The organism is Bacillus sp. FSL K6-2971 (genome assembly GCF_038006405.1).
GTDB lineage: Bacteria > Bacillota > Bacilli > Bacillales > Bacillaceae > Bacillus > Bacillus pumilus.
This window is the reverse complement of sequence record NZ_JBBOVD010000001.1, coordinates 4,018,905-4,109,787: the sequence shown is the minus strand read 5'-3', so window position 1 is coordinate 4,109,787 and position 90,883 is coordinate 4,018,905. Positions and strand designations below refer to the sequence as shown.

General features: G+C 41.0%; 82 protein-coding genes, 4 tRNA genes, 1 pseudogene and 1 other annotated feature. Of the genes and pseudogenes, 63 read left to right on the top strand and 24 right to left on the bottom strand.

Features of this window, described 5'->3' with window-relative positions:
- Nucleotides 1–620: 620 nt before the first annotated feature.
- From rpmH to MHI33_RS21685, 11 genes are all read left to right on the top strand, one after another.
- Nucleotides 621–755 carry a 50S ribosomal protein L34 gene (rpmH, locus tag MHI33_RS21735; RefSeq protein ID WP_081277122.1) on the top strand — a complete coding sequence of 45 codons (135 nt, stop codon included), beginning with the start codon at nt 621–623 and terminating at the stop codon, nt 753–755.
- A gap of 78 nt (nt 756–833) precedes the next feature.
- Nucleotides 834–1,193 (top strand): ribonuclease P protein component, encoded by a 360-nt coding sequence (gene rnpA, locus MHI33_RS21730; protein ID WP_106067531.1) that lies wholly within the window; start codon nt 834–836, stop codon nt 1,191–1,193.
- A gap of 158 nt (nt 1,194–1,351) precedes the next feature.
- Nucleotides 1,352–2,134, top strand: a complete 783-nt coding sequence (gene spoIIIJ / locus MHI33_RS21725) for a YidC family membrane integrase SpoIIIJ (RefSeq protein WP_088002962.1) — start codon at nt 1,352–1,354, stop codon at nt 2,132–2,134.
- Nucleotides 2,131–2,754 carry an RNA-binding cell elongation regulator Jag/EloR gene (gene jag / locus MHI33_RS21720; protein WP_003215074.1) on the top strand — a complete coding sequence of 208 codons (624 nt, stop codon included), beginning with the start codon at nt 2,131–2,133 and terminating at the stop codon, nt 2,752–2,754. The genes spoIIIJ and jag overlap by 4 nt, the downstream gene beginning before the upstream one ends.
- A 403-nt stretch (nt 2,755–3,157) precedes the next feature.
- Nucleotides 3,158–4,537 (top strand): tRNA uridine-5-carboxymethylaminomethyl(34) synthesis GTPase MnmE, encoded by a 1,380-nt coding sequence (gene mnmE, locus MHI33_RS21715; protein WP_044139031.1) that lies wholly within the window; start codon nt 3,158–3,160, stop codon nt 4,535–4,537.
- Between the two features lie 17 nt (nt 4,538–4,554).
- Entirely contained in the window at nt 4,555–6,441 is a 1,887-nt protein-coding gene (mnmG, locus tag MHI33_RS21710) for a tRNA uridine-5-carboxymethylaminomethyl(34) synthesis enzyme MnmG (RefSeq protein WP_065097567.1), read from the top strand.
- A gap of 13 nt (nt 6,442–6,454) precedes the next feature.
- On the top strand, nt 6,455–7,174 hold the full coding sequence (gene rsmG, locus MHI33_RS21705) for a 16S rRNA (guanine(527)-N(7))-methyltransferase RsmG (RefSeq protein WP_283924086.1): 720 nt from the start codon (nt 6,455–6,457) through the stop codon (nt 7,172–7,174).
- Nucleotides 7,175–7,279: 105 nt separating this feature from the next.
- Nucleotides 7,280–8,155: a nucleoid occlusion protein gene (gene noc, locus MHI33_RS21700; RefSeq protein ID WP_003214896.1), complete on the top strand. Its 876-nt coding sequence runs from the start codon at nt 7,280–7,282 to the stop codon at nt 8,153–8,155.
- 117 nt (nt 8,156–8,272) lie between these two features.
- Nucleotides 8,273–9,097, top strand: a complete 825-nt coding sequence (locus tag MHI33_RS21695; protein WP_065097569.1) for an orthopoxovirus pf05708 family protein — start codon at nt 8,273–8,275, stop codon at nt 9,095–9,097.
- Between the two features lie 235 nt (nt 9,098–9,332).
- On the top strand, nt 9,333–10,094 hold the full coding sequence (soj, locus tag MHI33_RS21690; protein ID WP_034620351.1) for a sporulation initiation inhibitor protein Soj: 762 nt from the start codon (nt 9,333–9,335) through the stop codon (nt 10,092–10,094).
- The gene (locus MHI33_RS21685) at nt 10,087–10,941 is read left to right on the top strand and encodes a ParB/RepB/Spo0J family partition protein (protein ID WP_003214953.1); all 855 of its coding nucleotides are present in this window, start codon (nt 10,087–10,089) and stop codon (nt 10,939–10,941) included. Before soj ends, MHI33_RS21685 begins: the two co-directional genes overlap by 8 nt.
- Before the next feature lie 25 nt (nt 10,942–10,966).
- Here MHI33_RS21685 and yyaC read toward each other — a convergent pair whose 3' ends face one another.
- On the bottom strand, nt 10,967–11,593 hold the full coding sequence (gene yyaC, locus MHI33_RS21680) for a spore protease YyaC (RefSeq protein ID WP_003215235.1): 627 nt from the start codon (nt 11,591–11,593) through the stop codon (nt 10,967–10,969).
- A gap of 72 nt (nt 11,594–11,665) precedes the next feature.
- Between yyaC and MHI33_RS21675 the strand changes: the two genes are divergently transcribed.
- Nucleotides 11,666–12,721 carry a YkvI family membrane protein gene (locus MHI33_RS21675; RefSeq protein WP_113767984.1) on the top strand — a complete coding sequence of 352 codons (1,056 nt, stop codon included), beginning with the start codon at nt 11,666–11,668 and terminating at the stop codon, nt 12,719–12,721.
- A 25-nt stretch (nt 12,722–12,746) separates the two neighbouring features.
- Here the strand turns inward: MHI33_RS21675 and MHI33_RS21670 are convergent, their stop codons facing one another.
- Both MHI33_RS21670 and MHI33_RS21665 read right to left on the bottom strand, forming a co-directional pair.
- Complete coding sequence (locus tag MHI33_RS21670) at nt 12,747–13,157, bottom strand: hypothetical protein (RefSeq protein WP_003215287.1); 411 nt, start codon at nt 13,155–13,157, stop codon at nt 12,747–12,749.
- Between the two features lie 15 nt (nt 13,158–13,172).
- Nucleotides 13,173–14,492 (bottom strand): hydrolase, encoded by a 1,320-nt coding sequence (locus MHI33_RS21665; RefSeq protein ID WP_265208623.1) that lies wholly within the window; start codon nt 14,490–14,492, stop codon nt 13,173–13,175.
- A 285-nt stretch (nt 14,493–14,777) separates the two neighbouring features.
- Between MHI33_RS21665 and MHI33_RS21660 the strand changes: the two genes are divergently transcribed.
- The 11 genes from MHI33_RS21660 (at nt 14,778) to MHI33_RS21610 (ending at nt 24,193) form a co-directional block, all read left to right on the top strand.
- Nucleotides 14,778–14,984, top strand: a complete 207-nt coding sequence (locus MHI33_RS21660) for a DUF951 domain-containing protein (RefSeq protein ID WP_012011910.1) — start codon at nt 14,778–14,780, stop codon at nt 14,982–14,984.
- A gap of 216 nt (nt 14,985–15,200) precedes the next feature.
- Nucleotides 15,201–16,301, top strand: a complete 1,101-nt coding sequence (gene ychF, locus MHI33_RS21655) for a redox-regulated ATPase YchF (RefSeq protein ID WP_044139039.1) — start codon at nt 15,201–15,203, stop codon at nt 16,299–16,301.
- Between the two features lie 108 nt (nt 16,302–16,409).
- Nucleotides 16,410–16,697: a 30S ribosomal protein S6 gene (gene rpsF / locus MHI33_RS21650; RefSeq protein WP_044139040.1), complete on the top strand. Its 288-nt coding sequence runs from the start codon at nt 16,410–16,412 to the stop codon at nt 16,695–16,697.
- A gap of 36 nt (nt 16,698–16,733) precedes the next feature.
- On the top strand, nt 16,734–17,279 hold the full coding sequence (gene ssbA / locus MHI33_RS21645) for a single-stranded DNA-binding protein SsbA (protein ID WP_065097572.1): 546 nt from the start codon (nt 16,734–16,736) through the stop codon (nt 17,277–17,279).
- Between the two features lie 40 nt (nt 17,280–17,319).
- Nucleotides 17,320–17,559 carry a 30S ribosomal protein S18 gene (rpsR, locus tag MHI33_RS21640; RefSeq protein WP_008347556.1) on the top strand — a complete coding sequence of 80 codons (240 nt, stop codon included), beginning with the start codon at nt 17,320–17,322 and terminating at the stop codon, nt 17,557–17,559.
- Between the two features lie 209 nt (nt 17,560–17,768).
- Nucleotides 17,769–18,734 carry an ABC transporter ATP-binding protein gene (locus tag MHI33_RS21635; RefSeq protein ID WP_044139042.1) on the top strand — a complete coding sequence of 322 codons (966 nt, stop codon included), beginning with the start codon at nt 17,769–17,771 and terminating at the stop codon, nt 18,732–18,734.
- A complete protein-coding gene (locus tag MHI33_RS21630) occupies nt 18,727–20,244 on the top strand; it encodes an ABC transporter permease/substrate-binding protein (RefSeq protein ID WP_319610050.1) in 1,518 nt (505 codons plus the stop codon). Before MHI33_RS21635 ends, MHI33_RS21630 begins: the two co-directional genes overlap by 8 nt.
- Nucleotides 20,245–20,435: 191 nt before the next feature.
- On the top strand, nt 20,436–21,407 hold the full coding sequence (locus MHI33_RS21625) for a ring-cleaving dioxygenase (protein WP_065097574.1): 972 nt from the start codon (nt 20,436–20,438) through the stop codon (nt 21,405–21,407).
- A complete protein-coding gene (locus tag MHI33_RS21620; protein WP_065097575.1) occupies nt 21,404–22,012 on the top strand; it encodes an alpha/beta hydrolase in 609 nt (202 codons plus the stop codon). The genes MHI33_RS21625 and MHI33_RS21620 overlap by 4 nt, the downstream gene beginning before the upstream one ends.
- A gap of 18 nt (nt 22,013–22,030) precedes the next feature.
- Nucleotides 22,031–22,699, top strand: coding sequence for an NAD(P)H:quinone oxidoreductase (gene wrbA, locus MHI33_RS21615; protein WP_065097576.1), 669 nt, complete (start codon nt 22,031–22,033; stop codon nt 22,697–22,699).
- A 141-nt stretch (nt 22,700–22,840) separates the two neighbouring features.
- A complete protein-coding gene (locus MHI33_RS21610) occupies nt 22,841–24,193 on the top strand; it encodes an IS1182 family transposase (protein WP_340909443.1) in 1,353 nt (450 codons plus the stop codon).
- A gap of 125 nt (nt 24,194–24,318) precedes the next feature.
- On the opposite strand, the gene katX is transcribed toward MHI33_RS21610, so the two are convergent.
- Complete coding sequence (gene katX / locus MHI33_RS21605; protein WP_414428700.1) at nt 24,319–25,929, bottom strand: catalase KatX; 1,611 nt, start codon at nt 25,927–25,929, stop codon at nt 24,319–24,321.
- Nucleotides 25,930–26,013: 84 nt separating this feature from the next.
- On the opposite strand from katX, the gene MHI33_RS21600 reads away from it, so the two are divergent.
- The 3 genes from MHI33_RS21600 to MHI33_RS21590 all read left to right on the top strand — a co-directional run bounded on the left by MHI33_RS21600 (nt 26,014) and on the right by MHI33_RS21590 (nt 28,170).
- Nucleotides 26,014–26,670 (top strand): hypothetical protein, encoded by a 657-nt coding sequence (locus MHI33_RS21600; RefSeq protein WP_065097578.1) that lies wholly within the window; start codon nt 26,014–26,016, stop codon nt 26,668–26,670.
- Nucleotides 26,671–26,817: 147 nt separating this feature from the next.
- Nucleotides 26,818–27,312: an RNA polymerase sigma factor gene (locus tag MHI33_RS21595; RefSeq protein ID WP_003215191.1), complete on the top strand. Its 495-nt coding sequence runs from the start codon at nt 26,818–26,820 to the stop codon at nt 27,310–27,312.
- Nucleotides 27,313–28,170, top strand: coding sequence for a DUF3298 and DUF4163 domain-containing protein (locus MHI33_RS21590; RefSeq protein WP_003214892.1), 858 nt, complete (start codon nt 27,313–27,315; stop codon nt 28,168–28,170).
- Nucleotides 28,171–28,214: 44 nt separating this feature from the next.
- On the opposite strand, the gene MHI33_RS21585 is transcribed toward MHI33_RS21590, so the two are convergent.
- Nucleotides 28,215–29,144, bottom strand: a complete 930-nt coding sequence (locus MHI33_RS21585; protein WP_003214584.1) for a manganese-dependent inorganic pyrophosphatase — start codon at nt 29,142–29,144, stop codon at nt 28,215–28,217.
- Nucleotides 29,145–29,446: 302 nt separating this feature from the next.
- Here MHI33_RS21585 and MHI33_RS21580 point away from each other — a divergent pair, with 302 nt between their 5' ends.
- Genes MHI33_RS21580 through rplI form a run of 3 tightly spaced genes read left to right on the top strand, consistent with a single transcriptional unit; the run spans nt 29,447 to nt 32,841 of the window.
- Nucleotides 29,447–30,385, top strand: a complete 939-nt coding sequence (locus MHI33_RS21580; RefSeq protein ID WP_340913731.1) for a YybS family protein — start codon at nt 29,447–29,449, stop codon at nt 30,383–30,385.
- A gap of 30 nt (nt 30,386–30,415) precedes the next feature.
- A complete protein-coding gene (locus MHI33_RS21575; RefSeq protein WP_065097581.1) occupies nt 30,416–32,395 on the top strand; it encodes a DHH family phosphoesterase in 1,980 nt (659 codons plus the stop codon).
- Nucleotides 32,392–32,841, top strand: a complete 450-nt coding sequence (gene rplI / locus MHI33_RS21570) for a 50S ribosomal protein L9 (protein WP_044139055.1) — start codon at nt 32,392–32,394, stop codon at nt 32,839–32,841. The genes MHI33_RS21575 and rplI overlap by 4 nt, the downstream gene beginning before the upstream one ends.
- A 41-nt stretch (nt 32,842–32,882) precedes the next feature.
- Here rplI and MHI33_RS21565 read toward each other — a convergent pair whose 3' ends face one another.
- From MHI33_RS21565 to MHI33_RS21505, 13 genes are all read right to left on the bottom strand, one after another.
- Nucleotides 32,883–34,097: a CynX/NimT family MFS transporter gene (locus MHI33_RS21565; RefSeq protein ID WP_340913730.1), complete on the bottom strand. Its 1,215-nt coding sequence runs from the start codon at nt 34,095–34,097 to the stop codon at nt 32,883–32,885.
- A gap of 22 nt (nt 34,098–34,119) precedes the next feature.
- A complete protein-coding gene (locus MHI33_RS21560) occupies nt 34,120–34,266 on the bottom strand; it encodes a YycC family protein (RefSeq protein ID WP_003214589.1) in 147 nt (48 codons plus the stop codon).
- Nucleotides 34,267–34,338: 72 nt separating this feature from the next.
- Nucleotides 34,339–35,073 (bottom strand): alpha/beta hydrolase, encoded by a 735-nt coding sequence (locus MHI33_RS21555; protein ID WP_113767974.1) that lies wholly within the window; start codon nt 35,071–35,073, stop codon nt 34,339–34,341.
- Nucleotides 35,074–35,149: 76 nt separating this feature from the next.
- On the bottom strand, nt 35,150–36,115 hold the full coding sequence (locus MHI33_RS21550; RefSeq protein WP_065097584.1) for an ABC transporter substrate-binding protein: 966 nt from the start codon (nt 36,113–36,115) through the stop codon (nt 35,150–35,152).
- Nucleotides 36,116–36,213: 98 nt separating this feature from the next.
- On the bottom strand, nt 36,214–37,839 hold the full coding sequence (locus tag MHI33_RS21545; protein ID WP_268507175.1) for an AraC family transcriptional regulator: 1,626 nt from the start codon (nt 37,837–37,839) through the stop codon (nt 36,214–36,216).
- Between the two features lie 123 nt (nt 37,840–37,962).
- A complete protein-coding gene (locus MHI33_RS21540) occupies nt 37,963–38,190 on the bottom strand; it encodes an MbtH family protein (protein WP_340913725.1) in 228 nt (75 codons plus the stop codon).
- 20 nt (nt 38,191–38,210) lie between these two features.
- Entirely contained in the window at nt 38,211–45,359 is a 7,149-nt protein-coding gene (locus tag MHI33_RS21535; RefSeq protein ID WP_106067525.1) for an amino acid adenylation domain-containing protein, read from the bottom strand.
- A gap of 15 nt (nt 45,360–45,374) precedes the next feature.
- Entirely contained in the window at nt 45,375–46,283 is a 909-nt protein-coding gene (locus tag MHI33_RS21530; RefSeq protein ID WP_065097588.1) for an isochorismatase family protein, read from the bottom strand.
- A gap of 19 nt (nt 46,284–46,302) precedes the next feature.
- Entirely contained in the window at nt 46,303–47,922 is a 1,620-nt protein-coding gene (locus MHI33_RS21525; RefSeq protein WP_065097589.1) for a (2,3-dihydroxybenzoyl)adenylate synthase, read from the bottom strand.
- Nucleotides 47,923–47,946: 24 nt separating this feature from the next.
- The gene (dhbC, locus tag MHI33_RS21520; RefSeq protein WP_065097590.1) at nt 47,947–49,128 is read right to left on the bottom strand and encodes an isochorismate synthase DhbC; all 1,182 of its coding nucleotides are present in this window, start codon (nt 49,126–49,128) and stop codon (nt 47,947–47,949) included.
- Nucleotides 49,129–49,154: 26 nt separating this feature from the next.
- Nucleotides 49,155–49,940, bottom strand: coding sequence for a 2,3-dihydro-2,3-dihydroxybenzoate dehydrogenase (locus MHI33_RS21515; RefSeq protein ID WP_340913715.1), 786 nt, complete (start codon nt 49,938–49,940; stop codon nt 49,155–49,157).
- 7 nt (nt 49,941–49,947) lie between these two features.
- Nucleotides 49,948–50,829 carry an alpha/beta hydrolase gene (locus MHI33_RS21510; RefSeq protein ID WP_319610054.1) on the bottom strand — a complete coding sequence of 294 codons (882 nt, stop codon included), beginning with the start codon at nt 50,827–50,829 and terminating at the stop codon, nt 49,948–49,950.
- A gap of 569 nt (nt 50,830–51,398) precedes the next feature.
- Nucleotides 51,399–52,256, bottom strand: a complete 858-nt coding sequence (locus MHI33_RS21505; RefSeq protein WP_113767966.1) for a hypothetical protein — start codon at nt 52,254–52,256, stop codon at nt 51,399–51,401.
- A 109-nt stretch (nt 52,257–52,365) separates the two neighbouring features.
- On the opposite strand from MHI33_RS21505, the gene MHI33_RS21500 reads away from it, so the two are divergent.
- The 3 genes from MHI33_RS21500 (at nt 52,366) to MHI33_RS21490 (ending at nt 55,450) form a co-directional block, all read left to right on the top strand.
- A complete protein-coding gene (locus tag MHI33_RS21500) occupies nt 52,366–53,322 on the top strand; it encodes a DUF4885 family protein (RefSeq protein WP_113767965.1) in 957 nt (318 codons plus the stop codon).
- 220 nt (nt 53,323–53,542) lie between these two features.
- On the top strand, nt 53,543–54,907 hold the full coding sequence (gene dnaB, locus MHI33_RS21495; protein WP_003214779.1) for a replicative DNA helicase: 1,365 nt from the start codon (nt 53,543–53,545) through the stop codon (nt 54,905–54,907).
- A gap of 129 nt (nt 54,908–55,036) precedes the next feature.
- Nucleotides 55,037–55,450, top strand: coding sequence for a VOC family protein (locus MHI33_RS21490; protein ID WP_044139061.1), 414 nt, complete (start codon nt 55,037–55,039; stop codon nt 55,448–55,450).
- A gap of 32 nt (nt 55,451–55,482) precedes the next feature.
- On the opposite strand, the gene MHI33_RS21485 is transcribed toward MHI33_RS21490, so the two are convergent.
- Nucleotides 55,483–56,688, bottom strand: coding sequence for a cytochrome P450 (locus MHI33_RS21485; protein ID WP_340913709.1), 1,206 nt, complete (start codon nt 56,686–56,688; stop codon nt 55,483–55,485).
- A 136-nt stretch (nt 56,689–56,824) separates the two neighbouring features.
- Between MHI33_RS21485 and MHI33_RS21480 the strand changes: the two genes are divergently transcribed.
- The 4 genes from MHI33_RS21480 (at nt 56,825) to MHI33_RS21465 (ending at nt 60,407) form a co-directional block, all read left to right on the top strand.
- On the top strand, nt 56,825–57,406 hold the full coding sequence (locus MHI33_RS21480) for a TetR/AcrR family transcriptional regulator (protein WP_113767963.1): 582 nt from the start codon (nt 56,825–56,827) through the stop codon (nt 57,404–57,406).
- 216 nt (nt 57,407–57,622) lie between these two features.
- The gene (locus MHI33_RS21475) at nt 57,623–58,912 is read left to right on the top strand and encodes an adenylosuccinate synthase (protein ID WP_113767962.1); all 1,290 of its coding nucleotides are present in this window, start codon (nt 57,623–57,625) and stop codon (nt 58,910–58,912) included.
- Nucleotides 58,913–59,048: 136 nt separating this feature from the next.
- On the top strand, nt 59,049–60,182 hold the full coding sequence (locus MHI33_RS21470; RefSeq protein ID WP_065097596.1) for a DUF418 domain-containing protein: 1,134 nt from the start codon (nt 59,049–59,051) through the stop codon (nt 60,180–60,182).
- Nucleotides 60,183–60,197: 15 nt separating this feature from the next.
- Nucleotides 60,198–60,407 carry a hypothetical protein gene (locus MHI33_RS21465; RefSeq protein ID WP_065097597.1) on the top strand — a complete coding sequence of 70 codons (210 nt, stop codon included), beginning with the start codon at nt 60,198–60,200 and terminating at the stop codon, nt 60,405–60,407.
- A 46-nt stretch (nt 60,408–60,453) separates the two neighbouring features.
- Here MHI33_RS21465 and MHI33_RS21460 read toward each other — a convergent pair whose 3' ends face one another.
- Nucleotides 60,454–60,978 (bottom strand): peroxiredoxin family protein, encoded by a 525-nt coding sequence (locus MHI33_RS21460; protein WP_012011881.1) that lies wholly within the window; start codon nt 60,976–60,978, stop codon nt 60,454–60,456.
- Between the two features lie 342 nt (nt 60,979–61,320).
- Between MHI33_RS21460 and MHI33_RS21455 the strand changes: the two genes are divergently transcribed.
- The 11 genes from MHI33_RS21455 (at nt 61,321) to MHI33_RS21405 (ending at nt 69,459) form a co-directional block, all read left to right on the top strand.
- Nucleotides 61,321–61,396: transfer RNA gene (locus MHI33_RS21455), tRNA-Lys, on the top strand.
- Nucleotides 61,397–61,402: 6 nt separating this feature from the next.
- Nucleotides 61,403–61,474, top strand: a tRNA-Glu gene (locus MHI33_RS21450).
- Between the two features lie 81 nt (nt 61,475–61,555).
- A tRNA-Asp gene (locus tag MHI33_RS21445) sits at nt 61,556–61,632 on the top strand.
- A 27-nt stretch (nt 61,633–61,659) separates the two neighbouring features.
- Nucleotides 61,660–61,732, top strand: a tRNA-Phe gene (locus tag MHI33_RS21440).
- Nucleotides 61,733–62,083: 351 nt separating this feature from the next.
- On the top strand, nt 62,084–62,791 hold the full coding sequence (yycF, locus tag MHI33_RS21435; protein ID WP_003215017.1) for a response regulator YycF: 708 nt from the start codon (nt 62,084–62,086) through the stop codon (nt 62,789–62,791).
- A 7-nt stretch (nt 62,792–62,798) separates the two neighbouring features.
- Nucleotides 62,799–64,637: a cell wall metabolism sensor histidine kinase WalK gene (gene walK / locus MHI33_RS21430; RefSeq protein ID WP_340913701.1), complete on the top strand. Its 1,839-nt coding sequence runs from the start codon at nt 62,799–62,801 to the stop codon at nt 64,635–64,637.
- The gene (yycH, locus tag MHI33_RS21425; RefSeq protein WP_268484109.1) at nt 64,627–66,006 is read left to right on the top strand and encodes a two-component system activity regulator YycH; all 1,380 of its coding nucleotides are present in this window, start codon (nt 64,627–64,629) and stop codon (nt 66,004–66,006) included. Before walK ends, yycH begins: the two co-directional genes overlap by 11 nt.
- Nucleotides 65,993–66,856: a two-component system regulatory protein YycI gene (locus MHI33_RS21420; RefSeq protein ID WP_003215210.1), complete on the top strand. Its 864-nt coding sequence runs from the start codon at nt 65,993–65,995 to the stop codon at nt 66,854–66,856. Before yycH ends, MHI33_RS21420 begins: the two co-directional genes overlap by 14 nt.
- Before the next feature lie 6 nt (nt 66,857–66,862).
- On the top strand, nt 66,863–67,657 hold the full coding sequence (locus MHI33_RS21415; protein ID WP_044139071.1) for an MBL fold metallo-hydrolase: 795 nt from the start codon (nt 66,863–66,865) through the stop codon (nt 67,655–67,657).
- Between the two features lie 81 nt (nt 67,658–67,738).
- Complete coding sequence (locus tag MHI33_RS21410) at nt 67,739–68,926, top strand: S1C family serine protease (RefSeq protein ID WP_340913696.1); 1,188 nt, start codon at nt 67,739–67,741, stop codon at nt 68,924–68,926.
- A 68-nt stretch (nt 68,927–68,994) separates the two neighbouring features.
- The gene (locus MHI33_RS21405; protein WP_106033075.1) at nt 68,995–69,459 is read left to right on the top strand and encodes a GNAT family N-acetyltransferase; all 465 of its coding nucleotides are present in this window, start codon (nt 68,995–68,997) and stop codon (nt 69,457–69,459) included.
- Between the two features lie 38 nt (nt 69,460–69,497).
- Here the strand turns inward: MHI33_RS21405 and MHI33_RS21400 are convergent, their stop codons facing one another.
- Together MHI33_RS21400 and MHI33_RS21395 are read right to left on the bottom strand one after the other, a co-directional pair.
- Nucleotides 69,498–70,379, bottom strand: coding sequence for an ABC transporter ATP-binding protein (locus tag MHI33_RS21400; RefSeq protein ID WP_065097606.1), 882 nt, complete (start codon nt 70,377–70,379; stop codon nt 69,498–69,500).
- Entirely contained in the window at nt 70,380–71,066 is a 687-nt protein-coding gene (locus MHI33_RS21395) for an ABC transporter permease subunit (protein ID WP_065097607.1), read from the bottom strand.
- A gap of 192 nt (nt 71,067–71,258) precedes the next feature.
- Nucleotides 71,259–71,529: a binding site (T-box leader), on the top strand.
- A gap of 110 nt (nt 71,530–71,639) precedes the next feature.
- On the opposite strand from MHI33_RS21395, the gene MHI33_RS21390 reads away from it, so the two are divergent.
- From MHI33_RS21390 to MHI33_RS21315, 16 genes and pseudogenes are all read left to right on the top strand, one after another.
- Nucleotides 71,640–72,500, top strand: a complete 861-nt coding sequence (locus MHI33_RS21390) for an SAM hydrolase/SAM-dependent halogenase family protein (RefSeq protein WP_340913690.1) — start codon at nt 71,640–71,642, stop codon at nt 72,498–72,500.
- Nucleotides 72,501–72,514: 14 nt separating this feature from the next.
- Nucleotides 72,515–73,072 (top strand): ECF-type riboflavin transporter substrate-binding protein, encoded by a 558-nt coding sequence (locus MHI33_RS21385; RefSeq protein WP_106065894.1) that lies wholly within the window; start codon nt 72,515–72,517, stop codon nt 73,070–73,072.
- A 19-nt stretch (nt 73,073–73,091) separates the two neighbouring features.
- Nucleotides 73,092–74,807 carry an ABC transporter ATP-binding protein gene (locus tag MHI33_RS21380; protein WP_340913687.1) on the top strand — a complete coding sequence of 572 codons (1,716 nt, stop codon included), beginning with the start codon at nt 73,092–73,094 and terminating at the stop codon, nt 74,805–74,807.
- Complete coding sequence (locus tag MHI33_RS21375; RefSeq protein ID WP_106033079.1) at nt 74,798–75,628, top strand: energy-coupling factor transporter transmembrane component T family protein; 831 nt, start codon at nt 74,798–74,800, stop codon at nt 75,626–75,628. Before MHI33_RS21380 ends, MHI33_RS21375 begins: the two co-directional genes overlap by 10 nt.
- A gap of 161 nt (nt 75,629–75,789) precedes the next feature.
- The gene (locus MHI33_RS21370) at nt 75,790–75,960 is read left to right on the top strand and encodes a CxxH/CxxC protein (protein WP_008360116.1); all 171 of its coding nucleotides are present in this window, start codon (nt 75,790–75,792) and stop codon (nt 75,958–75,960) included.
- Nucleotides 75,961–76,040: 80 nt separating this feature from the next.
- Entirely contained in the window at nt 76,041–76,520 is a 480-nt protein-coding gene (gene rlmH / locus MHI33_RS21365) for a 23S rRNA (pseudouridine(1915)-N(3))-methyltransferase RlmH (protein WP_046312614.1), read from the top strand.
- A 343-nt stretch (nt 76,521–76,863) separates the two neighbouring features.
- The gene (locus MHI33_RS21360; RefSeq protein WP_340913680.1) at nt 76,864–78,084 is read left to right on the top strand and encodes an MBL fold metallo-hydrolase; all 1,221 of its coding nucleotides are present in this window, start codon (nt 76,864–76,866) and stop codon (nt 78,082–78,084) included.
- An 11-nt stretch (nt 78,085–78,095) separates the two neighbouring features.
- Nucleotides 78,096–81,248, top strand: coding sequence for an NACHT domain-containing protein (locus MHI33_RS21355; protein ID WP_340913677.1), 3,153 nt, complete (start codon nt 78,096–78,098; stop codon nt 81,246–81,248).
- Between the two features lie 327 nt (nt 81,249–81,575).
- Nucleotides 81,576–82,430, top strand: a complete 855-nt coding sequence (locus tag MHI33_RS21350; protein WP_340913674.1) for an HNH endonuclease — start codon at nt 81,576–81,578, stop codon at nt 82,428–82,430.
- An 840-nt stretch (nt 82,431–83,270) separates the two neighbouring features.
- Nucleotides 83,271–83,573, top strand: a complete 303-nt coding sequence (locus MHI33_RS21345; RefSeq protein ID WP_045034889.1) for an ArsR/SmtB family transcription factor — start codon at nt 83,271–83,273, stop codon at nt 83,571–83,573.
- A 137-nt stretch (nt 83,574–83,710) separates the two neighbouring features.
- On the top strand, nt 83,711–84,889 hold the full coding sequence (locus MHI33_RS21340) for an MFS transporter (protein ID WP_034660579.1): 1,179 nt from the start codon (nt 83,711–83,713) through the stop codon (nt 84,887–84,889).
- Nucleotides 84,890–84,980: 91 nt separating this feature from the next.
- Nucleotides 84,981–85,831 (top strand): annotated as a pseudogene (locus MHI33_RS21335) (MBL fold metallo-hydrolase).
- Between the two features lie 465 nt (nt 85,832–86,296).
- The gene (locus tag MHI33_RS21330) at nt 86,297–86,734 is read left to right on the top strand and encodes a helix-turn-helix transcriptional regulator (protein WP_223260724.1); all 438 of its coding nucleotides are present in this window, start codon (nt 86,297–86,299) and stop codon (nt 86,732–86,734) included.
- Nucleotides 86,731–87,465, top strand: coding sequence for an ABC transporter ATP-binding protein (locus MHI33_RS21325; protein ID WP_340913670.1), 735 nt, complete (start codon nt 86,731–86,733; stop codon nt 87,463–87,465). The genes MHI33_RS21330 and MHI33_RS21325 overlap by 4 nt, the downstream gene beginning before the upstream one ends.
- Complete coding sequence (locus MHI33_RS21320; RefSeq protein WP_187704259.1) at nt 87,462–88,199, top strand: ABC transporter permease; 738 nt, start codon at nt 87,462–87,464, stop codon at nt 88,197–88,199. The genes MHI33_RS21325 and MHI33_RS21320 overlap by 4 nt, the downstream gene beginning before the upstream one ends.
- A 102-nt stretch (nt 88,200–88,301) precedes the next feature.
- The gene (locus tag MHI33_RS21315; RefSeq protein WP_340913667.1) at nt 88,302–88,808 is read left to right on the top strand and encodes an LURP-one-related/scramblase family protein; all 507 of its coding nucleotides are present in this window, start codon (nt 88,302–88,304) and stop codon (nt 88,806–88,808) included.
- Nucleotides 88,809–88,896: 88 nt separating this feature from the next.
- On the opposite strand, the gene MHI33_RS21310 is transcribed toward MHI33_RS21315, so the two are convergent.
- Both MHI33_RS21310 and MHI33_RS21305 read right to left on the bottom strand, forming a co-directional pair.
- Nucleotides 88,897–89,202, bottom strand: a complete 306-nt coding sequence (locus tag MHI33_RS21310) for a nucleotide pyrophosphohydrolase (RefSeq protein WP_340913664.1) — start codon at nt 89,200–89,202, stop codon at nt 88,897–88,899.
- Nucleotides 89,195–90,844: a DUF2075 domain-containing protein gene (locus tag MHI33_RS21305; protein WP_340913661.1), complete on the bottom strand. Its 1,650-nt coding sequence runs from the start codon at nt 90,842–90,844 to the stop codon at nt 89,195–89,197. Before MHI33_RS21305 ends, MHI33_RS21310 begins: the two co-directional genes overlap by 8 nt.
- Nucleotides 90,845–90,883 lie beyond the last annotated feature (39 nt).

The window sequence follows — 90,883 nt, the reverse complement described above, 5'->3', positions numbered from 1 at the left end:
AAGGCTTCTCCCCCCTCCTTTTCTTTTTAAAATGACCAGTATCAAACTGTTATAGAACACGAAAAAGAGCAAATGGTCATCACCATTCGTGCACATACATTGTTGAAAACAAATAATATAGTAGAAAAACGTCTTTTCGACAAATTACACAGTCTGTGGATAAACAATTCAACAACCTGTGTAATATCTTTCCACAGCTTATCCACAGATTGTGGATAACGCAAATAGGTCAGATAAGTAATTAAGAGTTAAAACACAAATATAATATCAAAATAAACGAGATGGTGCAATGGGTGTCACAAACTTATCCACACATTTTACATCCTGTTGAAAAATAATTATCCACATCGGTTATTTGTGTGAAAAAAATGTCGATAATGGATGTGGATAGTCTAAATATGCCGGAAAAATATCCACACCCTTGTTTTGGAGTCCTTTTAGGAGGAAAAAAAGAATAAAATCTTGGAAACTGAAAAAGAAGGTTTCTTCGTTTGATAAATTATGTTATGCTTATAAGGTTGATAATAAGAGTTTTATCATTGATATTGACAATCGATGTGTTACACAAATATAATGAGTTAGACTGTCTTAAACAGCTATTCCTCAGGGAGGTGTCATAAATGAAAAGAACGTTTCAACCAAATAACCGTAAGCGTAGTAAAGTTCATGGCTTCCGCAGCCGTATGAGTTCTAAAAACGGACGTCTAGTTATAAAGCGACGCCGCAGCAAAGGTAGAAAAAAATTATCAGCTTAGGCCACTGAATAATGTCAGTGGTCTTTTTTACATAAAATCGTAATTGAACTGTCAGTTTTTATCGGAGTGGAAGAAAACATGAAGAAGCGAAACAGGCTAAAAAAAAATGAAGAGTTTCAAAAAGTGTTCAAAAAAGGTCAATCAATGGCGAACCGCCAATTCGTTATTTACCAGCTGGATCAACCAAATCAAGATGAACTGCGTTTAGGATTGTCTGTCAGTAAGAAGATTGGTAATGCAGTGATGAGAAATCGAATTAAACGACTGATCCGCCAGGTGTTTTTAGAGGAAGGTCATAAGTTAAAACAAGAAAAAGACTACATTGTCATTGCAAGAAAACCAGCAAGTGAATTGACCTTTGAAGAAACAAAAAAGTCTCTCCAACATTTATTTAGAAAATCCGCTGTTTATCAACAACAATCGAAAAAGTCTTCGTAATAGAAACTTTCGTTGAATCAATTTTTAAAAGCGCTTCCTTCATCTAGTGAACTAAAATGAAACCACCACTTTGTAATGAAAAAATGTTACCATACTGATTAGGTGAGTCACTTTCGTAATCAATTCCAACTTAAATAAAGTTTGAAGTAATGGGAGGAATCTTGTTGAAAAGGCGATTATTACTAATATTTAGCTTGATTGGCGCATTGGTTCTATTGGCAGGATGTACACAAATTAATGAACCAATCACATCAGATAGTAAGGGATTTTGGAACTCTTATATTGTTTACCCGCTATCTCAATTAATCACGTACATGGCAAATTTGACTGGTGAAAACTACGGGGTTGCGATCATTATTGTGACACTGTTAATCCGCTTGCTCATTTTACCATTAATGATTAAGCAGTTAAGAAGTACAAAAGCAATGCAAGCATTGCAGCCTGAAATTAAAAAGCTTCGTGAAAAATATAGCTCTAAAGATCAAAAAACTCAGCAGCAGCTTCAGCAGGAAACAATGGCCCTTTTCCAAAAAAATGGCGTCAACCCATTGGCTGGCTGTTTCCCGATTTTAATTCAGATGCCAATCCTAATTGGTTTTTATCATGCAATTATGAGAACAGCAGAAATTAAAAAGCATACATTCTTATGGTTTGACTTAGGCAGTCCAGATCCATTGTTCCTATTACCGATCATTGCGGGGGTAGCTACTTTCATTCAGCAAAAGCTGATGATGGCTGGAAATCCGTCGGACAACCCTCAAATGGCGATCATGCTATGGGTTATGCCGATTATGATCATTGTATTTGCTATTAGTTTCCCAGCAGCACTTTCATTGTACTGGGTTGTAGGTAACATTTTCATGATCATCCAAACATTAGTGATTAAAACTCCTCAAGTAAAATTAGATACAAAAGAAAAAGCTGGCGGGAATAAAAAATGAAGGAAATAACTGCTGTCGGTCGCACAATCGAAGAAGCAGTAGATTCCGGACTTAAACAAATGCAGCTTCTGAAAGAAGAAGTAGATATCACAATAGTTGATGAAGGAAATAAAGGGTTCTTAGGATTATTTGGTAAAAGACAAGCTGTAGTCAAGCTGATAGAAAAGAGAAATGCTCTTAAATTAGCTACACAGTATTTAGATAATATTGTTAAATCCATTGATCCTAAAGCGAAGATTGTTTCCAAACAGGAGCCGAAAAAGATTTCTTTTCACATTGATGGAGATAAAACATCATTAATGATTGGAAAAAGAGGTCAAACTTTGTACTCTTTAGAAACCTTGGTACAGTTAGTGTTTAATCGCTATTCTGATCAGTATCATCATATTACCATTGATATTGGAGATTATAGGAAGAAGCGACAAGAAGCACTTGAACAATATGCCGTCAAGACAGCAAACAAAGTTTTAAAAACGAAGAGAAAGGTTCATTTAGAACCAATGCCTTCGAACGAACGAAAAGTAATTCATGATACGATCGCTGCTTTTTCTAAAGAACTAGCAACGGCATCGGAAGATACAGGCAGCAAGCGTCATGTTGTGGTGCTGTATAAAAAATAACAGAAAGGCTAGAATTCAGCAAAGCTGGATTTTAGTCTTTTTTTATTGAAAAATTGTGTTTCTATAGAAGATTCATCCTTTATTTCTAAAAAGTTAGAGTGTAAGTTGAGTGGAAAATGCCATTTTTACAAGTAAACAAAGGCATCGGGGCGTTTAAATTTATCGGGTTTCGGTGTAAGATGTGAAGATAAGTTTAGAACGTCGTTATTCACATGTGGATAAGTTAAGTGTTAAAATAGATAGGATGCAAAGCTGTGGATAATTGTATAGAGGATACTTTCACTTCGCTTTCATTTATGGTATCTTTAAATTTTGGATTAAGCGTTTTTGATATAGAGATGGACAACGTCCATTTAATAGATAAAAGACTGTCTATTAAAGTAGAGAAAGAGGTGATTGAGCGATGGATACAATTGCAGCTATTTCGACACCGATGGGTGAAGGAGCAATTGCGATTATTCGTTTAAGTGGGCCTGAAGCGGTGCAGATCGCTGATAGGATGTATAAAGGGCCTAAGGAGAAAAAACTTGTATCAGTGGATTCTCATACCATTCATTATGGTCATATCGTGGATGCAAGGACTGATCAAGTAATAGAAGAGGTCATGGTGTCAGTACTTCGAGCGCCAAAAACATTTACGAGAGAAGACGTTATTGAGATTAACTGCCATGGCGGAATTGTAACGGTCAATAAAGTATTGCAGCTTGCTTTAAGAGAAGGAGCAAGATTAGCGGAGCCAGGTGAGTTCACAAAGCGTGCTTTCTTAAATGGAAGAATAGATCTATCGCAAGCGGAGGCTGTCATGGACTTGATTCGGGCAAAGACGGATCGAGCGATGAATGTAGCAATCACTCAAATGGAGGGACGTCTCTCCGGTTTGGTTCAGCGACTGCGCGGCGAGATCCTAGAAACACTGGCGCATATTGAAGTCAATATTGACTACCCTGAGTATGACGATGTTGAAGAAATGACACATCGCGTCTTAGTGGAAAAAGCGACATCCGTCAAAAAAGAAATTGAATCGTTGCTCTCGACTTCCCAGCAGGGGAAAATCCTTCGAGAGGGCTTATCCACTGTAATTATAGGAAGGCCGAATGTTGGTAAGTCTTCCTTGCTGAATAGTCTTGTACAGGAAACAAAGGCCATTGTCACAGATATTCCTGGAACTACGAGAGACGTTATTGAGGAATATGTGAATGTAAGAGGCGTACCTCTCCGTCTAGTCGATACTGCGGGTATACGTGAGACAGAGGACATTGTTGAGCGTATAGGGGTTGAACGATCTAGACAGGTCTTAAAAGAAGCTGACCTGATTTTACTTGTGCTCAATTATAGCGAAGAATTATCAGAAGAAGATATTAAGCTTTTTGAGGCTGTCTCAGGTATGGATATCATCGTGATTGTGAATAAGACAGATCTTGAGCCTAAGCTTGATGTAGAAAAGGTCAAGCAGTTAGCAAAGGATCGTCCGGTGGTCACTACATCATTATTACAAGAAAAGGGCATTGATGAGCTTGAAATGGCGATTCAATCACTGTTCTTCACTGGATCAATTGAAAGTGGAGATTTAACGTATGTAAGTAATACAAGGCATATTGCTCTTCTTCAGGCAGCAAAACAATCAATTGAAGATGCTCTTGAAGGAATTGAAATGGACGTACCAATCGACATTGTTCAAATAGATTTAACACGCTGCTGGGAACAGCTCGGTGAAATTATAGGAGATGCTGTTCATGAAAGCTTGATTGATCAGTTATTCTCTCAATTCTGTTTAGGAAAGTAAAGGGAGGAACATAAGAAATGGGTTATGAAGCTGGCAATTATGACGTCATCGTCGTGGGTGCCGGTCATGCTGGGGTTGAGGCTGCTCTTGCTTCTGCAAGACAGGGCGCTAAAACACTTGTATTGACTATCAACCTCGATATGGTTGCTTTTATGCCATGTAATCCGTCCGTAGGTGGTCCTGCAAAAGGGATTGTCGTTAGAGAAATTGATGCACTGGGCGGAGAAATGGCACGAAATATAGATAAGACGCATATTCAAATGCGCATGCTGAATACGGGGAAAGGACCTGCTGTTCGTGCTTTAAGAGCGCAAGCAGACAAGTTCCAATATCAGCATGAAATGAAAAAAACAATGGAAAATGAACCGAACCTGACAATGCTTCAAGGTATGGTGGATCATTTAATTGTAGAAGATGATGAATGTAAAGGTGTCGTTACACAAACAGGGGCAAACTATCGTGCGAAGTCTGTTGTATTAACGACTGGGACTTTCTTAAAAGGTCGTATTATTTTAGGGGATTTATCGTATTCAAGTGGTCCTAATAACCAGCAACCATCCATCAAATTATCGGATCACCTAGCAGAGTTAGGATTCGATTTGGTTCGCTTTAAAACAGGAACACCTCCTCGAGTGAATAGTCACTCGATTGACTATAGTAAAACAGAAATTCAACCAGGTGATGATGTTCCGCGGGCGTTCTCCTATGAAACGGTTGAATATATCACAGATCAACTGCCATGCTGGTTAACTTATACGAGTTTAGAAACACATCAAATTATTGATGAGAATCTTCACCGTTCTCCAATGTATTCAGGTATGATTAAAGGAACTGGTCCTAGATACTGCCCTTCCATTGAAGATAAAGTGGTTCGTTTCAATGACAAACCAAGACATCAAATTTTCTTAGAGCCAGAAGGTCGTAATACGCAGGAAGTGTATGTTCAAGGATTATCTACAAGTCTTCCAGAGGATGTACAGCAGCGCATGCTTTCCACCATCCCAGGGCTCGAAAATGTACAAATGATGAGAGCGGGTTATGCCATTGAGTATGATGCAATTGTGCCTACTCAGTTGTGGCCTACACTCGAGACGAAGAAAATTTCTGGATTATATACAGCTGGCCAAATTAATGGTACGTCTGGCTATGAGGAAGCAGCAGGTCAAGGAATTATGGCAGGTATTAATGCAGGAAGAAAAGCATTGGGTAAAGAAGAAGTCATTTTAAGCCGATCTGATGCATATATCGGTGTTCTCATTGATGATCTTGTCACAAAGGGAACAAATGAACCTTACCGTCTTTTAACATCCCGTGCAGAGTATCGTTTGCTTCTTCGTCATGACAATGCGGATTTAAGATTAACTGAACTTGGCTATCATATTGGATTAATTTCTCAAGAAAGATTCCAGGCATACCAGCAGAAAAAAGAAGCCATTGAAGCAGAGAAAAAACGTTTATATTCTGTCATCATTAAACCCACAGCAGAGACACAAGAATTTATTCGTTCACTTGGTGGAAGTGAGCTGAAGGACGGTATTCGTGCAAGTGATTTGATGAAGCGTCCAGAAATGAACTATGAATCTGTTGTGACGTTAGCTCCTGCTGAAACACCGCTTCCTTCTGATGTGTGTGAGCAGGTAGAGATTCAAATTAAATACGAAGGTTATATCGAAAAGTCACTCCAACAAGTTGAAAAGCTGAAAAAGATGGAGAACAAAAAGATTCCTGATCGTATTGATTATGATGCCATCAAAGGAATTGCAACTGAAGCGAAACAAAAGCTGAAAGAAGTCCGACCGCTTTCTGTTGCACAGGCTTCTCGTATTTCAGGCGTTAACCCTGCTGATATTTCTATCCTTTTAGTATATTTAGAGCAGGGACGTATTGCGAAGATAGCAGAATAGAAAGGATGTCGGCATGAACATTGAACAATTTACAGCAGCACTAGAGGAGAAAGGGATGACTCTTTCTCCTGTGCAGCTTGAACAATTTGAAACTTACTTCCGCATGCTTGTAGAATGGAACGAGAAAATGAATTTGACGTCCATTACTGAAAAGGAAGAAGTGTATTTAAAGCATTTTTATGATTCAATTTCAGCATCATTTTTCATTGATTTTCACAAATTGACGACGATTTGCGATATAGGAGCTGGTGCTGGTTTCCCAAGCATTCCTCTTAAAATTTGCTTCCCTCATCTACATGTGACCATTGTTGATTCTCTTCAGAAACGAATTACGTTTCTCAATGAGTTAGCAAAAGGGTTAAACTTACAAGATACTACTTTTTATCATGATCGTGCGGAGACGTTTGGACAACGTAAGGAAAAGCGTGAAAGCTATGATCTTGTCACTGCTAGAGCAGTTGCGCGTTTATCTGTATTGAGCGAACTATGTCTGCCCCTTGTAAAAAAGGAAGGGTTGTTTGTGGCATTAAAAGCATCTGCTGCTGATGAAGAAATGCAAGCAGGGAAGAAAGCCGTTACTGTCCTCGGAGGAGAGGTTGTTGAAAAGCATTCCTTTGTTCTCCCTTTAGAAGAAAGCGAACGGAACATCATTGTCATTGAAAAGAAAAAGCAAACACCAAAAAAATATCCTAGAAAACCAGGAACACCTAATAAATCACCAATAGAAGGTTGATCATGTAAAAGGTCGGTTTTTCTTCAATATTTAAGATTTTACAGAAGGAAAAAACATGAGAAAATAGAATTATAAAAAGGTAGTTTTTAAAGGTGGTGTAGGTTCATGAAGCATTCACTCTCACGCTTCTTCGGGCTTGGTGACAAAGAACATCCAGAGCGTGAAACCGAAATAGAGGCAGAGATTGCTGAGCATGATACATTAAAGGAAGAGATACAGGAGCTCCCGGTCGACACAATTATGCCAAACCGTTTTCAGCCACGCACCATTTTTTCAGAAGAAAAGATACATGAGCTGGCCACGACGATTCATACCCATGGCATTATCCAACCTATTGTTGTCAGACCGACAGAAGAAGAAGGAAAATATGAACTGATCGCCGGCGAAAGACGTTGGAGAGCGGTACAGACTCTTCACTGGGAGAAAATCCCCGCTATTATAAAAGATTTTACTGATACGGAAACGGCATCTGTGGCATTGATTGAAAATTTGCAAAGAGAAGAGCTGTCTGCTATTGAAGAGGCTCATGCCTATGCACGTCTTTTAGAGCTTCATGATTTAACACAGGAAGCGCTTGCTCAGCGTTTAGGTAAGGGACAATCAACTGTTGCAAACAAATTAAGACTTTTAAAGTTGCCTGAAGAGGTACAACAGGCCATCCTAGAGAAAAAAATCTCTGAAAGGCATGCACGTTCACTTGTACCCCTAAAGCTTCCAGAATTACAAATCGCGCTATTGCAGGAAATCATCGAAAAGCAACTGAATGTAAAACAGACTGAAGAGCGTGTAGTGAAAATGCTTGAACAAAAAACAGATCGCAAACCGAAGCCAAAACGTAAGGCGTTTAGTCGTGATACACGAATTGCGATGAATACCATTCGCCAGTCTCTCCATATGGTAGAAGACAGCGGGCTTAAAATAAATACCGAGGAAGAAGAATTTGAGGAATATATCCAATTAACGATTCGAATTCCTAAATAGAGAAAAGCTGATGAGAGCCACTCGTCAGCTTTTTTATTGGTTCTACTTTATATTTACTTATTATTCACAAATTGGTAAAATATTATTTTTATAGAGGAAAGGAGGTGACATGACTCGATGAAAATGAAAAAGACGAATTTTGTTATTATTTGTTATTTACTATTTTCTTTTTCTCTTTCTACAAATGAAACAACCACATTTGCTGTGAATTCGCCAACGGTTCCTGCAGAAGAAAGTCCGCTGACCAAAAAAGAACTGAACGTCCTGAAGAAACAAGGTGTTGTTTCGAAGGAGATCACTTTAGATCAATTAAATCATGAGCATGAGTCTCAGGACGACACAATTGACCTGATTTCAGCTGGCGATCATTTGAAGGATTATGGCTTACAACAAAACAAGCAGGATGAGTTTGTGACGGATGATAAGCCGCACACCATCAAACGCCTTTTAGGAAAGCCGTATCCTGGTACCGATATTTCGCCTAAAAAAGGGGATATATTGGTGACAAACACTGATGCTTTGAAGGGAATCGTTGGACATGCAGGTATCGTCATTAATGAGAAGAGCTTTGCTTCTATTCCAGGGTTTCGACAGCATCCTCAGCTTGATTCCATTCTTAACTGGTTTCGCTATAATGCCAATACAAAGGTCATTCGTATTAATCAAGAGGAAACAGCAGACCTGGCAGGGGAATGGGCGCGCGATTATGTGAAAGCTCATCCAAAGGCTCGATACTCCATCACGATGTCTATTCAATCACTGGACCCAACTTATTGTTCAAAGATTGTGTGGCAGGCCTATGCCAAAACAGGCGATGCTGTAGGACATGCGACATTTACCATTAAGACCCCCTATGGATTCTTAAAAAAGAGAAGCTATAAAACAGTGACCCCTAAGATTATTGTGAACGAAGGCCGTACAATTGGTGGATTACATTTTTGACAAGTGCCCCTCACTTTTGATGGAAGTGAGGGTTTTTTATGATATCTTTTTCTTCAAAAAGATATATTGATATATTTTTTACTACGTTTAAGTTCGTCTTTTCATGTACGAAAATAGACATTTGCTGACGAATATATAATGGAGAAACAAAAAAAGCAAACGTTTCATACTTTTTTTGATAGAATAGGAAGTATGAATGAATGAGAAACTTGTTAAGTTGAAAGTGGGTGACATCGTGGGAAAAATCATAGCGATTACCAACCAGAAGGGCGGCGTCGGGAAGACGACAACTTCTGTTAATTTGAGTGCGTGTTTAGCATACATAGGTAAACGAGTGTTGTTAGTTGATATTGATCCGCAGGGCAATGCCACGAGTGGTATTGGGATTGAGAAGGCCGACGTAGAGAAGTGCGTGTACGATATTTTAGTTGATGATGCAGATGTTCTTGATGTGATTAAGACGACAGAGGTCGAAAATCTTGATGTCATTCCTGCGACGATACAGCTTGCAGGGGCTGAAATAGAGCTTGTGCCTACGATTTCACGTGAAGTGAGATTGAAGAGAGCACTTGAATCTGTTAAGCAAAATTATGATTATATGATTATTGACTGCCCGCCATCACTCGGATTACTGACAATTAATGCGTTAACAGCATCCGATTCCGTTTTAATCCCGGTACAGTGCGAATATTATGCGCTTGAAGGATTGAGCCAATTGTTAAACACCGTTCGTCTCGTGCAAAAACATTTAAATACGGATCTCGCCATTGAAGGTGTCTTGCTGACAATGCTTGATGCACGAACAAATCTTGGGATTCAAGTCATCGAAGAAGTGAAGAAATACTTTAGAGATAAAGTCTATCAGACCGTTATTCCGCGAAATGTAAGACTGAGTGAAGCGCCTAGTCATGGGAAACCGATTATCTTGTATGATCCACGTTCAAGAGGTGCAGATGTCTATTTAGACTTAGCAAAGGAAGTGGATGCGAATGGCTAAAGGTCTTGGAAAGGGTATTAATGCACTATTTAACACTGTAGACTCAAATGAAGAAACGGTTGAAGAAATCAAAATAAAGGATTTGCGTCCAAACCCGTATCAGCCAAGGAAAACGTTTGATGAAGATGCATTGTCTGATCTCAAAGAATCCATTCAGCAGCACGGTGTTTTACAGCCGATCATTGTCCGTAAATCGATTAAAGGATATGACATTGTAGCAGGAGAACGTCGTTTCCGTGCAGCACAACAAGCTGGTCTGACAACGATTCCTGCGATCGTCAGAGAATTTTCAGAAACGCTCATGAGAGAGATTGCCCTTTTAGAAAATCTGCAACGCGAGGATTTATCTCCATTAGAAGAAGCGGAAGCCTATGCTTCCTTACTAGATCACCTAAGTGTGACGCAAGAGGAATTAGCGAAGCGATTAGGGAAGAGCAGACCGCATATTGCGAACCATCTCCGTCTTTTGACTTTACCGGATGAAGTACAAAAGCTGATTGCAGATGGAAAGTTATCGATGGGTCATGGAAGAACCTTGCTTAGCTTGAAAAACAAAAATAAGCTGGCGCCATTGGTAAAGAAAATTGTGGACGAGGGGTTAAACGTACGTCAGGTTGAGAAACTTGTTCAGCAATTAAACGAAAATGTTCCACGTGAAACAAAGAAAAAAGAAGCACCAAAGGATCGAGTGTTGAAAGAAAGAGAGTCTTTCTTGCAAAACTACTTTGGCACTTCAGTGTCGATCAAGAAACAGAAGAAAAAAGGAAAAATAGAGATTGAATTTCTCTCGAACGAAGATTTAGAAAGAATCCTCGAATTGCTTTCTACGAGAGAATCATCAGAGTGACCATCTTGATACGAGATGGTCTTTTTTATATTCTCCCAGTGATATTTTGAATAGGAGCGAAGAGAGAACGGCTTTTTTCTCTTGTCCAATCCATTTGATCAATATGAGATAGACTTTCAGAAAGTGTATTGGCCATAGACATGACAAGATGAAGGCGTGTGTTTTGGAGAACGAAGTATTCCATAAAGCCGCTCACATTGACGATCCCATTAATATGAATATCTCCTACCTCTGGCAGCTCTTTTTGTACACCCGCTCCAGGCTTTAACGGTCCATCTCCAATTTGGAAGGAGCCTACACTTTTCACTCTTCCTAAGCAGGCATCAATCGCTACAATAAACGGATGTTTATGAGCTTGTTCAATTTCAGCGAGCTTTTCTTTTAAATTGACCGCATGAACTGGGTCAGAGAGCGTGCCATATACATGAAGCTTTTTCAAATCAAGGCCTGAAAGCTTTGTACCAACAAGTGGACCTAGAGAGTCGCCAGTTGAGCGGTCTGTTCCAATACAAACGATGGCAACGGGTCTTTTTCCTGCTTTCTGAAGATGCGAGAATAAAATACTTTTAAGCTGTTGAATGGCGTTTGTATCCGTATGGGACACGTATTCTTTCACCCTATTTCTAAAAAAAAGACCGTTCTTGCTATTCATAGGTCTCACTTCCTTGTCATAGTAGTTAGTAACAGTATACGGAAACAAGCTTAATTCTATACCTATGAGGTGATGATTGTGTGGAAGGCTGGTTCAAGGTGGACGCTTTTAATTTTAGGAAGCTTAATAGGAGCGGGGTATGCTTCCGGCCAAGAAATTTGGCAGTTTTTTGGCATTGATAGTGGACTAGCCATTCTACTGTTTACATTGATGTTTATGCTGTCTACCTATGTGGTGTTAAAAATCAGTTATGAGGTACGTGCCGATCACTTTGTGCCAGTGCTAGAGCGGCTTGTCGGCCCGTGGCTGGCTAAAGTGTATGATGTTTTAATTGTCCTTTATTTATTCACGACAACGACAGTCATGATTGCCGGTGGCGGGGTGACACTCGAGATGTATCATGTGCCATTTTGGGTGGGCATCGGTGCATTTTGTCTATTTTCATTTATGATTTTTTTCTGGGATGTGAAAGGGCTCTTATCTGTGAATGCTTTCATTATACCAATTTTGGTGGCGGGGCTCATCTATGCGTTTGTTTTTTATTATATGAACCATGATCATATGTGGCGGATTGATTTTGGGCAGCAGTACAATTGGCCTGCCAGCATTGTCTTTGCTTCTTTGAATATATTATCTGTAGTCGCAGTGCTGTCTTCGGTTGGAAAAGAAATGAAGGGCCTTGGCGAGGCCAAAGTGGCGAGTATATTAAGCGGTCTGATTTTTGGGATCATCTCGTACGTGTATAACGAAATATTGGTTGATATTTCTGGGAGCCTATCAGCAGAAGGGATTCCTTTGTTTACAGTATTAGAAGGAGCACCAACATCATTGTTTGTGTTTATGACCGTTGTCCTTTGTCTAGCTATTTATACGACGACAGCGGCAGGTTTATTTGGTTTATCCAGCCGGATGCTTTCTTTTGTACCATTGCCTCGCTGGCTGGTTGTGCTCGTGATGCTTCTGTTGATGGCGCCTTTAACATCTCTTGGGTTTGCAGATTTGATTGCTTTCTTGTATCCGATATACAGCTTGCTGAATCTTTATTTGCTTGTCTGTTTAATGCTATATCCGATTTTAAGTAAAAAGATATTTTCTCGCCCTGAAAATTATATTGATAAAATAAAATAAGCACCTCTCTTTGTCAGAGCTGTGCTTATTTTATACGAATAGAATCAATGGCGTCTTTGATATCATCATAGACTGGCATTTGCTTGAGACGCTGAAGGCGTTCCTCTAATTCTGAAATGGCTTGTCCTTTTAAATGCTGGGAGATGTGTTGTTTGACAATGGTCGTCTGGTTGATCATGTCTTCGGTTTTAGACAATTGATACTCCAGGTGTACGCGAGTGTTTGCTAATTCGTCATGCAGTCGCATTTTGAGCAGCCGTTTTAGATCCTTTCGCTGTCCTTCTCTTCGTAGGGCCTGAATTGCGGCTATTTCTTCTGGGGACTGCGTTTGCGTTTGTGGTGCCGATTGATTTTCAAATACAGACATGGATCGGCGGGTACTCACATTTTGCAAGAAACGCTGGGCGTCACTAGGAGGTTTATTTTGATTGATCATGCGGTGACTCCTTTCTTAATGAATACCCATTTGCATCGCAAGGCGTCTATCTGCCTTGGCGTAATCATCACCCATTGTGTACATATGTCTTGAAAGGGAAGAAAGTTCTTGTTCGTAATCTCTCAAGGTGTACAGGGCATTCAGTTGTTTTTCATGTGAATAAAAGGAGGAATGATGTTGTTCCATCCTCACTTCTTCTACCAGTGCTTCCACATCACTTGGACTTAATAAATCATAGTGGCCAAAGCCGACGAGTCCTTTGAGCTCTTGTTTTACATGCTGGACGGCGTCTTTTACACTTTCATCGATCCCATCGATTTTATCAAATATAGTGTGTACTTCATGTTCAATCACACTTTGGAGATCGTAGGATGAATTTTTCAGTAAATGGGATTTTATGATAATTTCTAGACCGCTTTGTGCATATGCACGTCCAGAATGGATTTCTTGCAACAGCATGGCTGTAAAACTTGTATTATGATCAAGCTGTTCATCTAAAATACGGGCAGATCCATCTTTGTGGAATGAATACCCATTTCCTTTTAAACTTCCAGAAATAAGAGCTAAAAAAGCATTTGTATCAAAGGATTCGTTCCATTCTATATTCATAGACGCAAAAGCTGATTTTAAAAAGGTGTCAATTTCTCTTTGTTTATATTTAACGGATTCTTGGACGGCGCCTTGCTGCTGTGGCGGCACGGTGTACTTAACTTGACCAACTCCATGATCATGGCGATTGAGTAAACCTACATAATGACTAGGTTGAATATATTCAGTCAAGATCCGTGTATATTGACCTTGCTGCGTTTTCTGCTGAATCGAAGGCGCCAGACTGCTCCATATATTTGGGCTATCAAAGGTGACGGCTTTTTTGACAGCTGGCTGTTCTGTCGCAACATAAGCACAAACAGCACCGGCAAGGGCTTGTCCAGTGAGATAGATACCTGCATTGGGATGCTTCTGGCTGACTTGCTCTATGTATTCCTTCCCTTTAAAAAAGACATGATCTTGATTGCTATCAAGGGACTTCCTTTCAATGGGATAGGCATAATCCGTTTTGAGCAATGACTGTGCCGCAGTGTGTACATCTTGTGGCGAGGTCACCGGCATTTGCTTTGGCATCGGACAGTGAAAAGCGACGATGAACTCGTCTGATTGTTCCGGCTGCATCGTTAATCCATATAATTGATGATCGACCTTGAGAAAATCATGGACAGTGAGCGTTTGCTGACCTATTTCTATCGTATGGTGCTGCTGGTAATTGTCTATGTTTCCAGCATGATCGGATATGATTTTATATTCTTTATCAGTTAATCTATCCTTTCGATTGACCATCGTACCTGCTCCCTCACATAACATTTATGCAGATATCATAAATCAAAAAATATGGAAAAACCACAGCGTTCTACCAATAAAAACCTTTTGACCTACAGTGTTTGTGACAATATTGAAAAAAAGCGGAGTTTAAGTAACTATTGGTCACAAATAAAATGATCTAAAAGAAGGGTTTTTTCTATAAAAAAGAATAGAAGAAAGAGGGTCTTTGCTTTGTGCATTGCTCTTCATCGCCGTTTTTTTGTACAATAGATTCAATGAAGTGAGCAAGAGAGGTGAAAGCTGATGGCAGACAAAGCGTTTGGGTTACATGACGTCGTTGAAATGAAGAAACCCCATCCATGTGGTGTCAATCGGTGGAAAGTAATTCGGTTGGGCATGGATATTCGCATTAAATGTGAAGGCTGCGGGCATAGCGTCATGATCCCAAGAAGAGACTTTGAACGAAAAATGAAGAAAATTCTCGTCAAGCATGAGGAGCCAACTGCTTAAGTAGGCCTCATGCTTTTTTGATGAAATTTGTCTTTTGTATAGAAGAATTAGATGCAAATTTCCGTTTTAAAGGATTGATTTATTCTTTTTGGCAATGTTTCTTCTATTGATAATGCATAACGGTTAGCTTGTCTTTTCATGTAAACCTACTTATAATTGCTCTAGGTTCATATTACGCAGTATAACGAGCACGTTTGATATAGAGGAGATGAAAGAATGGCTTTAACAGCTGGTATTGTTGGCTTACCTAACGTCGGGAAGTCAACGCTATTTAATGCAATTACACAGGCTGGAGCGGAGTCTGCTAACTATCCGTTTTGTACCATTGATCCAAACGTCGGAATTGTAGAAGTTCCAGACGAGCGTTTGCAAAAACTAACAGAATTGGTGCAGCCGAAAAAGACAGTTCCGACTGCTTTTGAATTCACTGATATTGCCGGTATTGTCAAAGGGGCTTCAAAAGGTGAAGGTTTAGGGAATAAATTCCTTTCTCACATTCGTCAAGTAGATGCGATCTGTCACGTGGTGAGAGCTTTTGCAGATGATAACATCACACACGTATCAGGTAAGGTTGACCCTGTGTCAGATATCGAAACCATTAATTTAGAGTTGATTTTGGCTGATTTAGAAACAGTTGAAAAACGTTTGGCTCGTGTGAGTAAGCTTGCAAAACAAAAGGATAAGGAAGCGGTAGCTGAATTTGATATTTTGTCGAAGCTAATGAACGCATTTGAAGCTGGGAAATCGGCAAGATCTGTAGAATTTACAGATGAGCAGCAGAAGCTTGTGAAACAGCTTCATTTACTCACATCTAAACCAGTTCTTTATGTAGCAAATGTGAGTGAGGATGAAGTAGCAGATCATGACGGCAACGAATATGTGCAGCAAATCCGTGAGTTTGCTTCTGGTGAAAATGCTGAAGTCATCGTCGTATGTGCGAAGATCGAGTCTGAAATTGCAGAGCTTGAAGGAGAAGAGAAGCAAATGTTCCTTGAAGAGCTTGGCATCAAAGAGTCAGGTCTAGATCAGCTGATTCAAGCATCTTATTCACTTCTTGGTTTAGCTACTTATTTCACAGCAGGTGAGCAGGAAGTACGCGCTTGGACGTTTAAAAAGGGAATGAAGGCACCGGAATGTGCTGGAATCATTCATACGGACTTTGAACGTGGGTTTATTCGTGCTGAAACGGTTGCATATGAAGATTTACTTGCTGGTGGAAGCATGTCTGCTGCAAAAGAGGCTGGAAAAGTCCGTCTAGAAGGTAAAGAATATGTAGTGAAAGATGGAGACGTCATTCATTTCCGTTTTAATGTATAGGTTCTTGTCATAGGCCAAGTAATTTGTTATAATATACAATTGTGAGTAATATAATTTATTGCTCCTTGCCCGTTTAGGGCCGCTTAGACCAAAAGGAGGTGCAATCAGATGAGAAAGTACGAAGTTATGTACATCATCCGCCCAACAGTTGACGATGAGGCTAAAAAAGCAGTTATCGAGCGTTTCAATAACGTGTTAACTTCAAACGGTGCGGAGATCACTGGAACAAAGGATTGGGGTAAACGTCGTCTTTCATACGAAATCAACGATTTCCGTGAAGGCTTCTACCAAATCGTAAACGTTCAATCTGACGCTGCAGCAGTTCAAGAATTTGACCGCTTAGCTAAGATCAGTGACGATATCATTCGCCACATTGTTGTTAAAGAAGAAGTATAAATCATTGAAATATATATTTAAAGGTGGTCTTTCAATATGCTAAACCGTGTTGTATTGGTCGGAAGACTAACAAAAGACCCTGAGCTTCGCTACACGCCTAATGGTGCGGCTGTAGCCACGTTTACTCTAGCTGTGAATCGTACGTTTACGAATCAATCTGGAGAGCGTGAAGCCGATTTCATTAACTGTGTTACTTGGAGAAGACAAGCCGAGAACGTGGCTAATTTCTTGAAAAAAGGAAGTCTTGCCGGTGTAGACGGTCGTTTGCAGACAAGAAACTATGAAAATCAGCAAGGACAGCGTGTCTTCGTGACAGAAGTTCAAGCTGAAAGTGTTCAATTTCTTGAGCCTAAGAGCGGCAGTGCTGGTTCAGGTGGATACAGCGGCGGTGGCAATAGCGGAGGCCAGTATTATGGCGGTAGCCAAAACGATCAGAATCCATTTGGAAATGAACCAAATCAAAATCCATATGGCAATCAAAGCAACCAACAAAATCGTAATCAGGGAAATAGCTTCAATGATGACCCATTTGCGAATGATGGTAAACCGATTGACATCTCCGATGATGATTTGCCATTCTAATTGATTTGAAAAATTGACTAAAGGAAAGGTGTGAAAACAAATGGCAGGTGGACGCAGAGGCGGTCGTGCGAAACGTCGTAAGGTATGTTTCTTTACTTCTAACGGTATCACGCACATCGATTACAAAGATGTTGATCTTCTTAGAAAGTTTGTTTCTGAGCGTGGTAAAATTTTACCTCGTCGTGTAACAGGAACTAGCGCTAAGTATCAACGTAAATTGACATTAGCGATTAAAAAATCACGTCAAATGGCATTACTTCCATACGTTACTGGTGAGTAAGTCGTTGACTTAAAAGCGGAGAGCCTCGAGCTCTTCGCTTTTTTTTGTCTCACGAAGAATCTCATCCGATTTGGCTAGAGCTGTTTTTGGCGGGCACCTTAGGGGAAGTATGTAAAAGAGAGTAAAAGTGACAGTTTGTTCTATACAAATACGGGGTTGATCTGTCATATTGGTAGTCTAGAAAATAATTGCAGTCAGGGCGTGGGAAGATGATTGAATTTAAGAAGGTATCGATGCAATTTTCTGATGAGCGCTATGCCGTTCAATCGGTTGATTTAGAGATTCAGAAAGGTGAGTTTTTTGTTTTCATTGGACCTAGTGGAAGCGGGAAAACGACAACATTGAAAATGATCAATCGTCTCATTTCTTCAACAGAAGGTGAGATTTACATAAAGGGTCAAAAAATAAACGATTATGATATGTATGAACTGCGCTGGGATATTGGGTATGTTCTGCAGCAAATTGCTCTTTTTCCTCATATGACCATTGAAGAAAATATCGCTGTGGTGCCAGAGCTCAAACAATGGAGTCGGAACGAGATTAAAAAGCGAGTGGATGAATTGATGCAGATGGTTGGGCTTGACCCTGCTATGTATCGACATCGAAAGCCATCAGAGCTATCTGGTGGACAGCAGCAGCGTATCGGTGTTGCACGTGCACTTGCAGCTGATCCGGAGATTGTCCTCATGGATGAACCATTTAGTGCGTTAGATCCACTAACGAGGGAGAAATTGCAGGATGATCTGCTTGATTTGCAGCGCCGTATTCAAAAGACCATTGTCTTCGTGACACATGATATGCAGGAGGCGATGAGGCTTGGTGATCGAATTTGTATCATGAAGGAAGGGAAAGTGGTGCAGATTGGTCGTCCAGAGGAATTGGTTCAACACCCAGTGAATGCTTTTGTTCGGGAGTTTGTCTCAGGGGCTGCTCGCCATGCGTTACATCAATCGTTTGAGCTAGAGGACATGGCTAGACCAATGGCTCACGAGGCTCTTTTAGGCTATGAAGCGATCACAGCACATGCCACGCTGGATGAGGTCTTATCCCAATTGGCAAAGCATGAGGAATTGGCTGTGGAAAAGGATGGGGAGCGAATTGGACTAGTGAATCGTCAAGCGGTGATTCAGTTTTTAGCTGATTCTCCTAGAGAGAGGGGCGAGTCACATGAATGATTGGATCAATGTGTTATTGGATCGAAAAGAACAATTGGGACACGCCTTACTTGAGCATATTCAAATTTCGTTTATTGCTTTATTTTTAGCCATTTTGATTGCCATTCCCTTAGGTATCTATTTAACGAGAGTGCCAAAGCTTGCAGAATGGGTGATTGGGGTGACGGCGGTCTTGCAAACAATCCCGTCGCTTGCGCTGCTTGGCTTGCTGATTCCTCTTGTTGGAATTGGGCAAGTTCCTGCGATTATTGCGCTTGTCGTTTATGCCCTACTCCCTATTTTAAGAAATACATATACAGGCATTCAGGAGGTCGACCCTTCCCTGAGAGAAGCGGCGCTTGCCATGGGAATGAATCACCGTAAACGGTTATTAAAGGTGGAACTGCCTCTGGCCATGCCAGTCATCATGGCAGGTATCCGAACCGGGATGGTTCTCATTGTGGGAACTGCCACTCTTGCCGCACTGATCGGAGCTGGGGGATTAGGAAGTCTAATTTTGCTGGGAATTGACCGAAATGATATGTCACTCATTGTCATTGGCGCTATACCAGCAGCCTTACTCGCACTCTTATTTGATGTGGTGCTGCGCACGTTTGAGAAAATCTCTTTTAAAAAGACTGTGATTTCTGTGACGGTTTTTGCTGTGTTTGCAGGAGCTATTGTCGCGGGCCCATTACTGTTTCAACAAGAAAAGAAGGAAATCACCATCGGTGGAAAGCTAGGATCGGAGCCTGAAGTTCTGATCTCGATGTATAAGCTTTTAATTGAACAGGATACGGATATTCAAGTCAATCTTAAGCCTGGTCTTGGCAAGACGTCTTTTGTTTTTCAAGCTTTACGGTCTGGTGATATTGACATTTATCCTGAGTTTACGGGCACTGCGATTTCTGAGTTCCTCAAACAAACAGCGAAAAGCACAGATAAAGAAAAAGTGTATGAGCAAGCGCGGCGCGGTTTGGAATCATCTTTTAAGCTCCGCCTTCTTGAGCCGATGGCTTACAATAATACGTATGCTTTAGCCGTGCCTCAGTCGCTGGCTGATCAATATGATGTATCCAATATTTCAGATCTAGGCAAGATCAAGAATCGCATAAAAGCCGGATTCACCTTAGAATTTTCTGATCGCCAAGATGGGTATCGAGGTATTCAAAAGACCTATCAACTTGCCTTTGATGATGTGGTGACGATGGAACCGAAGCTTCGGTATCGAGCGATTCAAAAAGGAGATATCAATTTAGTCGATGCGTATTCGACAGACAGTGAATTGAGGCAATACAAATTAAAGGTGCTTGATGATGATCAGCATGTTTTCCCGCCATATCAAGGAGCACCGCTGCTAAGGCAGGAGACATTAACGGAGTACCCTGAGATTGAGACCTCTCTCAATAAGCTCGGTGGTCAAATCACAGACGATGAGATGAGAGAAATGAATTATGAAGTGAATGTAAAAGGTAAGGATGCATTTCAGGTAGCGAAAGCCTATTTAAAAAAGAAAAAATTACTGCAATAATCAAGGAAGAGCAGGTCTGTTATGCAAAAACAGACCTGCTTTTTTCAAAGGAAAAACAAAAATCGTTGACTTTTATTTAAAAACATCATATCCTTAATTCGAGATAAATATATTTTTTTGATTTAATATCTCGAATTCGAGATAATATAAAGACGTCAGTAAAGACATAATGAATAGAGGCTTGTTACTTCATGATTAGGAGGTCATTAGAAGTGAAGAAAACAGAAGGAATTCACCATATCACAGCAATTGTAGGGCATCCTCAGGAGAACGTTGATTTTTATGCAGGTGTTTTAGGACTTCGTCTCGTGAAGAAGACCGTGAATTTTGATGATCCAGGTACTTACCATTTATATTTTGGAAATGAAGGAGGATCTCCGGGAACGATTATCACGTTTTTCCCTTGGCCAGGTGCTCAAAAGGGACAAATTGGCGCAGGTCAAGTGGGCGTGACGACATATGTTGTACCACCAGGCGCTTTCTCTTTCTGGGAGGAACGTCTTGAGCAGTTTGATATTTCTTATGAAATGGTTGAACGCTTTGATGAAGCCTTTCTCTCATTTGAAGATCCACACGGCTTGTTGATTGAGCTTGTAGAGCGTGCGGAAGGGAAACAAAATGAGTGGACATTTAACGGAGTCACACCAGATGTTGCAATCAAAGGATTTGGCGGAGCTGTTTTGTTAACATCACAGCCAGAGCAAACGATGCAGCTGCTCGAACAAACAATGGGTTTTGAACGAGTTGGAGAAGAAGTGGATTATGTGAGATTCCGTTCGTTTGGTGAGATAGGCAATGTCATTGATGTGAACAAGACACCTGTTGCACGCGGACGTATGGGTGTTGGAGTGGTGCATCATATTGCATGGAGAGCGACAGATGATCAGGATCAGTTAGATTGGCAAAGACATATTGCGCAAAGCGGGTATCAAGTGACACCTGTGCAAGATCGAAATTACTTCAATGCCATTTATTTTAGAGAGCTTGGCGGCATATTATTTGAAATTGCGACTGATCCTCCAGGGTTTGCACACGATGAATCAGTGGAAACTATGGGTGAAGCATTGAAATTGCCACCGCAATATGAAGCGCAGCGCAGTCAGATTGAACAAATTGTGCTGCCAATAGAAGTGAGAGAATTGAAAGGGAAAGGAGATGCATGATGAAACATCTTTTTCGAAAAGGAAAGAATGAACAAAGACCTGTTTTGTTATTACTGCATGGTACTGGCGGGACGGAAGAAGATTTATTGCCGCTTGCCGATTTAGTAGATGCTGACGCTTCTGTTCTTAGTGTGAGAGGAAATGTGTTGGAAAACGGTATGCCGCGCTTTTTCAGACGTTTAGCAGAGGGTGTTTTCGATGAGCAGGATTTAATTGAGCGGACAGAGGAACTTTATACATTTATCGGAGAAGCAGCAGATGAATATGGGTTCGATCGTCACAATGTCGTCGCTCTCGGATATTCCAATGGGGCGAACATTGCTGGAAGTCTTTTATTCCATTACGAGGATGCGTTAAAAGGAGCTTTCCTGCATCATCCAATGGTTCCAAGACGCGGAGTTTCATTGCCTTCATTGGCGGGGAAACAAGTCTTTATCGCAGCTGGTAAAAATGACCCAATGTGCCGCCCAGAGGAATCACAAGAGCTCGAGCAATTGCTGCAAGGCGCAGGCGCTTCGGTCACACTACATTGGGAAGACCGCGGACATCAGCTAACGAGAGAAGAAGTCGATGCTGCGGCATTATGGTATCGTCGTCAATTTTAATGAAGGTAGGGAATATAGATGGGATTTTTACAGAAGCTTTTTGGGCAAACCAAACAAAAGGAGATGGAACAAATGGAAAACGTAAAATTAGCAGTTATTTATTATAGTTCAACAGGTACAAACTATCAGATGGCAAAATGGGCAGAGGCTGGAGCGAAAGAAGCTGGAGCTGAAGTGAAAGTATTAAAGGTTGCTGAATTGGCACCAGAAGCAGTTGTGGCATCAAATCCAGCATGGAAAGCACATTTAGACGAAACAAAGGATGTCCCAGAGGTTCAATTAAGTGATTTAGAGTGGGCAGATGCCATCATCTTTAGCATGCCAACACGTTTTGGTAACCTACCGGCTCAAATGAAGCAATTCTTAGACACAACTGGCGGCTTATGGTTCCAAGGGAAATTGGCAAACAAAGCAGTGAGTGCGATGACTTCTGCACAAAACCCAAATGGCGGACAGGAGCAGACCATTCTCAGTCTTTACACAACGATGTTCCACTGGGGAGCGATTATTGCCGCTCCTGGATACACAGATGACTCGTTATACGGTGCAGGGGGCAACCCTTACGGCGTGAGTGTCACTGTTGACCAAAACGGAAAGATCCAAGAGGATGCCGAAGCTGCTGCAAAACATCAAGCAAAACGTACAATCAATGTAGCAGAATGGATCAAAAAGGGTCAAAACGCTTAATCGATGAATACAAAAAGAATGCAGCCTAGGCGCTGCATTCAGGCTGTCGAGAAAATCTCGACAGCTTTATATTTTTTCTTAAAGTTTCCATTCCCCCGTTTTATAATAGAGAAAAGCATACTAAAGGAAGGTGTTTTTCTCATGTTCCACACTAGAAATTCTTCTCAGCACGAAGCCGAATTTGTATTGCTAGATCAACTGGTCGAAGAGGATCACCTGCTTCGTAAAATTGATCAGTACATTGACTTTTCATTTATCGTAGATAAAGTAAAACCGTATTATAGTGAGAATAAAGGTCGCCCTTCTCTTGATCCACTTATTTTATTCAAAATGATGTTTATCGGATACCTGTACGGTATCCGTTCTGAAAGACAACTTGAAAAAGAAATTTACTATAACATGGCGTATAGATGGTTTTTAGGTTTGAACATCAATGACCCCGTTCCTCATCACTCGACCATTAGCTGGAATCGTCGTACTCGATTCAAAGATACAACGATTTTTCAAGACATTTTCGACGAGATTGTGCTTCAAGCCATCAATCACGATATGGTTGGAGGGCGCGTCCTTTTTACTGATTCAACCCATCTTAAAGCGAATGCAAATAAACATAAATATACAAGAAAAACGATCGAACAAGATACTCAGAACTATATGAAAGAATTAGATGTAGCCGTCCAAGAAGATCGAGAGGTACACGGAAAAAAGCCCTTAAAGAAAAAAGAGGAGGTGAAAACAAAAAAAGACATTCGTCAAAGTAAAACTGATCCTGAAAGTGGCTATCTTTATCGCGAAAACAAGCCAGAAGGCTTTTTCTACCTAGACCACCGTACAACGGATATGAAGCACAACATCATCACAGATGCCCATGTCACACCCGGCAATGTCCATGATTCCGTTCCATATCTTGATCGATTGGATCACCAAATCGCCCGATTTGGTTTTCAAGTAGAAGCTGTTGCCCTTGATTCTGGTTATTTGACAACCCCAATCTGTAAAGGTTTATCCGATCGCCGTATTTTTGGTGTCATCGCACATAGACGCTTTCATCCAACAAGAGGATTATTTGAGAAGTGGAAATTTCAGTATGACTCTGAACATGATCACTACATATGCCCAAATGGTGAGAAGCTATTATATACAACAACTGATCGAAAAGGTTATCGGTTCTACAAATCAGACCCTAAAAAATGCGTATCGTGTCCTTTCCTAGAGAGCTGTACAAGGTCGAAAAATCATCAAAAAGTGATCTCAAGACATGTATGGGAAGAACATAAAGAAAAGATCAGGCAAAATCGTCTGTCTGCTTCTGGAAAAGAGCTATATAAAAAAAGAAAAGAAAAAATAGAGCGAAGCTTTGCAGATTCAAAACAACTGCATGGGCTTCGCTACTGCCGGTTGAGGGGAAAACAAAATGTGAGTGAGCAAGTGCTTCTCACAGCTGCCTGTCAGAACATGAAGAAGATTGCCACACACCTAGCGAAGCTAGGCTAGGTGTGTGGGAGGCCTTTTTCTTTAAATCTCATCCATCATCATTACGATGAAAATAAAAAAGATTGTAGAAAAACATGAGTTTCTCTACAATCTGAATGCAGCCTAGGCGCTGCATTCTTTTTTATTTAATAAGGATCTGATGGTGTGCTGTTGTTAATCGCTTCGTCTACAGCTTGTGCGGCGCCTGTAGACCCTATAGGTCCGCTTGGCTGTTCTTGTTTGAAGGCTTTTAAGCCATCAGCGACACGCTTTCCGTAATCAGGGTCTGCCTTTGTAAAGTTTTCGATCATTTGCTCTTGTATGTCCTTTTGACAGGTCGCAAGGGTGTTGACTAAGTTCTTAATCAATTCCTCACGTTCCCAATCATTGAAGCGGCGATATGTTTCTCCGGCTTGTCCGAAGTTGTTCGGGCGGTCAATGGTTTCCCGTTTGACGTCACCCTCTACAAAAGGCGTATGATCCTTTCCATCCTGCTTGGCTTCTTTTAATCCGCCGAGGATCGATGGTTCATAATTCACATGAGGATTTTGCCCTTTGCCTTGATCGACCTGGTATTCCATTTGCCCATCTCTTTGATTCGTGGCGACATGCTTTTTCGGTGCATTGATCGGCAGCTGTAAATAGTTCGGTCCCACACGATATCGCTGCGTATCAGAGTAAGAGAAGGTGCGCCCTTGAAGCAATTTATCATCTGAGAAATCCAAACCGTCTACGAGAACGCCAGTCCCAAAAGCGACCTGCTCAACTTCTGCGAAATAATTTTCTGGATTTTTGTTTAACACCATTCGTCCGATCGGTTTCCATGGATAGTCATCCTTGTACCAAAGCTTTGTTGGATCAAGCGGATCAAAATCGAGGTGAGGGTGGGCATCATCTTCCATGATCTGCGCATAGACCTCCCATTCAGGATGATCTCCTTGCTCAATAGCTTCATATAAATCCTGTGTGGCATGATTAAAGTTTTCACCTTGTATCGCTTGAGCCTGTTCTTGTGTCAGGTTGCGAATGCCTTGCTTCGGTTCAAAGTGATATTTGACCAGCACTGCTTTTCCTTCATGGTTCACCCATTTGTACGCATGGACACCTGAGCCTTGCATGTGGCGATAGGTTGCTGGGATACCCCATGGTGAAAAGAGAAATGTCACCATATGTGTCGCTTCTGGAGATTGCGAGACGAAGTCAAAAATACGCTCGCCGTCCTGTCGATTGGTGACAGGATCAGGCTTAAAGGCATGAACCAAATCTGGAAACTTCAAAGCATCTCGGATAAAGAAAATTTTCAGGTTGTTTCCAACGAGGTCCCAGTTGCCTTCTTCTGTATAAAATTTAATCGCAAACCCTCTCGGATCGCGCAATGTTTCTGGCGAATGACCGCCGTGAATGACAGCAGAAAAACGAACGAAAACAGGAGTCTTTTTTCCTTTTTCCTGAAATAACTTCGCCCTTGTATAAGTGGAAATGGGCTCGTCACCGAATGTGCCATAGGCTTCAAAATAACCGTGAGCTCCTGCACCGCGCGCATGGACGACACGTTCAGGAATACGTTCGCGATCAAAATGACTGATTTTTTCTAGGAAATCGTAATTTTCAAGCGTAGTTGGGCCTCTATTTCCAACGGTTCTCATATTTTGATTGTCTGTTACGGGGTGACCTTGCCGATTTGTTAAAGTGTCTTCTGACTCTGAAGATGGCTTAGGGTGTTGATCTTCTTTCAATTCGAATCCCTCCTTCAATATCTCCCTAACAATATGGTCATCTTTCTCCCTATTTCATACAAGGATTGATATAATGATTGAAAACTTTCACGAGGAGCGAACCTGATGATTCGATTACACTGCCTTCATGCCCATCCGTCTAATCAGTCCTATATAGAGGACGTGTTTGGTGATACAGATATTGAGTTGCATCACACGGTCGATTCATCATTTATAGAACGTGCCACAAAAGATCCCGATTTTAATCCTCACAAGCAGCAAACCTATGCCATCAACAAATTGATGAAAGAAGATGAAGCCGACATCATTCTGCTCACGTGCACACAATATATTGCCGCTTTGGGTGATCAGCAGCATCTCTTTAAGCAACCGATTGTTCCGATTGATGAACCGTTATTTGAACTGATTTGTCAGAAAAAAGGGCCTCTTCAACTTGTGTTTTCAAACCCGAATACAGTGGAAGGGACTATGGAGCGGCTTGAATCATATGCAAAAGAGCACGGCAAACAGATTGATGCAGAGGTTATGGTGATGGAGGATGTCTTTCACCTTTGCCTAAACGGTGACATGCATGCTTATGAGGAGCAAATTAAAAAGCAGCTCAGAAGATGTATGAAAAAAAGTGGAGACATTTGCGTGATGCAGCTATCGATGGTTCATGCGGCACAGCAGATGGAAGAGGAGACAGGCGTTCCGATCATTCATCCGCTTTCTCCACTTAAACAGTTTGTCCATCAAACAATATCCGCTTTGAAAGAGTGAACCTTCTGGTTCGCTCTTTTTGTATAGAAACGGAAATGGAATGACATGTTAAAAAATAATCGAGCGCAAACTATTTTCAAAAGGTGCGCGTCTATCCATTGTAAGAAATAACCGATGCGCATTTAAGATAAAGGAGCTCTTTGTAAAATGAAGAAACGAAAAATTGAGGATCAATTTGCTGATTACGTAATGGAGCATAAACACAGTTTTTATCGATTGTCCTATAGTTATGTCAAAAACCCAGAAGATGCGATGGATGTCGTTCAAGAGGCGATTCATAAAGCACTCAAATCTGTTCACCGATTAGAGGATGCGACCAAGATGCATAGCTGGTTTTATAAAATCGTGGTGAACGCAGCCCTAGACTTTTTACGAAAGAAGAAGCGGGTGCAAGTGACAGACGATGATACGCTTGAATTCTTATCACAGGGTGAATCAGATGTATATGAGGATCAAGATGTCAGAAGAGCCATAGAGGATTTGCCCGAAATCTACCGGGGCATCATTATCTTGAGATTCTTTGAAGATTTAAAACTAGAGGACATCGCCCACATTCTCGATGAAAATGAAAACACCATTAAAACAAGATTATATAAGGCGTTGCGGCTTTTAAAAGTAGAATTATCGCAGGAGGAAATATAAATGGATAAGTATTTAGAACAGTTAAAAGAGGAATATTTAGAAATCCCCATTCCACCGGAATATGATGCTATGGTTGAACGGACATTAAAACGAAAAAACAAAAAACCTCATTTTCAGCAATGGACGATCGGACTTGTTGCTGCGGCTGCTCTATTTGTCACGACTGTGAATGTCAGTCCACAGGCGGCAAGAGCTATTTCGGAGATACCTGTCATTGGCGAGCTGGTGAAAGTCGTGACATTCACAGAATTTAAAAAGAGCGATCAAGGAACGAATATTGACCTTAAAACACCACACGTTTCAGGGCTTGGGGACGGAAAATTACAAGACAGCCTGAATCAAAAATATTTAGCTGAAAACAAAAAGCTGTATCAAGATTTTGAAAAGGAAACAAAGGGATATAAAAATGGTCATTTAAGTGTTGAGAGCGGATATGAAGTGAGAACAAACAATGACCAAATTCTCTCACTAGGTCGATACAAGGTGACCACTCAGGCGTCTGCGGCAGAGGAAATGACGTATGATACGGTGGATAAGAAAAATCATGTACTCATTACATTACCAAGCCTGTTTAAAGATGACCGTTATATTGATGTGATTAGTGAAAATATTAAAGAGCAAATGAAGAAACAGATGAAAGAGGATTCAAATAAGATTTACTGGATTACCAAGCAAGATACGGTTGATCCGTTTAAGAAGATTCAGCCAGATCAAAGCTTCTATATCAATTCAAAAGGCAAACTGGTGATTTCCTTTAATGAATATGATGTGGCGCCTGGTTACATGGGTGTAGTTGAATTCACGATTCCAACAAGTGTGTTAAAGGATATTCTTGTCAGCGATATGTACATTCATTAAAAGAAGAAAAAAGACTGCTGACATGTTCAGCAGTCTTGTTGTGTTTATGAAGAAAGTGCGTCTGTCAGTGCAGGTACGACTTGTTTCTTTCTTGATACAACACCTTTTAGTAAAGCGGTGTTGTTTTCAAGTGTGACGTTAAATGCTTTTTCTACTTTTGCAGCTTCGACACCGAGTGCAAGTGCAAGAGAGTCATTTTCTAGGATGTCTGTGATCACTAGAACGAATAGATCAAGACCTTTCGCTGCGATGACTTCATTGATTTTCGCTTCAATATCAGCCTGTCTTGCTGTAACTTCTGCGATATCTACTGTATTGACTTGCGCAATTTCCACTTTGCTATTGCCTAGTGCGAATTCTTTTGCATCAATTGTAATTAGTTCTTGAACCGTTTTTTGGCTTAGGTCAGCGCCAGCTTTTAGCATGTCTAGGCCGTAAACTTCTGGATCTACTCCTGCAATTTCAGCTAGCTCATGCGCAGCATCAATGTCTTGTTGTGTGCATGTTGGTGATTTGAATAGCAAGGAATCAGAAATGATTGCAGATAAAAGCAAACCAGCGATTTCTTTTTCAATCTTCACTTGGTTCTCTTTGTACATTTTGTTTAAGATTGTTGCTGTACAGCCAACAGGCTCAGCGCGATAGTATAGAGGTTCACTTGTTTCAAAGTTGGCAATACGGTGATGGTCAATGACCTCAGTCACTTGTACTTGATCAATATCGCTTACACTTTGTTGGAATTCGTTATGATCGACAAGAATGACTTGCTTTGTTTCGTTTGCAGCCGTTTCAATGAAACGAGGTGCTTCTTGTTTAAAGAAATCTAATGCGAATTGTGTTTCTCCATTGATTTCTCCAAGTCTGACCGCTTCTGCTTCGACGCCGATTTTGTTTTTTAGATCAGCGTAAGCGATAGCAGAGCAAATCGTGTCTGTGTCAGGGTTTTTGTGTCCGAATACGAGTGTTTTTCCCATGTGAATTCTCCTTCTTACATTTATTGATGATGTTTCTATTCTAACAGCTTTTGACCTTGAATTCAGGGTTTATAGCTAAGAATAATCTAAAAAATTGTAACATGCTGTTTGAAAAGTTGCATGTACGAATCAATATCAGTGTTCCACGTGAAACGCTCCTAAGATAGCCTGCATTTTACTTGCGATTTACCGCTATGGTAAAATAAAGGTTGGGGTAAGACATGGTGTAGCTTACATCGTACGTATACATAGAAGGATACATTGAGCAAGATATAGTAAAAGGATTGGATAGAGGTGAAGGTGTGAAACAAACTAAAGCGTTAGTAGAGGGCGCTATCATGATCAGTATTTTTTCTGTCATGACGCTGTTTTATTTGTATGTGCCGCTATTATCCATTATTTTCTTTCTAGCTGCTCCGATTCCGATCATCCTCTATACAATCAGGCACGGCTTGAAAAAAGGAATTGCTGCTGGCGCTATTGGGATAGTGATCAGCTTTTTAATTGGATCTATTAATGGACTCATGACGGCGCCAATTCTGATTGCTGTCGGATTAGGCATGGGTGTTTTCTATAGCAGAAGACAGCCTGGAAATGCCATCATTGCAGGTGCGCTGATCTATCTATTCAGTTTCCTTATCTCCTTTGTTGTCAGTGTTCAGCTTTTTCAAGTCGATATTATGAGTGTCGCGAAAGAGTCGATTGAGCAAATGATTCCAATGTTAGAGAGTGCCTTAAAGCAATCCGGCGCTTCTGAGCAGGACATTGCGAAGCAGCTGAAGCAGTTCAGAGAGATGAAGGATGCCGCATTGAGTGCTTTGCCTGTCGCGCTGTTGATGTTAGTTACGCTGACGGCGTTCGTGAACCACTGGTTTGTGAAGCCTCTGATCAAACGGTTTGTCAAAGACATGCCGGTTTTGAAGAAATTTAAGGATATGCGGCTGCCAAAAAGCATGGTATGGTATTATTTACTCACACTGCTTTTGATGCTGATTCAGACAGAAAAAGGCAGCTTTTTATCGCTCGTTCAAACGAGTGCGTTTCAAATTTTATTTATACTGGTGCTTATTCAGGGATTTTCTTTTATCTTCTATTATTGCCACGAAAAAAGCATCTCAAAAGCGGTGCCCGTTTTCGCTATCGTGTTAGGGGTTCTCTATCCGCCAATCGGTGTGATTGTGCGTATTATAGGGATTGCTGACATAGGCTTTGATTTAAGAGAAAAAGTAAAAAACAAATAATTCACTCTGAATGTTGAGGAGTTGATATCAGTGCCAAGCTTCTATAGAAAACCTGTCATCAAGTATCCGATCATCGCTTTGATTGTCCTTGCGGTGGTCACAGTCCTCCTCAACCTTTATTATAATTGGATCATAGGAGCGGTTGGTCTTTTAGTCCTTGCAGGTGTGCTCTACTTCTTAAAGTGGGCAGATACGCAAGTGCAAAAAGAGATTGATTCATATATTTCAACATTATCCTATCGAGTCAAAAAGGTTGGAGAAGAAGCATTAATGGAAATGCCAATTGGTATTATGCTGTTTAATGACCAGTATTATATCGAATGGACAAATCCATTTCTCGCTTCGTGTTTTCATGAAAGCACGCTTGTCGGCAGATCCTTGTATGATACATTCGAGTCCGTTGTGCCTCTTATTAAACAAGAGGTCGAGACAGAAAATGTGACGCTGAATGACCGGAAATTCAAAGTCATTATTAAACGGTCAGAGCGCCTTTTATATTTCTTTGATGTCACAGAACAGGTACAGATTGAAAGACAGTACGAAAATGAACGAACGGTGTTATCTTATATCTTTTTAGACAATTACGATGATGTCACGCAGGGCCTTGACGATCAGGTGCGCAGCACCATTAATAGTGAAGTGACGTCTCTGTTAAATAATTGGGCACAGGAATATGGCATTTTCCTGAAGCGAATTTCGTCCGAACGATTTATGGCGGTTCTAAATGAAAGCATTTTAGCAGAGCTGGAAGCGTCGAAATTCTCTATTCTAGACGAGGTCCGTGAGAAAACAGGAGCGCATAGTGCGACGCTTACCCTGAGTATCGGGATCGGTGCATCCGTACCTTCTTTAAAAGAGCTTGGGGCGCTTGCGCAGTCGAGTCTTGATCTTGCCCTCGGACGAGGCGGGGATCAGGTAGCTATTAAGCAACCGAATGGAAAAGTGAAATTCTACGGCGGGAAAACGAATCCAATGGAGAAACGGACACGTGTACGCGCACGAGTCATTTCTCATGCTTTAAAAGAAATTGTTTCTGAAAGCGGAAATGTCATGATCATGGGGCATAAGTTCCCAGACATGGACTCAATCGGTGCATCCATTGGGATTTTAAAGGTCGCCCAGGCTAATGGGAAAGAAGGCTATATTGTCATTGATGCCAACCAGATTGGGGACAGTGTTCAACGTTTGATTAGTGAAATTAAGAATTATGAAGATCTTTGGTCACGTTTTATCACGCCAGAGGAAGCCATGGAGATTGCAAAGGATGACACGCTGCTTGTGGTCGTGGATACACATAAACCGTCTCTCGTCATGGAAGAACGACTACTCAATAAAATTGAAAATGTCGTGGTCATTGACCATCATAGACGCGGCGAGGAGTTTATCCGTGACCCATTACTTGTCTATATGGAGCCGTATGCTTCATCAACAGCAGAGCTTGTGACAGAGCTTTTAGAGTATCAGCCGAAGAAATTGCGCATTAACATGATTGAAGCTACTGCGCTTCTCGCAGGGATCATTGTTGATACGAAGAGTTTCTCGCTGAGAACGGGATCAAGAACGTTTGATGCAGCATCCTATCTTCGTGCAAAGGGGGCAGATCCTGTCCTTGTGCAAAAATTCCTAAAAGAGACCGTCGATCATTACATCAAACGGGCAAAGCTCATTCAGCATACAGATCTGTATCAAAATCAGGTGGCGATTGCTTCATTACCGTCAGACAGCTCGGAGTATTATGATCAAATCACGATTGCCCAGACGGCAGATTCCCTGTTGTCAATGAGTGAGGTAGAAGCGTCATTTGCTGTCGCTAGACGAGATGACAACACGGTGTGCATTAGTGCGAGATCATTAGGAGATATCAACGTCCAAATTATCATGGAAGCGTTAGATGGCGGCGGTCATTTAACTAACGCTGCAACCCAAATGTATGGTATAACCATTGAAGAAGCGGTAGAGCAGTTAAAAGCTGCCATTGATGAATATTTCGAAGGAGGGGTTCAAAGATGAAAGTCATCTTTCTAAAAGACGTAAAAGGCAAAGGGAAAAAAGGCGAAGTCAAGAATGTAGCTGACGGATATGCTCACAACTTTCTCATCAAACAAGGGTTAGCAGTTGAAGCAAACCCAACGAACCTAAGCGCATTGGAAGGGCAGAAGAACAAAGAGAAAAAGAATGCCATCCAAGAGCTTGAACAAGCGAAACAACTAAAAGAAACACTTGAGGCGCTAACAGTAGAACTAACAGCAAAATCAGGTGAAGGCGGCCGTCTGTTTGGATCAATTACAAGCAAACAAATCGCTGATAAATTGCAAAAAGATCATCAAATCAAAGTCGATAAGCGCAAAATCGAGCTGAATGACGCCATCCGTGCATTAGGATACACAAATGTACCGGTGAAGCTTCATCCAGAGGTACAAGCAACGTTAAAGGTTCATGTGACAGAACAAGCATAAACCGAAAAGAACCCGTCTCATGAGGAGGCGGGTTCTTTTTTTTATGATGGATCTGAAATATAGACGCTTCGTCCGGCTCGCATACCGGATATAAACATGAAAAATAGGATGATGATAAAGATGATAATGGATGGCGTCCATGTATGTGTGAGATCAAAAAGGATACCGACCATGAAAGGACCAACGGCGGCTAATAAATAACCGAGAGACTGCGCCATTCCGGAAAGGGCAGCGGCTTGCTCCATATTGGTCGTCCGTAATCCGATAAAAGTGAGCGCCAGACTGATGCTGGCACCTTGTCCAATGCCGATCAATAAAACAGAGATCACAAGAATAGGCGTCGATCCTCCGAGAAGAAGCCCGATCATGCCAAGTAAATACACAAGGACAAGGCTCAAGACAAGCGGTCTTTGTGTTTTTAATTTTTCTGCAAAAACAGGCGTTAAAAAGGTGGATGGCAGCCCAGCAAACTGCATAATGGACAGCATCCAGCCGGCTGTCGACAGGTTCATTCCATGCGATGTTAAAATATCAGGAAACCAGGCGATGCTGCTATAGAAAAGGAATGACTGCAAGCCCATAAAAAAGGTCACCTGCCATGCGACACGTGAACGCCATATCGGCTGCTCTGTGAGCGAAATGCTTTTGACGGACGCTGTGTTCTGATGAAGAAGCTGTGGCGCCCAGACCATCATCGCGAGCAGTGCAAGACCGGCCCATACGAGGAATGATGTATTCCAGCCGCCAGGCATCGTATGACTGAGCGGAACACTGACACCTGATGCAAGTGCCGCAAAGACGGACATCGAGGTCGTATACACGCTCGTCATCAATCCTGCATGTGCAGGGAATTTATGCTTCACGAGCCCTGGTAAGAGCACATTACATATGGCAATCCCGACACCGACAAGCGCGGTTCCCATCATTAAGAAGGTGATCGAGCCAAACGAGCGAATCACAATCCCAAATAGAAGGACAGCCAGCCCTAGCCAGAGGGTTCGTTCATTACCCAGACGCTTCCCGATTTTAGGTGCAATAGGAGAAAGCAAGGCGAATGAGAGCAGTGGTAATGTTGTGAGAAAACCTGCAAGTCCATTGGAAAGCTGCAAATCGGAACGAATGGCGCCGATGAGAGGGCCGACGGACGTAATGGCAGGCCGCAGGTTAAATGCAATAAGTAAAATCCCAGCAATCAGCAGGATGGTTTGTCCTTTACTGCGAGGATGTAATGTTGATTGTTCTAGTTGTTGTTCCATGAATGTAAACTCCTTTATTTCTTTAAGAAGAACGATCTTTCTTCTGTTCAAGTTCTGCTAGTTTAGCGATTAAGATATGCTGCGGCATATGCATGATTTGTTCAATGGGTACATTGAGTGATGCCGCAAGTTTTTGTGCTGTATCGGCTGAGATTTGTAAAGGTCTCATATGCAAATCCCTCCTCTTTTAATCTATAGGTTCCAATATATCATATCGGCTTTGTGCCATGCTGATAAAAAATTAGAGTTCTCTTTTATAAAACCACTTTAGGGCTGATAAAAAATTTTTTTGAAATTGTTTCAGATGATGGCCCTTCCCTTGTTCGATGTGATAGTGCAGCTGCCATTCCTGCATCCCTTTCTGTAATAAAAGGTCATGTAGTTGTTTATTGAATAAAGGCATGTGCTGTTGAGCAGATGTTTTGCCTTTACCTTCTTCACTGCCCACAGACAAATAAATAAGGTGATCCACATACTGAATGCTTTGTTGTTTAGCAAACGGTAGAAAATCTTGATACCAAAATGACCCGGAGAGAGATGCGATGTTTTTAAAAAGAGCAGGGTGCATCAATAAAGTATAAATTGCAAATAGCCCACCTAATGAAGCACCTACGTGGCTATGTTCATGACAGGTCTCCTGAACTGGATATTCTTTTTTGATATATGGGAGCAAGTCATTCTCTAAAAACGACACATATGTCTGTGCCTCGCCTTTAAAGTCAGGAAACCCAGAGCGCAGTGATGATGCCTTCCATGGTGTATACTCATCAAGTCGATTGAAAGGGTGTATGCCGACAATGATGATTGGCGAGATGGTTTTGGCTTCGATCAGTCTTTCGATCTCTAGCAGGTGTGTTCTAAACAAAGAAGAGCCATCTTGTACAAAGACAGCTGGAACATTAATAGAGGTGTCCTGTGGAACGTAAATATCAAGCTGACGACCGTTAAACTCGTCATATAGAAACGTTCCGTTCATATGTATTCACTCCTCAAAATTCTCAACTACGCTAAAAAGAAGACAAAGGGCTAAACATTAGCCCTTTGTCTTCTTTTTAGTTGTTTTTCTCTAACCATTTGACAGCCTTATCAAGGAAGGTTGTTTTGCTTAGTGCAGTTCCTCCTTGAAGCATAGGATCAACGACATTTTCATTGATGTGCCCATTTTTCACAGCTTTTAGGCTTGTCCAAATTTTATTTTCCTCTAAGTCCTTTAATGCGTTAGGATTCGATGAGTTTTCCTCTTTAGAGAACTGAACAAAAATATAGTCAGGATTGAGTTCGCCCAGGCGCTCCAATGAAATCATTGCTTGTGCTTTGGCTTTTTTAATATCACTTGGTGCTGTAAATCCTAAGTCCCCATATAAGGTAGAGTTGAAGTATACGTCTTCAGGATACACGTACAGGTCGCCTTGTCTAATGCGTAAAATGACAGCTGTTTTGTTGTTGCTTTTGTCTTTCAGGGTTTCTTTCGCTTGTTTAAGGTCTTTCTGATAATCAGAAATGATGTTTTTCGCTTCTTCACTTTTGCCAGTAAGTGTACCGAGCAATAAAAGATTGCTTTCCCAGTCAGAAGAGACGTGGGATACTGGGATCGTCGTTTGGACTTTATCCAATTTTTTTATTGTTGCAGGTGGGAATTTTGTTGATCCTAGTATTACGTCTGGTTTTAGTTTTAAGATTTTTTCTAGATTCGGTTCTGTTTTTTCACCGATGCCTTCTGTTTTCGCTGTGATGTCTTTAAATAATTCAGGGAATGTGCCGCCTACAGTAGAAGCACCAATAGGTTGAATATCAAGTAATTTTGCATCTTCCATTGATTCTAGGCTTCCAGCAATGACGATTCGTTTCACTGGTGTTTTGAGGTTGTATGATTGATCTAAGTAATTGATGTTTGTTTCTGTTGCTTCAGCTGACTTGCTTTTGGTTGTGTTTGAAGCAGGTTTATTTTCTTCAGCACCACAGGCAGCAGTGGTGATCGTCATGATACAAAGGATAAGCAATGCTAACCATTTTTTCATTTGTTTTCTCCTTTAACTGATAATTGTTCTCAATTAATGATTGTATTAGGCTTTTGTCCTTTTATCCATAGATAATTCTCTGTCGAATGATGGACTTTTTACGGAAAAAAAGATAAAAGGTCCTGAATGACTCGTTGATGACTGGCTGCTGTGTATTCACGCCAAGGGTCAGATGCTAGTGGATAGACTGCTTGTTGAGTCACAGCCTTGAGATTTTGCCAATCTTCCTGTTGCTTTAACTTTTGATAAAAAGCAATGGTTTTTGGCTCCTTATGCAAGAAGAGGAAGATGGCGTCTGGATCTAGCTGTTGTATGGAGCGAATGGTGATTTCTTTTTCTATTAGCTGTCCATCATTCTGAAAAGCTGGCAGAAGACCAATATCATGAAAAATCACTTCTGACATGGTGCGATTGACAGACAAGTAGAGTTGATCTTGAAAGATACGAAGAGGCAGGACGGTTTTTGGTGGATGATCAAAAAGGCACGACTTTTTCGCTTGAATGACGAGTTCCTCATAATGAATCAACCATTCTTCTGCTTCCTTCGCTTCGTTTAAGAACATAGCTGTTTGTCTGAATTGAGTGCGCCAATCCAATTGTTTGAATGGAACAAAGTGAACAGAACAGATGGTTTTCAACACTTGTTTTTCTTCCTCTGTCACATGATCATTGGCAATGATTAGCTCAGGTTTTGTTTCCTTTAATTGCTGTAAATTGGCTTCAGCGTGCTCGTTGATCCGATGTGCACTCAGGTGAATCGGGATTTCTTCTGCATGATACTCAAAATCATGTGCTGTCCATTTAGGGTGAAGAGGGGCAGCATACGGGATGATATGAATGGGTGTGAGCTGACCGAGTATGGAATGGCCATAGGCTGCAATTTTCCGCTGACGGCTTTTCATATAAGTAGAAGGGGTCATGCCCGTTTTTTTCTTAAAGATGCGGCTAAAGTAATAGGGATCTTGATAGCCGATTTCCAGTGCAATGTCTTTGAGCTTTGCGTTGCCTTTTGCCATTAATTGTTTGGCTCTAGCCATCCTTTTCTTGGTGATATAATCAGTGACACTCACATTAAAATGCTTTTTAAATAGCTCACTGTAATGATTGGCGCTGATGCCAGCCATTTGAGATAGACTTGTAAGGCTGAGAGGCTCTTCGGAATGTTGATCGATATATTGTTTTGTTTTGAAAAGGGCATGTGCTGTGTCACAAATATCTTCTTTATGCAGTGTGAAAAGCTGCATAATAAGCTGTTGAAAAAGAGTTTGGCTTCTAAAAAAGCTAATGGCTTCAGGTCTTTTCCATTCCTCTGTCATTTCTGGAAGTAAAGAATGAATTTGTTCAATCGAGCTAATATCGATAAATTGCCATACATTCAGTAAAGAACGGGCATGTTCAGTTGATACTTCCCGTATGTTTTGATCTTGCAGCATGTAGAGCTGAAAGCGAAACAGATAAAGCTCTTGTTTTTGATAAGGCTCTGTTTTCAACATAAATGTTTCTCCAGGAAGGATCGTATAGAGTGTCAGATGTTTCAACCGCCATTTTTGATCGTTCAATGTGAGTAAACCTCTGCCGCTTATGCTGAAGAGGAAGCAGAATGTATCTGATAGCTGCTGCTCCGTATGCGGAAGCTCTGCATTATTTATTTTTTCAGTATATGTTAATCGATAGATGAATTGTTCTGCATTTGCCATTGTACGTAATTGATTGCTGTTTCCCATAAAACCACCTGATCTCTTATTTGTTGATAAACATTCTCAATTAAATTGTAGCAGAAAGAGCTGGGAGATGGTGATGTTTATTCTGTCAAAAAAGCACCCTGAGTGTGATCAGGGCGCGGTGATTTAGTCCGTTTTTCCATGGGCTAGCGCAGGTTCTTTTGTTAAGCTTAATGGCCGTAAGTCCTGCCAGTGTGTCTGGATATAATCGATGCAGGCATTTCTAGTGTCTTCATCAAAGACCTTTTTCCACCCATCTGGCACTGGTGCAAATGATGGCCAAAGTGAATGCTGTCCTTGTTCATTGACAAGCACAAGAAATACACCGTCTTCACGATCAAAGGGATTTGTCATTTGTCATCTCTCCTTTATTCTTAGTGCTTTTGTTTGACCCGATGCAGTGCGTTGTCTAAGATGACACCAATTTCTGCTAGGGGTTTAGGCTGGCACATGTCTTTGTGCCGGCAATGAATGTCGTGCTGTTCAATTGTTCCGTTGATATAAGGTGCCCATGCTTCGGGATCAATTGGTGTAAACCAATCTGGGATAATAGTAGATCTAAAGAATAATATGTCCCCATGATAAGTTTTTGGCTGATATTCTCCGAGCAATCGAACTGAATTGACATAGGTTTCCTTTAGATTTCTAATAGCATCTTCACTTAAGCTTGCTAGTGCACTGCCATCTTTTTTCAAGATGTCGACGGCACTTTTCATTGTGAGTGGTTCACCTGTTAAGGTATCTGGATCATAACCGCCGAGCGCAAGAAGAGCGATTAATGCTTCTTCTTCATCAGGTGCTTCTTTAATCGGCAAGAAATGGTTCGGATAGGCATCCAGCATCGCAACGAGTGCGATTTCTTCACTTTGCTGCTGGAGCTGTGTAGCCATTGCTTGTACAACGTTTCCGCCTAGTGACCAGCCAAGAAGATGATAAGGACCTTTTGGCTGAATCGTTTGGATGTGCTTGATATAATCCGCAGCCATATCATCTAGTGTGTGCGGGTAGTCATCTTTTCTTGCGATTCCTCGTGCCTGTAATCCATAAATAGGGATGTCTTTCTCTAATGTATTCAAGAGACCTGCATAGCACCAGCTAAGACCACCTGCTGGGTGAACACAGAAGAGAGGATATCTTTCTCCATTTGTTCGCAGAGGCAGCAAGATTTCTAGTGCGTTTTCATCGCTTCCTGTTTCTAGTTTCTCTGCCAAACTTGCAACATTTGGTGCTTCAAACAATGTTCCGATACTTAGTTTGACACCAAGTGCATCACGAATGCGGCTGATTAAACGAACCGCAAGTAAGGAATGCCCGCCAATGTCAAAAAAGCGATCATCAATGCTGATTTTTGGCAAATCAAGCACCTCTTCAAAGAGATGACATAGGATTTCCTCTTTCGGGTTTCTTGGGCCGCGGCCATCCGCTTGCTGTATATGCAATTGAGGTGCCGGCAGTGATTTTTGATCCAGCTTCCCGTTTGCTGTAAGTGGCATGTTATCAATCTGTACATATGCTGCAGGCACCATGTAATCAGGAAGACTGGCTGCGGCAAAATGACGAAGGGTCTCTGTATCGAAATGCTCTTCTTCAGTTGTGACGATATATGCGACTAAGCGCTTGTCACCAGGCTGATGCTCTCGCATAATCACGGCAACTTGTGCAACTGCATCGTGGCGTGCCAGAATGGCTTCGATTTCTCCGAGTTCAATCCTAAACCCGCGTATTTTAATTTGATGATCAGCTCTGCCAATGTAATCAAGTGCCCCATCTTCTGTCCAGCGTGCGAGGTCGCCAGTTCGATACATCCTTGTGCCAGGTGCTCCATAAGGATCGGCAGGGAATCGATCTGACGTCAGGTCAGGCCTGCCTAGATAACCTCTTGCAAGGCCAGCTCCAGCTACATACATTTCACCTGTTGTTCCAGGGGGAACAGGCTGTAGGTATTCATCTAGTACGTAGACGTGTAAATCAGGAATTGGTTCGCCTATTAAGCTGCTGGATTTCTTTGCGATCATGTCTCGATTGAGTACACTGTACGTAACGTGTACGGTGGTTTCTGTAATGCCGTACATGTTAATTAGCTTTGGCTTACAGTCTGAGTGACGGCTGTACCAATCTTCTAATCTGCTAAGCTCTAATGCTTCACCGCCAAAGATGACATAGCGGAGTGATAATGCTTGACCAAGTGTTTGTTGTTCCTTGTCTATCTGCATGAGCTGATAGAAGGCAGAAGGCGTTTGATTAAGCACAGTTACACCCTCCTCGACTAAAAGCTGCAGCATCTCTTCAGGAGAGCGAGAGATGGTATGAGGTACAATGACAAGTCGGCCTCCATATAAAAGGGGTCCCCATATTTCCCATACTGAAAAATCAAAGGCATACGAATGGAACATTGTCCAAACATCTTCTACATCAAAATGGAACCAATGTTCAGTAGATGTCAGAAGACGGATGACATTTTGGTGTGGGATGACCACTCCTTTTGGTTTCCCTGTAGAACCGGATGTATAAATAATATAGGCCGGATGCAGAGAAGATAGCGGCTCAATTCTGTCTATATCAGCCGGATTGTGATTTGGCTTAGTCAGCAATTGACCGCTCGTTTCTTTTTCGTCTAACAAAATCAAATCGCAATCAGCAGGGAGATGCACTGCAGCTGCTTTTGTTGTGATACTGCAAACTGGTTTGGCATCTTGTATCATGTATGCCAGCCTGTCTGCTGGATAGTCAGGATCAAGCGGAACATAGGCTGCGCCTGCTTTATGAACGGCTAATAGGCTTACGAGCATATCGATTGACCTAGGCAGGGCAAGTGCAACGAACTGTTCTGGTCCAACGCCTCTTTCTATTAATAAATGAGCAAGACGATTGGCTTTGTTGTTTAACTCTTCATAGGTGAGTTGCCTCTTGCCATCCGTTACTGCCACTCGATCAGGGTATTGCTGCGCCGTTTTTTCAAATAAGGCTGGGAGACCAGGTGCTTGATCTAACTGAGCGAATGCCTTTTTGTCAGGGAGAAATGTTTGCCGTTCTTTATCTGATAAAATGTTCACTTGACCAATCGGCAGATGTGGGCGCTCAGCTACCTCTGTTAAAAAGCGCTTCATTCTGTCAGCGATTGCTCGAATGGTGCTTTGTTTAAATACATCTGTACTGAATTCAAACAAACCTGTTAATCCTGCTGCTGATCCAGTCTCAGTTCTTTGTTCTGTTAATTCGATGGTCAGATCAAATTTAGCTGACCCTACTGGTTTCACGTAAAGATCTGAGTCAAGTTGTGTCAGCTTCATTTCCGCCTTCGGTGTATTTTGGAAGGCAAGCATGACTTGGAACAATGGATTGCGTGACCTGGATCGGGTTGGATTTAGGATTTCGACTAGCCGTTCAAATGGCAGATCCTGATGCTCATAGGCTGCTAGGTCAACGTCTCGCACTCGCTTCAATAGCTCACTAAAGGTTGGATTACCAGCTGTATTGGTACGTAATACTAGTGTGTTCACAAACAAGCCAACAATGTCGTCAAGTGCATCGTCATTCCGTCCAGCAATTGGACTGCCAATTGGGATATCTGTCCCCGCCCCAAGGCGTGTCAGTAATGCTGCAAGTGATGCTTGAAGCACCATGAACAAGCTCACCTGATGCTGCTTTGCAAGTTCAAGGAGGTTCTGATGTAAAGCGGGTTTAATCGTAAAGTCTATCGTATCACCGTTGAAGCTTCCTTCCTGTGGACGCGGGAAGTCATAGGGAAGTTCCAGTTCTTCTGGAAGGTCATGTAAGGCGCCTTTCCAATAGCTGAGCTGCTTGGCAAATAGACTATCCGCCTCTTCTTCACTGCCCAACAGCTTCTGCTGCCATATAGCATAGTCAGCATATTGAACAGGTTCGGCTGGCAAGGAGATGGATTTTCCTTGTATACGGGCTTCGTAAGCAGCAGCTAAGTCTCGTGTCAATGGTGCAAGTGACCAGCCGTCACCAGCGATGTGATGCAGCAATAGAAGCAGTACGGATCGGTTTGCATCAAGCGTGAATAATTCAGCGCGCAGTGCAGGTTCTTCTTCAATTTTAAAGCTATAGCGAATGGCTTCGTTTAACTGACTCTCAATTTGTTGATCGTTTGAAGCTGTGACATGGAGTTTAGGCTGAACACTTTTCGAATGTAAAATGACCTGTCTTGGCATGCCATTCTTATCCGGAAAAATGGTTCTAAGGGTTTCATGTTTTTCAGTGATATCTGCGAGTGCACCAATTAGAGCTGTTTGATCTAGTGTACCTGTCAGCTGAATGACAAGTGGAATATTGTAAGTTGGACTTGGCCCTTCAAGGCAATGAAGGAACCAGAGCCGTTTTTGGGCAAAGGATAACGGAATCTCTTCTGGCTTGTTTTCTACCTGAAGCGGCGGCCGAATGTCCTTCGCTTTGTCCAAGTGCTGCGCAAGCTCAGCAACCCGAGGTGATTCAAAAATGGTACTCATGCTTATGTCTGCACCGAATGTATCGCGTATACGTCTAAGCAGACGAGCGGCGAGTAAGGAATGTCCGCCTAAGTCAAAGAAACTATCATCTATGCCAATTTGAGATAGGCCAAGGGTTTCTGCAAATAAACTACATAACATGTCTTCTTGTGGTGTTCTAGGTGTACGCTCAGAACTAACTAAAGACATATTTGGTGCTGGTAATGCTTTGCGATCGATTTTTCCATTTGGTGTAAGTGGAAGTTCTGGCAAAACGACAACAGCAGAAGGCACCATGTAATCAGGAAGTAATGCAGCCGCAAACTGCCTGAGCTCTGAAGGGTGCAGAGAAGAGTCGTCTGTCAGCACAACATACGCACAAAGCAGCTGTTGTCCAGGCTGATCCTCACGAACGATAACAGATGTATGCTTTATGGCTTGATGCTGCATTATCACTGTTTCAATTTCACCTAGTTCAATACGGAAGCCGCGGATTTTAATTTGATGATCGGCACGGCTGATATAATCAATTGAACCATCTTCACGCCATCTGGCTAAATCACCAGTACGATACATTCTCGTGCCGCTTGTGCCGAATGGATCAGCGACAAAACGTTCAGCCGTTAAATCATATCGTCCAAGATATCCTCTGGATACTCCTTCACCTGCAATGTAAAGTTCACCGATTGATCCTGCTGGAATTGGGTTTAGTCCTTCATCTAAAATGTAAACGCTCGTATTCCAAATGGGTTTACCAATTGCCGGCCCGCTATTCTCTTGATGTGCTGTGACATTTTCCATCGTAGACCAGATCGTCGTTTCTGTAGGTCCGTACAAATTGGTAATGTCGCATTGAAGAGATTGCAATTTGTGCAAAAGGGAGGCAGGAAGTGCTTCTCCTCCAACAAGAACACGCATACCTGTTATCACGTCAGGGTATTCATCTGCCAACGCATGCCACAACGTTGGTGTTGCCTGCATGATTGTGACAGGATGAGAACGAATCATGTCTGAAAGCTTTGCTGGCTCTTGTATGGTTTCTTTTTTTGCCAATAAAATAGCAGCTCCATGTAAAAGCGGGAGGAACATTTCTAGCCCGGAAATATCAAAGGCAATGGTCGTTACCGCTAAAAGCTGGTCTCCTTGATCTAATAAAAATGAATCTTGCATGGACAATATAAAGTTGATTACATTTCGCTTTGTGACAACAACACCCTTTGGTTTGCCTGTCGATCCTGATGTGTAGAGGATGTAAGCTGGATGATGCAGGGAGCCTTCGTTCCATGTCGGATCGAGATGCGGACTGCCTGCTATCTCCTGTTGAACAGTTGAATCATCCAGTTGAACGATGTGCGGATGCTCCAAACCGTCTGCTGTCTCTTTGAATGTGAGCAAGCAAGCTGGTTTGGCATCTTCTAGCATATAGGTGACACGATCGTTAGGGTAATCAGGGTCTAGTGGCAGATAGGCGGCTCCTGTCTTGACAACGGCTAATAGACTTACGACCATATCGATGGACCGAGGCAGAGCTATTGCGACAAATTGTTCTGGTCCAATGTCACGCTTTTTCAAATAATGAGCCAATTGATTTGCCCGCTGATTCAACTCTTCGTAGGTTAAAGTGATTCCTTCAAACTGTAATGCTTTTGCTTGTGGCGTTTTGCTCACTTGTTTTTCAAATAGTTCCCGTAAAGATTCCTTTGGTAATTCTCGTTTTGTATCATTCCAGTGCTTGAGAATGTTCTCTTTTTCTTTAGACAAAAGAAGGTTGAATTGACTGATCGTCTGATCTTGCTCTAGTCCGGTTATTTCCTCCAGCAATTGAAGAAAACGCTGCTGATGAGCGTCAACTGTTTGCTCTTTGTAAACGGCAGGGTTTGCATCAAAGTCGATTTGAAATCCGTTCCCATCTGCGCGGTCGTATATGTTGATCGATAAATCATCTACCGGGCCTGCTGAAAGATTATGTGCTTGACCAATGCTCTGATCGAATATGAGATCATAATCAAATGGCATGATATTGATTTGCGGGCCGAATAATCGCTGATTTCTTCCGATGAGTTTAAAGTCTCTCCGCATGTCCTCGTGACGATATCTTTGATGAGGGCGAATGGCTTTCAGTTCATCAGATACTTGGCGAACAAGTGCTGAGAGCGTCATTTCTGGTTTGCATGTTAAACGAAGCGGTACTAGGTTCATGACCATTCCGGGTGTTTGCAAGGCGCACGATCCAAGGCGCATCATAACAGGTAATCCTAAAACAATATCATGTGCACCAGTCATACGATGCATATAGAGAGCGGATGCCGCAATAATCATTTCATGCCACGTACCACCGAAGGCAGGAGCATTTTTTTTCATTTTGCTTACCTTTTCGGCATCGTAGTTAGCCGTTTTTCGGATAAAATGATCCGACGTTCTTGGGGCAAGCTCAGCAAGGCTGACAATTTCAGGCTGATCAGCAAAGCGATTTTTCCAAAACGCTCGATCATCTTCATATCGGTTGGACTGTTGATAAGTGATCTCCTCTTGGACTACGTCATGTAAGGCTCCAAATGTTTGAGGAGGCACAGGTGCCCCTTTCGATAGGGCTGAATAGACCTCAGCAACACGACGTGCAATGAGCGAAAAGGCGAATCCATCAATGGCAATGTGATGAATGCGCTGATACCAGATAAAACGGTCGTCAGCAAGTTGAAAAAGTACTTCACGGAATAATACATCTTTCTCTAAAGAGACTGGCGTTGAAAGATCTGCCTTCATCCATGCTTTAGCCGCATCAAGCGGCTGTTTTTCATTTTGTAAATTGATAGATTGAAATGGAATCTCTTTCTTAGATATCAACCATTGCTTTGGACCGTCAGTATCCTCAACGAAGCGCATATACAAGGAATCTGCTTCTAAGACAGTCTTTCTAATGGCTGCTTCAAAGTGTACGGGATCAATTGGACCTTTAATATCTATATACTCAGCTGTATTGAAAATAGGATTAGATGGATCAAGCTGCCGCGCATACCAAATGCCTGATTGGGCACCGGTTAGTGGGAATGAATCGACTGACTGGATCGACAAGGGTCTATACCTCCTTTACAAGTAATCGATATTTGGGATAGATGGCTGTTTTTCTGGGAAAAGAAGAGCTCGCCAATGAGTGAGCGTTGGATTAGCTGCAAGCTCAACGAAATTGACTGTCGCTCCTTGCTGTCTCCATTTTTCCGCTAGACTCATCATTCGAATAGAATCAAGTCCAAGATAGACGAGATTCTCGTCAAACGGTATTTCATTCGGCTCGATTTGGATATACTCAGCTACTTGGTGAACGATAGCATCAAAGGATAGATCATCACCGTCTGCTTCCTGTCCTGTTAAACGACTAATGATTTGGCTTGTCGTTGTGGTCACCGCACAGCGTTCAGCTGCATAGGTCATTGCCATTTTGTGATGCTTAAGTGAAAAGTCAGCGACGGCATCGGCGACAAAAAAGGTTTCAATATCGAGCATGAATGCTTCTGCGGCTGTCAGCATACAGCCAATATGTGCATATACGCCAGTAATGATCAGTTGATCACGCCCGCCTTCGTGAAGAATATCTAAAAAATTGGATTTTTTGAATGCGCTATAACGCCATTTTGTCAGCATTGTATCTGCTTCAGATGGAGCAAGCTGATCAATGATTTTTGTCAATGCTTCATCATCACCAAGTCCAGGCCCCCAAAAATCTGTTAATAAGGCACGATCCTTCGGGTCTTGGTCACCAGGTTGAGCTGTATAGACGACAGGAATGCCAAGTTCTTTGCATGTATCACGTAATTGTTCAATATGCTGCACTAACTCTGTGATCGGTGATGTATCTTGTTGAAATGCATTTAAAAAATATTGCTGCATGTCATGTATTAGCAGGACAGCACGTTTCGGATCAGGGATCCAGTTCACTTTATTTTCGGGTAAATCTTGTATGCTTGGCATTGGATACGCAGGAATAGTAGGGATTGCCATGGTTTTCACTCCTCTTTTTTTATACGTTGGCAGTATGGATTGAAGCTAATTCTCTTAATGCTTTTTTACTGACTTTGCCTACACCTGTTTGTGGGAACGCATCGATCCATTCAATGCGGTCGGGAATTTTATAGGCAGCGAGCCCGCGTTCTCTTAGAAATGACTTTAAGGCGTGTGGTGCTGGCTTGTTGTTTCCTTTCGCAATAACAAAGGCACATGAGCGTTCGCCAAGAAACGGATCTGGCATGGACACCATGGCGGCATCATGAATGTCAGGATGCGCAAGTAAATGATTTTCAACTTCTTCAGCGGCAACCTTTTCGCCGCCACGATTGATTTGATCCTTGTCTCTGCCTTCTACTACCACATTTCCTTCTTTTGTTAATCGCACGATGTCACCTGTTCTGTAAAAACCATCGGCTGTAAATGCTTTCTTGTTTTGTTCATCGGCTTTATAGTAGCCGCGAATCGTATAAGGTCCTCTTGTTAAAAGGTGTCCAGCCACTTCATTCGGGACGGGCTTGTCCTCATCATCTACCACTAGTACCTCATCATATTCAGACATCGGGCGTCCTTGTGTGTGAATAATGACATGTTCAGGATCATCCAATCTGGTATAGTTGACCAGACCTTCGGCCATGCCAAAAACTTGCTGTAACTTACACCCAAGGGCAGGCATCACTCGTTTTGCTGCCTCGGCGCTTAATTTAGCACCACCGACTTGTAAGACCTCAAGGCTCGATAAGTTATCTGATCGATGAGGAGCAGCCTCTAGCCAAATCAATGCGATAGGTGGAACGACAGCGGTAATGGTCACCCGTTCTTTTTCAATGAGTGGAAAGACGACATCAGGGCTTGATCCAGTTGCAAGAACGACTCTTCCACCAGCGTATAACGTCCCAAGGACTCCAGGTGAGCTTAATGGATAATTGTGTGCTACTGGAAGTGTAGCTAGATACACACTATCTTTTGTAAGCTCGCACACCTCATTGCTTTTCCAAAGACTATACATATAGTCATCATGTGTACGAGGTATGAGCTTAGAAAGGCCTGTGCTGCCTCCTGATAACTGAAGAAATGCAATATCGCTTGCCTCTACATGAATTTGAGGATCAAGTGCTGGGTCCTTGCGCAGATCATCCAAGTCAAGGAATTCCTCAGCCTTCCCTGCAACAATGACATGAGGTAATGAGGGAAGCTTTTCTTTCACTTGACGTGCGAGTGATCGATAATCAAAGCCATCATGGATATCTGGTATGACATATGCGTCTGCTTCGGCAAACTCAATAAAATAAGTGATTTCGCTGCTTCTATGAGATGGCAGTGAGAAGACGGGTAAAGCACCGATTCGAAATAAAGCGAAAATGACTTCAAAAAAAGCAGGAATGTTAGGAAGCTGCACGACAACTCGACTGCCCTTTTGAATTCCAAGCTGATGGAAACCGGCGGCAAGACTGCTGACACGCTCATCAAGTTCTTGGTAGCTCATGTGCGTATCAGCGTATGTAATCGCAGTTTTATTCCTTAACGATACGGCGCGTTCACGAAGCATACCGCCAAAGGTTTCTCCACGCCAACAGCCGTTTTCACGGTAGCGTTTTGCAAATTCTTCTGGCCATGTAGGTGGTTGAACAAACATGTTTTTGTCATCTCCTATGTATTTTTATAGCTGATGGATGCCCATCGCACGAAGCATCGTGTTAAATTTTGCAGATGTTTCGGCTAGCTCTTCTTCTGCCTTAGATCCTTTGACCACTCCTGCACCAGCAAAGAGGCGAAGGGATTGACCCTCAGCTTCTGCACAACGAATGGTGACAATCCAATCACCATCACCATTTGCATCTGCCCAGCCGATCATTCCTGTGAAAAATCCTCGATCGAAGGGTTCAATTGCTTGGATTGCTTCACGTGCATCTGCTGTAGGTGTTCCGCATACTGCGGGTGTTGGATGAAGGCTCAGCGCTAAATCAATTGAGGATACACTGGAATCTGCTAATTCACCTTTTACGACAGTAGATAAATGCCACATCGTTTCTGTTTGTATGACGGATGGTGATGCGGGCACATCTAACTTACGACAGTAAGGAGCAAGCGCTTTAGTGACAGCGTCGACAACCACTGCATGCTCGTGTAAATCCTTCGCTGAAGTAAGGAGTTCATCGTGACGGCGCTGGTCTTCTACTGGATCTGAACTACGCGGCCGAGAACCAGCGAGTGGATTGGAAATCACAGATGAACCCGTTTTTGAAAGAAGCAGCTCAGGACTTGCCCCAAGAAGTGTGCGCTTTTGGGGAGATTTCGGATCAGCTACATTTGCAGCAAACGTATAGCCAGTCGTATTGTGACGAGCCAGCCGTTCGAGTATTGCTTTCGTATGAATGTCTTGATTTGATTTGAGATGGAGAGATCGAGAAATGACGATTTTGCTAAGCTCTCCTTTTTCAATTTTAGCTAACCCTTCGTTCACACCATTCATGTAGACTTCAGGAGAGGGGACAGGTGTCACCTCATATGATGGCGATGTCACTTCCGATTCCTCATCACCTTGATGAAATTCGAGTGGATCACTAAACTGTACATGGATTGGCACATTTAAACGAACGGGTTGCGCCGGATCAAACGGAACAGCACCAGCAATAATCGGTGCTTGAATACCAGCTTGTTTGGCAGTGTCAAATACGTGCGCTACCCTTGTGGATAGTTCATTGAGCTGATTGGTTTCAATATGCTGGAAAATCCCTTCGGCAAGTATCGTGCGTTTAGGGGAAGCAAGGAAAAAAGCGCCTGGCTGATAGTCTTGAATCAACTGTTCTTTTTCTTCTGACGACAATAATGAATGTTTCATGAAAAGGCCTCCTTTTTGATAAAATGCTAGATTCCGAGTGTTGCGCCACCATCAATCGTGAGATTCTGCATCGTAATATGACTGGATTGTTCAGATGCAAAGAAGATGACTGCATCAGCGATGTTTTGAGGATCAGCGATTTTTTGTAAAGGAATACCGGTTTTATACGTCTCTAATGACCCTTTGATCACATGGTCTGCGCCTTGTTCATCAGACCATAAAGCCCATTGCATAGGTGTTGCGGTAGAGCCAGGAGAGACAACATTGCATCTGATTCCATAGTCTGCCAGCTCTAATCCAAGCGTTTTTGTAAAGGAAGTAGCTGCTGCCTTTGAAGCGGCATAGGCAGCCATATTCATTCTAGGAATGGCACCTGCGTTAGAGCTGACGGTCACAATGACCCCTGCTGATCTTTTCATCATGTATTTGGAGACAGCTTGTGATACATAAAAGACACCATGTGTGTTGACTGCGAAGGTTTGTTGCCAGTCATCTGCACTAAGCTGGTCAATAGAACTAATTCGAAGAATGCCTGCTACATTGACTAGTAAATAAATGGGTCCAAGCTGTTTTTCAATTTGATTGATAATGTGCTGAACAGATGCTTGATCGGTAATGTCACCTGGATAGGCAAAGGCACGTATGCCTTCATCCTTCATTTGCTGGACGGTGCTTTGCAGCTGATCTTCATTTGCGTCAACTGCTGCAATGATCGCACCTTCATCGGCTATTCTTTTTGCGACTGCTTGTCCGATACCTTGCCCTGCGCCTGTGACAAGGGCAATCTTTTGAGATAGACCACTATGTTTCATACGTTCACTACCTTTCTTTCATGTCTGTGGTTGTTAAAAGATCATCATGATAGAGCGCAAAACGAAAAGCGTAATTCATCAGCACCGGTAAAACGGACGTATGTCCTTCTTCAGGGAACTCGTGATAGGCCGTATGTAAGCCATATGAGGATAAAGGCAGCATACGATTTGCTAGTGACTTTGCATGAGCATTCATTTGACATGGATGATGTTTTTCTAACTCACCTACACCTACAAGCAGCCTGACATTCATAGGCACCTGACGTATGCGGTTGGTGAATTGGTATTCTTTTTCTAGAAATAATTTTTTGTTCCAGTGGATAGAAGGACTGCCTGCAATATATGTCTGATAAGCATCAGGGTGCTCAAATAGTGTGTGTAATACAAAAAGACCGCCAAGAGAATGCCCAAACAGTGTTTGACGACTTAGGTTGATCGGAAAGCGTTGCTCGATATAAGGCTTCACAGTCTTTTCTAAAAAAGAAAAGAAAGCAGAGGCCCCGCCATATGTATGGATGGAGAAGTCTTTTCTTTTGCCCCCGATGGAAGCGTCAGGGCTGGAAAGAGTGAGATCATAATGCCTGAGCGGATGATAGGGCGCTTCTGTCTGATAGCCAATTCCAACAATGATGGCAGGTACAACACCTGTTTTTTCAGGTCTTCTTGACTGTAAACGAATGGCTTCGACCATTGTGCCAAAAAGTGAATTCCCATCAAGCACGTACATGACTGGAAAACCAGCCGCTGGAGGAGTAGTATTCGGTTTAAATATAAAAAGTCTGTATGGGTGTGCTGTGATATCCAGTTGCTCCGTCCCATGTATAAAAAAAGGACGGCTTTCTCCGAAATGTGAATCCTCAGTACCCATTCCTTCAGGGCGTTTGGACATATGTAAAAAATCCCCTTCCTCAAATTGACCCTCATACGATGATAAAAGCAGGCTTGCGGATATAGGATGAGTGTAGAGATTGAAGAAAATGGTTCCTTCAAATGAAAATGATTCTCAATTATCACGCAAGCAAATCAAATGATAATGGTTATCAATTATGAAGTCAAATGTTCATCAAGTTGTGTACTTGATTTTTTTATTCTAATATTCAGAAAATAAAGGACTAACTCACTAACAAATGATTTGAAATAGGGAATATCGGACCTTGTCATTTAAAAATAGGAGAAATGTCAAAAGACCTTGACTGCCTCGGAATTTTTACCATTTTCTTCTGTTTGATACAGGAATAAATATGGGCTTTTCTTCTTGAAATGATTTTGAGGAAAAATAAGTCTATAGACTCATTTGTATTTTTAGGGACATTGAGGAGGATTTTGCGAAAAGTAGGTGATCTCATATCTCAAAACTGATTCAATAGTATGCACAGCTTTTTTAAGAGTGGCGAATGATAACAATTAAAAAAAGTAAGGGATGTACCCTTACTTTTTAATTCTGTAAACACCATTCAATTAGAATCCATCTGTGACATCATATTCGTAACGGATATCGGCTTTGACATTGCTCATAGTAGATCTCGCTGTAGCCTTTGCGTTGTACTTAAAGCTCCATTTTTGCGCGACTTTTAATTGATCTTCAAGAGAAATACGGTAAGAACCACTTGTTGCAGATGAAAAAATGGATTCGTTCCAAATCTTGTTTTCATCAGCCATCAGCTTGTGTGTGACATTTCCTTGGTTAGGCGATTGGGTACTAGTTGTTGAAATGGATTTAACGATTGCATTTATAGGGATAGAAGAATTGCTCGTTAAATCCATTGTAATGACAGAAGAATCAACACCTGAAAAATTCAAAGAAGTATTCCCCAAGTTGGTAGCGGCCCCCGTAAAGTTGAATGTCCCATTTCCAGATTTAATTCGATCTTGAATAGAGACAGTAAAATACATACTCCCTGTATATGTACCACGGGTCACTTTTACAAAATAAGTTTCTGAAGTAGAAGTAACGTCACCAGTATTTGCGAATATAAAGGGCGTTACTGAATCAGGATTAATCACTCTTGATCCTGGCTTAGAACTCTTCGAATTATACACCTCGATTTTCATCCCAGTATATTGCTTATTATACGAACTTCTGACATAAACTCTTTCACCCTTATTGATCGTAAACTGATAATACGCTTCATTTTCACCTTCAGGTAAGATTGTGGTGTCTGAACGACTATTTTTCCAATATCCCATTGAACTTGCTGTATTAGGGCTGTTATTCCCTGTAATCGCTGCTTCCGCTGAATTAGGTGCAAAAAAACTAGTAACAAGCACTAATAATAATGCAGGTAATAAAAAACGTTTGAAGATAGTATTTGTCATATTTTAACCCTCCTTGTAACAATTACTATATCGGATCAAAACTAACAAATTTTAACTGAATTGCCGATATATTTAATAATCACTAATTTTTTTAAAAAGGAGAATCAAAATGAATATTAATACGTCATACACGGTAGGTGCTTCAAACAATCAGAACCGAATAGACTATAAGGGTCAATCAGCTATTAAAAGTACAAATGAGGTGATGACCGAATCTGATAGACGAATGAAGATATTAGATGAAAAATATCAAAAAATAAATGAACAAAATAAACGTTTCGAAAATCCTCATGGTCATATACACGATAAGTATCGAAACCCACGCTCTCCTTATTTCAGGAGTGATCTAACTAAAGTAGAGAGAGAAGCTGCATATACGATGGAGATTGGCTGGGCTAATTCTGGAAAAGGAGGTCAATATGACTTTAATGACGCCATCTTCCGTAATGAAAAACGGTACGATCCTACGCAAGAAAGTGTAGAAAAGAAAATATTCAATCGTCAAAAAGTGAATGAACAATTACAAGATTTATTCTCTAAAAACGGTATAACCATTCCTGAAAACACAAATTTAACTTTTACCATTGACCCAAATCATTTCAAATTAGTGGTGGGTGGATCAACAGATGAAACGCTGACCAAACAAATAGAAGATCTATTAAATACAAGCAACAATACAAGAGAATTGTTTTTCCATATCATGAAAAGCAGATCTGAAGATTCTACTCAATTCACTCCTGATTCTCTTGCCAAATTCCACCTTGTTAATCAAATCAAAACGGTGACAGGCTACAATTTAAAAGATTTAAGTATTGTAAACGGTCAATTTGTAACGGATAAAGGGACGAATATTTTTGATATATACAAAGAAGATCTCCTGAAAAACCCATACACAGCAGAAAATGCACGAATTGCCGCTTCACATTACGGAGCACAGCTATTTGATCTAGCGAAAAACGGGTTTGATTCTATTCCCGATTTGGTGTTATCTATTGGTTATCAAAATGGGTCTTTACATGACATCGGACAAAAAGAAAATTATGGAGTGAAGAAAACGATAGATTAACAAAAGGTGAACGACAATAGATACAAATCCCATTAGCGACAATGAAGGACTCTATAACAATTGATGTTACAGAGTCTTTTCTATTGAGATGCGTTGGTTGGCTGTTCAACGAATCATCCTCATGGTAATTTTGACTATAGTCGATGTTTTTCACTTTTTTATTGATGAAAATGTTAAAATGATGAGTAGCGTATTTTTTTATGAAAGGACGGTGCTTGGCATGACGGAACTTCTCGATGACCGGCTGCCGCCGCAAAATATAGAAGCCGAGCAGGCCGTATTAGGTGCTGTTTTTTTAGAACCATCTGCGCTCACGCTCGCTTCTGAAGTATTAATTCCAGAGGATTTCTATAGAATGTCGCATCAAAAGATTTACAATGCGATGCTTGTACTTGGTGATAGAGGGGAACCGGTCGATCTTGTTACGGTGACTTCTGAACTGGCCAATACAGATTTACTAGAAGAGGTAGGCGGGATTTCGTATTTAACCGATATTGCGAACTCCGTCCCAACTGCCGCAAACATTGAATACTATGCAAAAATTGTAGAAGAGAAATCAATTTTAAGACGTCTGATCCGTACGGCGACAACCATTGCACAGGATGGATACACGCGTGAGGATGAAGTAGAGGATCTGTTGAGTGATGCTGAAAAGACCATTATGGAAGTGGCGCAGCGTAAAAACTCAGGAGCCTTCCAAAACATTAAGGACGTGCTTGTTCAGACATATGATAATATTGAACAGCTTCATAACCGAAAAGGCGATATCACAGGGATTCCAACAGGTTTCTCAGAGCTTGACCGGATGACAGCTGGATTCCAGCGAAATGACTTAATCATTGTCGCGGCTCGTCCATCAGTAGGAAAAACGGCTTTCGCATTGAACATCGCACAAAATGTTGCGACCAAAACGGACGAAAGTGTCGCCATCTTTAGTTTAGAGATGGGGGCTGAGCAGCTCGTCATGCGTATGCTTTGTGCAGAGGGGAATATCAATGCACAGAACCTAAGAACCGGTAACCTGACAGAAGAGGACTGGGGCAAGCTGACAATGGCGATGGGCTCGCTATCAAATAGTGGGATTTTCATTGACGATACACCTGGAATCAGAGTAAGTGAAATTCGCTCGAAATGCCGCCGTTTGAAGCAAGAAAACGGTCTTGGCATGATCCTGATTGACTATTTACAGCTCATTCAAGGGAGCGGACGATCAAGCGATAACCGTCAGCAAGAGGTTTCTGAAATCTCTAGGGCATTAAAATCACTGGCAAGGGAGCTTGAAGTTCCAGTTATTGCTTTGTCTCAGCTTTCACGTGGAGTAGAGCAGCGTCAGGACAAACGTCCGATGATGTCTGATATCCGTGAATCAGGAAGTATCGAGCAGGATGCCGATATCGTGGCATTCCTTTATCGTGATGATTACTACGACAAAGAATCAGAGAATAAGAACATTATTGAAATCATCATTGCCAAACAGCGTAACGGCCCAGTTGGTACAGTATCACTGGCGTTCGTCAAAGAATATAACAAATTCGTCAACCTGGAAAGAAGATTTGACGATGCGGGTGTTCCGCCCGGTGCTTAAAGCCCAGCTCAAGAAGCTGGGCTTTTTTTGATGGATCTACATCGAAAGAATGATTGAAAAACGATCGAAATGAGGAGGAGAGAAAGACAGAGAAATCGTATACTAAAAGGAGAAAAGGAGTGATGACTGATGAAATTCCAACAGTTCGAAGCCGCTCAATTACGCATCGCACGCCCAACCGTCAACATGGAAGAGGTTGTGTCCTTTTATGAAGAAGGCTTAGGGCTCAAACGAATAGGTTCTTTTGATCAGCATGAAGGGTATGATGGTGTCATGCTAGGACTTCCTCATCAGCATGTTCATTTAGAAATCACGAAGCATGAAGAAGAAGAAAGCCTGCCCGCTCCGCATCCAGAACAACTTCTTGTGTTCTATATTCCAGATGCTGAGGAATTTCAGCAAATGAAAGAGAGGTTGATCTCATTTGGCGGACGGCAAGTCACCTCTACAAATCCATATTGGGAACGGGGAGGAGCAACCATTGAAGATCCAGATGGGTATCGCATTGTGCTCATGAACACAGATGGAATCACCCCCGTTTAAAAAAAGACTCCCTTGCCCGGGAGTCTTTTCTGTTATGAACGAGGCGTGACACGCAGTTTCAGCTCTTTCAGTCCATACATGCTGCTGCTTGTCATCGGAACGTAAGAAAGGAGCTCTAACGCCTCATATCGTTCGATTAAAATCTTTATAGCTGTACATGCTTCAAGACGTGCCAGTGGTGCGCCAAGACAGAAATGGATGCCGTGCCCGAAACCAATATGAGGGTTAGGGTGGCGGTGTATATCGAATTCATGTGCGCTTGAAAATTGACGCTCATCTCGGTTGGCAGAAGCAAGAAACACAATCACATTGTCCCCCTTTTTCAACACTTCCCCTCCAAGCTCTGTATCTTTTGTGACATAACGGACGATCGTAGGAGCTGGTGCACGAAAACGGACGGCCTCTTCCACCGCACGTGGGATGAGTTCAGGTGATTGGGAGAGCGCTTCATACGCACCCGGCTGTTCTAACAAGCTGAAGATCATATTGGAGATCAAGTTGGTGGTTGTTTCGTTGCCGGCTAAAAGAAGAAGATTACAAAATGGAATTAGTTCATCCGCTGACAGTTTGTCTCCATTCTCCTCCGCTTGAATAATGAGGGAAATCAAATCATCACTGAGGTTGTGACGTTTCCTTTCAATGGTGTCTGCAAAAAACGCCATCATGTCAGCTTCTCCTTTGTCACGTGTTTTCTGCCATTCAGCTACATCCTCCTCATTTTCACTTTTAGGCATGCTGACGAGAATATCTGACCATTCTTTAAAGGATTGTTTATGCTCTGACGGCACACCTAAAAGCTCTGCAATGACAATGACAGGAAGCGGATAAGAGATGTCTTGCACTAGGTCAATCTCTTTTTTTCCTTCAAGTTGTGCCATGAGTTCATCCATCAATTCTTGAATACGAGGCTCCCACAATTTCATGACTCGAGGAGTAAAGGCTTTGCTGACAATGGAGCGGATACGAGTGTGATTGGGAGGGTCCATCATCACCATTGTTTTCATCAGTGAATGCTTCCGCTGGTTTTTAGGAGGCTGACTCGAAAAGGTATCTTTATCGATTGTCACACGTTTTGCTTCCTCGTAGGTGAATACACTCCACGTTCGGCTGGCTTCGTCAAAATGAACAGGTGATGTCTGGCGCATGTTGGCATACCAATCAAATGGGTGATACGGGTCCTGCTTGTTTTTTCCTCTTAATAACGTTTTTTGCACGGCACTTGGGGTCGTTGTTTCCATGATCATCACTCCTTATAGGTTGTCAGATGCTTCCTTTTTTTCATTGTGTTAGATTAAAGTTAATTCATCAGCCTTGAGGATTCAACCAACAGAAAAGCGAAATCTGTTGAAGAAAATAGGAAGGGGAGAGTGGCTTGTGGCGGACTGCTACAGAGGGGATAAGCGCGCAACGGAATCAAAACAGCAATTAAGAAAAGCATTATTTCAGTTATTAAGCGAGAAAGAATGGGGGAAGATTTCTGTACAGGATTTGACGAAAGTGGCGGGCATTCACCGCACGACCTTTTATCAGCATTATGAGGATAAATTTGATCTTGCCCAGCAGGTGATGGATGAGATGTTTGATGTGATGAAATGTGCCATTTTTGCGCCTGTACAAGAAGGTGATTTGGAAAAAGAACATGCAGCATATGTATATATTTTTCGATTTTATCAGCATTTGCAAGAACACGAAGAGGAGTATCAAATTCTCTTGAAACGAGGACGAGAGCTCAATATTCATGAAACGGTTCGTGCTTTTTTTGAAGAAAGCTTTTCTTTGGGGGTAAAGGGGGTCGCAGGCTCAAAACCTGATCCGCATCTCGTTCCTATCGACATGCAGAAGCAATTCGTCATTTCGGCTTACGTTGGAACAGCTGAATGGTGGCTGAGGACAGGGAGACCGTACTCACCTGATTTTATGGCAAGCTCGATGATTCATTTAATTGAAAATCAATAGAAAGTAAGAATAATCAAAATCGTTGTTTTTACTCAAAATCTCCCTTTTTAAGCGCTGAAGAAGTGATTAAAGCGCTTTTTCTCATATTTAAAACGAACAAAATTTGATTTCGAGATATTAATGTTCGGATTTCACGTTGACTTTTTCGTTTTGCATTGATAAAATAAATGTGTTTGAAAGAGATAACGTTTTGAAAGGTTAACGGAGGTGCACGATATGTCTTCAGTAGTCGTAGTAGGTACGCAGTGGGGTGACGAAGGGAAAGGGAAAATTACCGATTTCCTTTCAGAAAATGCAGAGGTGATTGCCCGTTATCAAGGGGGAAACAATGCAGGTCACACGATCAAATTTGATGGAGTGACTTACAAGCTACACCTCATTCCGTCCGGTATTTTTTATAAAGAAAAAACTTGTGTCATCGGTAATGGAATGGTGGTTGATCCTAAAGCGTTGGTCACTGAGCTTGCGTATCTTCACGAACGGAATGTGAGTACAGATAACCTCAGAATCAGCAATAGAGCCCATGTGATTTTGCCTTACCATTTAAAATTGGACGAGGTAGAAGAAGAGCGGAAAGGGGCTAACAAGATCGGTACGACGAAAAAAGGAATCGGACCAGCTTATATGGACAAAGCAGCTCGTATCGGTATCCGTGTCGCAGATCTATTAGATCGTGAAGTATTTGAAGAGAAGCTTGCACGTAATCTAGAAGAGAAAAATCGTCTTTTAGAGAAAATGTACGACGCAGAAGGCTTCAAGATTGAAGATATTTTAGACGAGTATTATGAATATGGCCAGCAAGTGAAAAAATATGTCGTGGACACATCTGTTGTCTTGAATGACGCACTAGATGAAGGCCGCCGCGTGCTATTTGAAGGAGCACAAGGTGTGATGCTTGATATCGATCAAGGGACATATCCATTTGTTACGTCATCTAACCCAGTGGCTGGAGGAGTGACGATTGGTTCTGGTGTAGGACCGACGAAAATTCAACATGTGGTCGGCGTGTCAAAAGCGTACACAACACGTGTTGGAGATGGCCCATTCCCGACAGAACTCCATGATGAAATTGGTGATCAAATCCGTGAGGTTGGCCGTGAATACGGTACAACAACTGGACGCCCGCGCCGTGTTGGCTGGTTTGACAGTGTTGTTGTCCGCCATGCTCGCCGTGTGAGCGGAATTACTGATCTATCTCTTAACTCAATTGATGTATTGACAGGGATTGAGAAATTGAAAATCTGTGTGGCTTATAAATTGAACGGAGAAATCACAGAAGAATTCCCAGCAAGTCTAAAGGAACTAGCGAAATGTGAGCCTGTCTACGAAGAAATGCCAGGATGGACAGAGGATATTACGGGCGTGAAGAATTTAAGCGAACTGCCTGAAAATGCCCGTCATTATTTAGAGCGCATTTCACAATTAACAGGTATTCCACTTTCCATTTTCTCAGTCGGTCCAGATCGTTCACAAACGAACGTTGTCCGCAGCGTATACCGTCCATAATCATAGACTGATCAGACACCAGTAAAATTGCACATTTTACTGGTGTCTTTTTGTTTAAATATTTCTTAATTTCAGTAGAACAGGCTTCCGACCATTACCAAAATATGATAACTGTATAGGGGGAAGGAGCGTTCTAGTGAAAGAAAGAATAAGATTATTAGATATTTTAAGAGGTTTTGCCATATTAGGTACATTGGGAACGAACGTCTGGTTTTTTGCGTATGCAGGGGATACCTTTGCGACAGATCAGATTGCAGATGAATATGAACATGGCAGTTTTCTAGAAAGCCTTGTTTCCATGTTCGTCTATGGGAAAATGCTCTCGTTGCTCACTATCATGTTCGGTGTAGGGCTAGAGCTGAAATACCAGCAGGCCAAAAGAAAAAACACGCCTTGGCCGGGTACATATTTATGGATTCTTTTATTTTTATTTATCGAAGGCTTTGTCCATTTTGCACTTGTGATGGAATATGATGTGCTCATGAGTTACGCTGTCACCGGTTTGCTTGTGGCATTTATTGTACGAGGAGGGAGCAAGCGTATCAAAAGAGGCATGATCTTCTCTGGAGTCATTCATCTGCTTGTTCTGTCCTGTCTGATGGTGTTTGCCCTCTCTGAAATGGACACCGCATCGTATGATCAAAGTAGTGAACCGGCGCTGGAAGAGAAGCTGCCAGAGACATGGATCTCGCAGGTTCAAGAACGATTACAACACTTTTTCATGTACCGTGAGGAAGCGATCTTTATCGTTCCAATGAACACATTTTTGTTTTTATTAGGGGTGCGGATGATGAGAGCCGGTGTATTTTATGCAAATGAACGCGGGCAATCTCTGCGGAAAAGATTATTCCGAATCGGTCTGTGGGTGGGTTTGCCGCTGAATGCACTTGTCTTCGTTCCGAACGAACTAGTGGAATTCGTTGTGCGCTATGCGTTTTCCCCATTCCTCTCTCTTTTCTATATCGCTGTCATTGCGAAGCTCTTGGCGCATACGGAGTCATGGTTCATGTGGAATTGGTTTGAATATGTAGGGAAAATGGCGCTCAGCTGTTACATCCTGCAAAATGTCATCTGCTCGGTTCTTTTTTATAGCTGGGGATTGGGTCTTGGCGGGCAAATCAACGCCCCTCTTATCATATTGGCATGGCTGCTCATTTCACTTCTGCAAATCGCCATATCAGCATGTTGTCTAAAGGTTTGGGGAATTGGTCCAATGGAATATATTCGTTCGCAGGCACTTCGCCGGGTGACGATGAAGAAAGCAGCATAAAGGGGAATCGTTACAATGTTTTTCAAAAAAAGTACGAAAAAAGAACAAGCGAATGCACATAAAGCAGCAGGACCGGCATTTATCTTTTATCTTCTCGCATTAGGAGGACATTCGCTGTACTCTTATTTCCAGGATGATAAACCACCCGTCACTTTTGTGATTCTCATGTCGGGTCTCCTTGTATTTTTCGCCGCAGACTGGATATATAATAAAAGGAATTCATAAAAGAAGCCCTCGTCATGAAGAAGCCCTCGTCATGAGGGCTTCTTTCTTATTTCACGCTTTTATATTGGCCTTTTAAGTTTTTGCGGATGTACTGAATGATTTTGCGCAGTTCGTTGGCATGCGGTCTGCCAAACGGACTTGTTTGTCTTTGCTGATAGAGGACTTGGCCCTTTTCGTTTAGTAAGAAATAGGCAGGTTCCCCGTGCACTCCGTGATCTTCATAAGGAGCATCTTCTCCGTGATAGTGGACTTCATATGCTTTTAATGAAGTGAGGTCCTTGTCAGACATGATTGGGAAGGATAGTCCTTCTTTATCGGCAAATTCCTTCAAGTCATCAGAATGATCCGTTGAAATCGCCATTAAGTGGATATCCTTGTCTTGAAAGTATGATTGCTGCTGTTCAAGCTCTTTCAATTCTTCTACACATACTGGGCACCATGAGCCTCTAAAGAAGACGATGAGGTGCCAGCTTTGATGCTCCTCTAAATGTTTGTGAAAATCAATATGTTCGCCCTGAATGGTTGGAAGTGAAAAATTGGGCATTTTATCTCCTAATTTAAATGAACTCATACTGCTTCCTCCTTTTTCAATCACAATGTCACTTGTTTCATGTATAACCAATTTCGGGCGGTCTAAAACGTTTCTATGTGCTTGAATAGGGAGTGATCATGAAAAGAGGCAGCAAAAATGAAGGCGGTTGCAAATAGAAGGGCTTTGGCATGAGATTTCAAATCCGACACTTTTTTTAAAAAAATGTCGAAAAACGTATTGCCATATGTAATTACTCTATGATATTATAAATCTCGTTGTTGCAAAGGTCTCTGAAACTTGTTAGGATGCGATGTTCCAGCTTTTTTAAAGCAATTGGTTTGACGCAATACAACTTCTTCAGAATTACTTTTCACAAACCGAGAGCCATTAGCTCAGTTGGTAGAGCATCTGACTTTTAATCAGAGGGTCGAAGGTTCGAGTCCTTCATGGCTCACCATGTATTGGCCCGTTGGTCAAGCGGTTAAGACACCGCCCTTTCACGGCGGTAACACGGGTTCGAATCCCGTACGGGTCATTGATTTACTTTAGCGTTAAGCTAATTTTTCCTCACTTGCTTGAAGGAGCACCACGATTGCTTTTTCGGGCAAGTTACTGAGGTCCGGTAGTTCAGTTGGTTAGAATGCCTGCCTGTCACGCAGGAGGTCGCGGGTTCGAGTCCCGTCCGGACCGCCATTTATACTTATTCATCTTTTTGATGATGGCTCGGTAGCTCAGTTGGTAGAGCAACGGACTGAAAATCCGTGTGTCGGCGGTTCGATTCCGTCCCGAGCCACTTCCAAACGCATCTGCAATCGCAGGTGCGTTTTTATTTTATGAAAAAAAGGCATAAAAAGGGAGAAGCCGGACCTAGGTAGGGCCCGGCTCCATAAGAAGAAGACGTTACATCTATATAGACGATTGGTGACTGGAAAAGTTTCGATAAAAAAGGAAAAAAGCTATCAATTTTTTTGAGAGGTGACTTCCTATCCAACGTTTACTAGAAAAGAAAGCCGTTATTATTTTTATCTTTGCCACGTAAAGCGTTATAATAGACAGTGAGCCTTTTTTGCTCAAATGAAAAAGGTCTGATGAGACATGCAAAAATGGAATGACATAGATGCTAAAAATGCAGGAGGAAATCACAATGGAAAAAAAGATTCTTGTCGTAGATGATGAAAAACCGATTGCTGATATATTGGAATTTAACTTAAGAAAAGAGGGCTATGAGGTTCATTGTGCATATGACGGCAATGAAGCCCTTGAAATGGTAGAAGAAATCAAACCGGACATTATTCTGCTCGACATTATGCTGCCGAACAAAGATGGCGTTGAGGTATGCCGTGAAGTGAGAAAGAAATATGACATGCCGATTATCATGCTGACAGCAAAAGACTCTGAAATTGATAAAGTCATCGGTCTTGAGCTTGGCGCAGATGATTATGTGACGAAGCCATTTAGCACGCGCGAGCTGCTTGCCCGTGTGAAAGCGAATTTGAGAAGACAAATTGCTACGCCGCAGACAGAGGAAGAATCTGAATCAAATGATATTGAAATTGGATCACTTGTCATTTATCCAGATGCGTATGTAGTGTCTAAGCGCGAGGAAACGATTGAATTGACGCACCGTGAGTTCGAATTGCTTCATTACTTAGCGAAACATATCGGACAGGTCATGACACGTGAGCACTTGCTGCAAACCGTTTGGGGCTACGATTACTTCGGGGATGTCCGTACAGTAGACGTCACCGTCCGCCGTCTTCGTGAGAAAATTGAAGACAACCCTAGCCACCCGAGCTGGATCGTGACAAGACGAGGCGTCGGCTACTATTTAAGAAACCCAGAGCAGGACTAAGATTCTTATGAATAAAGTAGGTTTTTTTCGCTCGATTCACTTTAAATTGACCTTAATTTACGTGCTGCTGATCATCGTCGCCATGCAGATCATTGGCGTGTACTTTGTGAAGCAGCTAGAGCAGTCCTTAATTAATTCATATGATAATTCCTTGAATCAGCGAATCTACTCGTTATCGTATTACCTAGAACAAGATTCATCGAAAAGCAAGGCAGAATTAAAAGAGGATGCTCAAAAGATATTAAACGACTTTAACAACAAAGATGAGTCTAATGAAATTTCTGAAGTCAGCTATATTGATGAAAGCAGAGAGGTGATTGCCTCTGTGAATAACGGCAGTCAGGAGATTGCCGGCAAGAAAATCACAGATCAAATCATTAGCCGTATTTTCGCAGTAGGCAAAGACTATGAAAAGAAATTCTATGACCCAGAATCAAATAAACGGGTGCGTATCTCTGCGACAGCCGTGAAAAATGAAAACCAAGAAACTGTCGGTGTGATTTATGTTGTGTCTTCGATGGAGAGCGTGTTTAACCAAATGCGAACCATTAACACCATTTTGGCAACTGGCACACTGATCGCACTTGGGACGACCGCACTACTTGGAATTTTCATCTTTAGAACAATCACTCATCCTATTTCGGATATGAGGAAGCAAGCGATCGAGCTCGCCAAAGGGAACTTTTCCAGAAAGGTTCGAAAGTATGGACATGACGAGATTGGCCAGCTTGCGACGACCTTTAACCATCTGACGAGAGAGCTGGAGGAAGCGCAGCTGATGACGGAGGGTGAGCGAAAGAAGCTTTCTTCTGTCATTGCCTATATGACAGATGGCGTCATCGCCACGAATCAAAACGGTGCCATTATTCTATTAAACAGCCCGGCATTAGAGCTGTTAAATGTTTCACGTGAAACAGCACTAGAGATGCCGATCACGTCCTTACTGGGCCTCGAGGACACGCATACCTTTGAAGATTTAGTCGAAAATCAAGATTCCATGCTGATAGAAATCGAACGCGAAGATCAGCTGTCTGTTTTGCGTGTCAATTTCTCAGTGATTCAGAAAGAGCATAGGAAGATTGATGGTTTAATTGCGGTCATTTATGACGTCACAGAGCAGGAGAAAATCGATGCAGAACGCCGTGAATTCGTCGCAAACGTATCACATGAGCTGCGCACACCGCTAACGACGATGCGAAGCTATCTTGAGGCACTGGCTGAAGGCGCAATTGGTGATAAAGAGCTTGCGCCAAGGTTCCTCAGTGTCACGCAAAATGAAACAGAGCGTATGATCCGGCTTGTTAATGACCTGCTGCAGCTGTCTAAGTTCGACAGCAAGGATTATCAATTCAACCGTGAGTGGACGAATTTTATCAGATTTATCTCATTGGTCATTGATCGTTTTGAAATGACAAAGGAGCAGCATGTCGAGTTTATTCGCAATCTTCCGCAACGTGAAATATATGTGGAAATTGATCAAGATAAAATCACACAAGTGCTCGATAATATCATTTCCAATGCTATGAAATACTCGCCAGAGGGTGGACATATCATGTTTACCGTTGATCTGGATGAGGAGAATGGCCTTGTATTATTCAGCGTCAAAGATGAAGGGATCGGTATTCCGAAGAAGGATATGGATAAAATCTTTGAACGTTTTTATCGAGTGGATAAGGCGAGAACAAGAAAACTTGGCGGAACCGGCCTAGGCCTTGCGATTGCAAAAGAAATGGTTCAGGCTCATGGCGGAGATATTTGGGCTGACAGCATTGAAGGAAAAGGAACAACAGTGACCTTTACCCTTCCGTACAATGAAGAACAAGAGGATGATTGGGATGAAGCGTGAGACCTTTAAAACCATAATATTGACAATCCTAATTGCGATCAGTCTTGTGTTTACGTGGAATATTTGGATGTTCCAGCCCGTCATGCAGGACCAGGCAGATGCCGGCACTCAGGTCGTGGAAACGAAGAAGATTTCAAGCGATGAGCCTAGAAGCCTCATTGATGTCGTGAAGCCGCGGGAGATGTTCATCCATTCAAATGGGGAGCATTTTAAAGTGGATCAAAAGGAACTCTTTCAAAACTTCTGGAATGATGTGAGCCTTTGGGATGTGAAAGAGATTTCGGATGTGTCAGATCAATATTCGGAGCAGAAATTTAAGAATTTCTTCTATGGAAGCGGAGGACAGGGGAAGACATTGGATCTTGTGTTCAATGACCCGATTCCGATTGATATTTTCCAAGCGTTGTTTAAATGGCCGAATAAGTCCATTGAATACAATTCGTTTGACCGGATGATTGTGCCGTTCTCCCAGCAGGACAAGGCCAATAAGAAAGTTTATTTGGTTTCATACAGCAAGGAAACGGTGCTTGAGCTGACAATAGAATCCGCTAACTATCGGAATCTCATGGACAGTATCGCAGCCGCTCAAAACGAGATGCCGCACTATGATCTCTATACATTCTCAGCGAATTCGAAACGAGATTTCCTCCTTCCGAGAAAGCAAAAGCAGCTTGAAGCAAAAATGTTCTTTATCGAAACGATTAAGACAAGCAAATTCAAGGACGCTTTGTTTACGGATCCGAGTCTAGTCGGCGAGGAGTCTAATTTAAACCGAACGGTGTACACAGATGGCACAAGCCGCCTTGAAGCCAATCAAAAAGACCACCGCATCCAATATCAACATCGCAATATCAACAGCAGCACCGTTTTCCAAACGGGCGATTTGATCAAGCGAAGTGTGAAGTATTTCAATGATACGGGGAGCTTTACCGATGACTATCAATACTTTGGCATCAATAGCAACCAGCAGCTTTCCTTTAATATGTTTATGGATGGCCTACCGATCGTCAACAGTACAAAGCACCCATTTGGGATGACCTCTCTTGAAGTACAGTGGGCGAATGACGACATCTTGAATTACAAGCGTCCAAACTATATTCTAGGCAACAAAGCGAGTCAGAGCGAACAGGTCAAGCTGATGAATGGGACAGAGCTGAAAGACTTAATCGTCAAGCAGACGAAATATGATGACCTTGAGAAAATTGAACAAATTTTCCCGGCCTATCAAGCTGCTTCCACCGCATCAGATCAAGATCAAGCGATGTTTGTCTGGCTGGAGCCAGTATGGTGCATGAAATACAATGGCAAAACCGTGATTCTATCGCATGATTTGTTGACAGAGGGGAGCGAGAATCATGGAGTGGAATAAGACCAAAACGATCTTTATCCTAGCCTTTCTCGTTCTCGATATCTTTCTAGGTTTTCAATACTTTGAAAAACGATCAACCGATCATTTTGCGATTATCGAAAAAACGGATACGCTGGAAGAAATGAAGGCAGACGGGATCAAATATGGCAATCTATCAGATGAAGCGAAGATTGGCTATCGCATTACAGCTGAAAAGAAGCAATATACGAAAAAGGATGTTGACGAATTAGCTGATCAAAAGGCGAAAAGCACATTCCCGAAAAGAGACAAAGATGATCCTGTCACGCTGCTTGAAATGACTTTCAATAAACCAGTGGCCTTGCCGAAAAAAGATATGAAAACAGCGGCGGCAAACCTTGTGAACCAGCGTTTGCTGGATGGGAAGAATTATAAGCTGTGGAGTATTGATGAAGAGACAGGGAAAATCGTCTTTTTCCAAACGTATAAAGGGAAATACATTTTCCAAGAGGGGCTTGATGACTCCGAAACCATCGGAAAAATCACCCTAGATCTAAATGATAAAAACGAGGTCGTATCGTATCAGCAGTCGATGGTGACATCGATTAATGAAGTGAGAAAAGAAACCCTAGTGCCAGCGCTTGAAACTGTGAAGGATTTATATACGCAAAACATGCTGAGCCAAAACACGACCGTGAAAAAGGTAGAGCTGGGCTACTATACGCAATACCCAGGTGCAAGCACGCAGGTCATGGTGCCTGTATGGCGAGTCGAGCTTGAAGGCGTATCAGCTAGTTCAAAGAAAAAGACAGAAGAAGAATATTTGATCAATGCCATTGATGGCTCAACACTTGATCATATAGAGAAAGATGACAAATCCTCAATGGAGTGAGAGAACATGAGCTTGCAGTTCAGTGTACTAGCGAGCGGAAGTACGGGGAACGCTTTTTATTTAGAAACAGACGAGCATGCCTTTTTAGTGGATGCTGGGTTAAGCGGCAAACAGATGGTCGAGCTGCTTGGTCAAATCGACCGCAAGCCTGAGGACTTGGACGGCATTTTTGTGACACACGAGCACTCAGATCATATTAAAGGGCTCGGTGTCATGGCAAGAAAGTACAAGCTCCCTGTCTATGCAAATGCGAAAACATGGAAGGCGATGGAGACTCATATCGGGAAGATTGACACAGAGCAAAAATTCCATTTTGATATGGAAACCGTCCAATCCTTTGGCGGTCTCGATGTTGAGTCCTTTGGCGTCTCACATGATGCGGCTGAGCCCATGTTTTACGTGTTCCATTATGGCGGGCGCAAACTTGCCCTAATGACGGATACAGGCTATGTGAGTGATCGTATGAAAGGCATCATTCAGTCAGCCAATACATTTGTATTTGAGAGCAATCATGATGTCGGCATGCTGCAAATGGGCCGATACCCGTGGAGCATTAAGCGCAGAATTCTGAGCGATGTCGGACATGTATCAAATGAAGATGCGGCTCTTGCGATGACAGATGTGATTGGAGATGCCACCTCACGCATTTACTTGGCTCACTTGAGTCAAGACAACAACATGAAGGATTTGGCCCGTATGGCGGTCCAGCAGACGCTTGAGATGAAAGGCTTTGTTGTCGGGGATGGCTTTGATTTATATGATACGGACCCGAAAAAAGCAACCCCGCTTTGCGCCGTATGATTTTTACAATCGTATGATTAAGATAAGGGCTTCTTACCAACACTATATACATCATCTATTCACTGAAAGGAAGGAAACATAGTGGATTATCGCGATGTAGAGTGGAAGCCGAGACGAAGCAGAAAAGGATATTTCCTATCTGGTCTGATCGGTGTATTGGTAGGAGCTTTTTTAATGGGATTCTTTTTCCCCTATGTGTCAGGACAGAGCGGCAGTCCCTTTGGGTGGCAGCAGAACGGAGATGAGCAAGCAGCACAGGGCCCTTTAAAGACCGTCAATGTGAACGTCAATGATGCGGTCACAAAAGTCGTATCGAATATGTCGGATACGGTTGTCGGCGTTATTAATATCCAAAAGTCGAGCTTTTGGGAAGAAGGCGGAGAGGCAGGCAGCGGGTCAGGTGTGATTTATAAGAAAAAGGGTGACACCTTTTATATTGTGACCAACCATCACGTCATCAAAGGTGCCAATCAGCTTGAGGTGAGTCTTCAGGATGGGACAAGAATTGGAGCCAATCTTGTCGGAAGTGATCAGCTTATGGATTTAGCGGTTCTCACCGTCAAAAGTGATAAGATCAAGCAAACCGCTGCTTTTGGCAATTCAGATCATGTGAAGCCCGGTGAGCCTGTAATCGCCATTGGAAATCCTTTAGGGCTTGAATTCGCAGGCTCTGTCACACAAGGTGTCATTTCAGGAACGGAACGTGCGATTCCTGTAGACTCGAATGGAGACGGACAGGCGGATTGGAATGCGGAGGTACTGCAAACAGATGCCGCCATCAATCCAGGGAACAGCGGTGGTGCCTTGATCAATATGGACGGAAAAGTGATCGGCATCAACTCAATGAAGATTGCTGAATCAGAGGTAGAAGGCATCGGGCTGTCTATCCCGGCAAACCTCGTCATCCCTGTCATAGAAGACTTAGAGCGCTACGGAGAGGTGAAGCGTCCGTATCTAGGCGTTGGCATGAAATCATTAGCTGATATTGCGAGCTATCACTGGCAGGAAACGTTGAAGCTGCCGTCTAACGTCACATCAGGGGTTGTCGTGATGAGTGTCGAGCCTTTGTCTCCGGCAGGAAAAGCGGGACTAAAAGAGCTGGATGTCGTCACTTTCTTTGATGGCAAGAGTGTACAGAATATCGTAGACCTTCGTAAGTATTTATATCAAAAGAAAGTTGGCGACAAGGTAAAGGTGCAGTTTTACCGAAGTGGAAAGAAAAAATCTGTAGAGATCAAACTTTCTCAAACCGACCGATTCGGCGGCTAACCAGTTCCTTGATGGGACTGGTTTTTTTTGCATGCTCATCATATGATGGAGGAAAGGGGGCGGTACGATTGGTTACACTACAACCAATGTCACAAACGGATTACGATGTATTGATGGAGAAGGCCATTCAGCGGTACGCAGAAGAAAAGGTACTCGCAGGGACTTGGGAGAAGGAAGAATCACTTGCAAACGCCGAAGAACAATTTGATCGGCTACTTCCCGAAGGTCTACAGACAGAGCATCATGAGCTCTGGAATTTCTTAAATGGGGAAGAAGCGATTGGCTGGGTTTGGCTTTGTTATGACCCGAATCACCCTCAGCAGGAAGGATTCATTTATAACTTTATTTTATTCGAAGCCTATCGAGGCAAAGGCTTTGCAAAGCAGGCCATTGCTGCATTAGAGGAGCAAGCAAAGTCATTAGGAGTGCAGAAACTCTCGCTTCATGTTTTTGCTCACAATCAAATTGCCCGTTCACTGTACGAGAAGACCGGATTTGCAGAAACTGGAATCTATATGAGTAAACCTTTATAAAAAAGAAGAAGTACCGTGCGGATCGCGTACGGTACTTTTTATGAGGTGCTCATGGCATCCTGAGCCGTGACTCTGTATAAATCAACTTTGCATTTCACGAAAGCACGGATGATCGATGGGACTTGGGCTTCTGAACGAATCAACAATGAGGTCTCGTCATCACTGATCACAAGATCTGTTCCAACAGTTTGTAAGTACTGCGTGAGAACAGGCTTCACCTCATCATCAATCCACGCATGCTTGAAGGTTGCACGTATGTTTGAGGATGTGATGGTTTTCTCTTGAGGATGTGTATGGGGGGACACTAATTTTCCTTCAGAAATAAAAGCAGTTTTTGTACAGATACTATTTGTGAACCTTGGGCGGTCAGCCGTTAAAAAGACGGTTTTCCCTTCATGTTTTAACGTGTCAATGACCTGCTGGATGTGCAAGATCGAATCTGCGTCGATATCAGCAAAAGGCTCGTCGAGTAAAATAAATTCAGGTCGATGGGCGATAGCCTGCGCCATGCCGAGCCGTTTCTTCATACCAGGTGTGAAGGAACCGACCTTTTCCTGATGATAGCGATCTAAGCCGACAAATTCGAGCAGTTCTTCATAATCACTCGTTTTCTGGCGCGTTCCGGTGATTTTTGATAAGTAGGCAATATGTTCAAGTGCCGTAAGCCCTTCATATAAATCCGTATATTCAGGCAGAACACCGATATGCTGCCTCACCTTTTTTAATGAAGGCATATCCATCATCGTAAACGTCCCAGAGGTTGGCCGGGAAATTCCCGTAATGATATTGAAAAACGTCGTCTTACCAGAACCCTTCGGTCCAATGAGCCCGAAAATATCACCTTGATTGACATCAAGGGTAATGTGATCTATCGCGACTTTTGTCCGATATTTTTTTGTGAGTTCTTTTGTGTGTAGCATTTAGACATCCCTCCTTTGAAATAGGAGTGCTGTTCCAATGAGTAAGATAACGGTCAATGCTGTATTCATGAGTACATAGGTCAGCGGCTCACTCAAGCGCACATAATAATAAGGCGTCATATATTGGAACCAATGAATCAATCGTTCTGAAGAAAGAACAGATATCATACTGACGATTGGGAAAAGAAAGGAAAACAACATCCCAACAAACATTGATTTCTGCGGGGTTGGAAAGAGCATGGACAAAAATAAAGCACATGAGATACCGACACTGATAAAGGTTAAGATTTTTAACGCATCAGAGAACAGAAAACGATGTGAAATCACCATATTCAGTACGTATGTCGTCATAATACAGCTAAGCCAAAACAGCATCAGTCCAAGATATTTCCCGATAATAATGTTCAAACGGGTGGTTTTACTGACGAGAAAACGAATGGTTTTTAAATGAATTTCTCGGCTTAAAATATCGTGAGACAATAAGAAAATAAGGAAGAAACCAAATAACGACATCACCAGTTCATTCCCAATGGAATAAGGATCCTTTGCCTCCCATTTGTCCTGATGAGCAGCAATAAACGGTAGAGTTGAAACAAAAGTAGATAGAATGAAAATAATAACAATTGTTAAAATAGATTTTGTGCTTTTGAAGAGCTGCTTAAACTCATTCATACAGATGGTCCACACACGCTGTACCTCCCTTCATCTTTATTATACCGCTAGAAAGGAAAGACACCATATCTCGCTCTTTAACATTTGTTTAAATTTTATAAAAAGAAGACTCTTCCAGCACCTGTTGACTCACTTTTGAAAATGTTCAGAAAAATATCTTGATTTATCAAAAAACATCATGTATGATAGCTTTAATTCAAGATAGTTAAACAGGCAATGACGAGAGAAAGTACAATCATCAATTTTTCCACAGAGAGCTTCGGCAGCTGAAAAGAAGCAAAAATAATGATTCGAAAAATGGTCTCTGAGCCTCGTGCTGAACATATCTATGATATTAGTAGGACACGACGAGAGTTGGTACTCGTTATCAAAACCACAGTATATGAGCCAGATTGGAGCTTTGTACTTGTAGAGGCTGTTTAGCGCGAGCAAACAGTAAATAAAGGTGGTACCACGAGACAAATACCTCGTCCTTATGATTCAAAGATAAGGATGGGGTATTTTTTATTGTCCACTTTTTTCATACAAATGTTCAAATGTTCCACGTGAAACACCACATCCATTTTTTCAAATGAAAGGGAGATTGACATGAGTGAACATGCATTGGTTTTACAATCAGATTTCGGCATTGATGATGGAGCTGTTAGCGCCATGTACGGAGTGGCAAATACGGTCAGCAGCAACATTCGGCTTTTTGATCTAACACACAATATTCCGCAGTATGACATTTGGGAGGCATCTTACCGCCTGCTCCAAACCGTCACGTACTGGCCGGAAGAGACGGTATTCGTATCCGTCGTTGACCCAGGTGTTGGGTCAGAAAGAAAGAGTCTTGTCGTCAAAACCACAAGCTCGCACTACATCATTACCCCAGATAACGGGACACTCACGCACGTCGCGCAGGATATAGGCATTGTAGAAGCCCGTTATTTAGATGAAACCATTAACCGGCTGCCGAAGTCGGGAAAATCACATACATTCCACGGGAGAGACATTTACGCGTATACAGGGGCGAGAATCGCTTCAGGTGTGATTTCTTTTGAAGAGGTTGGGCCAAAGGCGGATATTGATGATATTATTCACCTTCCAGTCGTACAGGCTTATGCGAAAGAAGAAGTCATCACAGGGACGATTGATATTTTAGACGTGAGATTCGGAAACCTCTGGACAAACATTCATCATACGCTATTTGAGCAGCTTTCAATCAATTATGGGGATGCAATAGAAGTTACCATTGCCAACGGGCCAAAAAATGTGTATAAAAATATCATGACCTATGGACGATCTTTTGCCGATTTAAAGGTAGGCGAACCACTCGTATATGTCAATTCACTCGATCATTTAGGCGTGGCGATCAATCAAGGGTCATTTGCAAAGGCTTATAACATCGGTACAGGCACAGGCTGGCGCCTTTCGATTCGCAAAGCTCCGCGCATTATATACGAATAAGAGGAGGATACATCATGGCAGGTAAACAACTTTCAACGAAAACTGTCGTTGCCATCGGAATTGGCGCAGCCGTCTTTGTCATTTTAGGACGCTTCGTCTCCATTCCAACTGGGATTCCGAATACACAAATTGAAACATCGTATGCATTCCTTGCATTAATGGCCGTGCTATTTGGTCCTGTTGCAGGCGCACTGATTGGGTTTATTGGTCATCTTATTAAAGATGCCACCACATTCGGCCCTTGGTGGAGCTGGATTATCGTTTCGGGTTTTGTAGGTTTAATGATCGGCTTCATTTCAAACCGTTTAAAAGTAGAAGAGGGTGACTTTGGCTGGAAAAAAATCACGCTCTTCAATGTAGTGCAAATAAGCGTGCAGGCACTTGGCTGGTTTGTTATTGCACCATTACTCGACATAGCAATTTATGCTGAGCCAGCAAAAAAGGTATTTTTCCAAGGCTTTACCGCAGGAATCTCAAACATCATCACAGTCGGTGTACTAGGAACCATCATCATTGCGGCTTATGCGAAAACGAGAAGCAAAAGCGGCAGTCTATCGAAAGAAACATCATGAAGCAAGGTGGAACACATAAATGAAGAAACCGATGATTCAATTCGAACATTTCGGATTCCAATATCGCAGTCAGGCAGAACCGACATTGAAAGATATTAACCTGACCATCTATGAAGGCGAAAAAGTCCTCATCGCAGGCCCGTCTGGATCGGGAAAAAGCACACTAGCCCATTGCATCAATGGGCTAGTTCCTGCGTCTTATAAAGGTTCTATGGAAGGAAGTCTTCACATCGGAGGGAAGAATGCAGAGAAAGAGAACATTTTCTCCCTCTCACAGCTCGTCGGAACGGTGCTGCAGGACCCTGACGGACAATTTATCGGGCTGACCGTTGGAGAAGACATCGCGTTTACACTTGAAAATGACCAAGTCACACGCGAAGAAATGAAAACACGTGTCGAAGAAGCGGCAAAATTAACAGAGGTAGATGGCAAGCTGGCATCATCCGTATATGAGCTGTCAGGTGGTCAAAAACAACGTGTCGCCATCGCAGGCGTACTTGTGAACGAAGTCGACATTTTGCTGTTTGACGAACCACTCGCAAGCCTTGATCCCGCTACAGGCAAAGAAGTGATCGATCTCATTGATCGACTGCAAAAACAAACGAAAAAAACCGTCGTGATGGTTGAGCACCGATTAGAGGACGTCCTCTTCCGCCAGGTGGATCGCATCATCGTCGTCAATGACGGCACGATTGCAGCAGATATGACACCAGATGAATTGCTCGCCTCAAATGTATTAGAAGCGGCGTATTTACGTGAGCCTTTATATGTAAAAGCCATGAAATATGCAGGCATTCCGGTTGAAGCAGGAGATCAGATCGCGAATTTACAGCATCTTACCTTAAATGATGAGGAAAAAATGAAAATCGAGCAGTGGATGGAAGCGTCTGAGCCATCAGTCGAGCAAAATGCAGCGCAGGATTTACTAGAAGTACGTGAACTGAGCTTTGACTATCCGACAAGACCAAACACGCTGAGCAACATCTCTTTTACCGTCAAAAAAGGAGAAATGATCAGCATCGCAGGAGCCAATGGCGCAGGCAAGACGACACTTTCCAAGGTGCTCTGCGCGTTTGAAAAGCCAACAAAAGGGACCATTCATCTAAATGGTGATGACATCACAGGAGACACCATCAAACAGCGCTCCGAACGAATCGGCGTCGTCATGCAAAACCCCAATCAAATGATTTCTAAACAAATGATTTTTGATGAAGTCGCATTTGGTCTCGTTTTAAGAGGCGTAAAGGAAGAAGACATCAAGGAACGGGTGGAGCGGGTCCTGAAAGTGTGCGGCTTATATCCATTTCGGAACTGGCCGATTTCAGCCCTCAGCTTTGGACAGAAAAAGCGCGTCACCATTGCATCAATTCTTGTATTAGAGCCAGAAATCATCATTTTAGATGAGCCAACCGCCGGACAGGATTTTAGACATTACACAGAGATGATGACGTTTTTAGAGCAATTAAATCAGCAGGGTGTCACGATCTTGATGATCACCCATGACATGCATTTGATGCTCGAATACACAACAAGAACCATTGTCATATCAGATGGAGAAAAAATCGCAGATGATACACCTGCCAAAGTGCTGACAGATCAGCTGCTTGTTCAAAAGGCGAGCTTAAAGGAAACATCGCTATATGAATTGGCGCTGAAAGCAGACTGGCCAAATCCAAATGAACTCGTGGATCGCTTCATTGAGGTTGACAGAAAGGAACGAATGACATGGCTGTAGACATGCTGTCCTATATCGATCGCCCGTCGCCGATTCACCGGCTGACAGGGGCAACCAAACTCATTTGCTTTATCCTCTGGTCATCCGCAGCGATGCTCACGTATGATACAGGTGTTTTAGTGTTTATGCTAGTTGCTAGTATCGTGTTCTTTCAATTGTCGAACGTACAATTTCGTGATATCTCTTTCGTAGTGATTGTCCTGGCGATTTTCCTTGTCATCAACAACATCGCCATTTACATCTTTGCGCCGCAGCAAGGTGTTGCAATTTACGGAGCAAAACATGAACTATTTCACATTGCAGGCTGGTACAACGTCACACTTGAACAGCTTTTCTATCAGTTAAACATTACGCTGAAATACGTGACCGTCATGCCAGCAGCGCTTTTATTTATTGTGACAACAAATCCAAGTGAATTTGCCTCATCGCTCAGCCGAATCGGGGTCAGCTACCGGATTTCGTATGCGGTTGCGATTGCTCTACGCTACATTCCAGATATTCAGCGTGATTTTCGAACGATCGCAATTTCTCAACAAGCAAGAGGCATTGATTTATCGAAGAATGAAAAACTGGGGAAACGGATCAAAAATGCGCTATCGATTGTGATGCCGCTGATATTTTCTAGCCTAGAGCGGATTGAGACCATCAGTAATGCGATGGAGCTGCGCGGTTTTGGAAAGCATAAAAAGCGCACATGGTTTACGGCGAAAGACTTTCAAAAAGCAGATTATGTGGCGTTCATATTTGTTGGTGCGGTACTGATTGTTTCGTTAGTGATTACATTTGTTAGAGGAACGAGATTTTATAATCCGTTTCTATAGAAGGAAGCCTTCACAGGAGTGGAGGCTTTTTTATTTGGTTTGTGGATAAAAGGTGTGGAAAATGGTAAAAGACTATTAACATGTGAATAAATCGGTTATATTGAACATTGAGCGAAATACTTGTGAATAACCAGACAATATATTGGAGGAATTAGAAACTTATGAACAAATCACTTTATGCTTGTGCAGAACATATAGAAACCGTACTAGACATGTACATAGATGATCACGAAACACCGCCAGAATTCAGAAAAATCGAACATACACACAGCTTATCCACAACCTGTGAATTGTGCGATGAACCTGCAATATATATAGTGGGGAACGAATGATCGGACACAAAATACACAAATTTTATCCACAATTGTTGATAACTTATATGAATAACTTGTTCTTAAGGTGGGGATGACCTGTGAATATATCAATTATCACAGTAGGAAAATTAAAAGAGAAATATTTAAAGCAAGGCATAGCCGAATACACAAAACGATTACAGGCTTACGCAAAAATCGAGATCATTGAGCTCGCAGACGAAAAAGCACCCGAGAATCTCAGTGATCAAGACATGAAAATCATCAAGGACAAAGAAGGCGAACGCATCCTAAGCAAAATCAACCCAGACGCCCACGTCATCGCCCTCGCCATCGAAGGAAAGATGAAAAGTTCCGAAGAATTAGCCGATACAATAGATAAGCTGGCAACATACGGAAAAAGCAAGGTGTGTTTTGTCATAGGCGGATCGCTCGGATTAAGCGACGCCGTCATGCAGCGTGCGAATGAGAAGCTTTCATTTTCGAAAATGACGTTCCCGCATCAGTTGATGAGATTGGTGCTGGTGGAGCAGATTTATCGGGCGTTTCGGATTGTGCGGGGGGAGCCTTATCATAAGTGAATGAGGTATTTTTGGTACAACAAGTAACAGCACCATCCAAGCAGGAAAGGTGCTGTATGTGTTTTGTTGCTTGAAAGCCTGTTTTTGTTGTTAAATTGTTCTTATTTGTCTATTTCTAACTCTAGCTTATTATCTAGGAAGCAGGGGGAAGGAGATCTAGCTTTTTTATGATATGAATGGGGAAGTAGAAGAACTGTTCCCATGTTTCCTTAAAATTTGGGATGAGGTCCCTATAGACAACAATTTTTCTTTTTCAATTTTTTTCTGAATAAGAATTGGTTTTGTATTATGATAAAATAGAAGATAATGGGAGAAAAGTTGATAATTTAATTAGGGGGTTTAAATGTCAAATATTACTGTGAAAATGTTTCCTGCAAAAAATGGAGACTGTTTTTTAGTTTCACTTGGATTCGATAATAAGAAACATATTCTAATAGATTGTGGTTATGTGGAAACATATAGAGACTTTTTAAAAGAAGAACTAATTAAAATTGCAAATAATGGTGAAGCAATAGATTTAATGGTGATAACGCATATTGACCAGGATCATATTTTAGGTGCATTAGCATTTTTAGAAGAAAATAATAAAGCTCCTTTTATAGAGGTTAAGGAAATATGGCATAACAGTTACAAACACTTACAATTTGAAAAAGAAAAAGTTGAGGAAATTACTAAGCAAGAATTAACAATCTTAAATAGAGAAGTAGTATTGGGAAGTTCCTTTTTACGACATCGAATAGGACAAAGTAGAATCCGTGATGAGGACATTAGTGCAAAGCAGGGCTCTATGTTAGCAGCTTTAATATTGGAAGGTGGATACCCTTGGAATAAATCTTTTGGTGGCAAAGCAGTGAACTACGAAAACAAGAATCCTATTGTAAAGGATCAATACAACCTTACCTTATTATCACCTAATACAGATAAGCTAAAACGATTATCCAACACATGGTTAAGAGAGCTAAAGAAACAAAAAATGAACTTTTTATTAAGCAATGAGCGAATATTCGATGATGCCTATGAATTCTATTTGATTAAACAAGAGGAACAAAAGGTTGTAGAAAGTAATATCTCATCAGGGGCAATTAACTATGAAGAAAAAAGTATAGAAAAGCTTTTTTTGCAAAATCCAAAAGAAGAAATTGATAAATCCGTAGTAAATGGGTCCTCAATTTCGTTTATCATTGAATATCAGGGTAAAAGATTGCTATTTTTAGCAGACGCTCACCCTGACATTATTTACGATAATATTTCTAAATTAGAAGAGAAATACTTCGACTTGGTTAAATTGCCTCACCATGGTAGTAAAAGAAATATAACAATAGACCTTATAGAGAATCTAAACTCTGAGTTATTCTTGATTTCAACTAATGGCGATAAACACGGACATCCTGATTTTGATTCGCTGGCAAGGCTCCTTTATTATCAAAGACATAGACCGAAGACACTTGTATTTAATTATGAAACAAGCACTTCAAAGATATTAAATAATGCAAATTGGAAAGAACACTATAACTACGGAGTTCACATTTCTAATGGTACTGCTGCAACAATAATTGAAATGTGAGGGGGATATGTATGAAGGATGAAATAAAGCAAGCCATTCCGAAATTAGTTTGTGGTGAGGAAACGGCTACTGCTTTTTTGATTTCAGATGATATTGCAATAACTGCCACGCACGCTCTTATTGACTTTTTCGAGGAGAAAAAGCCGGTGAGGTTATTCTTTAATGTAAATAATCAGTTGAAGGAAATTGCTGTAGAACCAATTATTCCTGAGGAAGAGTGTATAAACCAACAAATTATTGCATTGAAGTTAAAGAAAGTAGTAGAAGGTGTTAAACCGATAAAATGTATTGAATTTAAGTTCAACACCTCTTTGAAATGTGAAACATATGGATACCCGCCTGTTAGAAGGGATGGGGGGACTTTTATTGATTTACAGGTCAAAAATGAAGAATATGCAGAGAATTATCGTATATTGAATTCAGATTGGAATATTGATTTAAGTAAGGATGATGATATTAAAGATTACAGAGGAGTATCTGGTGCTCCTTTAATAATAAATAGTACCGCTGTTGCTGTCTTATTAAAACAAGTTGAGGAGGATGGAGAAACAAGTAGACTATCAGCAGTAAGTTTGTATTTATATAAAGAATACTTCAGTAGTATTGGTATAGAAATTATTGAAAAAAGAAATGAACCATATTATGAACCTTATCTAGCTATGTTACAACGTCAATTAGATCAACATCTAGAAAATACTATTTTAAGAAAATTGAATAGGCAGTCTAATAATGCGATTGGTTTGGGATTTACTTTTAAGTTTACTAATGATAACAAACAAGGTGAAAAGCTAGAATCATATATTGAATTACTCAAATTAGATGAATCCGCTGTTATACTATCCGAGCCAGGTGGGGGTAAAACATATCTACTGTCAATGTTGGCGAAAGATATGATTGAGAATCCATTAATTGAAAAGAATAGAGTACCTATTATATTAAAGGCAAGAAAATGGACAAGATCCTTTTCTAATATAGTCGAGGGAATACTAAAAGAGTTAAGATACGCAATACCGAATATTGATGAAAAACAAGTGGAACAAGATTTAATTACCGGTAGGTTTTTAATACTTGTTGATGGTCTTGATGAAGTAACATCATCAGCAGATTTGCTAGTTGATGAGCTGATAAAGGTATCTAAAATTAAGAATGTAAATATTTTAGTAACTTGTAGAAAGGAAAACTATTATAAGCAATTCTATTCGCATTTCTCTGAATATACAATTGACGAATTAGATGATGAAATGATACGGGAATATATTGAAAAGGAACTTAAATTACCAGGGTGGCAAATATTGCACAGTGTTGATGGTAATTTAAGAAGTCTTATACAAAATCCATTATTTCTTTTTATGACGGTTTCAGTTTTAAAAATAACTGGTGGAACAACTTTTCCAAAAAATAAGGCACAACTATATGCTAGTTATATAAGATACCTTATAGAGGAAAGAAATTACCAAAAGGGTTTAGTTAATCCTTTTCAAATAGATGTATCGACCAAGGAATTAATATTATCTGAGTATGCTAAGCGAACTTTTAGAGATTTCCCTACTAGATTAGAGTTTTCAGAATCTGTTTGTACTTTTTTTCAAAGAGATAAAGTTGAAATAGTTAAAAGAGAACTACTGGATACCGGATTAATAATCGAAGATAATGGTGATTTGACTTTCTTTCACCCATCATTTCATGAATATTTTTTTGCACTAAACAATTCTCAAGTATCAGACGATGAATTGATAAGGTTTACGAAGAAATATAGCAGTAATGACAGATACTATGAAGTGTTCATATATTTAGCAGGATTGTTAAAGAGAGACAACAGACCAAAGATATTTTTCGATTATCTGGAGAAGAACAATTTGTTTCTATATAGAAGATGCTTAGAGGCAAGGTTTGATTTTAATAATCAGCTAAAAGGAACTTGGTCTAATGAATATATACTTAACTATCTTGAACAAGTTCGAAATAGTTATTTAGAAATAATTGAGAGTCACTTTAAATCAATTAAAAGATATTTCTATCCTTGGTATTCGATAAAAAGGAAGGAAGTTCAAGTTCCTTTGAAAGTAATAATCGAAGGGAGTATGGATTTCAAAACACCAGCAATTGACTTTAAGTTTTTACTTACTCCAAAGTCAAATAAAGAAGTACCCGAAGTAATATTAAAAGAATATGCAGGCGGGCCAAGAATGTACACTAAAGATCGACAAGGAAATGATGTCAGTATACCGATAAAGACCTTTAATGAAGGCAATCATTGGTTTCTAAATCTGCAAGCTACCGATATGGGAATTGATTCTGCAAGAGAGGTTGCACTTTATTCCATAAAAAAACAGTTGGCTGATATCATGGATAAAAAAACACTTTTTGATATTGAGCCACCAGAAATGGCCGTTATGCAAATAGAAACAAATATAAGGAAATTACCTCTTGAACGTTTTTCTTTATTGAGTGACGATAATACTAGGAGACCTTCTCTTTACAAACATTCAATAGATGATTTAATAAGTTTATTTATGAAAAAGGATATTATTGGGTATTCAAACACTTTAAATAACTATGGTTATTTTAATGCTGAGGACGTTGCAAGAATGGTGCTAGCAGTCTTTAGAGTAAAAAAGTTAAAAATAAATCCCAAAGAATATCTGTTACCAAAATCTGATATTGGATGGGAACAATTAAAAAAGAATACTGCAAAAACATGGGAACTATGGAGCGACAAGCAACTAAGTAAACGGATTACTTGTTTCTATGAGCATTATCAGAACTCATATAGATATTTAGTAGAAAATTACATTCCGTCTTTAAAAGAATTCCTTCCCTTTTACGCAATGGGTCCAATAAGATTTAATATTAGCTTTTATAGGGAGGAGAATTTTGGAGGTGGTGTTGAGATAACCTGGGAGCCAGTTAGCGATATTAGTAAGAGTAAACCGTCGATTCTTCAAATACCACATAGGAATGACCAATATGATCCAAAAAAAGGTAAAGAAGATTATAAAAAAATTAATGATGCCTTATCAAAATTGGGAAGAAGGAGCCTTCCTTTTTTTAGCAGTAGTAATTCGGCCCTTAGTAGGTATATTCGAGATGATGACGAACTACGGAAAATGGTATATGAACAATTAAAGAAAGACATAAGTTATGTCATAGGTGATTTGAAATGATGGGGAATTTATCTTATTAACGTAAGTCTTACTATGAGGAGATGGCTTAAGAAGTATTCATTAAAATTTAAAACTAACAACCATATGGTATATCTAGTTGAAAATAATTGAAAAAATCAGAAATGACTTATAATACCTAAACCAAAAAAGTCTAGCATCTACAGCTAGACTTTTTAGTTCTTCTTTAGAAAAACCCCTCATTTAGATACATCACGGAGAGCCGTATCACAAGTGATGGTAAACAGGAAAATAAAGCTTTATGTCGAGATATATAGATTACGGGAGTTAACTAGAAAGAAAAAGAATTTATTAGAGGAGTAGTTGAAAATGGCATTAACTTTGGAAGTGCGTTCGGAAGTGCTGGCTAAGTGTGCAAGAATTTGTTGTATTTGTAGGGTATTTAAACCATTACATGTTCAGGTGCATCATATCCGTGAAAAGGCTGATGGAGGAACAGATGATTTTGATAACTTAATACCTGTTTGTATTGAGTGCCATTCTAGTATTCATACAAAATCAAAAATGACTCAGAATTTTTCTGAAAAAGAGCTAAAAAAAATTAGAGATAATGTTTATGAATTGGTAAGTACAGGGGATCTTCCGAAAATTAGGTCGACAGAGAGAAAAGAAATTGAATTAATAGCATCTATCTTTGCCGAAACGTTAAAAAACAATAAAAAAGATGAAGAGGATGCACTGAGTAGTGAAGCATTAGAATTACTGTCTACCATTCTATGCGAAGGAGTACCAGCAAGTTTTAATAAAGTAAGTGAGGATTTACTAATCATTGAAATTGGCGGACAACATATTACTACAAAATTCAATGGAAAAGCACAATACCCTAGTTTTGTTATTGAGCTACTTTCTAAAGGTCTAATTTATACGAGTGGAAATTTAATTGAAATCACTGATGAAGGTGAACAGCTTATTAGTACATTAGTTCAAACTACAGCAACCTACACTCAAAAGAAAGTAAAGTGTTTAGAATGTGGATTACACTTTATTATTTGTAGCTGGAATAAAGAAACGCATAATAGTTCTACAATTACTTGCCCTGAATGCGGTCAGAAAAAAGGGAATTATCTTGTATGGGCTCAACAGAAATTCGGCTTTATATTTCAAGATGTTCCAGGAAATGCTATGCTCTATGATATCAGGGGGTTGGTTCATAAAAGACAATAATAGTACTTCAAGTTTATTTTAAATTTTATTTATATTCTAATTAGGTAGCCGGAGATTAATACAAATGGTAGTAAGCAAGAGTTAATTTGTTCTTTTGAGTTAAAAGAATAAAAAAAGATTATAGAATTAATGTGCACTAGTAAATACTAGTTCATTTTTTAAATTTGATTATCAATAAATAAGTTCATTTGGATTAAACAATAACAGTTTGTTGTTCTTTTAGTTTAAATTAATCGAGATTGTTTTTAAGAGTTTTGTATTGCTTAATTATTTAAAGGCGAGAGAAACGAAAATAAAAAGGAATGAAGGGTAAGATAAAATAAGCAATCCCCTTTCCGAACAATCAATTTTGTTTAGTGCTTTTTTTTACATTTTTTGAGGTTTCTCCTTTGGGGAAGATTATATAACTTGCTCTTAGGGTTTTATTTTATCTGAGAAGGCCAGAGCCCATGATGTCCTGAGAATAGATAGCCGACTAAACGAGCAGCAAAAAAGTACTCTAATCCTTTCCTATCAAACATCTCCATTGCCGATAGGAAAGAAGATATAGGTTTTTTTTCGCTCCACTCCCGCAAAAAAAAACGCGATTAAGCCTAAAGCGGCGAGAATGATATAGGTAAGTCAATGAACGTGTGTAAGGCATTACCTAATGTTAACCGATAAAAAACAAAGTGATGGCTTCCCCACGGACAAAGCCGCTGCCCAGGGTTACTGCAGTAAATACCAGCTTGGCCAGGAAAGCAAAAGGCGGCACCGAGAGAAAGAAGGAAAATAGAAAGTTTTAAGGGATCTCAAACAATACATGTTGACATATCGTTATTTATCGATATAATGGTTTGTATGGAGCCAATAGAAGTTTTCAAAGCCTTATCCAATGAATCAAGACTGCAAATTTTACAATGGCTAAAGGAACCTGATCGTCATTTTACACCCCACGAAGGGATTGATATGAATACTACAGGGGTATGTGTTAGTCAAATAACAGATAAATTGAAAATGACGCAATCAACAGCATCTCAATACCTTTCAATTCTACTGCGAGCTGGATTAATTACGACAGAGCGTATAGGTAAATACACGTATTATAAAAGAGATGAAAATGCCATAAAAAAAATTGCTAAGATTCTAGAAAAAAATATTTAATAAATGAACTGAATTCATACATCAGAATTCAGTTTCATTTATTAAATACAAATCGACTTATCGTAATATATTTTTTTGTTCATACATATTAACAATTCTAGATATGTAAATACATTATATATAAGGAGTGATCTACATTGTCAAACACTGTAAAGGTATACATTTTAGCTATTGTAAGTTTTTTAGTTGGTACATCAGAGTATATAATCTCTGGTATTTTGGATAATATTTCTGAATCATTAGGAATTACGATAGCTGCAGCCGGCCAGTTAATTACCATTTTTTCTCTTGTGTATGCCATCTTCACCCCAGTATTAATGGCTTTAACATCGGGAATGAATAAACGCAAGTTAATGTTATTTTCACTTAGCATTTTTATTCTAGGTAATATTCTTGCATTCGTCCTTCCTGGGTATAAATTATTTATTGTTTCAAGAATTATTATGGCTCTTGGGGCGGGGATGGTCGTCGTTACTGCATTAACAATTGCTGAAAAAATCGCACCAAAAGGTAAGCAAGGTAACGCTATTGCTACAGTAGTAATGGGATTTACAGCATCATTGATAATTGGAGTCCCACTGGGCAGAATGACTAGTGATTTCTTCGGTTGGAAAGCTGTATTTGGAGGAATAGCTTTACTCGGATTATTAGCAATGGTTATAATTTCTCTTACGATTCCAAAAATCCAAGGGGATAAACCTGTACCTTTAATTCAACAACTCGCTCTTTTTAAAAAACCAAAAGTAGTGTTGGGATTAGCCATCACCTTTTTCTGGCTTGGTGGTTATTCAATTGCCTATACCTACCTATCCCCTTACCTTTTAAATATATCAGGTGTAAGCAACAAATTGCTGAGTGGAGTTCTCCTCGTATTCGGGATTGCTAGTCTAGTTGGGTCAAAGTTTGGTGGATTTAGTACCGATCGATGGGGTGTGAATTTTACTCTGATTAGCGGAATGACATTACATGTCATCATGCTAATATTGCTCTCACTAGTTACGCATTCTTATATTGGAGTATTGCTTATTTTAATATTATGGTCATTTGCTGCATGGTCTTCTGGCCCGACTCAACAATATCACCTAGCTACAATGGAGCCAGAGTCATCAGGTATACTATTAGGTCTCAATCAGTCAATGATGCAATTGGCGATGGCTGCAGGTGCAGCTATTGGAGGTATCTTTGTAGAGAGAGTTTCTCTATCTTCCATTACTTGGGTAGGGGCTTTGGGTGTTGCAATCGCGATCATTGTAACAATATTGGCTTCACGTGCTACTTCGAGTAATGGAATTCGAATTAGTAAACCGCACTTATAATATTGAAGGACAACCGCTTCATAAACAGCGGAACGATGGTAAAAAACGTGATTCGATTTAAAATATAATTATAGAAAGGAGGAAGCAACCTATGCACTCAATTAAAAAAATAGGTCGGAATTTTTGGTACATCACACCTATATCGCTTACCGACCGCCCCATTCTAGGTATGGTTGTGGGCAGTAACAAGACATTAATGATTGATGCTGGTAACTCGAAAGAACATGCCAAGTACTTTATCAAAGAAACGTTAAAACATGAGAACTTGACTCTTGATATGGTTGTCCTCACGCATTGGCATTGGGATCATATCTTTGGTCTGCCTGCGATGCCTGATACGATTTCAATTGCTTCTGCAAAGACAAGAAGTGAAATGGAGAAGCTTCTTCCGTTTTCGTGGTCAGATGAGGCGATTGATGAGCGGGTGAGGGAAGGAACGGAGATTGAGTTTTGCGCGAAGGCCATTAAGGAAGAATATCAGGATCATCGAGATATTCAGGTGGTTTTACCGGATGTGACATTTGACCGTCGGATGGAGATCGATCTTGGCGGGGTCACTTGTGTCGTGCAACTTGTTGGGGGCGATCATGCCGCTGACTCAGAGTCATCGTGTATGTGAAAGAAGAGAAAATCCTTTTTCTTGGTGATTGTATTTATCCGAAAATGTATGCCGAAAAAGTCCATTATTCAATGAAGGAAACATTGCGTCTTTTAGATGAGTTAGATGCTTTTGATGCCGATACGTATATTCCTTCACACCAAAGACCGTGGACAAAGGAGGAGTTTCGTCAGGAAACAGATAAGCTTAGGATGATTGCGAAATACACTGATCTTTGTGGTGGAGATCAGCAGAAAATCACGATAGAATATCAAAATTACGTGAACAGAGAACTGAAAGCAGATGAATTAGAAACCATTGCTTACTTTGTAAATGGTTATTAAATAATTGCTGAAACTAAACAAAAAAGTCTCATTTGAGTGATTTCCCTCAAACGAGACTTTTTTATTTTCTATGGTAAACCTACAACATATTCTGCATCACAAACTGTGACAGACATTTTTCATAGTTCCTCCTTTTATTCACTGATAACATTACTATACTTATCTAGTGATGCTTTGCGTGAGGGAATACCTATTTTCCAAGCCATTCTTACTTCCCTTATTAGCTTTAGCAAAAGGTGTTGTAGCAGAAGAAAAAATTAGTATATGTGATTAAACATATGAATCTCAGTTCCTTTATTCGATTACACACCAAAAAAGTCCCCTCCACTTAATTTCGAGGTGGCTTTTTTGGGTTAAACTTAGGCATTTAACCAAATGTAAATTGAAGATAACTTCTGATGTCATGTTCAGTTGGTAGATGATCGGAATAAGTCTTATATAATGATATTGAAGGGTGTGAAAAACATGATCAATATGAATTTGAAAAAAATGCGAAAAATACACAGGTTTACACAAGAAGAAGTGGCTGAGAAAATTGGTGTTTCAAGGCAAGCTGTTGCGAAATGGGAATCGGGAGAAACTGTGCCGGATATCAACAATTGTAAGGCTTTGGCTGAAATATACGGCGTTGCTTTGGATGATCTCGTGAATAATGTGGATGGTACAGAAGAGGCAGGGGTGAAACCAAAAGGAAAACACATATTTGGACTTGTAAAGGTTGGTGAACGCGGGCAAATTGTCATTCCTAAAAAAGCGAGGGAGATATTCAGCATCAGTCCTGGAGACAGCCTGTTGATTTTGGGTGATGAAGCTCAAGGAATCGCCATTGTAAAAAATGAGGCCTTCCTGCAGTTTGCTGACGATATATATAAGGCACAGGAAGATCAGGAGGATGAGGAATGATTGCTATTCAAACAAAGAATCTAACTAAGAAATTCGAAGAAAAGATTGCAGTCGATTCTCTTAATCTTTCAATTGAACAAGGCGAGCTTTTTACTTTACTTGGAGTGAATGGTGCAGGTAAAACGACAACGATCAAGATGTTGACCTGTCTTAGCATCCCTACTACCGGTGATGCAACGATCCTTGGTAACAGTATTGTTTCTAATCCCTACGCAGTAAAAGAACAGATTAATGTTTCACCACAGGAAACGGCAGTAGCTCCTAATTTATCCGTAAAAGAGAATCTTGAATTAATCGCTCAAATATACGGGTTCCACAAGAAAACGGTGGATATAAAAGTGGAGGAAATGCTTCATACGTTTAGTTTGACTGAGGTATCTAAAATGAAGGCTAAAACCTTATCTGGAGGAATGCAAAGAAGACTTAGTATTGCAATGGCACTCATTACAGACCCCAAAATCCTTTTTCTTGATGAACCTACTCTCGGTCTCGATGTCATCGCAAGGCGTGAGCTATGGAGTACTATTGAGAAATTAAAGGGGAGCATGACCATCATTCTCACGACACATTATATGGAGGAAGCAGCAGCCCTTTCGGATCGAATAGGGACGATGGCGAAAGGAAAATTAAAGGCAGTTGGAACAGTAGCTGAATTGATGGAAAGTACCAACACCAAATCACTTGAGGATGCCTTTATTTCATTAGCTACCAATGAGGAGGCCACCAGATGAAGTCACTAGCCTTTGCTGCACGTAATCGTAAAGAGATTTTGAGAGATCCTTTAAACTTAGCATTTGGTATAGGCTTCCCGTTAGTTATCTTATTTTTGCTTCATGCTATTCAAGCGAATGTTCCAACTGATTTATTTGTCATTGATAAACTAATTCCTGGCATAGCCGTCTTCGGGCTTTCTTTTATCTCACTATTCTCTGGAATGTTAATAGCTAAAGATCGAAGTACATCTTTTTTGATGCGATTGTTTACTACACCTCTTTCTGCCTCAGACTACATTGTAGGGTATATTGTCCCACTCATACCGATAGCAATTGTTCAAGTTATCATTAGCTTTATCGCAGCACTTTTCTTAGGATTACCTTTTAATTCCAATGTTTTGTTATCCATTCTTGTCCTTTTGCCAACATCTTTACTATTTATCGGCATAGGGCTCTTAGTGGGGAGTATATTTAACGACAAGCAGGTTGGTGGTATTTGTGGAGCGCTACTAACGAATATGAGCGCATGGTTAAGTGGTACATGGTTCGATTTGAATTTAGTTGGAGGCTGGTTCAAAGATATTGCGTACGCACTACCATTTGCTCACGCAGTAGACGCTAGCAGAGCTGCACTTTCTGGAGACTATGCATCAATTTTACTGCATCTTTGGTGGGTGATTGGATATACAGGTGTTATTGTAGCTATCGCCATTTTTGCTTTTAAAAAGAAAATGAATGGGGAAAACGCTTAGTTTGATACAGTTTTTGGTGAAGAAATTTACAGCTGGGTTATCTGGGCCTTTTTCTGTATGATAAACTTTAATGAAGTTGTCATTTAGTAGAGGGAGGTACATATGAAACAGCTTTACATGAAGCAGAAAGTATTTAGTCTGAGCGGCAGGTTTACGGTAAAGGATCAGCAGGAGAACGATGTGTATGTGGTTGAGGGCAGCTTTATGAAGATGCCGAAGACGTTCACCATTCTGAATTCAGAGCGAGATGAAATCGCGGTCATTACGAAGAAAATGTTTAGCTTTTTACCGAAGTTTTTAGTAGAAGTTGGTGGGCAAGAGGTATTGACGATCAAAAAAGAGTTTACGTTCTTTAAAGCAAAATATTCAATTGATGCTGCTGGTGTAGAAGTACAAGGCAACTGGTGGGATATGAATTTCCAAGTGCTGCAAAGCGGCGAAGTGATCGGTCAGGTGAAGAAGGAATGGTTTACTTGGGGTGACAGCTATAAGGTTGATATTTTGAAAGAAGAGATGGAGCCTGTAATGATTGCGTTGGTTGTTGCGATTGATTGTGTGAAGGCTGATGAAGCAGCGTCTAGGTCTTCGTCGTCGGCAACGACGAATTAGACAAATATGTTCTTAAAGTATAATGAAATGAAGAAGAGTGGTAGGACATTACTCTTCTTCATTAATAAGTAGAACGAATCATGTTTCTTTACTTTTCAATGGGGTACTTCTCTCCATTTTTTATTAATTTTTCTTCAATTATTTCTTTCACATTTAGATGAAGGTCTGAGCAAAGCATTAGTGAATATATTAAGATATCGGCTATTTCCTCTCTGATGTTTTCTTCGTTCGCCTCAAGAGCTTCTTCATTACTTTTCCATTGGAAGTCTTCAAGCAGTTCAGCTGCTTCTATCGAAATTGAGATGGCCAAGTCTTTTGGATTATGATATTGTCTCCAGTTTCGATCATCTCGAAATTGGTTAATCGAATGTATTAAATCTTTAATCTCAGTCATATTTGCCTCCCTCTTTTAACTCTTGTAATTTCCTTCTCAATTTTCCATCTGTTGCATAAATATAAAGTCCATGAATGCCTCGCTTCATCAGAACGTTAATCGAGTTTAGTATAATCTTTTCTTTTGCCTGTTTAATTTCCTCTGAAGTCATGTCACTTCTTGATGTGAATGCACCTGTATCTTTATAATTTGACGTATCTATTAGAAGTTCATTCTTTTCTTCATCATAGCTGATAGAAGGGCCAAGTATGACGCCGACATAATTTAAATCAAATCCTTGAACCGTATAGATTGAGCCCACTTCTCTAATTGAATCTGCATGTTCAGCCCATGTCCATTTATCATTTGTAAAATTCCATGGCATATTGATACCGCCTTCATCTACGATATAGGCAGCTCCATCTTTTTTATGTAAAAAGTCAAATGTAGATACAATGCGGGATAAGCCGACTTCATCATCCTTTTCTTGAATTGCCGTTTTAAATTGATTAGGATCCTCAAAAATTTTAAGCTCGAATGAAGCTTGTTTTACTTTAGGTGGATGTAATAATTGCTTTGAGACAAATTGGTCAATCCATTTCAACGTATCAGTATCAGCATGCATACGCATCTGTTCTGTGAGTTTCACAGTCTTCGCATGATATCTGTTTGTAATTTCCTCAAGTAATTTTTCATTCCAGTAGCTTTTAATTTTGAGTACCTGCTTTGGATCAAAAATGACAATGGTCATTTTACTTCGTTTGATAATCTCCTCTAGTTGGTTTTGATAATGGAAGTTATTGTACTTATCATCTTTTGTTAATAAAAGGTGCGCTTCATCAATTAACACGATGTCAGCCATTTCACCTGAGTTTGTCATCTGATTGATAAACGAGGTTGGTCTCATGATTTGTTTCTTCTTCAGATTTGGCAGACTCTTGGCGATGTTTTGATATGTTTTAAGCATTTCTGCATGATTTACAAGTAAAAAATTGTTCTTTTTGTTTAAGACAGATTCCATATCATTTGATAAATCTTGAATTGTATTAAAGAGGGAACTCAGTAAAACACTTTTCCCAGTTCCTGCATCACCCTCTATCGAAATAACATGATGCCCTGTCTGTTTGATATGCTCTTTACAAAAAGACAAAATTTCATTCTTAATTTCTACTTGTTGGGATGACAATTCCTTATAAGGAGAAAGCTTATAAATGTCTCTATTTCTTAATGTTTCAATTGAGTTAGTGACGATTTTTTCTTGTTGAAGCTGTTTCCACACCTCTTCAAAGACATCTTCATTGTAAAAGTCTTTCTGATAATAATGGTGCATTTCCCTTGATCGTGTCTGACTAACATTTTTTAATTGAAAACGATTTTCTGCAATAAAGTAGTTTATGAGATTTGTCTCAATATTGTAAGAGGCGGATTGGTGAAAGCGTTCATGTCCAATTAAAATTGTTTTATTTAATTTGTTCTTTTTTGGGTCTTTCAAATGATCTTTCAAACGTCTGCTGGCTTGGACTGACTGACCAATATAAGCAGAGGGTTTTTTCTTTTCATCATATAGGATGTAGACAATGGGTTGATTATGGAATACCGTTGTTCGTAAAGAAAGAATTTGATCTGTTTTAAAATCGCGTTTTTCAATAAAAAGTTCACTCATATAGCTAGCCCCTGTAGTCTTTTTGCCTATTATCGTATC

What these genes read in the sequence shown, in the direction of transcription:
- MHI33_RS21525 (WP_065097589.1), bottom strand. Translation starts at nt 47,922, where the DNA reads ATGTTTGTTCAACCACCTACATGGCCAGAAGAATTTGCAAAACGCTAC.
- rpsR (WP_008347556.1), top strand. Translation starts at nt 17,320, where the DNA reads ATGGCAGGTGGACGCAGAGGCGGTCGTGCGAAACGTCGTAAGGTATGT.
- MHI33_RS21380 (WP_340913687.1), top strand. Translation starts at nt 73,092, where the DNA reads ATGAAGAAACCGATGATTCAATTCGAACATTTCGGATTCCAATATCGC.
- MHI33_RS21555 (WP_113767974.1), bottom strand. Translation starts at nt 35,073, where the DNA reads ATGAACGGAACGTTTCTATATGACGAGTTTAACGGTCGTCAGCTTGAT.
- MHI33_RS21385 (WP_106065894.1), top strand. Translation starts at nt 72,515, where the DNA reads ATGGCAGGTAAACAACTTTCAACGAAAACTGTCGTTGCCATCGGAATT.
- MHI33_RS21460 (WP_012011881.1), bottom strand. Translation starts at nt 60,978, where the DNA reads ATGAGTTCATTTAAATTAGGAGATAAAATGCCCAATTTTTCACTTCCA.
- MHI33_RS21345 (WP_045034889.1), top strand. Translation starts at nt 83,271, where the DNA reads ATGGAGCCAATAGAAGTTTTCAAAGCCTTATCCAATGAATCAAGACTG.
- MHI33_RS21665 (WP_265208623.1), bottom strand. Translation starts at nt 14,492, where the DNA reads ATGGTCAATCGAAAGGATAGATTAACTGATAAAGAATATAAAATCATA.
- MHI33_RS21590 (WP_003214892.1), top strand. Translation starts at nt 27,313, where the DNA reads ATGGATAAGTATTTAGAACAGTTAAAAGAGGAATATTTAGAAATCCCC.
- MHI33_RS21370 (WP_008360116.1), top strand. Translation starts at nt 75,790, where the DNA reads ATGAACAAATCACTTTATGCTTGTGCAGAACATATAGAAACCGTACTA.
- ssbA (WP_065097572.1), top strand. Translation starts at nt 16,734, where the DNA reads ATGCTAAACCGTGTTGTATTGGTCGGAAGACTAACAAAAGACCCTGAG.
- yycH (WP_268484109.1), top strand. Translation starts at nt 64,627, where the DNA reads ATGAAGCGTGAGACCTTTAAAACCATAATATTGACAATCCTAATTGCG.
- MHI33_RS21560 (WP_003214589.1), bottom strand. Translation starts at nt 34,266, where the DNA reads ATGAGACCTTTACAAATCTCAGCCGATACAGCACAAAAACTTGCGGCA.
- MHI33_RS21390 (WP_340913690.1), top strand. Translation starts at nt 71,640, where the DNA reads ATGAGTGAACATGCATTGGTTTTACAATCAGATTTCGGCATTGATGAT.
- MHI33_RS21670 (WP_003215287.1), bottom strand. Translation starts at nt 13,157, where the DNA reads ATGATCAATCAAAATAAACCTCCTAGTGACGCCCAGCGTTTCTTGCAA.
- MHI33_RS21475 (WP_113767962.1), top strand. Translation starts at nt 57,623, where the DNA reads ATGTCTTCAGTAGTCGTAGTAGGTACGCAGTGGGGTGACGAAGGGAAA.
- mnmE (WP_044139031.1), top strand. Translation starts at nt 3,158, where the DNA reads ATGGATACAATTGCAGCTATTTCGACACCGATGGGTGAAGGAGCAATT.
- MHI33_RS21630 (WP_319610050.1), top strand. Translation starts at nt 18,727, where the DNA reads ATGAATGATTGGATCAATGTGTTATTGGATCGAAAAGAACAATTGGGA.
- MHI33_RS21685 (WP_003214953.1), top strand. Translation starts at nt 10,087, where the DNA reads ATGGCTAAAGGTCTTGGAAAGGGTATTAATGCACTATTTAACACTGTA.
- MHI33_RS21320 (WP_187704259.1), top strand. Translation starts at nt 87,462, where the DNA reads ATGAAGTCACTAGCCTTTGCTGCACGTAATCGTAAAGAGATTTTGAGA.
- MHI33_RS21375 (WP_106033079.1), top strand. Translation starts at nt 74,798, where the DNA reads ATGGCTGTAGACATGCTGTCCTATATCGATCGCCCGTCGCCGATTCAC.
- MHI33_RS21505 (WP_113767966.1), bottom strand. Translation starts at nt 52,256, where the DNA reads ATGACAAATACTATCTTCAAACGTTTTTTATTACCTGCATTATTATTA.
- MHI33_RS21635 (WP_044139042.1), top strand. Translation starts at nt 17,769, where the DNA reads ATGATTGAATTTAAGAAGGTATCGATGCAATTTTCTGATGAGCGCTAT.
- MHI33_RS21485 (WP_340913709.1), bottom strand. Translation starts at nt 56,688, where the DNA reads ATGGAAACAACGACCCCAAGTGCCGTGCAAAAAACGTTATTAAGAGGA.
- rpsF (WP_044139040.1), top strand. Translation starts at nt 16,410, where the DNA reads ATGAGAAAGTACGAAGTTATGTACATCATCCGCCCAACAGTTGACGAT.
- ychF (WP_044139039.1), top strand. Translation starts at nt 15,201, where the DNA reads ATGGCTTTAACAGCTGGTATTGTTGGCTTACCTAACGTCGGGAAGTCA.
- mnmG (WP_065097567.1), top strand. Translation starts at nt 4,555, where the DNA reads ATGGGTTATGAAGCTGGCAATTATGACGTCATCGTCGTGGGTGCCGGT.
- rsmG (WP_283924086.1), top strand. Translation starts at nt 6,455, where the DNA reads ATGAACATTGAACAATTTACAGCAGCACTAGAGGAGAAAGGGATGACT.
- MHI33_RS21550 (WP_065097584.1), bottom strand. Translation starts at nt 36,115, where the DNA reads ATGAAAAAATGGTTAGCATTGCTTATCCTTTGTATCATGACGATCACC.
- noc (WP_003214896.1), top strand. Translation starts at nt 7,280, where the DNA reads ATGAAGCATTCACTCTCACGCTTCTTCGGGCTTGGTGACAAAGAACAT.
- MHI33_RS21315 (WP_340913667.1), top strand. Translation starts at nt 88,302, where the DNA reads ATGAAACAGCTTTACATGAAGCAGAAAGTATTTAGTCTGAGCGGCAGG.
- MHI33_RS21610 (WP_340909443.1), top strand. Translation starts at nt 22,841, where the DNA reads ATGTTCCACACTAGAAATTCTTCTCAGCACGAAGCCGAATTTGTATTG.
- MHI33_RS21360 (WP_340913680.1), top strand. Translation starts at nt 76,864, where the DNA reads ATGTCAAATATTACTGTGAAAATGTTTCCTGCAAAAAATGGAGACTGT.
- MHI33_RS21415 (WP_044139071.1), top strand. Translation starts at nt 66,863, where the DNA reads ATGAGCTTGCAGTTCAGTGTACTAGCGAGCGGAAGTACGGGGAACGCT.
- rnpA (WP_106067531.1), top strand. Translation starts at nt 834, where the DNA reads ATGAAGAAGCGAAACAGGCTAAAAAAAAATGAAGAGTTTCAAAAAGTG.
- rplI (WP_044139055.1), top strand. Translation starts at nt 32,392, where the DNA reads ATGAAAGTCATCTTTCTAAAAGACGTAAAAGGCAAAGGGAAAAAAGGC.
- MHI33_RS21515 (WP_340913715.1), bottom strand. Translation starts at nt 49,940, where the DNA reads ATGAAACATAGTGGTCTATCTCAAAAGATTGCCCTTGTCACAGGCGCA.
- MHI33_RS21675 (WP_113767984.1), top strand. Translation starts at nt 11,666, where the DNA reads ATGATTGTGTGGAAGGCTGGTTCAAGGTGGACGCTTTTAATTTTAGGA.
- MHI33_RS21400 (WP_065097606.1), bottom strand. Translation starts at nt 70,379, where the DNA reads ATGCTACACACAAAAGAACTCACAAAAAAATATCGGACAAAAGTCGCG.
- MHI33_RS21310 (WP_340913664.1), bottom strand. Translation starts at nt 89,202, where the DNA reads ATGACTGAGATTAAAGATTTAATACATTCGATTAACCAATTTCGAGAT.
- MHI33_RS21620 (WP_065097575.1), top strand. Translation starts at nt 21,404, where the DNA reads ATGATGAAACATCTTTTTCGAAAAGGAAAGAATGAACAAAGACCTGTT.
- yycF (WP_003215017.1), top strand. Translation starts at nt 62,084, where the DNA reads ATGGAAAAAAAGATTCTTGTCGTAGATGATGAAAAACCGATTGCTGAT.
- MHI33_RS21325 (WP_340913670.1), top strand. Translation starts at nt 86,731, where the DNA reads ATGATTGCTATTCAAACAAAGAATCTAACTAAGAAATTCGAAGAAAAG.
- MHI33_RS21600 (WP_065097578.1), top strand. Translation starts at nt 26,014, where the DNA reads ATGATTCGATTACACTGCCTTCATGCCCATCCGTCTAATCAGTCCTAT.
- MHI33_RS21500 (WP_113767965.1), top strand. Translation starts at nt 52,366, where the DNA reads ATGAATATTAATACGTCATACACGGTAGGTGCTTCAAACAATCAGAAC.
- MHI33_RS21695 (WP_065097569.1), top strand. Translation starts at nt 8,273, where the DNA reads ATGAAAATGAAAAAGACGAATTTTGTTATTATTTGTTATTTACTATTT.
- walK (WP_340913701.1), top strand. Translation starts at nt 62,799, where the DNA reads ATGAATAAAGTAGGTTTTTTTCGCTCGATTCACTTTAAATTGACCTTA.
- wrbA (WP_065097576.1), top strand. Translation starts at nt 22,031, where the DNA reads ATGGGATTTTTACAGAAGCTTTTTGGGCAAACCAAACAAAAGGAGATG.
- MHI33_RS21625 (WP_065097574.1), top strand. Translation starts at nt 20,436, where the DNA reads ATGATTAGGAGGTCATTAGAAGTGAAGAAAACAGAAGGAATTCACCAT.
- MHI33_RS21465 (WP_065097597.1), top strand. Translation starts at nt 60,198, where the DNA reads ATGTTTTTCAAAAAAAGTACGAAAAAAGAACAAGCGAATGCACATAAA.
- MHI33_RS21490 (WP_044139061.1), top strand. Translation starts at nt 55,037, where the DNA reads ATGAAATTCCAACAGTTCGAAGCCGCTCAATTACGCATCGCACGCCCA.
- rpmH (WP_081277122.1), top strand. Translation starts at nt 621, where the DNA reads ATGAAAAGAACGTTTCAACCAAATAACCGTAAGCGTAGTAAAGTTCAT.
- MHI33_RS21595 (WP_003215191.1), top strand. Translation starts at nt 26,818, where the DNA reads ATGAAGAAACGAAAAATTGAGGATCAATTTGCTGATTACGTAATGGAG.
- MHI33_RS21355 (WP_340913677.1), top strand. Translation starts at nt 78,096, where the DNA reads ATGAAGGATGAAATAAAGCAAGCCATTCCGAAATTAGTTTGTGGTGAG.
- jag (WP_003215074.1), top strand. Translation starts at nt 2,131, where the DNA reads ATGAAGGAAATAACTGCTGTCGGTCGCACAATCGAAGAAGCAGTAGAT.
- MHI33_RS21660 (WP_012011910.1), top strand. Translation starts at nt 14,778, where the DNA reads ATGGCAGACAAAGCGTTTGGGTTACATGACGTCGTTGAAATGAAGAAA.
- MHI33_RS21530 (WP_065097588.1), bottom strand. Translation starts at nt 46,283, where the DNA reads ATGGCAATCCCTACTATTCCTGCGTATCCAATGCCAAGCATACAAGAT.
- MHI33_RS21540 (WP_340913725.1), bottom strand. Translation starts at nt 38,190, where the DNA reads ATGACAAATCCCTTTGATCGTGAAGACGGTGTATTTCTTGTGCTTGTC.
- MHI33_RS21510 (WP_319610054.1), bottom strand. Translation starts at nt 50,829, where the DNA reads ATGTCCAAACGCCCTGAAGGAATGGGTACTGAGGATTCACATTTCGGA.
- MHI33_RS21330 (WP_223260724.1), top strand. Translation starts at nt 86,297, where the DNA reads ATGATCAATATGAATTTGAAAAAAATGCGAAAAATACACAGGTTTACA.
- MHI33_RS21350 (WP_340913674.1), top strand. Translation starts at nt 81,576, where the DNA reads ATGGCATTAACTTTGGAAGTGCGTTCGGAAGTGCTGGCTAAGTGTGCA.
- yyaC (WP_003215235.1), bottom strand. Translation starts at nt 11,593, where the DNA reads ATGAATAGCAAGAACGGTCTTTTTTTTAGAAATAGGGTGAAAGAATAC.
- MHI33_RS21585 (WP_003214584.1), bottom strand. Translation starts at nt 29,144, where the DNA reads ATGGGAAAAACACTCGTATTCGGACACAAAAACCCTGACACAGACACG.
- MHI33_RS21305 (WP_340913661.1), bottom strand. Translation starts at nt 90,844, where the DNA reads ATGAGTGAACTTTTTATTGAAAAACGCGATTTTAAAACAGATCAAATT.
- dhbC (WP_065097590.1), bottom strand. Translation starts at nt 49,128, where the DNA reads ATGAAACATTCATTATTGTCGTCAGAAGAAAAAGAACAGTTGATTCAA.
- MHI33_RS21420 (WP_003215210.1), top strand. Translation starts at nt 65,993, where the DNA reads ATGGAGTGGAATAAGACCAAAACGATCTTTATCCTAGCCTTTCTCGTT.
- MHI33_RS21565 (WP_340913730.1), bottom strand. Translation starts at nt 34,097, where the DNA reads ATGGAACAACAACTAGAACAATCAACATTACATCCTCGCAGTAAAGGA.
- MHI33_RS21545 (WP_268507175.1), bottom strand. Translation starts at nt 37,839, where the DNA reads ATGGGAAACAGCAATCAATTACGTACAATGGCAAATGCAGAACAATTC.
- dnaB (WP_003214779.1), top strand. Translation starts at nt 53,543, where the DNA reads ATGACGGAACTTCTCGATGACCGGCTGCCGCCGCAAAATATAGAAGCC.